The following is an 88660-nucleotide window of genomic DNA, read 5'->3' on the forward strand; positions in this document are numbered from 1 at the left end:
TGGGGCGATGCCGTCAACTGGCGCGCAATCGATGGCATTGTCGCTTGCACCGCTTCACCGAGCACGTTGGCGCTTTGCCCCAGCACTTCGTTGATAAATTGCTCAAACGGCGTCAGTGGCTGTTGCATCCAATCTAGTTGATAGTTTTCGAGGTTAGCCAGTTCAGCGGCGGCAGACACGGCGTCGTCAAAGTCACCCAAGCTGTCAACTAATCCCAAACTCAAGGCATCTTGTCCCGTCCATACCCGACCTTGAGCGACTTGGTTTGCCTTTTCCATCGACATATCGCGATGGTTGCTGACCAATGACAAGAAGCGATGGTAACCATGCTCAATGCCTAACTGCATGATATCTCCTACCTCGTCTGGCAGTGCCCGCGTTACGCCGACTCCTGCAAACGGTGTGGTGCCGACACCATCAGACTGCACGCCGAGATCACCCAGCGTGTTCTCAAAGGTGGTGAATAAGCTAAAAATACCGATTGACCCGGTAATCGTGGTGGGCTGAGCGATAATACGATCAGCGCTGGCAGATAACCAATAACCGCCAGAGGCGGCGACACTCGACATCGAGACCACCACAGGTTTACCCGCTTCGCGTAGCGCATCCACTTCATTACGGATAATTTCAGAGGCGAATGCACTGCCCCCTGGACTATCGACGCGAAGCACGACCGCTTTCACACTGCTGTCAAGGCGGGCATCGCGTAGCATAGCGGCAGTGGTATCGCCACCCACGGTCCCTGGGCGCTGACGTCCATCCATGATCGGACCACTGGCGACCACGACGGCGATATTATCACTGCCTGGCAGGCTAAAGCCGCTTTGTATTTTTGGCAGATAATCGTAATAGCCGGTGTATTCGAAGCTGTCTTCACCGTCACTGCCAAATTTATCGGCCAAATAGCGACGAATTTGCTGACGCGTCATGCGCTTATCGACAATGCCAAGATGCTCAGAGAGGGCGGCAAAATCGCCATCAAAGTCACGCAATGAGGCCAGTAATTGCTTCGCGCTCGGGGACAGTACACTCGGCTCGATGCCACGATTGTTCGCCACATCGCTGACATAGGCATCCCACAGCTGAGATAACCAAGCTTGATTGGCTTCTCGGGCAGCGTCTGACATATTGTTGCGTGTGTATGGCTCCACAAATGACTTATAAGTACCGACTCGGAACACGTGTGTGCTCACATCGAGCTTATCGAGTAGGTCCTTCCAATATAAGTTGTAACTGCCGTAACCTTGCAACATCACCATACCATTGGGCGACATCAGGACTTCATCGGCATAACTGGCCAAGTAATACTGGCTTTGACTGTAGGTGCCGCCAATTGCAATCACAGGTTTACCGCTGTCTTTGAAGTCCTCGATGGCTTTGGCGATATATCGTAGCTTGGTCAGACTAGTAGAAGGCATATCGCCTAGGCTTAAAACTAAGCCATTAACCTGTTCATCCGTCGCGGCATGGCGCACGGTATCAACAATATCAAACAACACGTTCTCGGTTTCTATCGGTTGTCCGAGCGCATTGCGAGATAAGGTATCAACAGGACTTAAGCGCTGTTGTTGTTCAACAATAGGGCCGTCAATATTGAGTAGGAGCGCCCGTGGCTCTGGCTCACTTTGCGCCACTTTTGCGGTAGCGGGGTCCTTTGAGGTCAGCGGCGTATCGGCAGTAAAAGCAAAGTAGATTGCCACGATCACGCCTATGAAAAGGACGTTTAACAAAAGTTGGCGGGCGAAACTGAGAATACGCCACAACCATCGGAATAGGGATGCAATAAAGCGAAACAGTTTTTTCATACGTGAGTCCATCGGTGCATGTCGCTGATATCCTAGCTGATCAGAGCTCAGATCGATAGGCTATCAACCGCGTCATTGTTCTATAATACCGAGCGAAAGTCCTACCCAGATCAATAATTCACGATTTCATGTTGCCAGATTGTAAACGAATGTTTGAAATCACGTGTCCGTCAGCGCTATAGTCTGGTCAGACCACAACAATAAGTGAGCAAGCGATGGAACAGCACCCTTATCCCCACATGCTAGCCCCGCTCGATCTTGGGTTTACTACCCTGAAAAATCGTGTCTTGATGGGCTCGATGCATACCGGGCTTGAAGAAGCAAACGATGGTTTTAAAAAATTGGCGGCTTTTTATGCTGAGCGAGCCAAAGGTGAGGTGGGGCTCATTGTAACAGGCGGATTTTCGCCTAATTTTCGTGGCCGTCTAACCCCATTTAGTGCCCAGTTTAGCTCTGGACGCGCGGCGCGTGCACATCGCGCGATCACCGAAGCCGTTCATGAAAATGGCGGCAAAATCGCGCTGCAATTACTTCATGCCGGTCGTTATGCCTTTCATCCGTTTGCCCAAAGTGCGTCAGCGATTCGCGCGCCAATCAGTAAGTTCACCCCGTTTGAAATGAGCGAGCGGGCGATTTGGCGTACGATTAAAGCCTTTGGCCGCAGTGCCGCGCTTGCTCGCGAAGCTGGCTATGACGGGGTCGAGATCATGGGCTCTGAAGGCTACCTGATCAATCAGTTTTTCTGCCACCGCGCCAACCGCCGTTATGATCAATGGGGCGGGCCAGTCGACAATCGTATGCGGTTTGCGGTTGAAGTGATGCGAGCGGTGCGTCAAGCCGCCGGTGATGACTTTATTGTTATTTTTCGTCTATCGATGCTGGATTTGGTCGAGCAAGGCAATACCTTTGAAGACGTAGTCACGCTCGCGAAAGGCCTAGAAAAAGCAGGCGTCACCATTATTAACACCGGTATTGGCTGGCATGAAGCGCGAGTGCCTACTATCGCGACCCAGGTGCCACGAGGCGCGTTTAGCTGGGTCACTGAAAAACTAAAAGGCGAGGTATCGGTGCCGTTAGTCACCTGTAACCGTATTAACACCCCAGAGGTTGCCGAATCGATTCTCTCCAAGGGGCAAGCGGATATGGTCTCCATGGCGCGCCCATTCTTAGCCGATGCTGAATTCGTTGCGAAGGCCAAAGCCGATCAGTCGAATGACATTAATACGTGTATTGCCTGCAACCAAGCCTGTCTGGACCATGTCTTTAAAGGCAAGCGTGCCAGTTGTTTGGTTAATCCTAAAGCCTGTTATGAGACCGAGCTCGTGGCAACGCCCGTACGCCAAGTGAAACAAGTGGCGGTAATTGGTGGCGGAATGGCCGGGATAAGCTGTGCCACTGAAGCGGCTGAACGCGGACATGACGTGACCTTGTTCGAAAAAGCGGATCGGCTCGGCGGCCAGTTTAATTTAGCGATGACGATTCCGGGAAAAGAAGAATTTAAAGAAACCATTCGCTACTACCTTAGACGATTGGAAAAAGCAGGCGTGACGGTCAAGCTTAATCAAGCCACTGATGTCGATACATTGCGTGCGTTTGACGATATTGTTGTCGCTACGGGTGTGAAGCCACGCCGTCCCGCCATTGAAGGCATTGATCACCCGAGCGTTATTGATTATCAAACCTTTATTCGTGAACAGCCTGAGTTGGGGAGCCATATCGCCATTATCGGTGCCGGAGGGATCGGCGTTGATGTCGCGACCATGATTACCGAACCCAAAAATCAAAGTTTGGACGCTTGGCTCAATGAGTGGGGAATCGATAAGACTATTACCCACGAAGGCGGACTCTACCCTGGGCACGATACGCTTAGCGACAAGCAGGTGTGGGTATTGCAGCGTCGCGAAGGACGAGTCGGAAAAGGCCCGGGCAAAACCACCGGTTGGATCCATCGAAAAACGTTACAAAAGCGTGGTGTGAATCTTGTCGGTGGCGTGAGCTACCATAAAATTGATGATGAAGGCCTGCATATCAGTGTTAAAGGAGAAGCACACCTGATCCCTGCCACCCAGATCATCTTGTGTGCGGGGCAAGAATCGGTGAATACGTTGGCCGAGCAGCTTGATGATGCCAATGTCTCTTACCATTTAATTGGTGGTGCCGAGCATGCGGGAGAGCTCGATGCGAAGCGAGCCATTCGCCAGGGGATTGAGACAGCCTTGGCGCTTTAGCGGCGGGAGTCTGTGCTAATATGCTGATATCCGCTCATGCAGTGAGCACTAAACGGTTAAAAAGGATAAACCATGGACGCACTTGATTTGCTATTAAAGCGCTGCTCTGTGCCACGATTAGCAGCGCCAGCGCCGAGCGGTGAAGCACTAGAAAACATTATTCAAGCAGGATTACGAGCCCCTGATCATGGCGCACTAACGCCGTGGCAGTTTGTGATTTGCGAGGGAGATGGGCTGACGCGGCTTTCAACCATTTTAGCCGAGGCAGCACAGGCCAACGGCGCGGATGAAACGGCAGTGAAAAATGCCAAAAACGCACCCTTTCGGGCCCCGATGGTGGTGGCCGTGATTGCGCGTACACGTGTGCATGACAAAGTTCCGACCATTGATCAGCATATTTCTGCGGGATGTGCGACGCATGCGATGCAAATGGCAGCGGTCGCACAAGGGTATCAGGGCTTTTGGCGCACTGGCGCATTTGCATACCACCCCGCTGTGAGAGAGGCGTTAGCCGTTGAAGGCGATGATCATATCGTGGGTTTTTTGTACTTAGGAACGCCTGATTGTGCGGCGGCTAATGCGCCTAAACGCGATACTAGCCAGTTTGTCTCTTATCTTTAAGCCACGAGAAGGGCTTGGTTAATCGAGTAAACCTGTGCATATGTACAGGTTTTTTATTGCGCCTCGATCGTGCTTTGCATACCATGCGGACAGCGACTGATAAAGAGACTCTGTCATGGCACGATTATTTATTGCGGAAAAACCGAGTTTAGGGCGCGCAATTGCCGCAGGCCTGCCTAAGCCTCATAAAAATCAGAAAGGATACATTGAAACAGGGCAAGGCGATGTGGTCACCTGGTGTATTGGCCACTTACTCGAACAAGTCGAGCCCGAGGCTTATGACAGCCGCTATAAAAAATGGCATCTGGCTGACCTTCCTATCGTGCCTCAACAATGGCAATTGCGCCCACGCAAAGCCGCCTCGGGCCAGCTGTCCGTGGTTAAAAAACTGATTAAGCAATTTGATCAGCTGGTTCATGCCGGCGACCCAGACCGCGAAGGGCAGCTGCTGGTGGATGAAGTGATTGACTATGCGAAGGTCAGTCAGAGCAAAAAAGCCAATATAAAACGCCTTTTGATCAGTGATTTAAACCTCTCTGCGGTGAAAAAATCGCTCAGCAACATGCAAGACAATAAGGGTTACATGCCCTTATCTGTTTCCGCGTTAGCTCGGTCACGTGCCGATTGGGTCTATGGGATGAACCTAACGCGCGCTTATACCCTGCTAGGGCAACAGGCCGGTTATCAAGGCGTATTGTCGGTCGGGCGGGTACAAACGCCGGTGCTTGGCCTAGTGGTGCGACGCGATCAAGCAATCAAACATTTTATTCCCCATCCGTATTATCAGCTCGACGCCATCATTGCTCATCAAGGGAGTGAAATACGCGCGCGATGGCAGCCCAGTGACGCCTGCGCCAAATGGCAAGACGAGCAAGGGCGCGTACTTTCTCGGTCACTCGCCGACAATGTCGCCTATCGAATTACGGGGCAGCCAGCCACGGTCACTGACGCGGAACGTCAGCAGCGAAAGCAAGCGGCGCCACTGCCTTATAACTTGTCAGCCTTGCAAATAGACGCATCAAAGCGATTTGGTTTTAGCGCCCAAAAAGCCCTGGATGTGTGCCAACAACTGTATGAGCGCCACAAGATCATTACCTATCCGCGATCGGATTGTCGTTACTTACCTAAAGGGCACTTCGCTGAGGCGCCCAAGGTGTTGGCAGCGATTAAAAAGGGGTGTCAGACACTGATCCAGGCTTGTGACAATGCGGATCCAAAACGCAAAGGCAAAGCATGGAACGATGCCAAAGTCGGTGCGCACCATGCGATTATTCCAACCGCGAAAGCTGCGCCTGCGAGCTTGTCAGGCGATGAAGCGAAAATTTATCAGCTGGTGGCGCGCCAATATGTGATGCAGTTTTATCCGCCTGCCGAGTATGCAGAAGGAAAACTGGTGTTCGATATTGCCGGTGGCTGTTTTATTGCCAAAGGCAAGGTGCTCACTCAAGCGGGCTGGCGCGCGCTATTGCCCTCCACGCAAACCGCAGACAGTGACGCCACGCCTTTGCCCTTAATGGAGAAAGGTGAGCAAGCGCAGTGTGAGCGTGGCGACATTAAAGACTGCATGACCGAGCCACCGGCTGCGTTTACCGAATCCAGTTTGTTACAAGCGATGACCGGCATTGGTCGCTATGTGCAAAACAAAGCACTGAAAGAGATACTGCGAGAAACCGATGGGCTCGGGACCGAAGCCACTCGGGCTGGGATTATTGAGCTGTTGGTAAAACGTGGTCTTTTGAATCGACAAGGAAAAACACTTCACGCGACAGCCAGTGGAACGGGATTAATTGATGCCTTACCCGACAGTGCGACCTACCCGGATATGACCGCTGATTGGGAGCGGCAGCTGCAAGATATGGCGGACCGACAATGCGCGTATCACCCCTTTATGCAAGCGTTAACCGACAAGGTCGCTGGCTTGATTGAAAGTGTAAAAACCTCACCACCGCCTGCCTCTTTGCAAGGTTTACCGGCTGCGCCGGCAAAAACATTTAAACGTAAAACACGGCGCACCAGCACTCGTCGTAAAGGAGCGGCGAAATCAACGGGTAAGACCGCGACACAATAACCGCACCAGTATACTCGAGCAAAAAATGCAGTGATCGCCCGACAACAGACTCGCTGCCACTAAAATAAATAGGCGGCGAGACAACCGACCAACGTCATCACAAATAAAAAGAGTTTTAATAGCTTGGGGTTCGCGGAGATAGCAAATCGTACCGCAATCCGTGCCCCGACCATGGTCCCTATCGCCAGGATCAGCCCTGGCGCCCAACGGACCAGATCATCAGCAATAAATACCAACAGTGAAAGAGAGGTGAAAGCTAAGGTGCATGCCAGTTTGAGCGCATTACCACGGACCAAGTCGTAGTGTAAGGTGCCACATAGCGCGGCGAGCAAAACAAATCCGACCCCTGCTTGTACGAATCCGCCATAAAAGCCTGCGAGCATAAGACCAAACCATGCGGTGGGTGTGTCAGCCACCTTTTTGACTGGCGTACCGGCGGGGGGGCCAAAAGTGGCTGGCTTAACCAGCATCACTACCGTCATGGTCAGCAAGGTACCGAGTAGCAAGGGTTTGACCCAACTGGTTGGCAACCATGCAGCGGCCAATGCGCCGCACAAGCCCCCGATTAAATTCGGTATCAATACCGGAATGATATCCTGAGTATCGAGCTTGTCATGTTGACGAAACCCGCTCATCCCTGACGCACACTGTAGCCATACCGCCACCCGATTGGTGGCGTTGGCGACATCGGCAGGCATGCCCATCACCATCAATGCAGGTAATGTTAGGTTAGAGCCACCACCCGCGAGGGTATTGATAATCCCGGCGATCACGCCCAAGATCACCAAGATAAAACTGTATTCGAGACTGATCGCCATACACGCTCCTTGTTTGCAATCTCTTGTGTTTTTTGGATAAAGGCGGTTCGATTGTATCGCCAATGTGTGTATGTAACCGTTTGATCTTACGCATACTGAGCCTGTGTAATGCGGTGAAACTGACCGGTAACACTGGCGATTCTCTCTATGCCCTTTATAATCACGTGCTACACCTGAGGTTTTTGGTTAATGTTCGCTCCATAAGCAGGGCGAGATAAGGTTGTACCAGGTCATGCAGCAAGCTGTTCCATCGGCACTTGATAAAGTCGCCCGCCGCTCGGCGCGAGTCGGATTCATTTATAATGTGGTTATCTCCGTGATGGTCTTCATGTTTGCGGTGGTTTCCGTGGAGTTTTGGCTATATCAACAAGCCCATGACCAAGAAGTAAAAGACGTTCGTAACGCCTTGTTGGCCTACCGCTCGCGGATTGAGCTTAAAGTGACGCAGAATGTCGATTTAAGTCATGGACTGACCACCTATATCAGCTTAAATCCAGAACTGACGCAAGACCAATTTTCCAGCTTTGCCAGCCAGTTAAAAGCCAAATCTGCTCATATCCTCAATTTTGCCGCTGCCAGAAATTGGGTGATCAGTCATGTGTATCCTGCGTCGTTAAAGCGTATCTTAGTCGGGACGCGTTACCATGATGTGCCTGAGCAATTAGCCAGTGTACGTGCGGCGTATGCCTCCAGTGAGCCCGTGATTTCAGGGCCGGTCGATCTTCTTCAAGGCGGAACCGCCTTAATTGCACGTCAATCGATCATCAATCAAAACACAGGGTTACCCTGGGGCGTGTTATCCACGGTGCTCGATATCGATAGCCTTTTCTCCGCAAGCTTTGCCGAAGGCGAGGCGTATCCAGTGCGTGTGGTGTTGCAAGAAAAATCGACCGCCGAGGGGAGGTTTACCCCCATTTACGGTGACCCCTCGATCTTAGCGCAGTCCCCTGAATCCGTCGCAGTGAGCTTGCCCTCCGGCCACTGGCGCTTATTGGGGATCCCGCAAGACGGTTGGAAAAGTTTGCACCCTCACCCCATGGTATGGGGAGTTGGCTTGATTATCTTAGGGTTTTGGCTCGGCGGATTATATGCTCGATTAAATGCTGGACGCAGCTTTGCGCAGTCGATTGGTCGCATGGTTGATGATAGTTACCGCTTTAGGAGTATCTTTAAACGCCATGATGCGGTGATGATGTTACTGGATGCCAAAAGTGGCGAAATTTTAGATGCTAATGACAGTGCCCAACGTTTTTATGGCTATGACCATGCAACGCTCACAGCGATGCGTATCAACGAGATTAATACACAAGTCGACAGCACCCTCAAACAAAGCCTTTCACAGGCGAGACAGCGCGAGAAAAACTGCTTTATTTTTGAACATCGGCTAAAAAACGGTGAGAGTCGCCAGGTCGAGGTTCATTCATCCCCGATCACCGTTGGTAACGCACGTCTGCTGTTCTCGGTTATCCACGATGTATCTGAACGGTTAGAGGTTGAACGTAAGTTGATGCTCAATGCGAAAATCTTTGAGCAATCGAGCGAAGGGGTGCTGATCACGGATGCGCAAGGTGCTATCGTCGCCGTCAATGGTGGCTTCAGTGCGATCACCGGGTATCAAGAAGAGGATGTCGTCGGCGCAATGCCATCCATTCTGAATTCGGGCCGTCATGACGCACATTTTTTCGCCGAAATGTGGCAGCAGATACATCAAGAGGGACATTGGAAAGGCGAAATCTGGAATCGCCGCAAAGATGGTATCGTGTATCCACAGCTTCTCTCGATCAGTGTGGTAAAAGATGACGCCGGTGACGTGGTGAATTATATCGGTGTTTTCTCTGATATCACCCAGCTTAAAGACTCAGAAAAAAAACTGATTGATTTGGCCCACTATGACTCGTTAACCGGATTACCGAATCGCCTGCTGCTTACGTCGCGCATTCGTCAAGCGATGAATAGGCAATCGGTCCAGCGTAACCAGCTGGCGTTGATGTTTCTCGATCTTGACCAGTTTAAGTTCGTCAATGATAGCCATGGCCATACCGTCGGTGATGAACTCCTTAAATTAGTCAGTCAGCGCTTAGAGGGTCTGTTAGAGGAGGGCGATACCTTAGCCCGTCTCGGTGGCGATGAATTTGTGATCCTACGGGTGATTAATGCTGATGATAATGCCTGTATTCGCTTATCTGAAGATGTGATCCATGCCATGAATCGCCTGTTTATGCTCAAAGGTGGGATCGACGCTCAAATCGGTGTCAGTATCGGCATTGCCCAATATCCAGAGAATACCGCGAGTACCGATGATCTGCTGACCTTTGCCGATTCGGCGATGTATCACGCGAAAAAATCGGGGCGAAACACCTATGCGTTTTACAATGATGCGTTGACGGTAGAAGCGAATCACAAGTTACGTTTGGCGGTCGAGCTACGTCAGTGTGTGCAAAATGAAGAGTTAGAATTATATTACCAACCCCAGGTCGATCTGGTGACCGGCGATATTATTGGCGTCGAGGCGTTATTGCGTTGGCATCACCCAGAGCGGGGGCTGTTATCACCGTTTCACTTTATTGATGTCGCCGAAGAGCGCTCGATTATCCACGATATCACGCAGTGGGTGGTTGAGACTGGATGTCAGCAATTAAAAGCCTGGCAGGATGCGGGCCTCAACGTGTCTATGGCGGTGAATATCTCGCCGCGCAACCTTGCCGACGTGGCCTTTACGCAAGTGGTGTTTGAGGCCTTGGACCGCACCGGCGCCGATCCGCGCTTTTTAGAGTTAGAAATTACCGAAAATACCTTGATAGAAAACCAAGCCAACGCGTTAAAAGTGCTGGAGCAATTACGTGATAAAGGGGTTGGGATTGCGATCGACGATTTCGGCACTGGCTATTCATCGATGGCTTATCTCAAGCGCTACCCCATTTCAAAATTAAAAATTGATCGTCATTTCATTAAAGACATACAAAGCCAATCACCCGATGAACAAGAAGTGGCAATTGTGTCGGCTATGATTGCCATGGCCGATAGCCTTGGGATGGGGGTCGTTGCTGAGGGCATTGAGACCTTGCATCAACAGGCGATTTTGCATGAATTGGGCTGCACCTTTGGTCAAGGGTTTCTCTATCGCCGTCCTATTCCCGCCGTGGAGATGAGCGAATTGTTAGGTCTGGATCCAGAGGGAGAGTGCGGCGCGTAATCGGCTCCTCCTCTAACTGTCATCGCTCACAATTTTAGGGCGCAGAGGCAGGAATGATGTCAATGCCTTGCTGTTTTTTTACCCTGATAGAAAATGGCAAGGAGCACAATCATGACTTTTTTCTTTCCTCGACAGCGGCTGGCCATCGCGGTAGCGGCCTCGTTGACTATGGCAGCGTCGTTTTCCACTGCGGCGGCCCCGCATATCACGGTAACCACAGCAACGACACAGTCTGATCGACCGCTTGATCCCAACGCCCCAGCGGTCTTCTCGTTAGGTAAGAACACCTACCAAATCAGTGTGGAAGGGATAGCAGGTGACTGTCAGGCCGCGTCTCCCGAGAACGCGAAATTTAATACGCCTATTCCGCTTTCTTGCCAAGATCAGACAAACTTTGAACTTACCGTGCGTTTTGCTGGGGATTACGGGTTTTATTATCAGCCAGAGACGGAAACAATCCGCGTTAAACGTGAACCGAAAAAGACCGCATCAAGGTTTAAACGCCCGTTGCCCGATGTCCAGTGTCACCGCTATCAAGGTGGGCCGGTCACCCTCTCTTTGGGAGAGAGTTTTGCCGATGGCACGCAATTAAAAGAGGCGCTCAGTGGCCAGGTTGTCACGGTGAAAAATCACAGCGTGACGCTCACCCCAGCCTCTGAAAGTGGTGGGTTGGTGTTGCTCGCCCCGGTTACAGCACCAGAGCCAGATTTTACCTATCGCAATGCAAACATTTATTTTGTCATGGTGGACCGATTCAGTAACGGCGATCCGAGTAACGATCACAGCTATGGGCGGCGTCAGGATAAAGCGCAAAACATTGGTACCTTTCATGGCGGAGATCTGCAAGGCGTGATCGACAAATTGGATTATATCCAATCGCTCGGCACCGATGTGATCTGGTTATCGCCGATCGTAGAGCAGGTTCACGGGTTTGTCGGTGGTGGCAGCCAAGGGGACTTTCCGTTTTATGCCTACCACGGCTATTGGTCGCGTGATTTTACCCAAGTAGACAACAACTTTGGTGATGATGCCACACTAAAAAAATTGGTCGACGAAGCGCATCAACGCGGACTAAAGGTGTTTCTGGACGCAGTCGTCAATCACCCAGGTTACGCAACGCTCGCGGATTTACAGCAAGACGGGATTGAGGTAGTCAATGACACTGAATTACCGGCGCAATGGCAAAATTGGCAGCCCGGTGACGGACAAAGCTGGCATGACTTTCATGATGCGATTGATTATAAGAGCACGAATTGGCAGCAGTGGTGGGGAAAAGACTGGGTACGCGCAGGATTACCGGGGTACGATGAGCCTGGCAGCAGTGATAAAACGCTGACCTTAGCCGGATTGCCTGACTTTAAAACTGAATCTTCGCAACCGGTGACCCCGCCACAATGGTTGCTCAACAATCCCGGCACGCGAGTAAAGGTGCGAGACAATTACACAGTGAGTGATTACTTACTCGAATGGCAAACCCAGTGGGTTGCGCGTTTTGGTATTGATGGTTTTCGTGTTGATACCGTCAAGCATGTTGATGGTGAGGTTTGGCGAGCGTTAAAAGCACACGCCTCGGAGGCATTGAAAAGCTGGCGCGCCGCTAATAATCAAACGGGCGAGCCCTTTTGGATGATGGGAGAAGTATGGGGGCACAATGCCTACCGGAGCCCTTATTTTGACCAAGGCTTTGATGCACTGATTAACTTTGATCTGCAAAAGCGGATGGACAAAGGGGCGTATTGTTTAAGTGAAATGGAAACCACGTATCACGCGTACGCTGAGACCATGCAAACAGAAGCGGATTTCATTCCGGTTAGCTATATGTCGTCTCATGATACCGAGCTCTTTTTTAGCCGTTTTAAAGATGCCAGCATGCAACGCGGTGCTGCCAACGCATTACTTCTGGCGCCCGGTGCGGTGCAAGTCTATTACGGTGATGAAGTTGGACGTGATTTAGGCCCTTACGGCGATGACTTTCACCAAGGAACACGCTCGGATATGGTGTGGCAGCGTAACGCCATGCAGGCGGGGTTATTAAACCATTGGCGAAAAGTGGGGCAGTTTAGGCAACGCCACCCTGCGGTAGGCGCGGGCGCGCACCAAGTGATCCCTCAACCAGGCGCGTATGTCTTTTCCCGGCAATATGGAGAAGACACCATTGTTGCCGCGTTTGTCGGGCGTCAAGCCGAATAAGTGTCCGCCGCGAACAGGATGTTTATCCTTGTTGAACGTACCATACGAAAAAGCCCGTCACTCATTGAGCGACGGGCTTATATGTATTGGTCGGTCTGACTGGATTTGAACCAGCGACCCCTGACACCCCATGACAGTGCGCTACCAGGCTGCGCTACAGACCGACTAAGCGCTATATTACGAATCGACCTAATGACTGTCAATTGCTAAACGCGATTGTTTCCCGGTTTTTCAATTGTTTGGCTACTTATGCGCCACTTATTGGCCATTATTGCGGCTCACGATCCTCAGGATAATAGAAACGCTTTAATTCGTGCATCACTTGCATCAATAGTGACAACTGGGGCTTACCTTCGGGAAGTGGGGTATAGTGGCGATCATAGACTTTATAATTGCCAAATTTATCCACCACCGTGGTTTTTTGTGGCTGTATCACCACAATATCGCGACTGTCACCGGCCAACACCCATTTGCGTGATTGGCTTTCGAGTTCAAACAGATTCACACCGCTACTGTAACTGTTGGCGGGTGAGCTCACCGATAGCATCGACTCCATCAATGTCGGTGCCACATCAAGGTGGCTACTGTAATGATTGATCTGCTCGGCCGGTTGATTAGGCCAGTGCATCACCATCGGTACTTGAAGCTGATAACGGCTGTAGTTTGAGTTCGACCCCCAACTATTCATCCCGGTTTCATTAAATTCCATGCCGTGGTTTGCCGTAATCATCACTACGGTATTGGCTAGCTTTCCCGAAGTCTCAAGCTGTTGAATCAGTTCGCCCAATTGCTCATCCAGATAGTGAGCGGCATTGTTATAGCTATTTTTGAGGACCAAGCCTGTTTGCTGGTCGACACCGGCCATTCCACTGTTAAGCGCCGGTTGGAAAGGTTGCGCATAGTCGCCGCCTTGCTCATATTCATTCACCGTGGCGAGCTCTAAATAACCAAACCAAGGTGTATTTGCTTGGCGCCCTTGTAGCCAGCTTTGCATCGAGGTGATCGCACTGGCATCGGCCTGCCAAGCCGGTGCCTCTGACTGTGTATCTCGGTCGAGTGCGCGACTAAAAATACTTTGATAGTAAATGGGGTTAGAAAAGTTATCGCCACTGAACAGCCCGAGTTGATAGCGACGTTGATTGAGCGTATCCATCAATACAGGACGCAACCCCTCAGTTCGCGCGCTTTGCGCATAGCTGCCCGGCAGTCCATAAAAGAAACCAAACAAACCGGCCATATCATCGTTGCTGCTACTGAAGTGATTCTTAAACCACAGGTTATCGGTAGCGAAACGATGCAGGTGAGGCATGGTGACTGGGTTAAGCATATCGGCACGCAACCCTTCAACCATCACCACCAATAAGTTTGGGCGGTATTTGTTGGCATCTGACGCAAACGACAGTGGTTCCAACGGATAACGAATCACCTCGCTGGTTTCTTGGCCGCGCTGCTCGCGTAGGCGTTGATACTCTTGTCGATCGAGCAAGCCATACTTTTCCATAAAGGTTTTTGCTGTCATCGGATACGAGACAGGAAAGGTCGAACGCTGCGCCGTGACTGGACTATAAATGAACGCATCGGCCCAGATATGGATTAAATGGCTGGCAACAAAGCAAAGAGCAAACACGCTGGCAACCGGAACACCAACGCGTTTACGGGTTAATTTACGCAGCTTACGCCACACCCACTCGGCCATGACCAGCTCTAAGATAAAGATCACCGGCCCTGCAATAAATAAATACTGCCAGTGGGCATTCATATCGGTTTTTTCGCCGCTTAAAAGCAGCTCCCACACCAAGGGGTTAAGATGTAGGTGTAAGGTTTGATAGGCGTAAATATCCAGCAGCAATACCATCATTCCGACAGTCGCGACTATTACCGCAAAAAGCCGCATAAGACGCTGAGACGGGATGATAAAACTGGCTGGAAAAATGATTAGAATATAAAGCGCAAAAACCAGGAAGCCGAAGTGGCCGACCCAGTTAAAGATCAAGTAGCTTTGCCCTAATAGGGTGTCTGGCCACCCAGATTGGGTGATATAGCGGGTGCCCAGCAACATAGCGGCAATGATGTTGAAAAAGCTAAACCAATGCCCCCAACTGATCAGCTGGGATACTTTGTCGCGATACGATGTTCCGCTATCAACCATACAAATTTATTCTTCTCTGATTAGATACTGCTGCAAGCGTTATTGGTTATCGATGGATGCCATTAATGCTTGGGCGAACTTCTCGGCAAATGCCTGACGTTGTGCGGCAGGAATATTGTGGTTAAGGATATTAGTGGCGACATTCCCAATCACCATCAGTGATAAATCCGTCGATGCATCGTGTTGCTCTAACACATTGACAACATCACTGATAATACGTTCCACTTGCTTATCATCATATTTTGAGGTTACAGGCATAAAATCGTCTTGTCTTCTTAAAACCAAAGCAGCGTATAATAACCCACACTTTAGTCTTACTGAAAATCTTTTCAATCATGACCCTCACGCTTTCTAACGTAATATTACATCAAATTGTCAAACAAGCTGATGATTCGCTTAATGTTCAGCTTCGCGACGGACCATTACCGCTCAACGAACAAACCGAAAATCTGATGGCCGATGTACATCGGGTTTATCACGCAAAAGCAGGCAAAGGGTTTGCGTTGTTCGACACCGAGAGTGAATTCCAGCAATGGTTAAAGGCTTACCGCGCTGACGAACTGGACTTTCAAGCCTTTTCTGAACGCGCCGTTGAACGTCTGCGCGCTGAGCTCGCGAAATATCCATTTGCCGATAGTGGCACCTTGGTGATGGCGCATTACCGTGCCTTAGCCACTGACTACGTGTTTATTGGTGTGGTGGAATCAAAGCACAGTTTACGCGTCACGGACGAGCTTGACGTTAACGCCACCGAATACTTAGATGTCAGCAAAATGGATATCGCGGCACGGATTGATTTGTCTACCTGGGAGACGGATCCGGCATCAAATCGTTACTTGTCGTTTATCAAAGGGCGAGTTGGGCGCAAAGTTGCAGACTTCTTCCTTGATTTTTTGCAAGCGGAAGTGGGCATGGACAGCAAACAGCAAAACCAAGTGCTGATGCAGGCAGTTGAGGATTACTGTGATGATGCCCGTTTGGATAAAGAAGAGAAGAACAACTACCGCAAGCAGGTGTATGACTACTGTAACGATCAGCTTAAAGCGGGTGATGAAGTGGTGGTCAAAGAGCTCGCGGAGGAATTGCCAGCGACTCCCGAAGGAACGGACTTTTATCAATACACCAACCAGCAAGGCTATGAACTGGAAGCGCAGTTTCCTGCCGACCGCACCACCATGCGCAAGTTAACTAAATTTGTCGGATCGGGGGGTGGCTTATCGGTCAACTTTGATGCCATGTTGATGGGGGAGCGCGTGTTCTACGATCCAGACACAGACACCCTTACCATAAAAGGGACGCCCCCAAATTTGCGTGACCAACTCCAACGCCGTTTATCCAGTCGAGACGATGAATAAAAAAAGCGGGACACGGCTAACGTGTCCCGCTTTATTTTAAGCGCTTCTATTGCTCGTTAGGCACGCTCTGGCGCAGACGCTATTGCGGTTGTATCTTCTTGCGCTTGCGCGGCCTGGTTTGGCTCAACCTTATCGACAAACCAACCGAAGTAGCTGGTCACGATGGTGACGGCAATACACACAAAGCTTAACCACATGAAGGGTGCATAAGACAAGGTGGCGACGCCAAGAATACTGGCCATATAAATACCGTTATCACTCCATGGCACCATGCCTGAGGTTAACGTGCCACCAAATTCAGCGTTACGAGACAAGTTTTTACGTTGATAACCCAGTCTGTCGTAGTTTTTGGCACAGATTTTAGGGGTTAAGATCAGCGACACATACATGGCCGAGCCGAATACGTTCCCCATAAAGGCGGTGCCGATGGTGGAGGTTGCCAAGCTACCTGCACTGTTAACGCGACGCTCAAACAAGCTGGCAATGGTATGCAAGACCCCGACTTTTTCGAGTAAGCCACCAAAACCCAGACCAAACACAATCACAGCCACGGAACCGAGCATTGAAGACATACCACCGCGGTTGAGAATGGCATCGATAAAGTCGACACCCGATGAGATAGAAAACGGCGCCCACGCGGTATTAATGGCGTTCACGGGGGTTATATCTTGCAGCATTACGGCCCAAACCACACCCAGTAATGAACCAAAACTAATGACCGGGAAAGACGGTAATCGCATTGCCAGCAGCGCGAGGACAATCAGCACCGGCACAAAGGATAGTGGTGAAATCACAAACTGCTCCTGCATCGCTTGCTTCACCATCTCTACTTGGCTCATATCCACATTGCCTGCGTAGTGCCAGCCAATCAGAGTAAACAGAATACCGGTAATGATGTAACTGATCAGTGCAATCGGCAGCATGCCTTTGATGTGCTCAACGATTTCGACGCCAGACATTGACGAAGCGAGGATCACTGAATCAGACAATGGCGACATTTTATCACCAAAGTAGCACCCTGAAAGAACGGCACCTGCCGTCATTGGGGCAGGGATCCCAAGGCCTTGACCAATCCCCATCATGGCAATACCCGCGGTTCCGGCAGCCCCCCAAGAGGTGCCCGTCGCTAAAGCGGTTAACGAGCAAATCAACATGGTCGCTAAAAGGAAGATAGAAGGGTGGATAGCTTTAAGACCATAGTAAATGATAGTGGGGACGATCCCGCCTGCAATCCAGGTGCCCACCAATGCGCCAACCGATAGAAGTATTAAAACGGCGCCTAAGCCGTTAGAAATTCCTTTCGTGGCAGCACTTTCAAGATCTTTGTATTGATGGCCAAGTTTTAACCCCAATCCCATAACCACAAACCAGCCGATAAATAAGGCCAGTTGAATGGGGAGGTCTAATTTGGCGGTAAACGAAAACGCGAGCGCCAAAAAGGCGCCAAGTGCTAATACCACCTGAATGATGGAGGGTAATCGAGCTTGCTGTGTTGTCATAACTTAACCTTCTTCACGTCGCTTGCTGGGTAACCGGTCGCTTGCGGGTTACCGATAGCGTTGAGCGAGTCAATATCATTATCGGAAGGTGGATCGTCTGTGATTGCGCGACTACTCCCTGCGCGATTTAGCGATGCCTTAAGCAACAACCAAACTCACATCACTGTCCTTGTTTCAGTATCCTTTGTTCCATTTGTGAGGGGCCCTACTCTAGCTAACAGAGTAAAGTGATGGGAAACATTTTTGTCGCTTATGTGAGTCGCGCGCGAATTAAGTTACACCCTGACGTGATTGGTTAATATATGGTTACTTTAAGGATGTTTAAGTGTTTCAATATTTTGTTTTGTCTGTTTTTTTCAGTTTGTTTTTTAGACGCCTGTACGTTAAATCAAGTTAGGCATAGGTGACGGAAACTTGAAAATGAGGTCATTTAATAAGCAGGCAGAGGCGTTAACCTGACGACCGTGATAAGACGTGTTAGTATCAAAAACGTTTTTTCACTGACTGTCAGGCAACCATATGCTGTTGTTAACGGCGGTCACACAACATGGAGTGTGAAAATTATGATGCGAGTAGGTTTAGTTGGCTGGCGCGGCATGGTGGGATCGGTGCTGATGCAGCGCATGGTAGAAGAAAAAGACTTCGACCATATCGAACCTGTGTTTTTTAGCACCTCACAAGTCGGGATTGCAGCGCCGAATTACGGCAAAGATGCAGGCATGTTACAAGATGCCTATGACATTGAAACGCTCAAAACCCTCGATGCTATTATCACCTGCCAAGGCGGCGATTACACCAACGATGTTTACGCAAAACTGCGTGAATCAGGTTGGAAAGGCTATTGGATTGATGCAGCGTCATCATTACGAATGGCAGATGATAGTATCATCACCTTGGATCCGATTAACTTCAAACATATCCAAGCGGGGATCCATAACGACACGCGCACGTTCGTCGGCGGTAACTGTACGGTTAGCTTGATGCTGATGGGCTTAGGCGGTTTGTATCAAAACGGTCTGGTTGAGTGGATGACCGCGCAAACGTACCAAGCGGCGTCTGGCTCAGGCGCAAAACACATGCGCGAGCTGATCAGCCAAATGGGTGTCATCAATGATTCAGTGAACACTGACTTGGCAAGCCCTGCAACATCTATTCTAGATATTGACCGCAAAGTGGCTCAAACCCTACGCTCGAGCGATTTTCCTAGCGAGCAGTTTGGTGCGCCACTCGCAGGCTCATTGATCCCTTGGATTGACGTCAAGCGTGACAACGGCCAAAGCAAGGAAGAGTGGAAAGCTTCGGTTGAAACCAACAAGATTCTAGGGTTACAAAACAATCCGATTCCTATCGACGGGACTTGTGTCCGTGTGGGAGCCATGCGCTGTCACAGTCAGGCGCTGACCATCAAGCTGAAAAAAGCGGTGCCGATGGATGAGATTGAAGACATGATTGCGTCGCACAATGACTGGGTGAGCGTGGTGCCTAACGAGCGTGACGTGACCATGACTGATCTGAGCCCAGCAAAAGTGACAGGCACCATGTCTGTGCCAGTGGGTCGTCTCCGTAAACTGGCGATGGGGGATGATTTCCTTAATGCCTTTACTGTGGGTGATCAGCTGTTATGGGGAGCGGCAGAACCGCTACGCCGCACGCTGCGGATTATCTTGTCAGAAAAAGAACAAGATTAATTCTCTTGGACTTATCAAGTTCCGTTAAGCCGTCAACCTAGTTGGCGGTTTTTTTGCCTAAAATGCGAGTTTGCAAAGCGTATCAGGCATAAAAAAAGGAGGCGATAAACGCCTCCTAGTGATTGGTAAGCCTGGGTTTACAAGCGCCTAGGTTTGCAAGAGCCCAGGTTTGCAAGAGCCAGGGCTTGCAACAGACCTTTTTCGCGCTCGGTCTGTTGGCGATTGGTTTAGCCTGCGAAGTTTTTCGCGACGAAGTCCCAGTTAACCAGTTTCCAGAATGCAGCGAGGTAATCTGGACGCACGTTACGATAATCGATGTAGTACGCGTGTTCCCAAACGTCGACAGTCAACAATGGCGTTTCACCATCGTGAGTCACGGGTGTTTCGGCATTCGAGGTGTTGACGATTGCAACCGACCCGTCTGCTTTTTTCACCAACCAAGTCCAGCCTGAGCCGAAGTTAGTCACAGCAGCATTGGTGAACTGAGTTTTAAACTCGTCAAACGAACCAAATGCTTTGGTGATCGCGTCTGCAACGTCACCTGTTGGCTCACCGCCGCCATTTGGGCTTAGGCAGTGCCAGTAGAAGGTGTGGTTCCACACTTGGGCCGCATTATTGAACACGCCACCTGACGAGGTCTTGATAATGTCTTCGAGTGATTTACCTTCGAAATCTGTGCCTTCGATCAAACCGTTCAACTTCACCACATAGGTGTTGTGGTGCTTGTCGTAGTGGTAGTCGAGTGTTTCTTTTGAGATATGTGGTTCTAGTGCGTCTTTTGCGAAAGGTAATTCAGGTAGTTGGAATGACATTGCTATATATCTCCGTTTTTATCGTGAGAGTGCTTCCTGTAGTCGATCACTGACAGTGCAGGGGCAAATACGAATGACTGACAACGGATGATCACTGACTACCCATTGCCGCTATCGCCACCTAACCATCGAGTGTGACTACTATTTTCGTTTTGCTAAGTCTAGTTTAGCAAGTTTTTACTTTATTAAAAGGATCGCAGCAAAATTTTTACGCTTAATCCCACAAAACATTTAGGCATTTTTTTCCAGCCTGTTAACCAGTAGAATCAAAATAAGATTCACAGACAGTGTTCGAGGAAGCAATGGAAACAATGGACAAAATTAAGCAGCAAATCGAAGAAAACGCGATTCTGCTATACATGAAAGGGTCGCCGAAACTACCAAGCTGTGGTTTTTCGTCACAAGCCTCTCAAGCGCTGATGTCGTGTGGCGAGAAGTTTGCTTACGTGGATGTGTTGCAAAACCCAGAGATCCGCGCAGAGCTACCTGTTTACGCACAGTGGCCAACATTCCCACAGTTGTGGGTTGACGGAGAGCTGGTTGGCGGGTGTGACATCATCTTGGAAATGTTCCAAAAAGGTGAGTTACAGCCACTGGTCAAAGAAGCGGCCGCGCGTCGTGATGCGAGTGAAAACGAGTAATTGTTCGCGTTTATCCGGCTCTCGCCGTATCACTGAAACGAGCCGTATCAGGTAAAAAGCCACGTTATAAAACGTGGCTTTTTTTCTTGTCTATACCGCCTTTTTACTCACATAGCGCGTTTACGCCCTAGAGCATCATCGCGGCTAACCAGCCGAAGACAATTAATGGCAGGTTATAGTGGATAAAGGTGGGGACCACGGTATCCCAAATGTGTTCATGTTGGCCATCGGCGTTCAGGCCCGACGTTGGACCCAAAGTAGAATCCGAAGCGGGTGAGCCAGCATCGCCCAGGGCGGCGGCCGTTCCCACCAAGGCAATGGTTGCCATCGGCGAGAAGCCAAACGCCAGTGAGAGTGGCACATAAATGGTAGCGATAATCGGAATGGTCGAGAACGACGAGCCGATCCCCATGGTCACTAGTAAACCGACAATCAACATCAAAAACGCCGCGAGCGGTTTGTTATCGCCAATCGAGCCTGACAAAGAAGCGACTAAGGACTCCACACCACCCGTTGCTTTCATTACCGCGGCAAACCCAGCGGCGGTGATCATAATAAAGCCGATCATCGCCATCATGTGTACCCCTTTGGTAAACACATCCTGGGTGTCTTTCCAACGGATCACGCCGCCAAAGGTAAACACCATAAAGCCGGCCAATGCGCCGACAATCATCGACCCTGCCATCAGCTGCACGCTTAACGCCGCGGCAATCGCAATGCCTGCAACCCACAGGTTACGGGGGCTAATGGCGTGGTTTTCCGGCTCAGCAGTGAGGACGTCCCCTTCACTGTATTGGCGTGGCTGGCGATAGCTGATAAAGGTCGCGATCAGCAAGCCTACTACCATCCCGGCTGCCGGTAATAACATTGCCGTCGGCACCTGGCTGGCGACCACGTTTAGGCCATTGTCATTGAGGTTTTTCAGCAAAATATTATTCAAAAAGATGCCGCCAAAGCCGACCGGCAACACCATATACGGCATGATCAAACCAAAGGTCAGCACACAGGCGACCAGGCGACGATCGAGCTTTAAGCGTTGGAACACATGCAATAAAGGTGGGATCACAATAGGAATAAAAGCGATGTGGACCGGAATCGCGTTTTGCGACGAAATAGCCAAAAGGCCTAATAAGACCAAGACCACATATTTAAAGGTGGCGGTATTGGCATCGGTGGGGCGCGCGTTAAGCTTGCGGATCACCGAGTGCGCGAGAACATCGGTGATCCCTGAACGGCTAATTGCGACCGCAAAGGTACCGAGCATCGCATAACTGAGCGCAATAGTGGCACCACCGCCAAGGCCGCCTTCAAAGGCACTGATGGTCTCGGAAATACTGAGCCCACCGACCAGGCCACCAAGGACCGCACTAAAGGTGAGTGCGACGACGACATTGACGCGCATAAGGGCCAGTGCCAGCATGACACAGACTGAAATGACTACCGGGTTCATGGAAACGTTCCTGTTATAGGGGTTATCACTGCAGCGTTGCCGCAGGGGTTATCTATGATTTTGTAATTAAGCTACCCAGTTTGCGCAAAATTTTGTCTGTGTCGAGGGGAAATCGTTTTTTTTTGGTTACTTTCTTTCATGCTTGTCGGTTTTGCTCGCGTTATTCCATCATAGCGGCCAGCCATCGCTTCTAATGTCATTCAGGGCGGAATACTAGATCGAAAAAAGCCGGCCTATGTAGGCCGGCTCGTTGGGTTATGGCTAGGTAGCAGTATTTAGAACAAGTAGTTCAGCTGCAAACCGTAGATGTAAGCATCGCCACCGGCTGAGAAATCAGTATCTGATGGTTGTAAATCAGTCAACGCTTCAGTACCACCGACTTGATCACCATCGAGGAAGGCAAAGCCTGCATCAATCGACAGGTTTTCATTGGCAGTATAGGTGGCACCCAGGCTCCACCAGTGACGGTCTGAATCTGGAATGCTTAGTGTGCGTTTTTCTGCTGATACCGGGCTTTCATCATAGGCATAGCCGGCACGGAAGGCCCAATGGTCGTCCATGGTATAGGTGGCACCCAGCGCATAACGCCAGCTGTTATCCCAATCTTCTTCTTTCTGGAAACAGACACTATCGTTATTAGCACAGCCTGAACCTGTTGCTTTAAGCTCTTTCAGACTATCCCAGCCGGTGTACATAGCGCTGTAATGGACGGCGAATTGTTGGTTTAACTGATGGAAGCCCGAGAACTCAATGATTTCAGGTAGGTTAAGCTCTAACTCACCGTCAACGGTTGAGCCCGGGACGCCTGTTTTAGTCCCTGTGCCATCGGTAAATTTACCATCAAGCGTCACATCGGTTTGTGAACGATAAGTGAGACCAAAACGGTTATTTTCATCGAGCTCCCAGAGGGTGCCGATGTTCCAGCCAAAGCCCCAACCATCGCCGGTTAGTTTTGCCGCCTGATCGGTCACAGATGCAGCGCTAAGGTTCGCTAATGCCCCTGTTTGACGCTTAAGTTCAGCATCGGCATAAATCGCGCTAATTCCTGCGCCAATACTCCATTGGTCATTGAGCTTATACGCAATATTGGGGTTAAAGTTCATGGTCACCAGTTCAGTTGACCCTGAGATTGACCCCGCGTAAAAGTCTTTCGGATAGTCGGTTGACAAACCAAAATTAGAAAAGGCAGAGAAGCCTACCGCTAACTTGTCATCAATCGGCTGAATGATATGGATATTGGGCACATATTCAGTAGGAGCAATATCTTTTGCATCTGATGTCGTCCCAGCGCTTATAGCGGAATTGGCATCCACATCCGCATGCACATCCGGGTCAATGATACTTAAGCCGCCCGAGAATGCGGTGGTGTTAAAACGGGTTAGGGCAGCCGCGTTGCGTGCGCCAACGGCGGCATTGTCTGCGATAGCGGCTTCACCGGCAAAAGCACGCCCCAAACCGGATACCGAGGTTTCTGATACTTGGAAGCCGGCACTGTGTGCTTGTACGGCTAACAAAGATAAACTGGTTGCCACTAGCGATTTCTTAAATAGTGATGACATAACGCGCCTCACTCCTATGTTAATTAAGCTTCTTGTTCTTTGGGGCCGCCGCTTCAAAGCCCATCTTGCGTGGGCGAGAGAAGTGGTCGGATGTTCTACAGGTTCAATACTGGCACCAATTTCGCGTTTGTTAAAGGTTGGTTTCAAAACGGATACCGCACGATGTCACCTGGTTGGGCTGATAATGTTTCTATCGATTGTTTTAAGTAAATACTCTAAAGCGTTTATTGCTCATCTCAGCCCGTGTTTGGCGTAATATGGATAAATTAATTCTGTCGCTCACTCCTTATGTGCCTGTTTAATCGTGGTTAATATGCTGGCTAAATAGAGGCCAAAATAAGATCACAAAAATGTGACAACAAACAAGTTGTTAACAATTAAAGCATGCATTTATTGCTGCAACGGGTAACCGTGGGTCGGCTCACGCGCTGGGGTTTTATTCGGGCGTCTCTTCTTGCGCGTCAGGCGCAGAGGGCAAAGGCCAGCCGCCTAGGCGCTTCCAACGATTAACAATTTCACAAAATAGCTCGGCCGTACGCTCGGTATCGTAAAGGGCGCTATGGGCTTCTTTGTTATCAAAAGCAATATCAGCGGTTTTACAGGCTTTAGCCAGCACGGTTTGCCCGAGAGCCAAGCCGCTTAAAGCCGCCGTATCAAAGGTGGCAAAAGGGTGGAAGGGGTTACGCTTTAGCTTCGCGCGCTCGGCGGCGGCCATCACAAAGCTGTGATCAAAATTGGCATTGTGGGCGACCATAATGGTGCGCTGGCACTCTGCCGCTTTTTGCTCTTTACGGATCAGTTTAAAAATCTCTTTTAAGGCTTCGCCCTCATCAACCGCGCCGCGCAAGGGGCTGTAGGGATCACGAATGCCGGTAAATTCAAGGGCCGCTGGCTCTAAGTTGGCGCCTTCAAAAGGCGTGACATTAAAATGCAATGTTTTATCCGGAGCGAGCCAGCCTTGCTCATCCATTTTTAAGGTTACCGCGCAAATTTCGAGTAATGCATCGGTGTTGGCGTTAAACCCGGCTGTCTCCACATCAACAACAACGGGAAAGTAACCACGGAATCGGGCCTTAAGGCTGTTTAGATCGCTTTCTTGGCTCATGCAATGTCACTTTACTTACAATAATCAGAGCGTGATTATCGCAAATCCGGACGATAAGCTAAAGTCACCATCTTGCCGGTCGATATCTTTATCGTTACTCTTGTTGGTTAAACCGTCTCTCACTGCTGGGTGCATCCTCTTTAGGTGTGCAAATATGCCACTCCAAGGATCATAAAGCCTGTGCAGAGCCTCATGCGAAGTTCGGAGTCCAGAATGGCGTCTCGCCTTTTTAAGCCATGCCTGATTAATAATGTGTTGCCGGGCGCGCTGGCCCTCACCGTGGGTCTATTGAGTGCGGGTAATGTTTATGCAAACAAGCAATATGTCGCATCGCTTGGCGAGTCGAACTGGGCGGTGACCATAGATACACCGATCGAGTGCCGCCTGCAGCACAATATTCCTGGATACGGGCTCGCGTCGTTTACCTCGCGCGCCAGCAAAGACATGAATGTAGATTTCGAGTTGGAGATGCAGCGTCCTATGGGCGAGACAGCGCCGGTATCTTTGCTATCCATGCCGGCCGATTGGATGCCCGGTGAACCGGCCCGATATATGGACCAGCTTAAGTTTTTCCAACAGTTTGATGGTTATGTCGGCGGCCAAACGGCCTGGTCGATGTTGAGCGAATTGGAAGAAGGTCGCTTTCCTACCTTTAGTTTTCAAGATTGGCGGCGCCAACAGCGTCAAATCGATGTTGCCCTGTCTGCGGTGGCGTTTGGGGCACCGTACCAAGAATTTAGCCAATGCTTAAACACCTTATTGCCTTACGCGTTTGAGGACATTTCCTTTACCGTGTTGCGCTATCAAGAAAACAGCGATGAACTCACCAAAGCGAGCCGCCAACGCTTAACCCAAATTGCCGAATTTGTCCGCTATAGCGATGATATTGATTTGGTCCTGGTCGCCACTTATTCCGATGCACGAGGCACACGCGCCGCCAATCAAAAAATGTCGGAGCGGCGGGCGAAGAAATTACGTGACTACTTTACCTCTTTGGGCTTGCCTGAGGACAGGATCACCGTTGAAGCCTATGGCGAGCGCCGGCCGGTCGCCGATAACGAGGATCCCATTGGCCGAAGTAAAAACCGTCGTGTGGTGATCTCTCTGGGTAGGACCTTGTTATAAGGCACAGTCAACGTTCAGCGAGTAGGCGGACGTTCAGCCCAGGTGGGATGACAAACCAAAAGCGAACCTTAGTTCCCAGCGACAGAAATAACAAAGCCCTGCGGTTGAAGCAGGGCTTTGTTGTCTTGGCTATGTCGCTATCACTAAGGCTCACTCTGTTAAGCGTGTGAGCTTCATGAGAGCAGGTGTCAGTTAACCGTTTAGGCCAGCAGACGCGCTCTTGTTTTGAATAAGTTCGAGCTTATAACCATCAGGGTCAGTGACAAAAGCGATTTCAGTGCTGCCACCTTTTACTGGACCTGGCTCGCGAGTGATATTGCCGCCGGCTTGGCGAATTTGATCACAGGTGGCGTAAACATCGTCGACACCGATCGCAATATGACCAAAGGCGTTGCCGTGATCGTATTCCGATTCGCCCCAGTTATAGGTCAATTCGATCACCGCACCGTCAGACTCATCGCTGTAACCGACAAACGCCAAGCTATATTTATACTGCTCGTTTTCATTGGTGCGTAACAAACGCATACCCATTACGTCGGTGTAAAATTTCACTGCGCGATCCAGATCACCGACGCGGATCATGGTGTGTAGAATTCTGCCGTTAGACATGACGTTGCTCCTTTATTACTTGCCAGTGCTCGCCTGAAATAGCGTTAGCTGTCTGGATAGACTTTATCTTTATACTCACATAAATCTTCAATGATGCAACTGCCACAGCGGGGTTTGCGTGCCAGGCAGGTATAGCGTCCGTGCAAAATAAGCCAATGGTGCACATCGACCTTAAACGCTTTGGGCACCACCTTGTTCAGTTTCTCTTCCACGTCATTGACGTTTTTACCCATCGCAAACTTGGTGCGATTAGAGACCCGAAAAATATGGGTATCGACCGCAATAGTGGGCCAACCAAATGCGGTATTGAGCACAACATTGGCCGTTTTTCGCCCGACACCGGGTAAGGCCTCCAGCGCTTCGCGGCTTTCTGGCACCTCACCACCGTGCTGTTCGATCAGCGCACGACAGGTCTTAATCACGTTCTCGGCTTTGGAATTAAACAGGCCGATGTTTTTGATATAGGACTTCACCCCATCCACACCTAGTGCCAATAAGCCCTCTGGAGTGTTGGCCACCGGATAGAGTTTATCGGTAGCTTTATTGACACTCACATCGGTAGCCTGGGCAGACAGTAACACTGCAATCAACAACTCGAAAGGGGTAGACCAATGCAGCTCTGTTTGCGGTGTTGGGTTGTTGTCCCGCAGCCGCTCCAAAATCTGTTGTCGTTTTTCTTTATTCATTTCCCTATCCCGTCACTGATTGCCGGTGATCCGCGCACGTTCAATCACTGGTTTCTGCTCGGATTCTGTCTTACTGGCAAGATGTGTATCAATGATGTTTTTCAGAGCGATCAAAAAGCCCACCGCTAAAAATGCACCGGGTGGCAATATCGCCAATAAGAATTTGGTATCGAATTGGAAAATTTCAATCCGTAGTACCGAGGCCCAATCACCGAGTAATAGATCGGCGCCATCAAACAAGGTGCCGTTACCAATAATCTCTCGAATCGCGCCGAGTATCACCAGCGCTGCGGTCATGCCCGTTCCCATCCAAAAACCATCACTAACCGATAAGCCAACCGGGTTTTTTGAGGCAAAGGCTTCAGCGCGGCCGATAATAATACAGTTGGTGACAATTAAGGGGATAAAGATCCCGAGTGACTGATAAAGGCCGTAAGCATAGGCATTCATCACCAATTGCACACAGGTGACCAATGAGGCGATCACCATCACGAAAATTGGGATACGCACTTCTTTAGGCACCCATTCTCGGATCACCGACACGATTAAGTTGGAACCCACTAGCACAGCCAGTGTTGCAATGCCGAGGCCCAGCGCATTGGTGACGGTGGCAGAGACTGCCAGCAGTGGACACAACCCCAGCAGCTGCACAAAGGCGGGGTTGTTGCTCCATAAGCCATTTTTCATCAGCGCTTTGTGGTCACTGTTCACGACGCACCTCCGCAATTGACAGGTTGGTTAAGCAAGGTAGCTTGTTGCTGGCTGACAAACCAGGCCGCTTTTTTTACCGCGGTAACCACCGCCCGGGGGGTAATGGTCGCACCGGTAAACTGATCGAACTGACCGCCATCTTTTTTGACCGCCCAGCGTTTATCATCTTCACTGGTCACTGTCTTGCCGCTAAAGCTCCGTACCCAGTCCGACACACGTAAGCTCACTTTGTCTCCAGGCCTGGGGTTTCATTGTGCTCGAGGACCCGTACGCCCAAAACTTGATGACTGGTCGCATCCATCCCGATCAGCACTTTTATCGCGCCATTGTAGCCATTGGGGGCGATGGTTTGAATGGCGACCGTGGTCACCTCATCGTTCAAGGTGCCGACATAAAAAGGTTGCGCCTCGTCAGTGCCGAGTGCGTCCGAGTTTGTCACCAGGCGGCAGCTTTGGTGAAGCGGATTATCATGGCGCGCCTTTGGGACCACTTGATTGAGCGCTTTGGATAACTGAATTTGTTGTTGCTCTTTTATCGTGTCTTCAGTCAGCGCATTGGTAACCGCCACTAATGCGGTGGATAAGAGGGCTGCGATCGCCAAGATGCCCCCATGTTTTCGTATTGTTTCAATCATGACTGTGACTTCTTCTCTGCCCGCTTATTCGCATGGCCGTAAGTTCTCGGTTTGGTGTAGTAATCAATCAAAGGCACGCATAAGTTAGCGATAATCACTGCAAACGCGACACCGTCGGGGTAGCCACCCCAAGTACGGATCAAGTACACCAACACCCCAATGAGGCCGCCGAACCACAAGCGCCCTTTGTCCGTCGTGGATGCGGAAACCGGATCGGTGGCGATGAAAAATGCCCCCAGCATGGTCGCACCAGACAACAAATGAATCAGCGGCGACGCTAATTGATCGGGCGCAATCAAGTGGCCCAACAGTGAGCTTGATAATAAGGCGGTGAGTACCGCAACCGGAATATGCCAGTTGATCACACCGCGTTGAATCAATACCAAACCACCGAGCAGATACAGCGTATTCACCCAGGCCCAGCCTTTGCCACCAACGGCAGAAAATATAGGCTGTTGCAAGGCCTCACTGACGGTTTGTCCGCCGGCTAATGCGGTTTTTATGGTGTCCAGTGGCGTGGCCATGGTTGCACCATCGACGGTCATACGGAGTTGGTTAACACTAAAACCGTCCAACGTATAGCCACTGAAAATAGCGGCTAGGGTATCACCGAACGTTAACGCATGGGTGGCAAGGCTTTCGGGTGGTAGCCAGGTAGTCATTTGTACTGGAAATGCGATCAATAACACTACATAGCCAACCATAGCAGGATTAAACAGGTTTTGACCCAGCCCGCCATAAATATGCTTGGCAACGATGATAGAAAACGCGGTACCAATTACGATCACCCACCAAGGTGCCATCGGGGGGATCGCGACGGCCAAAAGAAATGCAGTGAGCAGCGCGCTATTGTCACGTAAATAGGCCATCACCGGGCGGCGACGTAACCGCATCACCAGTGCTTCTGTTGTCCAGGCGGTTAACACGGCGAGCGTTAGCTGGATTAATACTCCCCATCCAAAGAAATACCACTGTGCCGCGAGTCCTGGTAATGCGCACAGGAGAACGGTCAGCATAATATGGCTGGTGGAGCGCTTATTGTGGGCGTGTGGTGAACTTGCAATGAAAAACGCCACGTTGATTATTCCTTATTATCTTGTTTTTGTTGAGCGGCTTTACGCGCTTTGGCACGGGCAACGGCAGCGGCGACAGCGGCTTTTTTATCGCTGGCCTCGCCAGTGTCTGACGTTTTGTTGGCTGTTGCGGTTTGGCTTTCAGTTGAAGCCGACGAATCAGCACTTGATTCGCCTTGTTGCGCCGCTTTTCGGGCCTTGGCGCGGGCAACGGCAGCCGCTACGGCGTCTTTTTTACCATCTTGGTTGTCAGTGTTTTCTGATCCTGCCTGCGACGCTATGGCTTGCGCGGGTTTTTGCGTCTCTTTCGCCGCCTTACGCGCTCGGGCTTGCCGTTTGCGCTCCTCGCGCAACTTCATCATTTCACTGTTATCTGGCTCATCACTGCCGGTTTTCGCTGCCTCGGCTTGCTTGGCTTTTGCGCGTGCAATCGCAGCGGCGACTGCGGGTTTCACGTCGTTATCGGCCGATTGCGCCGCTTTTTTCGCCTTCACCCGTTCAACTGCAGCGTTTAAGGCATCGCCAGAGCCGGCATTTTGCTGTGCGGCTTGTTTGCGACGTTCCGCTGCTTGGCGGTGTTTTTCTTCTCGCTCTTGTTTTTCTCGTTCCATTCGCGCTTTTTTGGCTTCAAAGCGTTGGCGCGCCCGTTCGGCCGCCTCTTTTTCTGCTTCAATCTCGCGGATTTCGGCTTTGGCTTGGCGATAATATTGCACCAGCGGAATCTCACTAGGACAGACGTAGGCACACGCGCCACATTCAATACAATCAAATAGATCGTAGTCTTGGCATTTGTCATAGTCTTGATCTTTCGCGTACCACTGCAGCTGCTGCGGGAGAAGATGCGCGGGGCACACATCGGCACAGGCACTGCACCGAATACAGGCCATTTCTTGTTTGGCTGGTGCTATTTCTTTGCGGGTTGGCACCAACACACAGTTAGTCGTTTTGGTGATGGGCACCTTAGCGTGAGGCACCGTAAAGCCCATCATCGGGCCGCCAACAATCACCCGTGGCTGTTTTTTATCCGCTTTATAGCCGTGCTGAGCTAATAGTTCGCCAATCGGCGTGCCCAATAGTGCCCAGCGGTTTTGCTGGGTTTTGAGCGTTTTCCCGGTCAGGGTTACCACGCGCTTGATAAGCGGCTCACCGTCTAGCACGGCGCGCTTAATCGCGTATGTGGTGCCAATATTTTGCATCAACACGCCGATGCTGGCCGGAAAGGCTTTGGCCGGTACCTCTTTTCCTGTGATCAGTTGGATGAGCTGTTTTTCACCCCCTGATGGGTATTTGGTCGGCACCACTTGAATGAGGATGTCGTCCTCCACCGCGTCGACGGCGGCGTTTAACGCAGCAATCGCCTCGGGCTTGTTATCTTCAATACCAATCACCGCCAGTTTTGGCTTCACAATGTGGTTGAGAATTTGGATGCCCGCGACGATTTCATCGGCGCAATCTTGCATCAAGCGATCGTCGGCGGTGATATAGGGCTCACACTCGGCGGCGTTGATGATCAGTATCTCGGTTCGTGCGAGGCCGGTTTGTAGTTTACGGGCGGTAGGGAAACCCGCTCCCCCCATTCCCGCAATGCCCATAGCGCGAATATGGTCAATCAGGCGTTCAGGTGTTTGGGTGTGATACTCAGCAAAAGCGGGTTTTGCGCCCCATGTATTGTTACCGTCCGGTTGAATCACAACACAGCGATCGGATAACCCAGAAGGGTGGGCGATGGTTCTATCTTCAATTGCAATCACGGTGCCTGAGGTTGGAGCATGCACCGGCACACATTGCTGAATGTCGGTTTCGGTGAGAGCTTGTCCAGCGAGGACTTGATCGCCTTGGCTAACGAGTAGTTTGCCTTTACTGCCAATATGTTGTTTTAACGGAATAACCAGTTCAGATGGCAGTATGTGCTCAAGAATCGCGTTTTGGTTAGATTGGGTTTTGTGCTCGGGTGGATGAATACCGCCGTGAAAATCCCAGATCTGACCGTGTTTAATTTGTTCAATGAGACTTTCCATCAGGCGCGTGCCCCCTGATTGTCGGTTATGTTTACTACCGGAATTTGGTCGAGCTGCCACTTCCAGGTTTCTGGTGTGTCCTGGACGGGGATCATTTCAATGCAATCGGTCGGACAGGGTGCTACACAGAGATCGCACCCAGTGCAATCTTGTTCAATCACGGTATGCATGGCTTTGGTGCTACCGACAATCGCATCAACAGGACACGCTTGAATACACTTAGTGCAGCCAATGCAGTCTTCTTCGTGGATAAAGGCAACGGTTTTGATGCTTTTTTCTTCATCATGCGCCAATTCTGTCGCCTCAACGCCCATCAGGTTGGCGAGGTTCTCGATGGTTTGTTGCCCGCCAGGGGGACATTTATTGATTTCATCGCCATTAGCAATCGCTTCGGCATAGGGTCGACAACCAGGATAACCACATTGGCCACATTGCGTTTGTGGCAGGATGGCATCAATTTGATCGACAATGGGATCGGCCTCGACTTTAAAGCGGATCGAGGCAAAACCAAGAATTGCGCCGAAAATAGCGGCGAGGGCAGCGATAACAATCACTGCGATCACGATTCCACTCATGATAAGGTCACCAATCCAGTAAAGCCCATAAAGGCGAGCGACATCAGACCTGCGGTGATCATAGCAACAGACGCGCCCCGGAAGGGAGCCGGCACATCAGCCGCGGCAATACGCTCACGCATCGCGGCAAATAGAATCAACACCAGCGAGAAACCACAAGCCGCACCAAAACCATAAATGATGGATTCAATAAAGCTGTGCTGCTGTTTTACGTTGAGCAAAGCAACACCCAACACCGCACAGTTTGAGGTGATCAGTGGCAAGAAAACGCCCAATAACCGGTGTAACGTAGGGCTGGTTTTGTGTACCACCATCTCAGTGAACTGCACGACCACGGCAATGACGAGGATAAAGCTCAGTGTGCGCAAGTAGCCAAGATCTAACGGAATGAGGATATAGGTTTCAACCAGGTACGAGCTCACCGATGCCAGGGTCAGCACAAAGGTTGTGGCTAAGCCCATGCCAATCGCTGTCTCTAGTTTTTTTGATACGCCCATAAATGGACACAGGCCCAAAAACTCCACCAGAACGAAGTTATTGACCAAGACAGTGCCCACTAATAGCAACAAATACTCAACCATGCTATTTAATCATTTAGTGTTTTTGTGATCTGCCTATTATCGACCTTTGAAGCGGCTATAACAACCGCCATCAAGCAGGGTTTTTGCCTGACCCGCTGTAAGCTATCAGTGACGCTTGATTTGCGACCGGCTTAGTAAAGGGTAGTGGTAGAACAGAAGGGGCGATCAATATGAGAATGCTGTTTCGAGGGAGAGAATAGTCAAGTCTAAGCAGACAGCTCAGTCAACGTTGGTTAAATAGCGTTTGGTTGAATAGCGACATAATCTGCGAAGCAGATCAGACAGTGACTTGGAAAGAGTAGAATTAAAACGAAGGAAGTGGCTCCCCCTGCGGGATTGAACGGGGACGCCCAGTCCTGCGACATAATCTGCGAAGCAGATCAGACAGTAACTTGGAAAGAGTAGAATTAAAACGAAGGAAGTGGCTCCCCCTGCGGGATTCGAACCTGCGACATACGGATTAACAGTCCGCCGTTCTACCAACTGAACTAAGGGGGAATCGATTTACTGATGTATTCTTTTTGATTTCAAGGTTGGCTCCCCCAACTGGACTCGAACCAGTGACATACGGATTAACAGTCCGCCGTTCTACCAACTGAACTATGGGGGAATTGCCTTGAGAACGGGGCGAATCTTAGCGAGCCCCTGAAAAAGTGTCAACTCATCAACTCTAAGAAAATCCATCTTTTCAACTGACTGCTGAAAAGCTAGCCGTTGGCGTTGATAAAAGCACCACAATGGCGATCGATTAAGCATTGATGCGAACTTGGACTTGACTTTTATTCACCCCAGTAAGGCAAGGGCTTTTAGTGGTTACCCACAGATTCTGTGGATAACCATGTGTGTGAATCTTGATAAACTCGCTACATGGTTGATTTTATGCAAAACATCGATAATCACGAAATTGTTTTGTGTTTTTATGGTTATGATTTTATTGATTTTTTATGGGTAAGTGCGCACGAGTATGACGAAGGCGGAATGTCAATATTATGCACAGATTATTTTTTCGTCAGTCATTGAGTATCGGGGATAAATACAGTGATGATCATTGAATGTTGCGATTTTTTTGCGGGAAGGAGGGGTAAGGGTTCCAAAAGAGGACCGATAGGTTACCTAGGTCCGATTTTCAGATCAAGAACTCTACGCGAAAAAGATCGCATTTTACACGCAACCAGTAAGCAGTCAGAGTCGTTGACTCCGTCAGGTGAGTCAGGACAATAAGATGACTTGGTCAGACGACCCAACAGGACAGCCTCATGAGTAAAACGTTTTCGCTGCATTCTGCTTTTCAACCATCGGGCGATCAGCCTGAAGCCATTCACCGATTATGTGAGGGGCTCGATGCGGGGCTCGCGCATCAAACATTATTGGGGGTAACGGGCTCAGGTAAAACATTCACGATGGCCAATGTGATTGCGGAACTGAATCGACCCACGATGATACTGGCGCCCAATAAAACCCTAGCGGCTCAGTTATATGGTGAAATGCGTGAGTTTTTCCCGGATAACGCGGTGGAGTATTTCGTTTCTTACTACGACTACTATCAACCAGAGGCCTATGTGCCTTCAACCGACACCTTTATCGAAAAAGACGCGTCAATCAATGATCAGGTTGAACAAATGCGGCTTTCGGCAACTAAAGCCTTAATGGAGCGGCGTGATGTCGTCATTGTGGCGTCGGTATCGGCCATTTACGGCTTGGGGGATCCCGACGCGTATCTGAAAATGATGTTACATATCCGACGCGGTGATATTCTGGATCAGCGCACTATTTTACAGCGTCTCGCGGAACTCCAATATACCCGTAATGATCTGGCATTTGAGCGCGGCACATTCCGAGTTCGCGGTGAAGTGATTGATATTTTCCCCGCCGAATCAGACAAAGACGCGATCCGAGTTGAGCTTTTCGATGACGAAGTTGAAACCATTAGCGTTTTTGACCCATTGACCGGTCAAGTCAGCGTCAAAGATATGCCACGCTGTACCATTTACCCCAAAACGCATTATGTCACCCCGCGAGAGCGTATCTTGGAAGCGGTTGAGCAGATAAAAGTGGAGCTCGCTGATCGCAAAAAAACGCTGCTTGAAAATAACAAGTTGTTGGAAGAGCAGCGGATAACTCAGCGCACGCAGTTTGATATCGAGATGATGAACGAGCTGGGGTATTGTTCCGGGATTGAAAACTACTCACGTTACCTGAGTGGCCGGACTCAAGGCGAGCCGCCGCCGACGCTATTTGATTATTTGCCGGCTGATGGCTTGCTGATTATCGACGAATCTCACGTGACTGTGTCTCAGATTGGTGCCATGTATAAAGGCGATCGATCACGTAAAGAAACACTGGTCGATTATGGGTTTCGCTTACCGTCGGCGCTGGATAACCGGCCACTTAAGTTTGATGAGTTTGAAGCACTCGCCCCACAGACAGTTTATGTCTCGGCGACACCGGGCAATTATGAGCAAGAGAAATCAGGGTCAGACATCATCGATCAAGTGGTGCGACCGACGGGGCTTATTGATCCTGAAATTGAAGTGCGCCCGGTCGCCACTCAGGTCGATGATTTACTCTCAGAAGTACGTGCCCGGCGCGAACTGAATGAACGGGTGCTTGTAACCACATTAACCAAGCGTATGGCCGAAGACCTAACCGAATATATGCAAGAGCACGATGTGCGCGTGCGCTATCTGCACTCTGATATTGATACGGTTGAACGCATGGAGATCATTCGCGATTTACGGCTTGGCGAGTTTGATGTCTTGGTGGGGATCAACCTGCTACGAGAGGGGTTAGATATGCCAGAAGTCTCTTTGGTTGCCATTTTGGATGCCGATAAAGAAGGTTTCTTGCGCTCTGAACGCTCGCTGATTCAAACCATAGGCCGTGCTGCGCGTAACCTACGCGGTAAAGCCATTTTATATGGTGATCGGATCACCAAATCGATGAAGCGTGCGATTGATGAAACCGATCGGCGTCGCGTCAAGCAAGTGGCTTACAATGAGGAACATGGCATCACACCGCAGAAATTGAACAAAAAAGTGATGGACGTGATGGAAATCGGCACCGGTAAGCGAAGCAAGGCGAATAAATCGTCCGCGAAGTCGTTACGTGCTGTTGCCGAGCCAGATGCAGATTATGCACTGAAATCCCCGCAAGCGATTGATGCGGAAATTAAAAAGCTTGAAAGCCAAATGTTAGAAGCGGCACAAAACCTTGAGTTTGAAACGGCAGCACAATTGCGCGATCAGCTCCAGGGGCTGCGCGAGCAGTTTATCGCCAATAGTTAGATAAGAGCTAGATAAAAAAAAGCCAACCTAAGCGTCAGGTTGGCTACAGTGTTTCAGTGAGTAATAACTCACAAACAACGTCAGTTGGCTAGGTGACCCCTTAGGGTCACACAATAGGATGCATTTGGCGTGCCAAAAATTAAAAAGGCGATTACATCGACAAAACGTGTGGTTTTAAGCCACAAGCAAAGATACAATGTGGGAAATTTTGCATAATGCAATGCATTTCGCATACGCTCGTGCAATTGAGCCAATGAATATTACAGGCTCTATGAAGGCTATGGGCTCTATGAAGGCTATGGACTCTATGAAGGCTATGGACTCAATGAAGACTATGGACTCAATGAAGACTATGGGCTCAATGAAGACTGTATGCTTTATGAAGACCCCAGGCAGCGATGTGATTCTTGGAGGATAAATGCCAGCACTGTCACCCAATAAACGAATATTGATGGTGGAAGATACAGCGTCGGTCGCGGCGTTATACAAATCGTATTTAAATCCCTTGGATGTCGATGTCACCATTGTGGGCAAAGGGCAGGATGCGCTGACTTTCTTTGAACAAGAAGGCGACCAACTTGCGTTGATCATTCTGGATCTTCGCCTGCCCGATATGTCAGGGATTGATGTGCTGGCAAAAGTCCGTGCTGTCGCGCCAGACTTGCCGGTGATCATCATGACCGCTCATGGCTCGATTGACGCGGCAGTCGACGCGATGCGCCATGGCGCCAATGATTTCTTAATTAAGCCTTGTGAAGCGGATCAATTGCGCGTCACAGTGAATAAGTCGCTCAAGCCTAAATCCAGCCATCAATCCAACACCAGCAAGCACGAAAGCGAATATCATGGCTTCATCGGCAGTAGCTTACCGATGCAAGCGGTTTACCGCGTGATTGAATCCGCCGCTCCCAGCAAAGCGACTGTTTTTATTACAGGTGAAAGTGGCACCGGGAAAGAAGTCTGTGCCGAGGCCATTCATGCAGCCAGCACCCGCAGTAATAAGCCTATTGTTGCATTAAATTGTGCCGCTATTCCCAAAGATCTGATTGAAAGTGAGCTGTTTGGCCATGTCAAAGGCGCGTTTACCGGGGCGGCAGCTGAGCGTGAAGGGGCGGCAGAAATGGCGCATGGCGGCACTCTCTTTTTAGATGAAATTTGCGAAATGGATATGGATTTGCAATCCAAATTGCTACGTTTCATTCAAACGGGTAGCTTTCAAAAAGTCGGTTCTTCGCATGTCAAAAACGTGGATGTTCGATTTGTTTGTGCAACCAACCAAGATCCTTGGCTTCAGGTTCAGCAAGGAAAGTTTCGTGAAGACCTCTATTATCGCCTGCACGTGATTCCACTTGAACTGCCACCTTTAAGCGCACGCGGTGACGATGTACTCGCGATTGCCAATGCCTTGCTCGCTGTATTTTCTGCAGAAGAGGGTAAAGATTTTTGTCGCTTCAGTGATGAGGTAGCCGATCTCCTGCTGCGTTATGACTGGCCGGGTAACGTTCGTCAATTGCAAAATGTGATTCGCAACATCGTTGTGCTGCATAATGGTGAAGAAGTCAGCAAAGAAATGCTTCCTTCTCCTGTGAATCGCGTTTCTGGTGCCGAAATTGCATCACCGCAGCATAACGCAGGGTCTGAAGTCACGACGAGTGCCTTTTCGCCGAATCACCTGGTGACGCGAGAGTCATCAGATTCAACGCCTTCGTCGTTGAGTAAAGCGGATATCGAGCCTTTATGGAAAATTGAAAAGCGCGCCATTGAAGCGGCGATTGATGTGTGCAATGGCAATATCCCGCAAGCGGCCGGGTTACTCGAAGTGAGTCCTTCAACCTTGTACCGAAAACTGCAAGCCTGGCAAAAAACGGCGGCGAATGAATGATAGGAACGGATGTATGGCCACCACAGTAAATACTGAAACATTGCGTCGATTGGCATTAGAAGTGGGAGAGGATACGGTGACCGTTTTACTCACTGTATTCAGTGATGAATTATCTCAGTATCACTCTCAACTGGCTGGCTCGCCATCAATTGAGCAAATCCGTGAAATCAGCCATGCGATTAAAAGCAGTGCCGCCAGTTTTGGTGCCGATGATTTAGCCGAAATGGCGCGCGAGTGCGAATCGCGTGTTAAGCAAGGCCAGCGCGAGTGGATGTCACATCACCTGGATGAGCTTACCGAAATGCTGCAAGGGACGGCGTCAACATACCGGGAGATGGCAGTCGAGCAGGACTTCATCAATAGCTTGACGTAGCTTATCCCGGTCGTGACGCCAATGATGATTTGAAGAGGCCAGCTCGGCCTCTTTTTGTTGATAGTCTGGGTCAAGCTGTGTCGCGCTTTTCTCTCCGAGTATAACATCAACCTTTTTGCCTCCCATCGCACGTTCGCACCACGCCAACATAGTATCGAGAGACATCTCGCCCGCCGGACCGATTTCTTTGCCTAAATTACGGATAAAAACAATTTTTGCCTGCGTATGCTTGAGCGCTCGTCCCAATTCGGGAACCAGTAAAGGTGGCATGACACTGGTTAAAAAACTGCCGGGGCCGAGCAGTATCATGTCTGCCTGTGCAATTGCATCCATGGCTTCACGTGTGGCCGGTACGGTTGGCGAGAGAAATAAACGTGTGGGGGGCGCAGAGAGCTCATCAATGTGTGTTTCCCCCGCGACGGTTTCGCCGTCGGCCGTTAATGCGGCTAATTCTGCTGGGTGTTCAGACATCGGCAGAAGATGCGGACGTACATCTAATAGATCGCGAATTAGCTGAATCGCTTCTAAGGGGCGAACGGATAAATTATCGAGCGCCGTCAGGATTAAATTGCCTAAATTATGCCCATTCAGTTCGCCTTTGCCTTTAAATCGGTATTCGAACAGCATAGAGCCCACTGATGGTTCGGTAATTAATTGATTCAAGCAATTACGAATATCACCCCAGGCTATTCCTCCCTGGCAGGCGCGAATACGGCCCGTTGATCCGCCGTTATCTGTCGTAGTGACAATGCCAGTCACGCGATTTCCATGCTCACTTAATGCAGATAATACTCGCCCTAAGCCATGTCCACCGCCAAGGGCGACAATACGTGTTGAAGACGTCACGTTTGCTTGGTGAGACGATCTTTGCGCTGATCGATCTTGATCAGACACGGTTTGGTGGGAAATCGCTGGATCAGAAAGCGTTGGATGGCGCATTGCCGAGAGACCTAAACAGACAGAAAAATTACGCTAATGTTACCTTAATCGTCCGAATTAAGAAGAAACGCTTGGTGCGAAAATGTGAGCAGGAGAAGAAAAGTACGATAAAAAGTGAAAAAACGGGATAACGCAGCGCATTATCCCTCACCCTAAAAAGACAGAAAAATGGGCGTAATTGGCAAGGCAGCACAGAAAGCATCGTCCTCTATCTAGTGAGGATCCTGCATCATACTCAGTAGGTAATCGCGTGTAGCGACACAAGAGTTATTGGCCATTAATGCTTGTTTTTCATCGGTTGGCAGCGGTAACAGCTCTAACCAGCGTTGACATAACCAAGTTAAATTGGAGAACTCTGCCTCACGATGCATGCTTTGTAGCTCTGGGTGGCGCTCAAACATGGATTGTAAGCGCTCAACCAGTGGTTCGCTTTGCTTATCGACGTGGCAGTCAGGCCAGCGAGGGAGTGGACTCACGGTCGCGAATAACATCTCATCATGCTGGTGGTTGAACGCTCGAATCGCAAAACGCGCAATGCCGCGGGCAGTGACAACCAAACACCCATCCTCTTGACTGCGGGTGTAATCTTCAATCTCGATAAAGGTACCAATATTGACATGCTGACGCTGAGCCTGGCTTTCTGCCATACACACCCCCAAAGGCAGACCGTGTTTTAAGGCAAAGACCAGTGTTTGCAACGCTTCCCCGGTTGGGATCCGGAGTGGAATGCGTCCACCCGGTAATATATGGCGATCGTTGAACAGAATGGGTGTTGATTGTCCCATGGTACACCTCCTGGTGAGCAATGGTTTGGTCTAATAATCTAGATACTGCAAAAGGGGTGCCTACTTTTTAAAACTCAACTGTATCGGGGGGTTGGCACGTTTCTAGCGGCTTAAGCCATAACCGACGGTTGAATAAATCGCAATTTGCAATGCAAATCCGCTTCATGGCCTGCATTGTGCAATCGCGTATTGTGCAATTAAAAAAATAGCCTCCAACATGGGAGGCTATTAGATTGACGCATCGTCACTTCAACACCGCGTTAGCGATTAACCTGAGGTTTTTTTCCTTTGTATGGATTGTAACCATGGCGAACGCGTGCGCACAGGGGGCGCGAGGTTGAACTTTGTGGTCTCATAGTCTTGCTTGTCACTCTTTTGTCGGAAGAAAAATAAGGTGGTGATAGGGAACGTCTCACCACTTGTACAAGGATGGGGGAGATAGCAATGAATAACAAGATAATCTGGTTAAAAAGTGGTCGATATTGGTATTTCTTCTAAAAAGCGAATTATTATCAGTTAATCTTCTTAAATTTGGTTGATAAAACGCCGATAACCGCGTGGCTGTTGAGATGACCATCATCAGGCTCGTGTCGATGCAATCGCTAATATGATCATCTTTTGCTTTCTTGGAGACAAGGGTGTAGCTTAAAAATTGCACAAGCGGTTTGTACCAAAGTAATAAAAACGCAATCGAGGTTGTGATTGCCTAGTTTATGATTACTTTGTGTGACTGTGCCAAACACTGATCCGTTCAGGAGGACACAATGAAACACAAGCGCTATAGCAATAAGAAAATGAAAGAGATGTTGAACAATGTGATGCCGGAGATGGAGAAGGCCCGCGAGGAACACCATGCCCTCAACGATCAGGCGCATGATCACTCGCCTGATGAAAGTCCGACATTTACCCCGGATGAGGCCAAAAAGTAACAGGCATCACTTATAGCCAGCGTTTTCACGCTGGCTATACAGAGAGAATGACACCGCAAATACCCTCCCGCAGCGGTCACCTGAAATACCATCGATTTTGTGACCTTGATACCTGTCTGACATCACACGTGCGCTTTTATGTTGAGTTTTTTTGACAAATAGCGTTTATTATCGTCGTTACAATTGATTAACATTAATGTAGTTTGCCAGTTAAAGTCACTGAGGTGAAAGAGTTCGGTAGAGGCTTGTGTGCTTTCTAAACGGTAAGCCAGTGAAGTCCTAGCCTTAAAGTCCGCAGATTCAGTATAAACAGCAATTTGTACCGTTTTTTGTTACTGGTGATGAATAAAGCGCTAAATTTGCCTTGTCTTACCAGCTGAACGTTTTTTTATGTGACTTAAGTGTAGTGAAAGATAAGTTTTTAATCTCATTTTATGGCAAAATACTTCAGGTTTATGGCAAAACACAGTATTGATTGGTAATGTTTTGCCTTTAGTCGCGCAGCACGGCGTAGTACAACTTCTAGAGTTGTGCAAATGGATGCTCCCGCTGGCTGCGACGATTGTCATGGATGCAATAGCGATTGTTATGGAGTTACACGATGAAGCTAAACACGATTACCCGAACCCTTTTTATGGGCGCTGGCCTTTCTCTGGCTCTCGCAGGATGCAGTGAGCCCGAGCAAAAACAAACCTCCCAAACAGCCCCTGAGCAAAAAACTGAAACCGCCGCCGGCGAACCCCAACTTGCTGATGTACAAGAGCTCGTTCGTGGTAATGGGGCGGAAGTGGCTTCTCTCGATCCACATAAAACCCAAGGCGTGCCAGAGTCACATGTTATTCGTGACTTACTCGAAGGTCTGGTTAACCAAAACGCCGACGGTAATGTGATTCCTGGTGTGGCTGAGCGCTGGGAAAACAAAGATAACAAAGTCTTTACCTTCTACCTGCGCGATGAAGCCAAGTGGTCAAACGGCGATCCCGTCACTGCACAAGACTTTGAATACAGCTTTAAACGTGTCGCTGACCCAATGACGGCGTCGCCTTACTCATGGTATCTGGGTTATACCCACATGGAGAATGCCAAAGCCATCATCAAAGGTGAAAAAGATAAAGACACCTTAGGGGTTAAAGCACTCGACGATCACACGTTACAGATCACGCTTGACTCAGCGGTTCCGTACTTGGTGAAAATGATGGGTCACACCACCATGAAGCCAGTCCATAAAGAGACCGTAGAAAAGCATGGTGATCAGTGGACCAAACCAGAAAACTTCGTTGGTAATGGCGCGTTTGTGGTCGATAACTGGGTAATCAACGAGCGTATCGAATTAACGCGTAATGAGCAGTACTGGGATAACGACAATACCACACTCGACAAAGTCACTTTCTTGCCGATTGAAAACCAAGTCGCAGAAATGAACCGCTACTTGGCCGGTGAAATTGATATGACTTACGAGATCCCCAATGAGCATTTCCGTCGTTTGAAAAGCGAGCATCCAGACGACCTCTCTATCGTGGGTAACCTGTGTAGCTATTACTACATCTTTAACACCAAGCGTGAACCTTTTGATGACGTCCGCATCCGTAAAGCATTGTCTTATGCCATTGATCGCAATGTAATCACTGACGCTTTACTGGGTCAGGGCCAAAAACCGGCTTATTTCTTAACACCAGAGATCACCGCCGGATTTGAGCCTGAATTGCCAGAATACGCCAAAATGACCCAAGAAGAGCGTGATGCAGAAGCTAAGCGTTTGCTTAAAGAGGCAGGATTTGGTGAAAATAATCCGCTTGATTTCTCACTGCTGTATAACACCAGTGAAAACCACAAAAAACTGGCCGTTGCGATTGGTCAAATGTGGAAAGACAAGCTCGGCGTGTCTGTCGATCTGAACAACCAAGAGTGGAAAACCTACCTAAGCACCAAAGACGAGGGTAACTTTGACGTGGCCCGTGCCGGCTGGTGTGGTGATTACAACGAGGCGTCGACCTTCCTCAGCTTAATGCGAAGCACCAATACCTCAGGCGGTGTGCACTACGATAGCCAAGCTTATGACGCTATCATGCAAAAAGCGATGACCACTACAGACGAGGCGGAACGTAGCAAACTATATCTTGATGCAGAGGCACAAATGGCGAAAGACATGCCGATTGCGCCAATCTATCAGTATGTAAAAGCGCGTCTGCTTAGCCCCCAAGTCGGTGGCTTCCCAGCCAATAACGCGGAAGAGAAGATCTTCTCCAAAGATCTTTACATCAAAGCGGAGTAATCCCTGATTCACGGCTAAGTGAGGGAGTCGTTTATTACGACTCCCTTGATGGTTTCGCTGTTTGTGGAAATGCCCAAGGCAGCGCTTGCTGTGATGCTTAACTAACATGGAACAGCTCGTATTTATGCAAGAGCTAATGTTGACGGTAGAGCTATGTTGAAATTTATCGCGAAGCGAATATTGGAAGCGATCCCAACGCTGTTGGTCTTAATCACTGTTTCCTTCTTCTTGATGCGGTTTGCGCCTGGCAACCCTTTTTCAAGTGAACGTCCATTGCCCCCGGCGGTAATGGAAAATATTAATGCCAAATACGGCTTAGATAAGCCCGTGTTTGAGCAATACACCACCTATTTAGGCAATATCTTACAAGGGGATTTTGGTCCCTCGTTTAAATATATTGACTATAGCGTTAATGAATTGATTGCTGACTCTCTCCCTGTTTCGGCGCAAATCGGCGCGATAGCATTTGTGTTCACCCTGCTGTTTGGGGTCACGATCGGTACCATTGCCGCGCTGAAACAAAATACCTGGATTGACTACACCATTATGTCGACCGCGATGCTCGGGGTGGTCATGCCATCGTTCGTGCTCGCGCCTGTGCTTATTTATATTTTCGCCATTAATTTGGGCTGGTTACCGGCCGGTGGCTGGCAAGGGGGAGGTTGGCACTTTATGGTGCTCCCCGTGATTGGCATGTCGTTACTCTACGTTGCCACGTTTGCGCGTGTGACCCGTGGCAGCATGATTGAAACCCTGAACAGTAATTTTATTCGTACTGCACGCGCCAAAGGGTTGAGTTACCCGACCATTATTGTCAAGCATGCGCTTAAGCCAGCGATGTTGCCGGTGGTGTCTTATATGGGGCCAGCCTTTGTTGGGATTATTACCGGCTCGGTGGTGATCGAGACCATCTTTGGGCTACCTGGCATCGGTAAGCTATTTGTTAACGCTGCGTTTAACCGTGACTATTCACTGGTACTGGGTTGTACGATTTTAATCGGGACGCTGACCATTCTTTTCAACGCCATTGTCGATATCCTACTTGCGTATATCGATCCTAAGATCCGTTACTAGGGGTGACATGATGCTGACGAAAAAAGAAAACATTGACGCCCTAGAAAACTTCGCAGAAGAAGTGGATGTAAAAGGGCGAAGCCTTTGGCAGGACGCAGCGATACGCTTTAAACGTAACCGAGCCGCGATGGCCAGCTTGGTGATCCTTGTCATTATTGGTTTGAGTGTTCTATTGGGTCCGTCCCTGAGTGCTTATGCTTATGATGCGACCGACTGGTACGCCATCCATGCGGCCCCGACATTGGGTCTTGATGGCCACTGGTTTGGCACTGACGCCCTTGGGCGAGATCTGTTTACGCGTACCATGATGGGCGGGCGTATATCGATCATGGTTGGTGTCATGGGGGCCTTTGTCGCCGTCCTGATTGGTACACTATATGGTGCAACTTCTGGCTTTATTGGCGGCCGTACCGATGCGGTGATGATGCGCTTGGTTGAGATCTTACAATCGATTCCATTCATGTTCTTCGTGATTGTGTTGGTGACCTTCTTTGGTCGGAATATCGTACTGATCTTTGTGGCGATTGGTTGTATTGCCTGGCTGGATATGGCCCGTATCGTTCGTGGTCAAACGCTCAGCTTACGCAGTAAAGAATTTGTTGAGGCGGCGCATGTTTCAGGGGTGAGCACACGTCATATTATTACCCGCCACATCGTGCCGAACGTATTAGGGATTGTCGCTGTGTATTCGACCTTGTTGGTGCCGAACATGATTTTGTTCGAATCCTTCCTCAGTTTCTTGGGTCTGGGCGTGCAAGAGCCAATGACCAGCTGGGGTGCCTTGCTACAAGAAGGGGCACAAACGATGGAAATAGCAATCTGGCAGCTGCTGTTCCCAGCGACCTTTATGGTGCTGACGCTCTTCTGTTTTAACTATGTCGGTGATGGTTTGCGTGATGCGCTGGATCCAAAAGATAGATAATCGACAACTTTTGGCGTCGTAAAAAACGCAATAAGAAAAAAAGCGCAGGTTTGTTTCCTGCGCTTTTTTATCAATCATCGAGCGCGATCTTTTGCAAAAAATCGCGGTTATTCAGGCGCCTCGTCTAAAGGATACCAGTAGCCGCGGTTGACCCACAGTGTGAGCATCGGCCAAAACAGGCTATTTTCAGCGGCTTCACCGAGCATTTCCCAATCGATAAAACGCTGATTGCACAGCTCAGGCGTCAATGACTCACAGCCTTCCGGTAAGTCAAAGCTTTCACCGAGCATAAAAATTATTTCTGACTGATCAGCGTGATAAAAAGCACGTAAGCCACTGAGTTTTTCTAAACACAGACCATCTTGCATGGCGGCTTTGAGGCTATCAGGCTGCCACTGCGGATCGGGGCTGAGCAAATCGAGCTCGTGTCGAGCCTGAGAGAGAAACTCGCCAACCCAGCGTTTTTTACGGGTTTCGTCCTGCATTAATGCCATCATCATCTCATCCATTTGGGCGAGATGTTGTGGGTCGAGTGCCGCTGGCGCATCGGGTTGCGCTGGCATCGCGGGCCAATGGAAATGGTTATCGCCCGCTTCATCAACAATCACTTGATCCGCGTAGCTACTGAGTAGCTCGCGCGCTTTTGGCGATCGATAACCAATCGAGTAACTGAGCGAAGGTTCTAGGGTATCGCCCTCGTGCGGGAAACCGGGTGGAATATAAAGAATATCGCCAGGGGCTAGTTCGACATCGATAATGGCATCAAAGCCAGTAATTTGCTTGAGACCGGTCTCGAGATTGGCATCTTGATAATCGCCTTTCGGCCCAACGCGCCAGCGACGACGCCCTTGCCCTTGAACAATAAAGACATCGTATTGATCGATATGGGGTCCCACGCCACCTTGCGGCTGGGAATAGCACACCATAAGATCGTCGAATAACCACTGAGGCAGTGTCGAAAAGGCACTGGCTAACTCGCGGGCGCCTGGGTGCCAGTGGTTGGCTGCCTGAACAATCAGTTGCGCGTGAGTATCAGGAAAGTTGCTAAAATCCTCAAACGGTCCGTGGGCAACCTGCCATTGACCATTCGCGTGTGTCACCATGCGAGAATCAATATCGGCTTCCATCGCCAAGCCTGCGACTTCCTCTGGGTCGATGGGATCCTCGAAGTCTATAAAGCCTTGACGGATAACGGTAGGCGCTTGGTGCCAATAGGTGGACATAAAGTCGGCAATGGAAAATTGAAACTGATACATAGCATCACAGGTTAAGGAATTTGCGGCAGTATAACGCGCTGAGCGGGGCGGTGCGAGGGGGATAAAAAACGGCCCCCAATGGAGGCCGTGAGGTATGAGAACGTTTTGCTTAAAGTTTGTCAGTGAGCTTGACCGCATCACCAATGTAGTTAGCCGGTGTCATTTGCTTCAAGCGCGCTTTTTCATGCTCAGGTAAGTCGAGGCCATCAACAAAAGCACGCATCCCTTCGCCATCCACCCGTTTACCGCGTGTCAGCTCTTTCAACTTCTCGTACGGCTTTTCAATGCCGTAGCGACGCATTACGGTTTGAATCGGTTCGGCAAGCACTTCCCAGTTCTTATCCAGCTCGGCTTCTAGCGCGGCTTGGTTGACTTCTAGCTTGCTGATCCCTTTAAGGGTCGAGGCATAAGCAATTAGGGTGTAACCCACGCCGACACCCAGGTTACGTAATACTGTCGAATCAGTCAGATCACGCTGCCAGCGAGAAATCGGCAACTTTTGCCCCAGGTGAGAGAAAATTGCATTCGCCAGGCCGAGGTTACCTTCCGAGTTTTCGAAATCAATCGGATTGACTTTATGTGGCATGGTCGACGAGCCAATTTCACCTTCAACCGTTTTTTGCTTGAAGTGACCCAGCGCGATATAGCCCCAGATATCACGATCAAAATCGATCAAAATGGTGTTAAAACGCGCCACGGCATCAAAGAGCTCAGCAATGTAGTCATGCGGCTCAATTTGAGTGGTGTACGGGTTCCAGTCGATACCGAGCGAAGTGACAAAAGCTTCGCTGTAGGCGTGCCAATCAATCTCTGGGTAGGCCGACAAATGGGCGTTGTAGTTACCCACTGCACCGTTGATTTTGCCGAGGATTTCAGTGCTTTCGACTTGCTTAATCTGACGCGCCATGCGGTAGGCAACGTTCGCCATTTCTTTACCCATGGTCGACGGCGAAGCCGGTTGGCCGTGGGTGCGAGAGAGCATCGGCACATCGCGGAATTGTTGTGACAAGTCTTTAACTGCATCGGCAAGCTGCTGCATTTCCGGTAAGATCACCGTATCACGCGCGTCTTTAAGCATCAGTGCGTGAGATAGGTTATTGATATCTTCCGAGGTACAGGCAAAGTGAATAAACTCGCTAACCGCATGAATCTCTGGGTGTTGAGCAATTTTTTCTTTTAAAAAGTACTCAACCGCTTTGACGTCGTGATTAGTGGTGCGCTCAATCTCTTTGATTCGGGCGGCGTCTTGCTCATCAAATTCAGCGGCAATCCGATCGAGGAGGGCGTTGGCGTCATCGCTAAATGCAGGCACTTCTTTGATGCTGTCAGTGGCTGCCAAGCTTTGCAGCCAGCGGATTTCAACGATGGTGCGATACTTTAGCAATCCAAATTCACTGAAAATCGATCGTAACGCAATCGTTTTCGTACCATATCGGCCATCGACCGGGGAAACAGCAGTCAGCGCTGACAGTTCCATTTTATGTCTCCTGAGTTCAATCTGATTAGCTACGGGCTAGAATAGTTTTGGCCTGCTCAACCATTTGTTTACGACCAAAAATGAGATGTCGGCGTTTACCGCCTACTTGGCGCCATAGTACGGTACTACGGATACCAGATAACAAGAGGGCACGCACACGATGTTGCACGCCGGTTTGTTGTAGGTGTTGCGGGTCGCCAGAAACCTGAATACGCGGGCCCAGTGGGCTGATGACGTCGAGATAAATACTGGCAAGATTACTGATCATTTGCTCATCAAGCAGATCAAAGTGGCTCGATTGGCGCTCGATGGTTTCGATCCGATCGCCCAATTGCGCCATGGCATCACGACGGCTGGCAAGCTTGCGCTCTAAGGCGAGCAAATTGATCAGATAACGCATTAGCTCGCTACCGTTGCTGCTATTATCCAGCTGGCTGATCAGCGCTTCCAAGCCTAAATGGAGCCCTGACTCACCGCCGCCAGTGACATTACCGACCTCACCGCGAAACACATCGAGCGTCGAGGGCGGGTTCGTCATCACGATGCTGCTTAAGCTGGTACTGAGCGCGTCTTGGTCACAATAGCCCTGACGGGACACATCTTGCACCAGTTTCGCTGCCTGACAAATGCTCGCAAAAGCGAGGGTGCGATCATAAATCGTCTCTGCCACTGATCACGGCTCCTTAAATACGTTGCTCGATAATACCACCACCTAAACACACGTCGCCGTCATAAAAAACAGCGGATTGGCCAGGGGTGACCGCAATTTGCGGCTCGTCGAATGTCACTTTTATGGTGTCATTATCAACAGGCGTGATAGTACATGATATATCGTGTTGACGATATCGGGTTTTGACTGTGCAACGGCGTGTCTCGGTCACATTCTCGCGATCGACCCAGTGTAATTGGGCTGCTATTAAGCCTGCAGAGAATAAGCGTGGATGATCATGGCCTTGACCTACAATCAGTACATTGCGCTCAACGTCTTTATCGACCACATACCAGGGCGCTTCGCTACCGTTACCGCCTTTTAATCCGCCAATCCCTAAACCTTTACGTTGGCCCAGGGTATGATACATCAGGCCTTGGTGCTCACCGATGTTCTCGCCATCGGTCGTTTCGATGGGCCCCGGTTGCGCGGGTAAGTACTGCGATAAAAAGTCAGTAAATTTGCGCTCACCAATAAAGCAGATCCCAGTGGAGTCTTTTTTCTTTGCGGTCACCAAGCCTTGTTCTTCGGCAATTTGGCGCACTTGTGGCTTTTCGAGATCGCCAACTGGGAATAAGCTACGTGCAATCTGATCGTGGCTGAGTGTATATAAGAAGTAGCTTTGGTCTTTATTGCTATCAAGGCCACGCAGCATCTGTGCTTTTTCACCATTGTCGGGGAAAGATCGACGCACATAATGGCCCATAGCAATATAATCGGCGTCTAGCACTTCGTCGGCAAACTCGAGAAATGCCTTAAATTTTATTTCTTTATTGCACAGAATATCTGGATTCGGTGTACGGCCTGCTTTGTACTCGGTCAAAAAATGCTCGAACACATTGTCCCAATACTCAGCGGCAAAATTAATGGTATGTAGCTCAATGCCCAACTTATCGCAGACATCTTGCGCATCGGCCAAGTCTTCTGCAGCAGAGCAGTATTCTTCGTTGTCATCTTCTTCCCAGTTTTTCATAAACAGGCCTTCGACCTGATAACCCTGTTGTTTCAACAAGTAGGCAGAAACGGACGAATCAACACCGCCGGACATTCCGACAATCACTTTTTTGCTGCTGTTATCTGACATGGTGATCACAAATGCTGCTATCAATAAACGGACGCTGAGTTTAACAGAATCAAATCGCCGGATACAGATGTGATAAGGCTCACACGTTAACCGTTATCTAAAGTGGATAGATGGTTGCGTGGACGGCGACCGATGCAGCTTATGTTGATGCGATTAAATATCAATGGCGGACATAGTCTGTGATTGGGTGCCGCGCAAAGACCCTCCGCGCCATGGATGGCGCGGCGGAGCCTCCAGGGATGGATTCACGGCGTGTCTGTGCGTGGTATCTAATCTCAGAGCGGTGACGACAATTGCTGTGAAGCTTGGCTTTATCGAGCTTTCTTCAACGGTGCGCGCTTGGACGATCGAGTGCGCCCACGCGGTGCTTTCCCTTTTGGCCCTTTGGGTTTAGGGGTGAACTGCTCAAAGCCTTTCGGCGGATCAACCTCACACCACTGGCCTGGCTGCAAATCATCCAGCTGCCAGGCGCCGAGTTGGGCGCGAATCAAGCGCAGCGTCGGGTGGCCAATATGGGCAGTCATCCGGCGTACTTGTCGATTTCGCCCCTCGTGCAGCACCACCTTTAACCAGGTAGTGGGAATGTTGGCGCGATAGCGTACCGGAGGATGGCGTTCCCACACGGCGGGTGACGCCATTTTTGATACCTCAGCGGGTAGCGTTAGACCATCTTTTAGCTCCACACCGTCGCAAAGCGCTTGAATCGCTTCATCGCTGGGCTCACCTTCCACTTGGACCCAATAGGTTTTGGGAGATTTAGATGAAGGCTGGGTTAATCTGGCTTGTAAGGCACCGTTATTGGTGAGTACCAGTAAGCCTTCGCTGTCCTTGTCGAGTCGACCGGCCGGGTACACGTCTTTTACGGAGACGATGTCGGCTAATGTGCTGTCACCGGGCTCACCGCTAAACTGGGTCAACATGTTATAAGGTTTGTTAACAAGTATCACTTTAGTGGTCATCGCCGTCGCGCGTGAACCCTGTGCGTGTTGAGATGATTTGGCAGTGGTGTTTGAAACAGCCTTTGACGCTGGCTGAGAGCGGGATTTATATGGCATACGGGCTGTCAAATAGATTAAACGGCAAATGAGACTTTGGTATTATACACGTAATAATCTGTTTGGCGTGTTGTATGAATTCGAGTATCCTCGTTGCGCATCTTACACAAAGATAACAAATGGACGCTAGGAGATTAAAATGGAAAGTAAAGTAGTTGTACCGGCGGAAGGTGAAAAAATTACACTCGACGGCACAAAACTGGTAGTCCCTAACCACCCTGTGATCCCTTACATTGAAGGGGATGGCATCGGGATGGATGTTAGCCCTGCAATGATCAAAGTTGTTGATGCCGCAGTTGCTAAAGCCTACAACGGTGAGCGTAAGATTTCATGGATGGAAATCTACACCGGTGAAAAATCCACCAAGGTATACGGTGATGATCAATGGCTACCGGCTGAAACACTCGACTTTATTCGTGAATACAAAGTGGCGATTAAAGGCCCACTGACAACGCCTGTTGGCGGTGGTATTCGTTCTCTGAATGTGGCCCTTCGCCAAGAGCTCGATCTCTACATTTGTGCGCGTCCGGTACGTTACTTCACTGGCGTTCCTAGCCCTCTGAAAAAGCCAGAAGATACCGATATGGTGATCTTCCGTGAAAACTCAGAAGACATCTACGCGGGTGTCGAGTTTAAAGCGGGCACCGCAGAAGCCGATAAAGTGATTAAATTCCTGCGCGAAGAAATGGGTGCCAACAAAATCCGTTTCCCAGAGCAGTGTGGTATCGGTATCAAGCCGATTTCTGAAGAAGGTACCAAGCGTCTGGTTCGTGCGGCTATCGAGTACACCATCGATAACGATCGCGACTCACTGACCATCGTCCACAAAGGTAACATCATGAAGTTTACCGAAGGGGCGTTTAAAGATTGGGCATACGAAGTAGCCAATAAAGAGTTTGGTGCCGAGTTGCTTGATGGCGGTCCGTGGATGACGATGAAAAATCCAAAAACCGGTAAAGAAATCATTATTAAAGATTCCATCGCAGATGCTTTCTTGCAGCAAATCCTGTTGCGCCCTGCAGAGTATGATGTGATTGCCACCATGAACTTGAATGGTGATTACGTATCTGATGCTTTGGCAGCCCAGGTTGGTGGTATTGGTATCGCCCCAGGTGCCAACATTGGTGACGGTGTGGCACTGTTTGAAGCCACCCACGGCACGGCGCCAAAATACGCGGGCCAAGACAAGGTAAACCCAGGTTCGCTTATCCTGTCAGCAGAAATGATGCTGCGTCATATGGGCTGGTTTGAAGCCGCTGATTTGGTGATCAAATCAATGGAAAAAACCATCGCCAACAAAACTGTGACCTATGACTTCGAGCGTCAAATGGAAGGTGCGAGCCTACGTAAGTGCTCTGAGTTTGCAGACGACATGATTGCGCAAATGTAATAATAGTATTATCGCACGATGATAAAACCCGGCTCATTCGCCGGGTTTTTTGGTTTGTGGTCTCGGGAATGACCCACTTAGACAATCAGTTTATATCCTCCCACGACAACGCGGTGCCTTTGGTTAACGCGCGTGTCGCGCGTTTTCCGAGCACCGCATCATAGTGTTTCGGCGCCAACCCAAAGCCAGGACGAATACTGCGCACATTATCGGGCGTGAGTGGCTCACCGGGCGCGATATCCTCACAGACATACAAAGAGCGCCTAAATTGACGGTTGCTCGACTCGGCCTCTCGGGTGGTGAGGGCGCTTTCTCCTAACGCTTGCCACGCCGCGTGGGTTTGCTCACAAAGCGCACTGAGTGCAGGTGGCGTAAGCGAGAAAGCAGCATCCGGGCCTCCCGAATTTTCAGAGAGCATCACATGTTTTTCAATCACGCACGCGCCGAGTGCCACGGCTGCGATCGCGGCGGTATTGGTCAGCGAATGATCGGATAAACCCGCCAATGTTTGATAGCGGCTGGCTAAGGTTGGAATGGTTCGCAGATGGCTTTGTTCCATCGGCGCGGGGTAGGCGCTGATACAATGAAGCAACACCAGCTCACGACAGCCGTTATCACGGGCCGTCGCCACCGCCTCGGCAATCTCTGTCTCGTCAGCCATGCCGGTTGAGATGATCATCGGTTTACCGGTTTGCGCGGCATAGCGAATCAAGGGCAAATCAATCGCCTCGAACGAGGCAATTTTATAGGCGGGGGCGTTAAGATCCTCGAGCAAGTTAATCGCTGAGCAATCAAAAGGAGAAGAGAATAGGGTGATACCCTCCTTTCGTGCGTGATCAAATAACGGCTTGTGCCACTCAAACGGGGTTTGTGCCCAGCGATATAGTTGGTGGAGACTATAACCATCCCACAGTCCGCCTTTGATCTGAAATTCATCGTGGTCGCAATCAAGGGTAATGGTATCGGCGGTATAGCTTTGCATTTTGACAGCATCGGCACCGCAGGCTTTGGCCATGGAGATGGTTTGCTTGGCAAGCTCAAGGCTACCATTATGGTTGGCCGACATTTCGGCAATGATATAGGGAGGATGCTGGGGACCGATCAAACGGCCTGCAATTTTAATGTCGTTGTTCATAAACCGCATCGATATTCAGTTTGGTTTGAAGGGCGCTGGCGTCTTGCTGCCACTCATCAGCGGACAAAGACAGGCACACAATCTCGACTGTTTTTCCCTCAGGCAGGGAAAAGGTGCGTTGCCGACTTTGCGGCGTTTCACGAAAGCCAAAGCGTTGATGTAGCCGAACCACTCCCTGGTTATGACTGAGCACTTCACAGTTCAACTGGGTCACACCCAAGGTCTCAAATGCTAAACTTAATGCGCCAAATTCCATGAGTGCGCCGCTGCCACGCGGTGCATCTGGGGCCGCATAAAAAGCCCAGGTCGCACTTGTCCTATTCTCGCTATCGAGGTCAAGGTTGACCACGCCAAGCGGGGTGTTTGGTTGGCTGTCTACGCGCTTGTAGACGATATAGAAATAACGGTGCGTATTGGCGAGCATATGGCTGAACCATGCCTTGTGCTCATCATGGCTAATTTCATGCTGAGTGTACATAAACTGGCGGACAGCGGGACGATTGCGCCAATGCCATAAGGTGTCACTGTCCGCGTGACTCACCGCTTTAAAAATCAGTTGCATAAGTCATGCTCCAAGGCCGCGACCACGCGCTCTGCGCCTTTTCCATCGGTGATCGCTGGCAGAGTAGGAAGCTGATACCAGTTTGCCGCAAGATGCTGCAGTGCAGACGCGTAATCTTGCCAGCGGGTGTGCTCACCGCGTCCTAAGTATTGATAGCCCGGTTGTCCGGCGAGATACTCGGCCATGGCGTGTTGGTTTTCCGCCACACACACCAAGGTGCTCGGAACCCCCAAGCAGCTGCGCTCAATGGCGGTCACACCGGCCGCCCCAAACGCATAGCGTGCCCGTGCCATGTGGGCATCAAAGTCCGACAGTGCTTCCACTACGCTAACCCCTTCGGGGACAGGCTCTTTACACAATGCATCGCGGTCTGGGTTACGCCGGCCGGTGACAATTAATAGCGAGAAAGGCAGCCTATCGAGCTTTTGCTCTTCTTCTAGGTGTTGAACGGCTTCTAGGTGCTTCACCGCGTCCACGAGCTTGCGGCTTTCACCGGTCGGGTCCGTGCCGGAGAAAAAGGCGATTACCTTATCTTCCCGCGGCGGCGGAGACTGATGTAAGGCGGCAAATGCTGGACGCAATAGTGCATAGTCTGGCCCCAATAAGCATCGGGTTTGTGGATTTACAAGCCGTGATGCGTAGCGCGTGGTGAGATCAGGCCAAGGATTTTGATCGAGCAAAACGCGCAATCGTGGGGCCGATTGGCTAAATCATCGACTACCATCACCGGACAGCACAATTGGATGTGAATTGACTGCTCCCAGCGGGCATCGAGGGCGTAATGATCCACCACCATCAAATCCACCGGCTGGTTAGCGACGTATGCGGTTGTCTCTTCGGCATCTTGCCGCTGGCTCACACCAAGCCAATCGGTGTTGCTAAGCGAGTTTTTGGGAGCAGGCAACACCGCCACCGTTAAGCCTTGTTCATGGCTGACTGCTATCAAATTGCCGGGCAAGTCGCGACACACTAAGGTCACCTGATGGCCAGACCCTTGTAGCATGCTAGCCAACACATGCATGCGGCTGATGTGGCCGGTACCTATCGCTTGGGAGGCATCGACTCGAATGGCAATATGGCTCATAGCAAGGCTTGTTGCTCCAACAGTTGATACATTAGCTCAGCGCGTAGCCAGTCATCCGGCTCATCAATGTCTTGCACGCGGTAATGAGGGATCAACACGGCTTTCGAGTGAGGGGAAAAAACCGGTTCGCGCGCTAAAAAAGCACTTGGCGTGCCCCAGTAAAACATTCCCGCATCGTGGTAGGCCGGCTGTAAGTCTTGTGAACGGGTGGTGAAGTGCTCGGGCCACAACATGCTGACACTGCCATCGGCATCGACATGAATACTGCGCTGAATCGGAAAGGCGTAGCGGGTGGCGGCAAAACTGTATTTGACGGTGTCGCCGTCCAGTAACGCTAAGCCTTGGCGCAAGTCATCCGTGGTGACAAAGGGAGTGGTAGCATACAGGCAGCATATCGCTTGCAAAGGCGTTTGCTGTGGCGACGGGTTAAGCCACTGGATCGCATGCTCAAGCACATCCAAGGTCGTAGCGTGATCGCCGGCAATCTCGGCGGGACGTACAAAAGGCACCTCTGCCCCTGCATCGCGCGCCACACTGGCAATGTCGTCGCAATCGGTGGAAACCAAGACGCGATCGAATAGTCCACTTTGACGCGCTGTCGCAATAGCATAAGTGATAATGGGCGCACCGTTAAACAGTTTGAGATTCTTGCCCGGAATGCGTTTGCTGCCACCTCGGGCGGGAATAATACATACATTCATCGGTCACGCGTCCTCAATGGCTTTTTGTAGCGCAGCAATCACTGTGTCTTGCTGTTGCTCGGTTAAATCGGGGTAAAGCGGCAAAGTGAGTGCGCCCGCGTAATACTGTTCGGCGAGCGGGAAGTCTCCGAGTTGGAAGCCCAGTGCCTGATAGTAAGGTTGCGTATGCACAGGAATATAGTGCACGTTCACGCCAATGCCTTGCGCACGCATTGCCTCAAAAACGGCGCGGCGTGTATCGGCGTGCTCAAGCTCAATCAAATACAAATGCCATGCCGACTCAGGGTCTAAAATGGGTCGCTTGACGGGCAAATCCGCCAGCGCTTGGTGGTAGCGCTCGGCGAGTGCAAACCGTTTGGCGATAAAGGAACGAAGCTGGGTTAATTGTGAACGGCCAAGTGCGGCATGAATATCCGAGAGGCGATAGTTCATCCCCAATGCATGCTGCTCATAACCCCAAGGCGGCAAGGCTGCGTGGCAGTCTTCTGCGTCACGGGTGATCCCGTGGCTACGTAACTGACGCAGCGCTTTCGCCAATGTGGCATTTTGGGTAGTGGCAACCCCTGCCTCTCCCGCGGTGACCACTTTGACTGGATGAAAACTAAACACGCTAATATCGCTGTACTGGCATCCACCCACCGCCGCTTCTTGATAGTAGGCGCCCATCGCATGTGACGCATCCTCAATAATGGCTACCTGATAACGCTTGGCGAGCGCGGCAATCTCGGCCATTGGCGCACTGACACCGGCCATATGCACCACCACCAGCACTTTGGGTAAGCTGTGAGTAGCGGCCGCTTGTGCCAGCTTTTTCGCGAGCTGCTGGGGGCATAGATTACGTGTGTTCGGGTCGATATCGACAAAGTCCACCTCAGCATCACAGTATCGGCCACAATTGGCTGACGCGACAAAGGTGATGGGGGAGGTCCATAAACGATCGCCTGGGCCCAGTCCTAACGCCAGACAAGCCAGATGCAGGGCAGATGTCGCGCTATTAACGGCGACCGCATGCGCAGCCCCGGTGAGTTCGGCGACGGCGGCTTCAAAAGCCGGAACTTGCGGGCCTTGCGTCAGATAATCACTTTTTAGCACCTCAAGCACAGCGGCACAGTCTTGCTCGCTAAGATGCTGCTTTCCGTATGGGATCAACGCCATACTCCTTTACTGCTCGGTGTCGAGTTGCAAAATAGCCTCGACGGTTAACACATCTGGGTTAGTGCCTGATTGATACTCAAACCCTTCTGGCACGGGCTGTCCTTTCTCACCCAACGCATTTTCTCGATAGTCATCATCGGCATCGTAGAACTTAATGGTGGGGCAAATCACGTAATGATCGGCAAATTCGAGCGTCAGGTGCGCATCATCAGCCGGACACATCACTTCATGCATTTTTTCGCCGGGGCGAATGCCTATCACCTTGACGGGTGTGTTCGGGGCATAGGCGCTGGCGAGATCCGTCAGGCGAACCGATGGGATCTTAGGAACAAATATTTCTCCGCCATACATGCGCGAAAAGTTTTTCAGCACAAAATCCACCCCTTGCTGCAAGGTAATCCAAAAACGGGTCATTTCAGGATGCGTAATGGGCAAGTGATCCGCGCCTTCCGCTGCCTTTTTCTTAAACAAAGGCACCACAGAGCCGCGCGAGCCGACCACATTGCCATAGCGCACTACCGAAAAACGTGTCTTTTGGCCCCCGGTCATATTGTTAGCGGCGACAAACAATTTATCTGAACACAGTTTGGTGGCGCCATAGAGATTATTGGGGCTGGCGGCTTTATCGGTCGAGAGCGCAATCACTTTTTCGACCCCGTTGGCAATCGCGGCTCGAATCACATTCTCTGCACCGTGAATGTTGGTTTTGATACACTCCATCGGGTTGTATTCGGCGGCAGGTACCTGCTTGAGTGCAGCAGCATGAATCACATAGTCAATGCCTTGCATCGCTTGCATTAAACGATCGCCATCACGCACATCGCCGATAAAATAGCGCATGCAAGGGGCGTTAAAGGTTTGCTGCATTTCATATTGCTTGAGCTCATCGCGAGAGAGCACCACGAGGCGACGTGGTTGATAGCGTTCAAGCAGGGTGCGGACGTACTTTTTACCAAAAGAACCAGTACCGCCGGTGATCAGAATGGATTTGCCGTTAAACATAGGACGCCTTGTCACTAACTGTCGGGAATACAGGCAGTTTAACTGATCTGAGCAGGATTTGGCGATCTGCTAGGGCGTTCTGGTGATAATGGGTGGTCAGCGATTAAAATTTATAATACGTGGTGCTAAGTGAGCGCGTAGGCAGAAAGCGATAACAATTATGCTTTCGCTGGACCAGCAAGGCGGCCAGCCAGTGTCTTTGGTGATTTGACTTTCAGTGCTTTATCGAATGATAAGCGAGTTTTATCCGCATGATATTGCATACGTTTAAGCGCTTTTTCCAAATCGAAGTCATCTGTTTTTTTTGTCGCTAATTGTGTCATACGTACCTCCATATTGATGTAATTATAACCGAATAAAATGGGGTTGCAAAGCTGCTGAGTGCTCAGCTGATACGCTTGAACAATGCATTGTTTCTTGGATCGAATGGATCGCGTTGATTGAAACCTAATAGGTGATAGTAATGGAGTAAGTCTTCATTCTCTATTGGATCTTGGATTCCAATCCATCCGGCATTGATAGCAGCAGCGAACAGTTCGGCACATCGCGAGGCGATGGGAAGAATATAACCTTTCAAGGGGTTACTGCGTCTCCTCCTTGAATATAGTTGATTTTTACAACTAGTCTGCCCTCACTCGCTTTCCCGATCATTAGGCCACTAAGATCCTGGTGGTGCCATATCGCCAGCTCTAATCTAGCCATATGATCTCTGCGGTACTGTTGCAGTATTTGTCGCCAATCCCAGCCAATCTGACGAACCGGTGAGGGATGCCACTGGTTTTGAGCAACAAGCGCTAATTCATTGATTTCAGTTAACGAGATACAGTCAATTAAATCAGGTTGAAGCTGCTCAAACTCGCTTTGCGTTTGTTTCAGTACAGCCAGCCTTAGTGAGCGGTATTTCTCTGTAATAAGCTGTTTTCTCATGGAGGCATTGATGTTTTAAGGCTTCTCGAATTGTGCCTTTATATTGAATACTTAAGGAGCGATAGTATCAGAGTGGCGTTTTGTTTTTATGGGTTAAAAGCGATAGACGGCGGATGCTAGTACTTTATTGATATGTCAGTCGCAAAAAGCGCCGCATGTGGACGGCGCTTTGGAGGGAGCATGTATAGGTTAACGCGCTTCGCTGTTAGCCTTGATGGCGAGAGGCGAGGACTTCGGTTACTTGATGGAGGCTAAGCTCTTGGTCTTGCAGTAATACCAATAGGTGATAAAGCAAGTCGGCACTTTCGTTTAATAGCTCGGCTTTATCGCCTGCCGTGGCAGCGAGGGCGACTTCGACCCCTTCTTCCCCCACTTTTTGCGCGATACGCTTGGTGCCTTTGGCAAATAAGCTCGCGGTGTAAGACGCATCAGGTTCGGCGTCTTTGCGGCTGGCAAGCACTTGCTCTAGGCTCGACAAAAAGCCGGGACCCGTGTGTGGCGGTTTGTTGTCACTGTCAAAGCAGGTGGTCGTGCCGAGGTGACAGGTGGGCCCGTGTGGCGTCGCCGTGACCAATAAGGTATCTTGATCGCAATCGAGTGCAATGTGTTCCAGGCTCAACACATGACCGGAGCTTTCGCCTTTTACCCAAAGACGCGACTTGCTGCGCGACCAAAAGGTGACGCGACCGGTTTCGAGCGTCGCGTTCAGTGCATCGGCATTCATGTAGCCCAGCATCAATACTTGGCCGCTATCACTGTGTTGGATAATCGCAGGCACCAAGCCGGCGTTTTTCTCCCAATCGATACGTTCTACCCACGCTGCCGTCATACTCTTACCTCGATCCCTTGTTGTTTTAATGTTTGTTTTAATTCGCTTATCGCGATGATTTGCTTGTGAAACACCGAAGCGGCCAGCGCGCCATCGACATTTGCTTGTAAAAAGGCGTCGGCGAAATGCGCGATTTCACCGGCACCGCCGGAGGCAATCAGGGGCACCTGACAGCGCTCTCTCACCATTTTTAGTTGGGTTAAGTCATAGCCTTGGCGCACGCCATCGCGGTTCATCATATTAAGTACGATTTCGCCTGCGCCCCGCTGTTGGACTTCCTCAACCCACGCGGCGGTTTGCCAAGGTGTGGCCTGAGTACGGCTTTCATCGCCGGTAAATTGATAGACCTGATAGTGCCCGGTCGCTTCATCGAAGAAGGAATCAATTCCGACCACCACGCACTGCACGCCAAACTTATTGGCCAGTCGCGTGATTAAGCTCGGATCGGCCAATGCCGGTGAGTTAATCGATATCTTATCCGCGCCAAATTCCAGGATTTGCTGGGCATCGGCTTCGGATTTAATCCCACCGGCGACGCAAAAGGGGATATCAATTACTTCCGCGACGCGACTAACCCAGCTTTTATCGACCACCCGGCTGTCACTGGAGGCGGTGATGTCATAAAACACCAGCTCATCAGCGCCTTCTTCGGCGTAGCGTTTGGCGAGCGGGACGATATCGCCGATGATTTCGTGATTACGAAATTGCACGCCTTTTACCACTTGTCCGTCGCGGACGTCCAAACAAGGAATTATCCGTTTTGCCAGCATGCGATCGCCTCCTCTGCGCTAAAGTTGCCTTCCAGTAGGGCGCGGCCGACGATCACGCCTGCCACGCCAGTGTTGCGTAAGGCGCGAATATCTTCGAGACTGCCAATGCCGCCTGATGATTGAAACGCAATGCTCGGATAGCGCTGACACAAGTCGCGGTAAAGCGCCACATTGCTACCTTGCAAGGTGCCATCGCGGGAGATATCGGTGCACAGCACATGCTCTAGCCCGACGGACAAATAATCGTCGAGTAGCGCTTCAATGGTGACGCCGGAGTCTTGTTGCCAGCCGGACACCGCCACGCGTCGCGTCCCGTCGTTGTCAATATGAATGTCGAGTGCCAATACAATCCGGTCAGGGCCGTAGGTTTTCATCCAGCCTTTGACCAAATCGGGGGATTTGACCGCGGTGGAGCCGATCACTACGCGCTGCGCGCCGGTGTTTAGCAGCTCAATCACGTCCATTTCGGTGCGCACGCCGCCGCCGATTTGGATATTGGCGGGCGTTGATTGCAAAATCTCGGTGATTAAATCGACCTGACGCGCGGTCGGATCTTTGGCACCGGTTAAATCCACGAGGTGCAACCAATCCGCGCCCGCTTGATGGTAACGTGCGAACTGCTCACGCGGGTCAAAACCGTAGTCGGTTTTTTGCTGATAATCCCCTTGATAAAGGCGCACCACTTGGCCATCTATCAAATCGAGTGCTGGTATAATCATCCTTGCTTACATCTCCAAAAAATTCTGAATCAAACGCGCGCCCACTTTGCCCGAGCGCTCAGGGTGAAACTGAACCCCGTAGTAGTTGCCTTGATTGATTGCTGCGCTGAACGCATGACCATAGTGACATTGTGCCAGGGTATAGTCACCGACCGGCATCGCGTAACTGTGGACAAAATAGAAGTAGCTGCCCGCGACAATGCCGTCGAATAAGGGATGGTCATTGACGGTGGCGACCCGATTCCAACCCATATGAGGTAAAGGCTGGCCATCGGTATCCATTAGCTTGGTCGGCGCGGGGATGTGGCCAAGGCACTCAACCGGGCTATCGCCTTCATCGGAGCGTGTGCCTAGCATTTGCATACCAAGACAAATTCCCAGTAGCGGTTGCTCAACCTGTTTAACTAAATTTACTAAGCCGCGCTCGGTGAGGTTTTCATCGCTTCGCTGGCTGTGCCGACGCCGGGCAAAAAAAGCTTGTCTGCCCCCAGCACTACGTCGGGATCGCGGCTCAATGTGGCTTGATACCCCAGGCGTTCGACAGCAAAGCGTACCGAGGAGACATTGGCGCAGCCGGTATCGATAATGACGGTGTGTTTGCGCATTATAAGACTCCTTTACTGCTTGGCAGAGCATCGCCTTCTACCTTAATGGCTTGACGCAAGGTGCGGCCAAAGGCTTTAAATAAGCTTTCTACCAAGTGATGGGTGTTTTCGCCATCGACGGTCAGGTGAAGGGTACAGGCCAAAGTATCGGTCAATGAGCGGAAAAAATGCCCGACCATTTCGGTCGACATATCGCCCACTTGTGGCTGCGGGAAGCTGGCCTCAAATTTAAGAAACGGACGTCCGGATAAATCCAACGCACATTGCGCCAAGCATTCATCCATCGGCAGGCTAAACCCAAAACGGCCAATACCGCGCTTATCGCCCAGCGCCCGTTTAAGCGCGTCGCCCAAGGCGAGGGCGGTGTCTTCAATGGTGTGGTGGTCATCGATGTGCAAATCGCCTTTAACGCCAACGCTCAGCTGAAAACCGCCGTGGGTGGCGATTTGATCCAACATGTGGTCAAAAAAGCCCAGTCCGGTTTCAATGCGGCTGCCGCCACTCTTATCCAGGTTAACAGCCACCTGAATGTCGGTTTCTTTGGTGGTGCGAGTCACCGATGCGATGCGCGGCTGCAAGGTCAGACGCTCGACAATCTGTGGCCAGCCCATCACGTCGCGTTGGTACTTGATCCCTTGTAGCGCCATATTGTTGGCTAAGGTGATATCGGTGTCGCGATCGCCAATCACCGCCGATTGGGCGAAATCAATCCGGCCCTGCTGCAGATAGTCTTTTACCAAGCCTAATTTGGGCTTGCGGCAGCTACAGTCGTCGCTATCAAAGTGCGGACAAATCAGCACGTCTTCAAAATGGATCCCTTGTGAGCGAAATAACGCCATCATCATGTTGTGTGGTGCATCAAAGTCCGCTTGCGGGAAGCTATCGGTCCCTAAACCATCTTGATTGCTCACCATCACCAAGGTGTAGCCCGCCGCTTGCAGGCTAAGTAGTGCGGGGATCACGTCCGGCTCAAAGGCCAATTTATCCAGACGATCCACTTGGTAGTCTTCAGGCGGCTCCACAATCAAGGTGCCATCACGGTCAATAAATAAAATCTTGTCTTTCACAGTGGTTGTCCTTATTCACTGAGCTGCTGGCGGATAAAAGCCAACACTTTTTCACATTCGTCACGGTTGCCAATACTGATGCGTAAGCTGTTCTCGATCGCGGTACGGCGCACAATAATCCCCGCATTACCCAAGTGCTCGAACACCGCATCGGTGTCGTCCAGGCTTATCAGCAGGTAGTTACCAAAGCCTGGATGCACCTTGATGCCGGGCAGCATACTGAGGCCGGCTTGCAAATAGGCACGGTTGGCGGTTAAGTCCAAAACCTGATACTTCATCCGCGCCAAGCCCGCTTCAGAGAGCGCTTGCTCGGCAATATCTGCCACGGGCACCGGCACCGGATACGGCGGGATCACCTTGAGCATCAAGTTAATAATAGCGGGATTGGCGAGGGTAAAGCCGCAACGTAGTCCCGCCAGAGCGAACGCTTTTGATAGCGTGCGCAAAATGGCCAGATTCTCAAAGCGCGCGAGTAAATCGGTGCAGGTCGCTTCTGGACTAAATTCGATATAGGCTTCATCCAACACCACAATCGCGCGACCTTGGGTGCGGGTGAGTAGCGCTTCTATGTCGTCGCGGTTAATTAAATTACCGGTCGGATTATTAGGACTACATACGAAGATAAGCTTGATGTTGGCATCTGCCTCCAAGGCGGAATCAATTCCTGCCATGTCCAGCTGCCAGTCGGCGGTGAGCGGCACTTGGGTGGTCGCGATCCCTTGGTTTTCTGCACTGACCGCATACATGCCATAGGTGGGTGGGCAAATCAGTACGCTATCTTGGTTTGGCTCGCAAAACGCGCGCAGCAATAAATCAATCCCTTCATCGGCGCCACGAGTGGTAATCACTTGGCCCGTGTCTACCCCCGCATAGTTGGCATAGGCATTAATCAATGATGCCGGCTGACAGCTGGAGTAGCGATTGAGTCCTTGGCCGCTCAGGGTATAAGCATTGTCAAAGGGGGATTCATTGGCATTGAGCCACACATCCCCGCTGCCACCGATACGGCGGGCTGACTGATAGGGCGTGAGCGCTTGTACTTGCTCACGGGCGAGTTTATCGATGCTCATACTAACGGGTCCTCTGAGGCTTGGGCTTGTTGTAGCTTATTTAGACGAATATCGACCGCTTGGCGATGCGCATCCAAGCCCTCGGCTTCTGCGATTCGCATCACGGTCGGGCCCAGTGCTTGTAAGCCGCTTTCGCTGACCTGTTGCACTGTCATCCGCTTATTAAAGTCGGCCAGCCCTAAACTGCTGTAGGTACGGGTATAACCGTAAGTCGGCAACACATGGTTGGTGCCTGAGGCGTAATCACCCACGGATTCGGGCGAATAGGCGCCCAAGAAAATCGAGCCAGCGTTATCCAACAGCGGTAACAAATCTCGAGGCTGCTGAGTCTGCACAATCAAGTGCTCTGGCCCGTAGCGGTTAGAAATCGACACGCATTGGGTGAGGGTGTCGGCAATAATAATCACACTACTGCCCAGCGCTTGCTTGGCAATTTCTGCACGACTGAGCGTGGTTAATTGCTGTTGCACCGCATCGGCGACTTTTTCTGCCATCTCTGGGGCTGGGGTCACTAGCACTACTTGCGAATCGGGGCCGTGCTCCGCTTGGCTGAGTAAATCCGCGGCAACAAAGTCGGGATCCGCGCCGGCATCAGCAATCACCAAGACTTCAGAGGGGCCGGCAGGCATGTCCATCGCTGCGCCATTGGCAGCAAGGCTCACCTGACGTTTGGCTTCGGTGACATAGGCATTGCCCGGACCAAAAATCTTATCCACCTTGGTCACACTTTGGGTGCCAAAGGCCATCGCCGCCACCGCTTGTGCGCCACCTAGGGTATAAATTTCATCAATCTCACACAGTTTGGCGCAGTATAAAATTTCATCGGCCACCGGCGGCGGGGTACACAGCACCACTTTGCGGCAGCCAGCAATTTGCGCCGGCACGCCCAGCATCAACACGGTAGACGGCAAGGGCGCGCTACCGCCAGGAATATACAGCCCGACGCGGTTAATTGGGCGAGTGATGGATTCACATACCACCCCCGGCATGGTTTCGACTTTCAACGGCTGGGCTTTTTGTGCGCGGTGAAAGGTGCTGATGTTGTCGTAGGCTTGACGTAGGGCAAGTTTGATATCTTCCCCCAATCGCGCTTCGGCATCGGCCAAGATCGCTTTGTCGAGTTTGATGCTATCGAGCTCGACACCATCAAATTTTTTGGTCAGCGCCTTTAAACTCTCATCACCACGTTCTCTCACATCGGCGATAATCTCCGTGACACTGGCTTGGGTTTGTGCGCCGGTGGCGATGGCAGGGCGGCGCATCAAGCCCTCTTTTTGTGACTCTCCGAGTGATTTCCAGACTACTGTTCGCATGGTGACTTACTCCATCATCTTTTCAATCGGCAGGACCAAGATTGAGCTTGCGCCCAATTGTTTGAGCTTTTCCATGGTTTCCCAGAACAGATTTTCGGTACTGACAAGGTGCACCGCCACACGGCTTTTTTCGTGTGCGAGCGGCAAAATGGTCGGGTCTTCGGCACCGGGGAGTAGCTCAACAATTTTTTCTAGCGCCTCGCTCGGCGCGTGAAGCATGATGTATTTCGACTCTTTGGCTTGAATCACGCCTTGCATGCGAGTGAGCAAGCGTTCAATTAATGCGGTTTTCTCTTCGCTGAAGCTGCCTTCACGCTGAATTAACACTGCCTTGGAGCGAAAAATGACTTCGGCTTCTTTCAAGCCGTTGGCCTCTAAGGTGGCGCCCGTTGAGACCAAATCACAAATCGCATCGGCGAGCCCCGCACGTGGCGCCACTTCCACGGAGCCATTGAGCATACAGGTGCTAAAGTTCACACCTTGTTTATCCATGTAGGCTTTAAGAATATTGGGATAGGTGGTCGCAATCCGTTGCTCAGCGAGATCTTGTGGGCCGTTGTAATTTTGGTCTTTATCGAGCGCAATGGAAAGACGACAGCCACCAAAGTCGAGGCGACGAAGCAGCTGATACTGGCTCGGCTCACCCAACTTGATGCGCTCAAGGCGAACCTCTTCTAATTCGTTCTCACCAATCACACCTAAGTCAACCACGCCGTCCATGATAAGGCCAGGGATATCATCATCACGAACCAGTAGCAGATCGATGGGCATGTTTTCGGCGTGGACCACCAAGCGCTCGCCGGTGTAGTTAATTTTAACCCCGCAACGTTTGAGCAGCTCTTGGCACTCTTTGGCGAGACGGCCCTTTTTTTGGATGGCGATACGTAAGCGTTGTGTTTGCATGTGTGCTTCCTTGTCTAAAAATGAAAAGCTAAAAAAGAAAAAACCCTCGGAAGACGATGCTCCCGAGGGTCTGAATCTGTTAGCTTGCTAATGACCGACGGAAGCGCTTTTTACTCGTCTTCCAGTCGAAACCATTCCTCCCGAAAGACTAGTCAGGATGATGGTGGTGATGCATGGTCATTAGTGCTGAAATCATTGTTGGTCGTCCATTATCTAACGAAAGTACGCTCTGTGATAAAAATAAGCTCTATACCAAAAAGCTTAACTGTTTATGACCATATCAAAATCCGTTTGGATTGCAACCAGTCAAAGCGCGTTTTTTTCACGTGTCTTTATGCCAGGTCGTGCTAAGTAATTGTCGCCATCGCCGTAAGCGTCGCTATCGCCATGAACAGCGAGAGCGTCGACACCGAGGCTAGACATAAATATCGAGTTCACCGTCTTTTTTAGGTGTTTTTTCCTCGTGCTCTTGGTGCGGTTGCTGAGCGTGATCATTGAGATCGTCTAGCCGCCGCTCTTTACGCGCATCAATGTGTTCCGATTTGCGGATCGCCCATACTTTCGTGGGCGGTGCATGCGGCGTGCGATACACAGGACTCAAATTGCCAAGCCAGTTCATGATGGGTCCTCCTTTGGTCTTACTATTAGTATCGACCACGAAGCACCAAACTTGATGATTTTTTAACCATAAGTTATTTAGAATGGCGAGGCTAGGGGGCTAGCAGCAACACTTTTTAAACTTACGCCCACTGCCACACGGGCAAGGGTCATTGCGGCCGGCTTTGACATGGCCGGGGAAAACACCATCGATATATCGCCATTGAGGCTGTCCATTGATTGTTTCTTGGATAAACCGAGACCGCTCATGCAAACACTGAGGCTCACCGTCGGCAATAAAGTGGGCTTTGAAGGTCACAAATCCAAGCTCACCGTGGTTTAATACCTCGCTATCTAGCACCTCAAGTGATTGCCACTGATGGTCGGTCATCATGGCAATATCATCCCGAAATGCCTCGGCGCCACATTCGCGGTGATAGGTCGCGACAATAAAGTCCACCAAGCCTTTCGGATGTGCGCTGTAGCGAGCACGCATCAATTGCTCAGGGTGGGCAGCGTTGGCCGGATGTTGATGAACGGGCGCGCAGCATTCGGCGTAGGGTTTGTTACTACAACAAGGGCATAAATCAGTCTGCATAAAGATCTCTTAACGATAGGCTGAAAGGCTTAGTGATGGATAAAGTCGCGAGTTTGTAAGTCACAGCCTTGCGGGCCACACACTAATACCGACCCGTGTTGGTACCAATCGCCTAACACGATGCGTTGGTAATCGTGTCCTTGATCACACCATTGATGGACATGGGGGCGATGGGTATGGCCGTGAATCATGTTAACCACTCCTGCGTTATCTAACTGGCGCTGCACTTCTTGTGGCGTCACATCCATGATGGTGGATGACTTTTGCTGATTGGCACTGGCACTGCCCGCGCGCATTTTGGCCGCGATACGACGACGCAACGCTAAGGGTAAGCATAAAAACACGTGTTGTAGCCAGCGCTGGTGGACTTTGCGACGAAATGCTTGGTAGTCGGCATCCGCCAAACATAGGGTATCGCCATGGAGAATCAAGGTCGGCGTACCATATAAATCAATGCATGTGTGCTCATCCAACAAGGTGATGCCTGTTTCACGGGCGAAACGCTTTCCGATTAAAAAATCACGATTGCCATTAATAAAGTACACAGGTACACCTTGCTGTGTGAGGGTCGCAAAGGCGGTTTTGATTTGCTGATGAAAGGGGCTGTGATCATCATCGCCAATCCAAGCCTCAAACAAATCTCCCAGCACATAGAGTGCATCAGCGTGGACCGCTTCCTCGGCCATAAATCGCAAAAAGCAATCAGTGATATCTTGCCGAGTAGGGCTGAGGTGTAAATCAGCAATAAAGAGGGTATGTGGCATGTATTGGCTTTTTATTGGTAAAACGAGCGGCTCACTCAAAAAGAAAGGGTAGCCTTAGCTACCCTTGGGCTATCGTGTCACGCTAGTCTTCGATAGTCACGCTATTGATTAATACTTCCTCAACAGGGACGTCTTGGTGTACATAACCCCAATTGCCGGTCGCAACGCCTTTGATCTTATTGACCACGTCCATGCCGTCGACGACTTCGGCAAACACACAGTAGCCCCAACCGTCTGGCGTCTTGGCTTTGTGATCCAGGAATAAGTTGTCATTCACGTTAATAAAGAATTGTGAACTGGCTGAATGCGGCTCCATGGTACGCGCCATGGATAAACGACCGGTAAGGTTACTTAAACCGTTATCCGCTTCGTTTTTGATCGGTGCGCGCGTTGACTTTTCTTCCATGCCAGAGGCCATGCCACCGCCTTGGACCATAAAGCCGTCAATCACGCGATGGAACAGGGTTCCGTTATAAAAGCCGTCACGGCAATATTGTAAAAAGTTCTCGACCGTGGTCGGTGCTTCGTCTGCATACATGCGGAGTTTGATATCACCGAACGTGGTATGAAGAGTTACCATGATGTAATCCTGTCATTGGCTTGGCTAAAAAGGATCACAGATTTTAGCCTAACGAGCCGGGTGATCAAGCATGATCGCCCTGGATGTGGAATTAATCATCGCTAAGTGACCCCAAAGTGCCGATTTGCAGGGGCGCTTTGTCTTTTTTATTCCCCGAGATCACTTTTATTTCTCAAGATCACTTTTATTTCTCAAGATCACTTTTATTCATCGAAATCATTCTGACGATATAGGTTCAACATGCCCGAGCAACTTTTTGAGTAAATCAGCTAAGTTGGCTTGCTCACTAGTGGTGAGTCCAGCCAGGAGCTGATGCAAGTTATTGGTGTGATCGGTCACCGCCTTATCGATCAAATCCAGCCCTGCGTCGGTGAGTGAGACATAGACCCCACGGCGATCGTTGGGATCGGGGCTGCGTGCCACCAAGCCTTTGTGCTCCAACCGATCAATACGGTTAGTCATGGCGCCGGAGGTGAGCATCAAAGCATCCAGCAGCTGATTTGGGGTTAACGTGTAGGGTTTGCCCGCACGCCGTAACGAGGCCAGCACATCGAATTCCCCTGGGTTTAGATTGTATTGGCCGAAAACATGCTGCAGTTTGGGATTAATGTGGCCGTTGATACGTGCCAACCGGCCTGTAATCGCCATGGGGCTCGGATCAATATCAGGGCGTTCGCGGTGCCACTGGCTCAGAATGAGATCAACCTTGTCAGTTTGTGATGGAGTAACACCTTGTTCTTGGCTTTTTGAAGCAGCCGTGGTTACTGGGTGTGTGCACGTTGAATTTTTTGTCATAATGGTTATCGATAAAGATTCTTTACCGAAAAATAAATGATCACCCCGACCCAACTCAAGCACCGATTGGTCGGTTTTGGTTCAAATCGTGCTTTTTCTCTTAACTTGTGAACTCGGTCGTCGCGCTTTATCGGGCCAGACACCGGGTCGATGCTTGCGTCACGCTAGCAGAAAAGGTGTAATAGCAGCTTCACTTTACTCATTGTCATTACTGTAACGAGTCATCTAATTATTATGTCGATGCAAACCCCCCCGTTAAAGATCTACAACTCACTGACGCGAGAAAAAGCCGTCTTTCAGCCTATCACGCCAGGAAAAATTGGTATGTATGTGTGTGGGGTGACGATTTACGATCTTTGTCATATCGGACATGGGCGCACCTTCGTTTCGTTTGACATGATTTCTCGTTACCTGCGTTATCTGGGCTTTGATCTGACCTTCGTGCGCAACATTACGGATATTGATGACAAGATCATCAAGCGTGCCGCTGAAAATGGCGAGACCTGCGATGCGTTAACAGAACGTTTGATTGGTGAAATGCACCAAGATTTTGATGCCTTAAACATGGTGCGTCCTGATATCGAGCCGCGTGCGACCGATTATATTGACGAAATCATTACCTTGGTAGAAACGCTGATTGCGCGTGGTTTTGCCTATGTGGCCGATAACGGCGATGTAATGTTTGAAGTCGCTAAGTTTGATGAATACGGTAAGTTGTCTAAACAAGACTTGGATCAGCTCCAAGCTGGTGCCCGTGTGGATATTGAAACTGCGAAACGCAGCCCGCTGGATTTTGTGGTGTGGAAAATGTCGAAACCCGGCGAGCCGACGTGGGAATCCCCTTGGGGCCCGGGCCGTCCAGGTTGGCACATTGAATGCTCAGCGATGAACTCAGCGCTTCTGGGTAAGCACTTTGATATTCATGGCGGCGGCTCAGACTTACAGTTCCCGCATCATGAAAACGAAATTGCTCAGTCGTGCTGTGCCCATGACACCCCGTATGTGAATACGTGGATGCACAGCGGCATGGTGATGGTCGATCGTGAGAAGATGTCTAAGTCACTTGGAAACTTCTTTACCATCCGTGACGTGCTGGTGCACTACGATGCAGAGACCGTGCGTTATTTCTTGCTGTCAGGCCATTATCGTAGCCAGCTTAATTACAGCGACGAAAATCTTAACCAAGCCCGCTCAGCATTAGAGCGCCTTTATACGGCATTGCGTGGTTTAGACACTCAGGCAACCCCGGCAGGTGGCGACCAATACGTGGCGCGTTTTGAAGCGGCAATGAATGACGACTTCAATACGCCAGAAGCCTATTCAGTGTTGTTTGATATGGCCCGTGAGATTAACCGCCTCCGTGCTGACGATATGGCCACCGCGTCCGCACTGGGCGCGCAAATGCGCAAATTGGCGTCTATTCTTGGTTTGCTCGAGCAAGACGCCGATAACTTCTTGCAAGGTGATGCTGGCGCTGATGATGAAGCTGCTGACATTGAAGCCTTAATTCAAACACGTAATGATGCCCGTAAAGCCAAAGACTTCGCAGCAGCCGATGCGGCGCGCGATGCACTGACCGCGATGGGTATTGTGTTGGAAGATGGCCCACAAGGCACCACCTGGCGCCGTAAGTAAGCAGATAAAGCGCCATCCGGCCGAGGATAATAGCAATTTAATGAAAACGGAGCCAAATAAGGCTCCGTTTTTTATTGTCGGTGTGATAATCGTGTGACACAGAAGGTCAAATGCGTGAAGGCACCGGCCTGGATTACCGTCCAGGCTTTACTTCACGCTTATCGGGCTCAGGCAGTTCACTACCACAATGTTTACAAAAGTCCGCATCAGACTCGTGCCCCCCTTTCGAACAGTTTGGGCATTTGACTAACTGGCGATGCAGTGTCATTTGTTGGCCTATTTCAGCAGTAATGATCCCGGTGGGGACAGCGATAATGGAATAGCCCATCAGCATAGTGAAAGAGGCCAGTGTCTTACCAATATCCGTTTGAGGGACCAAGTCGCCATATCCGACAGTGGTAAGCGTTACTATCGCCCAATAAATGGCATAAGGAATACTGGTGAAACCATTCTCTGGTCCTTCTATCACATACATTAGAGCGCCGAATACTGTGACCAGAATCATGACCGTGGAAAAGAAAATCATCACCTTGCGTGATGACATGATCATCGAACGCATCAGAATATTGGAGTCTTCCAAAAAGCGCATGAGTCTCAGTATACGGAAAATACGTAATACACGGAGCAGACGCACCACCATCATATAAGTCGTGCCCGGAACAAATACGGCGATGTAAGTGGGGAGAATAGCAAGCAGGTCCACGACGCCATAAAAACTACGTGCATAGGCGGATGGGCGTGGGGAGCAATAGAGACGTAGCAAATACTCAATGGTAAAAATGCCAGTAAATCCCCACTCAATCCAATATAGCCATTGTGACCAGCGGGCGTGGACACTTGCGATCGACTCCAGCATCAATGCCACCATTGATGCCAAAATCATGACGATCAATGCCAGATCAAACACCTTACCGTGCTTGGTTTCCGTACCAAAAATTGTGGTATATAAGTAATGCTGCAATCGGCTTTGTGGTTTGTTCATGGGCTTTCCTTGCTCGAAAAACATGATGATTGAGCTGAAAAACCGACACTGCAACACATAACATGGCTACAAAGCTCAACGTGCCGGTTTTTGATATTTGTTTGCCGTGTAGCCTAAGGCCAATCTGCGACAGGGTCAGTTAAGGCCTGGAAACAAAGCCCGCATGCCAGAGGCAATAAACTCGATCCCGAGAGAGCCGAGAATCAGACCCATGATTCGAGTGATCACGTTAATACCGGTTTGTCCCAAGAATTTTACCACCGCAGGTCCCACTTTAAATAAGCCCCAAATGCCGGCGGCGAAGATCACCAAGGTTGAAATAAGCGTGACCGTACTCCATGTATCAGGGTATTGGGAGCCGTAAACAATGGTCGAACTGATCGCGCCGGGGCCCGCAAGCAACGGCATGGCAAGCGGCACCACGCCCACTTGCTCACGACTGATGGTTTCTGACTGCTCCTGCTTGTTTTGTTTACCTTCTCCTAACTTACCGTTCATCATCGTAAAAGCGATACTGAGCAGTAGCATGCCACCGGCGACACGGAAAGAGTCTAAAGAAATACTGAACAAGTCGAGCAACATCTGACCGGCAAGCAAGGACACAATCAAGATAATCGCCACCGCGATGGCTGCGGTATACGCAGTGCGGTTTCGCTCTTGCTTATCAAGATGCACGGTAAGGGTCACAAAAACGGGCATGATACCGATAGGGTTCACGGCGGCAAAAAGCCCGACAAAAAACTGTACAAAAATCATGGTGTCAAAAACGGCCATGGCGAATCTCGTGATGCTGTGAGGAAGTCCAGTTTCTCTCGGGTTAAAAGGTGGGGCCAGTATAGCGACCTCAGCTTAAAAACCAACCGCTTAACCTTGCATTTTCTGCAAGTCTTGATTGCGGTTTTAGTGAAGTCATGGGAGGGAGCAAAAAAGTCCCCAAATGAGTGAGCAAGATTGTTAGCGCAGACTATACTGAGCCACTAAACGGTTTTTACTCACTAGAGGAAAAAGAGTCACATTGGTGGGCTTAGAAGAATAAAAGAAACAGCTTTATGGTAGACACTCACTTTTTGTTGAAAAAATAATACAAAATCACCGCTTTTGTTGGCCTCGCATGTAAAGGTCGTGTTACTTTGGTGAAAATATTGGACACGTAGCCTATGTGCTACATGATGAATAAACCCAATGTTCATAGGGGTTAAGCAATAAATTCGTTGTGATTGATTTGATAACAAATGATCGAGATCAAGTTGCTATCGCTGTGAAAACTTATACTCAGTTTTGAAAGTTATTTACTAAATGCGATGCCGTTAGGGTGAAGAAATCTCGGTTAGAGGGGTCAAACGCCAGGCAGCCATCAAAAACCCAACCAAGCGGGTACGCTGGTGGTCGCAAGCAGTTACTAAATGATTTTCAAATATGAACCAGGAGACAACTATGCCTGTTACTAATATTGCCGAACTCAACGCGATGGTTGAGCGTGTCAAAAAGGCACAACAAGAATTTGCTACCTATTCACAGGAGCAAGTAGACAAGATCTTCCGTGCTGCATCTCTGGCGGCAAACAACGCGCGTATCCCGCTGGCTAAACAAGCCGTCGAAGAGTCAGGCATGGGTATCCTCGAAGACAAGGTTATCAAAAACCACTTCGCGTCTGAGTTCATCTACAACAAATACAAAGACGATAAAACCTGCGGCATTTTGGAAGAGAATGACGAATTCGGCACCATGACCATTGCCGAACCAGTGGGTCTTATCTGCGGTATCGTTCCAACCACGAACCCAACGTCGACAGCGATCTTCAAATCTCTGATCTCACTGAAAACCCGTAACGGCATCATCTTCTCGCCACACCCACGTGCGAAAAACTCCACCAATGATGCCGCAAAACTGGTTCTCGACGCCGCGGTTGCCGCTGGTGCGCCTAAAGACATTATTGGCTGGATTGATCAACCGTCTGTTGAGCTTTCTAACGCACTGATGAAGCACGATGACATCAACCTGATTCTGGCCACGGGTGGCCCAGGCATGGTGAAAGCGGCTTACTCATCTGGTAAACCAGCTATCGGCGTGGGTGCGGGTAACGTACCTGTCGTGATTGACGAGACTGCAGACATTAAGCGTGCTGTAGCTTCTGTACTCATGTCTAAAACCTTCGATAACGGCGTGGTATGTGCGTCAGAGCAAGCGGTTATCGTGATGGACGAAGTGTATGACGAAGTCAAAGAACGTTTCGCTTCTCACAAAGGCCATGTATTGAGTAAAACCGACGCCGACAAAGTGCGTAAAGTGTTGCTCATTAACGGCAACCTGAACGCAGATATCGTCGGTCAATCAGCAACAAAAATTGCCGATATGGCAGGCGTAAGCGTCCCATCAGACACAAAAATTCTGATTGGTGAAGGCCTGGAAATCAGCATTGAAGAAGAATTTGCACACGAGAAACTCTCACCAACCCTGGGTATGTTCCGTGCCAAAAACTTCGAGCACGCCGTCGACATGGCTTGCAAAATGGTAGAAATGGGCGGTATCGGTCATACATCAGGCCTGTATACCAACCAAGACGTCAACCAAGACCGCATTAAGTATTTCGGTGACCGCCTGAAAACAGCACGTATTCTGGTGAACATTCCAACGACGCACGGTGGTATCGGTGATTTGTACAACTTTAACGTTGCACCGTCACTCACACTGGGTTGTGGCTCATGGGGTGGTAACTCAATTTCTGAGAACGTTGGGCCTAAACACCTGATGAACAAGAAAACTGTTGCGAAGCGAGCTGAGAATATGCTGTGGCACAAACTACCAAAATCTATCTACTTCCGTCGCGGCAGCTTGCCAATCGCACTGGGTGATTTAGAAGACAAGAAACGTGCGATGATCGTGACTGACCGCTTCCTGTTTAACAACGGTTATTCAGAGCAAATAGAGTCACTGCTTAAAGCGCAAGGCATGGATGTAAACACTTTCTTCGAAGTGGAAGCGGATCCAACGCTAAGCGTGGTACGCAAAGGTGCTGAAGCGATGCAAAGCTTCCAGCCTGACGTGATTATCGCTCTTGGTGGTGGTTCACCGATGGACGCAGCGAAAATTATGTGGGTGATGTACGAGCATCCAGAAACCGCGTTCGAAGAACTCGCAATGCGCTTTATGGATATCCGTAAACGTATCTACAAATTCCCGAAAATGGGTAAAAAAGCCGAATTGGTTTGTGTCACAACCACTTCAGGTACTGGTTCAGAAGTCACGCCGTTTGCGGTTGTGACTGACGACGAAACTGGTGCTAAATACCCATTGGCTGACTACGAGCTGACACCACAAATGGCGATTGTTGATGCCAACCTGGTGATGAACATGCCGAAGTCGCTGACAGCCTTTGGTGGTTACGATGCGATTACTCACGCGATGGAAGCTTACGTGTCTATCCTGTCAAATGAGTACTCGGAAGGGCAAGCGTTGCAAGCACTGAAACTGCTGAAAGACTATCTGCCAGCAAGCTATACGCACGGTGCTAACGACCCAATCGCACGTGAAAAAGTGCACAATGGTGCCACCATTGCCGGTGTCGCGTTTGCCAACGCCTTCTTGGGTGTGTGTCACTCCATGGCGCATAAACTCGGTGCTGAGTTCCACCTGCCGCATGGCCTGGCGAACGCATTATTGATTTCAAACGTGGTACGTTTTAACGCCAATGACAACCCAACCAAGCAAACGGCATTCTCGCAGTACGACCGCCCACAAGCACGTCGTCGCTATGCAGAAATCGCTGACCACTTGGGTCTGGCTCAAACCGGTGACCGTACCGCACAGAAAATTGAGCGTTTGTTAACCTGGCTTGAAGACATGAAGCTGAAACTAGACATCCCAACCTCTATCCAAGCGGCGGGTGTACCAGAAGCAGACTTCATGGCCAAACTGGACGAGCTGGCGGAAGAAGCGTTTGATGACCAATGTACCGGTGCAAACCCACGCTACCCACTCATCAAAGAGCTGAAAGAAGTGTTGGTTGCGTCTTACTATGGCAAGCCTTACGTTGAAGGTGAAACCTTTGAAGGCACCACGGTTATCAAAAAAAGAGATGACCAACCCGCTGCAGCGCCGACCAAAGCGGCTAAAGCTGACGCAAAAGCGAAAGCTGAGCAAAAGGACCAAAAAGCAGACGCCTAATGTAACCTAGGCAACCGCTTAACGAAAAAGACCCGCCACCGGCGGGTCTTTTTGATTTTATCCGTGGCGACGATGACACTAGAATACGGAGCGCTTCGCTTACGGAATACGGGAAAAGACGCTTCGTTTCTAGAGACTAGAGACTAGAGACTAGAGACTAGAGAAAGCAGCGTCGTGCTCGCATTGAGTTTTTTGCTCTTTCTGTACTCTGTATTCAGTCATCTGTATTCCTAGCTCCCTCTCACCCACTTGCCTCTAACAACCGGCCGTTGAAAGAATCATTCGAGACAATATACTCCGCGTTTCGGATTAAGTCATCGTCCAGCTCACCAGTGGCTCGGCGACGGTGACGTGGAACGATTCCTCCGACGCGAATCTTAAGCCCGGATAGCTCTTTGGCCCAGCGTTGGGTTAAGCCGCCAATCATCGCACTGGCAACGGTGTCAGGCGTTAGGTGAGCGCCGGCAACATTAATGATCACCCCGGGGCGACCACGTTGTTGCATACACTCTGCCGCGTGCTGAACCACAAGATAACACTGAGAGGTCGTATCGGTCAGCGTTCGCGGGGTATCGCACCAAGCCCCTTTGTCGAATAAACTAGGCAGCATGTCGCCCTGCCATTGGTTGATAAGCACATCTATGCCGCCAAAAAGTTGCGTCACTTGTGCAAATGCCTCATGCACAGATGCCGGTTGATCATCGGCCAAACAAATCGGTTGGACGCGTCCAGCATAGGGACGGCATTGATCGGCACTTAAGCGCAGTGCTGGCCATTCCGTATCGAGCAATGCGACGTCAGCACCGAGCGAGCAGAAATGCTCTGCCATTGCGCGTCCCGATGATGAGCCGCCGGCGGTAATAACGACCACTGCGTTATCGATCTTCATGGTCAATTCCTCAATATTATCAACTAACTAGCTATTTTCACCTTGCCCTTTATACGCAAGCTAATCACGTGGAAATGACAGCTTACTCACACCTTATTCAGGCGTGGGAAAGTAATACTGGACCATAATTACGCGGACTGCGAAAAAAAGGCTCAAAACGTCTGGTCGTCGGGCAGAAATATTGTCGGGAATTAAGAGACGATCACAATTTCGAGAAGGATCATCAAACACCATCAGGATCAACTTGCGATCTTCGCTGTTATGCACTTACACGCATTTTATCGAAGCAATGAGAGGTGGTTAGCTTTTCATACAAGGTGGCAGGGTTAAAAGCGGGGCGGTTTGGGGTTGCATCAGCTAAGTGACGACGCTCATGACCGGAAAGGTTGTGATAGACCGCTTCATCAAAACCGTGTGTGCCTTGGGGCGGATAATGCATAGCGGCCGGAGCAAGTTGAAAGCGCAAATTAGCGCTGGCTAAACCGCCACGGTGAAAGGCATCGGCTTGCGCGCTGGCGCGCTGATAATCTTCTTCATTGCTAGCCGCCAAAGGTTGCGGCTCGGCTAGCTGGAACTGCTGGCGCAATACCGCATCATTGCTGATAGGATTGTCGGTGAGGGTGAGCGGCGTTGACTCATTCGCGTCTCCTGAGAGCAGCGCCATCATCAACGCAAAGTCGGAACGACGTCCTTGCACCACCGCCTGATTGAGGTTACCCCCAAACTGGACGTCGCTAATCAGCTGCGCTTTGTCGATGGTATGGATAGTCACGGCCGTTACCCTAATTCATATCGTGATTGTGCGGATGTGTATAGGGTATCGGCCGCGTACGGTAAACTTTAGGGCTTTTTTATCCAGTTTGTGCCAGTTGGGGCGGCAATGGCTGCGTACTTTGTCCGGCAAAATGCTGCATCGAAAACGCCACACGGTCTTCCGGCATCAGCGGATAGCGCCGAGGCGGTAGAGATTCAATCAGCCGTAACCTTGGCAGCAACCCGCAGCCATTGGCGATTTGAATGGCCAGGCCGGGCCGTGCATTGAGCTCCAATACCATCGGGCCCTTCTCTTTATCTAGCACCATATCGGTGCCCATATAACCCAAGTCTGTCATTTCCCATGCGCTGGCTGCCAGCGTGAGCAATTGCTGCCAGTGAGGGACGTTGAGGGTATAAAGATCATGATCCGTATCGGGATGATGGGTGATGGGACGGTTAAATTGCACCGCCTTTAGCGCCTTACCGGTGGCCATATCTAGCCCGACGCCTACTGCCCCTTGGTGCAAATTGGCCTTGCCATCAGATGCTGAGGTCGACAGCCGCATCATCGCCATCACCGGATACCCTTGAAACACAATCACGCGAATATCAGGGACCCCTTCGTAGCTAAAGCCGGCGAAGCTATCATCGAACGCAATCAAGTTCTCGACCACCGCCACATCGGCTTTACCACCGAGCGAGAACAGACCCGCAAGGGTGTTAGTGATATGGCGTTCCACGTCATTATGGCTCACGGTCTTGCCAGAGGCTTTGGTATAGACACCTTGATGATTTTTCGTCACCACCAAAATGCCCTTACCGCCTGAGCCTTGCGCCGGTTTAATCACAAAACCGGGCCAATTTGCCACCATGTGATGAATACGTTTGACGTGCGCTTGGCTATCAATCACGCCGATCAACTCAGGGACGGTAGCGCCGGCTTGCTGGGCGATCAACTTGGTTTTAAGTTTGTCATCCACTAATGGATAAAGACGCCTATCGTTGTAACGACCAATGTAACGGATATTACGCTGGTTCATCCCCATAATGCCGGCGTGACTCAGGCGAAAGGGAGAGGCGAACCTTGAAAAGAATTTAATCATCACGACCGCTCCCATTCTGATGTGCTAACGGGCGAAACCGCTTCAACTCCGACAAGCGGTAGCCGGTGTAATTACCCAGCATTAATATCAATGCCAAGATCACCAGCTGCAAGCCAATAAAGTTAAAGGTCAGATGCCGGACCAACTCATTGGTCATCGCCAAATACACCAACACCGCAGTGACGAGTGAGCCACCGCCTTGAATCACCACTTCTTTTGCGCCTTCCTCTTCCCATAAAATCGACATCCGCTCGATGGTCCATGACAGAATAATCATTGGGAAGAAGGTGATGGTTAGCCCTTCCATTAAGCCGATACGGAACGCGATCACGCTAAATACCGAAATAATTAAAATGACCGTGATAATCACCGCGGAAATTCGCGCCACCAGCAGCAAATTAAGCCGCGAGAGATAGCTTCTTATCACCAGCCCAGTGCCGACGATCAACACAAAGCCAACAATCCCAGTGAGTAATTGGGTTTGCACAAAGGCGACCGCAGTCAGCACTGGCATAAAGGTCCCTGAAGTCTTTAACCCCACGATCACGCGCAAGAACACCACAATTAGCGCGCCAATCGGGATCAGCATAATGGTTTTAAACATCGCCTGCTCTTCAATGGGCAAGCTATGAATAGAAAAGTTAAGTAGGTTATCGGCGGAAACCTTCGCTGAAGTGGCCTGTTGTGGGCTGATATCTTGGGAGATAATTGAAAAATGTACCTGGCTATGTTCACCGCCCATCACTTCTAACAATGGTCCGCCGTGCTGGTTCCAGAGCAGGACATTACTGTGATGGCCATTTTGCCCAGTGGTTAAATCAAACAAGTGCCAGCGTGTGTCTTGCCACACTTGTAGCATGGGAGAAATGGTTTGGCGACGTCGCCCATCTTCAAGCTCCAAGCCACCGACCACGCGCGCATGCACACCTTCCAGTGCTAAGGTTTTTCGTAGGGCGTCGGGTTTGTCGAGGGTATTGAGTAACAAAGCCGCGTTTTGACTATCTGGGCTATTAAATTGTTTGATGAGCTCACGGGTCAACGTAATGTTGTCCGCCGAGCGCGCCCGTGCACGATCCAACAGTGCTAACGCCGCATTTTTGGCAGCATTATCCATCACAGGAAGCGTCACCGGCTCTTCATCAGGTGGGGCCATGGTATAGCGCGCACTGTCGTCGACTAACATTTGGTTTTTAAAATAAAGGGTTTGCTCACCGTTGGCTTGGCGCGTCGACCACTGTGCTTGGCGGCCATGTTCAGTGTTAAGCAATGAAAAACCATAGCCTGCCGAGGAGGTGCTCTCATCGATAAGCGTAAGCCCAGGTTGGCTATCTGGTGCAGCAAGGCTAACTTTTACTGGGCCATCGTCGGCATCAAAGTTAATTCTGGCCTCAATTTGCCAGACTTGGCGGGTGTCATCCGCTTGCCAAGGCACCCCATAGCCTAGGTGACGATAGGCACTGAGTGCGATACCGGCCAAAATTAAAAAGCCGATCAAAAAGTAAAAAGGAACCCGTGAAACCATGTCGATTACCTATTTTCGTAGAGCCTATTTTCGTAGAGCCTATTTTCGAAGAGCCTAGCTTTTCGTAAAGCCTATTCTTGTAGAGCCGATTCTTTAGACGCTGATGGCGGCTGACGATCATCATCACTAGGCTCCGGGGGAGTGTCCGGCTGATATTGCGGATGAATGTGTACTTGGCTGACATCTACCACGGCTAAATCTTTAAAAAACGAGCGGCCCAACAATACGGGGTATTCCATATTGGTGCGATCCGCGAGGGTAAATTCGGTTTTTTCGTGAATGTTACCCACCCGGATCCACGCTTCCACCACGGGGCGGCGGTCAGTTTTATCGGTCGATGATTGTCGTATGAGAACCCAGCGCTTTACGGGCATTTCCATAAATACTGGCTGGTCATTGTTTTCACTATGATTGACATTAAACTTGACCCAGGTATCACCATCGCGCTCAAATTCTTGAATATCTACCGCATTGAGCGACGAGGTTGCCGCGCCGGTATCTACGCGCGACTGGAAGGTGCTTTTGACTTCATCAAACCAAACCCACTCACGTCCGCCGAGGACCACTTTGTCGTTATTCACGGGCACCCGGACCACTTTTTCTTGGATTTTAACTTCCGGTTTTGGGTTAGCGAAATTGGCATACATTTTTGCCTGAGTCCGCTGCATGACGTTTAATTTATCAGCCAGTTGACGCATCTCGTCGGTCAATACGATCAGGGTCTTGTCATGCGCTTTTAATTGGTCCTGTGTGGCCGTTTGTTGCTCATGCACATGGGTGGCGGTGGAATGAATGGTATTTAGCGTTTCTTTGTGCTGGTGCTGTGAAGTCAAGGTACAGCCAGAAACGATAACGAGCAAACCACCAATCAATGTGTAGCGATAAACCATGTAAAACCCTCGGCGCTGGAAAGATAATTCTCGTATATGCTTGAAATATAGCTTGTCGATGACTTAGTCGCGAAGCCGATTTTATTTCATCAGTCGGTTTATGTTGCTTAGCCTGACAGGAAGGATGAAACGACAAGCCGTGGACGCAGATTCTAAAGGATGCGACCAAGATGGATAGAGGGATTCTGTCAAATGTTAGTCAGAATTGACTAAACGTTGATTATATCAACGCTATCGGTGAAAAATTGCCCGAAAACAGGCAGTCGCGCCTTGTGCATAAAGTGAACAACAATAAAAGGGCGCAGATCGCGACATCAGCGTCAGCATTGCGTGTGCTCTAGGTCAAATTAACTACACTAGGTAACATTAACCACAGCACACGCCGCCTGGCGCGATTTAATCAGGATTGCGCGCCACTAAAATTGCGCGTTTAGGCGCCGGATACCCTTCGATGGTTTGCGTCGGGTCATCTGGGTTTAGATACTCTGGCAACGAGTTATGGGTCATCCACGCTGTGCTGCGCTGCTCATCGGTGGTGGTAACACATTCATCGACAATACGGACATCGACAAATCCGACTTTTTCCAACCACACTTTGAGCGCACGCGCCGAAGGGAAAAAGTAGACATTGCGCATTTGTGCATAGCGGCCTGATGGCACCAATACAGCGTTTTCATCGCCATCAATCACCAAGGTTTCCAGTATCAGCTCACCGTCTTTCCCCAACTGATCTTTGAGTTGCATTAGATGATCGAGCGGCGAGCGACGGTGGTAAAGCACGCCCATGCTAAACACGGTATCAAATGCACGCAGGGCAGGGAGTTTTTCGATTCCTAAGGGCAGCAGATGCGCGCGTTGATCATTGCCCATTAAACGACGAATGGCGTCGAACTGCATTAAGAAGAGCTCAGAGGGATCAATACCCACGGTCAGAGCCGCCCCTTCACCCAACATCCGCCACATGTGGTAGCCATTGCCGCAACCGACATCGAGCACATAGCGCCCTTTCAGCGGAGAGATATGGGGAAGCACCCGATCCCACTTCCAATCCGAACGCCACTCGGTGTCGATATCCATACCGTGAACCTGATAAGGCCCTTTGCGCCATGGGTGAAAGCTACGGAGCAGATTTTCTAACTTTTTACGCTCACCGGCAGGCAAGCTGGTGGCATCGCCAATCTGCACCCTATCTTTTAGCTCCACCTGCTCGGGCGCATCGGTCGGGATTTTATTCAGCACTTTTATCCACTTTGGCATATCGCCATGGGGCTGGGTTTGCCACTCCGCCAATTGCGCCGGCAGAACTTCTAACCAATGAGAGAGACGGTTTTTGGCGATCAGTTGATAAAAATCGGAAAAATCAAACATCAGATTACTCGTACTTAATGGCGTATTTCGCTGAATCAAAGGGTTGACTGGATCAAGGGTGTAACGCGATCAATGGTGTAAATAGATTAATGGTGTAACTGGATCAATGATGTAAATAGATCAATAGCGTACCGGGATGACGGGACGCATCGCTTTATGTCATCGCTTATCTTATTTAATCGCGAACATCGACCCAAAGTTAAAACATTGAAACCACATGGCGACACTGCTAAAACCAATCTCGCTCAATCGCGTTTTATGGGTATCAATGCTATCTGGACGCATCACGTTTTCTAGCGCACTGCGTTTTTGACTGATCTCAAGCTCGCTGTAGCCATTGGCGCGTTTAAAGTCATGGTGCAAGTCAATCAGCAGTTCATTGGCGGTTTCGTCTTCAAAGCAATACTTCTCCGACAAAATCAGGATCCCGCCCGGTTTTAATCCCTGATAGATGCGGGTGAGTAGCGCTTGGCGATCGTCCGGGCTTAAAAATTGTAGGGTAAAATTAAGCACCACCATGGAGGCATTAGTAATCGTCACATCGCGAATATCAGCCTCACGCACCTCAACATCGGCAGCGCCGCGATAGGCATTCACATGCAAACGGCAACGCTCCACCATCGCTTGTGAATTATCAACCGCGATGATGGTACAGCTATCATGAGGAATATGGCGGCGCATCGACAGGGTGGCGGCGCCCAACGAGCAGCCAAGATCATAAACATGGCTATCTGGTGTCGCAAAGCGTTTCGCTAACATACCAATCGCCGAGATAATATTGCTGTATCCAGGCACCGAGCGCTGGATCATATCTGGAAACACCTCGGCGACATTCTCATCGAAGGTAAAGTCGCCCATCTTCTCAATCGGCGCCGCGAAAATTTTATCCTGATTAGCCATATAAGCCCCTACAAATCAGCCCAGCTGGCCAGTGTGAGCACCTGACGCCAGCAAACCCTATCGCAAAAGCGGCGTATTGTAGTGAATTTTTCAGCGCCTGTCTGCACGGTGAGCGTGCACCTTGCTTGGATACACTAAAACAGTGCCCCTTGCTGACTTTGCGCGGTGCGGGTGACTGAAGCCAGTGGCGTTGATAAATCAAGACGTTGATACAAGTGTGCCGCGAGCGCCGGGGCCTGGTCGTTATCCGAGGTATGAATCATTAAATAGGGCGTTTTGCCCGCGGCTATCCATTGAGATAAACGTGGGATCCATGGTTCAAAAAATGCGCTATTGTTTGCCAGCTCAGGATGACCAATAAACCGCACCATAGGCGCATCGCTGGTGGCAATCGCATGCACGGGGACACGCGGCTTTTTCTTTTGTGCATCAATCACCGCTGGCGTGTCCGGTTTCGCCGCGAACACAGGACGACTGTCCATGATCACTCGGTTGGCATGATGGGCGATCAATAGTCGATTCAACGCCTTCTCTGCCTCTCCTTTGGCAAAAAAAGCCGGGTGCCGTACTTCCACGCCGATAAAGATATCCGCCGGTAAGCTTTGCAAAAAGGCGGCCAGATCCGGCAAGCCTTCAGGACCAAAGCGGGCCGGCAGCTGAATGGTCCACTGGCCAATTTTATTATGGAGAGGCGCCATCAAATGAATAAAATCCCGCGTTAAATCTTGCGCATGGCGCAACTGGCATTGATGGGTAATGGTTTTGGGAAACTTAAAAGTAAATTGGAAAGTGTCTGACGTCGCGGCCGCCCAATTCGCCACCGTCTGTGGCGACGGCGACGCGTAAAAGGTGGTATTGCCCTCAACCGTATTGAATACCTCTGCGTAGCGGGCTAAACGCTCACCCGAACGGGTACCTGGAGGATAAAAATGGTGCTGCCAACTGGGATGAGACCACTGGGTCAAACCAAGGCGCAACGGCGGATCGAACAGTTGATGTAGCATCAGAGACATGGCGTCGTTATGATCGGTCGATACATGTTGTGGTAGCCTAATCGCAACCGGGAAAAAAAACCATATGAAGGATAAACAGAATAAAAACACGCGATCGCTTTACCAAGAGCGGGGCTTTTCCTTTATAATGGCAGGTCTTTGACAGTAACGGCAGTCGCGGGGGCGTACCGTCAGGTACGACAAAGACTGTTGTCTAATTTCCCTCAGAATTGACAGGCTTGTGCCCAAGGGGGCAAGCAGAATTATCAGAACAGATCAGGAATAGTCTATGCGCACCCAATATTGTGGTCACCTGAATAAAGCCCATGTCGGGCAAGAAGTAAGTCTTTGTGGTTGGGTTAATCGTCGTCGTGATTTGGGCGGCTTGATTTTTATCGACATGCGTGACCGTGAAGGTCTGGTGCAAGTTGTGATTGATCCTGATATGGGTGATGTTTACGAACATGCCAATAAACTGCGTAACGAATTCTGTGTTGCCATTCGTGGTGAAGTCCGTGCACGTCCAGACAGCCAAATCAACCGTGATATGGCCACCGGCGAAGTCGAAGTGGTGGCGAAAGGGTTGGAGATTATCAACCGCAGCGCACCGATGCCGATTGACTTTAACCAGTTTATCTCTGAAGAGCAGCGTCTTAAGTACCGCTACCTCGACTTGCGTCGTCCAGAGATGAGCGATCGCATTAAACTGCGTGCCAAGGCCACCAGCTTTGTCCGTCGTTTCCTGGATGAGAACGACTTTTTAGATATCGAAACCCCGGTACTGACCAAAGCAACCCCGGAAGGTGCACGCGATTACTTGGTGCCAAGCCGCGTTCACAAAGGCAGCTTTTATGCCTTGCCACAATCGCCACAGCTGTTTAAACAGCTACTGATGATGTCCGGCTTCGATCGCTATTACCAAATCGTGAAGTGCTTCCGAGATGAAGACTTGCGCGCGGATCGCCAACCAGAATTTACCCAAATCGATATCGAAACCTCGTTCATGAGCGCTGAACAAGTACGTGACGTGACCGAGCAAATGATCCGCGAAATGTGGCAGTCGCTACTCAACGTTGATTTGGGTACCTTCCCCATCATGAAATATGAAGAAGCGATGCGTCGGTTTGGCTCTGATAAGCCAGACTTGCGTAACCCGCTTGAAATCGTCGATGTGGCCGACATTGTCAAAGACGTTGAATTTAAAGTCTTCTCTGGTCCAGCGAACGATGAAAAAGGCCGTGTGGCAGTCATCCGCGTGCCAGGTGGCGCCAGCTTATCTCGCAAACAAATTGATGAGTACACCCATTTTGTTAGCATTTACGGCGCCAAAGGCTTGGCATGGATGAAGGTCAACGATCGCGACGCCGGCTTTGACGGTATTCAATCGCCCGTCGCCAAGTTCCTTAACGCGGATGTCGTGGAGAGCATTCTGTCACGCACTGACGCGCAAAGCGGGGACATTATCTTATTCGGCGCCGACAAAAAATCGGTAGTCACCGAAGCGCTGGGCGCATTGCGCGTCAAGCTAGGCTTGGATCTTGAACTGACCGACACCCAAGCTTGGACCCCGCTGTGGGTAGTGGACTTCCCGATGTTTGAGGAAGATGACGAAGGTAACCTGCACGCCATGCACCACCCATTTACAGCGCCAACTGACGTCACGCCAGAGCAGTTAAAAGCCAATCCGGCCGCGGCGAACTCCAATGCCTACGACATGGTGATTAATGGCTATGAAGTCGGCGGTGGCTCGGTGCGTATTCATAACCCAGAAATGCAAGCAGCCGTCTTTGAGACCCTAGGTATTGATGAACAAGAGCAGCGCAAGAAGTTCGGTTTCTTGCTCGACGCGCTAAAATACGGCACCCCTCCACACGCAGGTTTGGCATTTGGTATGGACCGTTTGGTGATGCTGCTGTCTGGCACTGAGAACATTCGTGACGTCATTGCGTTCCCGAAAACCACAGCCGCAGCGTGCTTGATGACGGATGCGCCAAGTATTGCCAATGACGCCGCGCTTGAAGAGCTAGCGCTCAGCATTACCGTGGCAGCCGAGCAAAACGAACAAAGCGAATAACGTTACCTTAACGTCATTTCATCAACGCGCCTCAGACTGAAAAGCCAAGGCGCGTTTTTTCTGATTACTCCTTTCACGTGAGGGGAGCGCAAAAAACGGAGAATCGATATGGCAGGTCACAGTAAGTGGTCGAATATTAAACACCGTAAAGCCGCTCAAGACGCGAAGCGCGGTAAGATTTTCACCAAACTGATTCGAGAGTTAGTGGTTGCCACCAAAGAAGGTGGTCCCGAAGCAGAAACCAATCCACGCTTGCGTGCGGCGGTCGATAAAGCGCTATCTAACAATATGACACGCGACACCATCAACCGAGCGATCACACGCGGAGCTGGCGGTGATGGCGACGACAACATGGAAACCGTGATTTACGAAGGGTATGGCCCAGCGGGCACCGCGGTGATGGTGGAATGTATGACCGACAACCGCAATCGTACCGTGTCAGGTGTTCGTCACGCATTTTCCAAATCTGGCGGTAACCTAGGCACTGACGGCTCGGTCAGTTTCCTATTTGATAAAAAAGGCGTTGTGACCTATGCGTCTGGCCTGGAAGAAGATGACGTCATGGAAGCGGCACTCGAAGGCGGGGCAGAAGACGTGGTCACCTATGACGACGGCTCAATCGATGTCTACACCACCCCTAATGATTTTGGTACCGTCAAAGATGCCCTCGACAAAGCCGGGTTTGAAGCGGAACGCGCCGAAGTGACTCAGGTGCCATCGACCAAAGCCGAGTTAGATGCAGATACCGCACCGAAGTTACTGCGTCTTATCGATACGTTAGAAGACCTTGACGATGTGCAAGAGGTCTATCATAACGGGGATATCTCGGATGAAGTGGCAGCGAGTTTAAGCTAAATGACCATTATACTGGGGATTGACCCAGGTTCGCGGATCACCGGTTATGGGGTGATCCGCCAACAGGGGCGGCATCTTGAATACCTCGGTAGCGGGTGTATTCGGACAGAAACCGACGACTTACCTGGTCGCTTGAAGCATATCTACGCAGGGGTGAGCGAAGTGATCACCCAATTTCAGCCGGACAACTTTGCCATCGAACAAGTCTTTATGGCCCGTAATGCCGATTCGGCGCTTAAATTGGGCCAAGCACGGGGCAGTGCCATCGTTGCGGCGGTGAATGCCGATCTACCGGTATCAGAATACGCAGCAAGGCTTATCAAGCAAGCAGTCGTCGGCAAAGGTAGCGCGGATAAAAAGCAAGTGCAGCATATGGTCACCCACATGTTGAAACTCAGCGCTACCCCCCAAGCCGATGCCGCCGATGCCCTGGCCGTGGCGATTTGTCATGCCCACACCAACCACACCCTGATCGCCATGGCCGGCAAAGCCAACGCCGCCCGCCGCGGCCGATATCGGTAAAGCGCTTTTTACTCTTTACTCGTTCCCACGCTCCTGCGTGGGAATGCATACAATGACAAAATTTATACATCGATGGTGCCATTGGCGTCGATGACACAAGCCCCGGTAAGAGGTCAACAATGATGCGCTATGCCAACGGGCGCCAGTTGCACTGCGCCTGTCACGATCGGTGCCAAATTTACCACCAATGTCGGATGGCGCGCGGCCG

The 88660-nt window shown here is 50.3% G+C and carries 74 protein-coding genes, 3 tRNA genes, 4 pseudogenes and 1 other annotated feature (1 of these 82 running past the window's edge); of the genes and pseudogenes, 22 read left to right on the forward strand and 59 right to left on the reverse strand.

Annotated elements, in window-relative coordinates; all coding sequences use genetic code 11:
* Nucleotides 1-1805 carry the 5' portion of a signal peptide peptidase SppA gene (sppA, locus tag HLG76_RS07375; protein ID WP_175993376.1) on the reverse strand. 82 nt of this gene lie to the left of the window's left edge, so the window shows 1805 of its 1887 coding nt (coding positions 1-1805); it begins with the start codon at nt 1803-1805; its stop codon lies off the left edge, out of view.
* Nucleotides 1806-2020: 215 nt separating this feature from the next.
* Between sppA and HLG76_RS07380 the strand changes: the two genes are divergently transcribed.
* From HLG76_RS07380 to HLG76_RS07390, 3 genes are all read left to right on the forward strand, one after another.
* Entirely contained in the window at nt 2021-4033 is a 2013-nt protein-coding gene (locus HLG76_RS07380) for an NADPH-dependent 2,4-dienoyl-CoA reductase (protein ID WP_175993377.1), read from the forward strand.
* Nucleotides 4034-4105: 72 nt separating this feature from the next.
* Nucleotides 4106-4654, forward strand: a complete 549-nt coding sequence (locus HLG76_RS07385; RefSeq protein WP_175993378.1) for an NAD(P)H nitroreductase — start codon at nt 4106-4108, stop codon at nt 4652-4654.
* A gap of 115 nt (nt 4655-4769) precedes the next feature.
* Entirely contained in the window at nt 4770-6722 is a 1953-nt protein-coding gene (locus HLG76_RS07390; RefSeq protein ID WP_175993379.1) for a DNA topoisomerase III, read from the forward strand.
* Nucleotides 6723-6781: 59 nt separating this feature from the next.
* Here HLG76_RS07390 and HLG76_RS07395 read toward each other — a convergent pair whose 3' ends face one another.
* Complete coding sequence (locus HLG76_RS07395) at nt 6782-7540, reverse strand: sulfite exporter TauE/SafE family protein (protein ID WP_175993380.1); 759 nt, start codon at nt 7538-7540, stop codon at nt 6782-6784.
* A 232-nt stretch (nt 7541-7772) separates the two neighbouring features.
* On the opposite strand from HLG76_RS07395, the gene HLG76_RS07400 reads away from it, so the two are divergent.
* On the forward strand, nt 7773-10733 hold the full coding sequence (locus HLG76_RS07400) for an EAL domain-containing protein (protein ID WP_175993381.1): 2961 nt from the start codon (nt 7773-7775) through the stop codon (nt 10731-10733).
* Between the two features lie 168 nt (nt 10734-10901).
* Nucleotides 10902-12923: an alpha-amylase gene (locus tag HLG76_RS07405; RefSeq protein ID WP_175993408.1), complete on the forward strand. Its 2022-nt coding sequence runs from the start codon at nt 10902-10904 to the stop codon at nt 12921-12923.
* Between the two features lie 87 nt (nt 12924-13010).
* Here the strand turns inward: HLG76_RS07405 and HLG76_RS07410 are convergent.
* The 3 genes from HLG76_RS07410 to HLG76_RS07420 all read right to left on the reverse strand — a co-directional run bounded on the left by HLG76_RS07410 (nt 13011) and on the right by HLG76_RS07420 (nt 15330).
* Nucleotides 13011-13087: transfer RNA gene (locus tag HLG76_RS07410), tRNA-Pro, on the reverse strand.
* Nucleotides 13088-13191: 104 nt separating this feature from the next.
* Nucleotides 13192-15072: a DUF3413 domain-containing protein gene (locus tag HLG76_RS07415; RefSeq protein ID WP_175993382.1), complete on the reverse strand. Its 1881-nt coding sequence runs from the start codon at nt 15070-15072 to the stop codon at nt 13192-13194.
* Between the two features lie 39 nt (nt 15073-15111).
* Nucleotides 15112-15330, reverse strand: coding sequence for a YejL family protein (locus HLG76_RS07420; RefSeq protein ID WP_021022298.1), 219 nt, complete (start codon nt 15328-15330; stop codon nt 15112-15114).
* Nucleotides 15331-15407: 77 nt separating this feature from the next.
* On the opposite strand from HLG76_RS07420, the gene yejK reads away from it, so the two are divergent.
* Nucleotides 15408-16427 carry a nucleoid-associated protein YejK gene (yejK, locus tag HLG76_RS07425; RefSeq protein ID WP_077576308.1) on the forward strand — a complete coding sequence of 340 codons (1020 nt, stop codon included), beginning with the start codon at nt 15408-15410 and terminating at the stop codon, nt 16425-16427.
* Nucleotides 16428-16483: 56 nt separating this feature from the next.
* Here the strand turns inward: yejK and nhaC are convergent, their stop codons facing one another.
* Nucleotides 16484-17926, reverse strand: a complete 1443-nt coding sequence (nhaC, locus tag HLG76_RS07430; RefSeq protein ID WP_175993383.1) for a Na+/H+ antiporter NhaC — start codon at nt 17924-17926, stop codon at nt 16484-16486.
* 563 nt (nt 17927-18489) lie between these two features.
* On the opposite strand from nhaC, the gene asd reads away from it, so the two are divergent.
* Entirely contained in the window at nt 18490-19614 is a 1125-nt protein-coding gene (asd, locus tag HLG76_RS07435; RefSeq protein ID WP_021022301.1) for an aspartate-semialdehyde dehydrogenase, read from the forward strand.
* Nucleotides 19615-19841: 227 nt separating this feature from the next.
* Here asd and sodB read toward each other — a convergent pair whose 3' ends face one another.
* Nucleotides 19842-20426, reverse strand: a complete 585-nt coding sequence (gene sodB / locus HLG76_RS07440) for a superoxide dismutase [Fe] (RefSeq protein WP_021022302.1) — start codon at nt 20424-20426, stop codon at nt 19842-19844.
* Between the two features lie 302 nt (nt 20427-20728).
* Here sodB and grxD point away from each other — a divergent pair, with 302 nt between their 5' ends.
* A complete protein-coding gene (gene grxD, locus HLG76_RS07445) occupies nt 20729-21067 on the forward strand; it encodes a Grx4 family monothiol glutaredoxin (protein ID WP_021022303.1) in 339 nt (112 codons plus the stop codon).
* Between the two features lie 127 nt (nt 21068-21194).
* On the opposite strand, the gene HLG76_RS07450 is transcribed toward grxD, so the two are convergent.
* The 3 genes from HLG76_RS07450 to rnt form a co-directional block, all read right to left on the reverse strand.
* On the reverse strand, nt 21195-22517 hold the full coding sequence (locus HLG76_RS07450; RefSeq protein ID WP_175993384.1) for a Na+/H+ antiporter family protein: 1323 nt from the start codon (nt 22515-22517) through the stop codon (nt 21195-21197).
* Nucleotides 22518-22792: 275 nt separating this feature from the next.
* A complete protein-coding gene (locus HLG76_RS07455; protein ID WP_175993385.1) occupies nt 22793-24076 on the reverse strand; it encodes an outer membrane protein transport protein in 1284 nt (427 codons plus the stop codon).
* Between the two features lie 436 nt (nt 24077-24512).
* Entirely contained in the window at nt 24513-25181 is a 669-nt protein-coding gene (rnt, locus tag HLG76_RS07460) for a ribonuclease T (protein ID WP_021022306.1), read from the reverse strand.
* Nucleotides 25182-25394: 213 nt separating this feature from the next.
* On the opposite strand from rnt, the gene HLG76_RS07465 reads away from it, so the two are divergent.
* Entirely contained in the window at nt 25395-26306 is a 912-nt protein-coding gene (locus HLG76_RS07465) for an OmpA family protein (RefSeq protein ID WP_175993386.1), read from the forward strand.
* A 192-nt stretch (nt 26307-26498) separates the two neighbouring features.
* On the opposite strand, the gene gloA is transcribed toward HLG76_RS07465, so the two are convergent.
* From gloA to HLG76_RS07515, 10 genes and pseudogenes are all read right to left on the reverse strand, one after another.
* Nucleotides 26499-26915: a lactoylglutathione lyase gene (gene gloA, locus HLG76_RS07470; protein ID WP_021022308.1), complete on the reverse strand. Its 417-nt coding sequence runs from the start codon at nt 26913-26915 to the stop codon at nt 26499-26501.
* Nucleotides 26916-26959: 44 nt separating this feature from the next.
* A complete protein-coding gene (gene nth / locus HLG76_RS07475) occupies nt 26960-27601 on the reverse strand; it encodes an endonuclease III (protein ID WP_175993387.1) in 642 nt (213 codons plus the stop codon).
* A gap of 12 nt (nt 27602-27613) precedes the next feature.
* The gene (locus tag HLG76_RS07480; protein WP_021022310.1) at nt 27614-28312 is read right to left on the reverse strand and encodes an electron transport complex subunit E; all 699 of its coding nucleotides are present in this window, start codon (nt 28310-28312) and stop codon (nt 27614-27616) included.
* Nucleotides 28309-28946 (reverse strand): annotated as a pseudogene (gene rsxG, locus HLG76_RS07485) (electron transport complex subunit RsxG). Before rsxG ends, HLG76_RS07480 begins: the two are co-directional and overlap by 4 nt.
* On the reverse strand, nt 28943-30022 hold the full coding sequence (gene rsxD / locus HLG76_RS07490; RefSeq protein ID WP_077460383.1) for an electron transport complex subunit RsxD: 1080 nt from the start codon (nt 30020-30022) through the stop codon (nt 28943-28945). Before rsxD ends, rsxG begins: the two are co-directional and overlap by 4 nt.
* Before the next feature lie 29 nt (nt 30023-30051).
* Nucleotides 30052-32037, reverse strand: a pseudogene (gene rsxC / locus HLG76_RS07495) (electron transport complex subunit RsxC); the annotation flags it as partial.
* A complete protein-coding gene (gene rsxB, locus HLG76_RS07500; protein ID WP_021022314.1) occupies nt 32037-32612 on the reverse strand; it encodes an electron transport complex subunit RsxB in 576 nt (191 codons plus the stop codon). The pseudogene rsxC and the gene rsxB, both read right to left, overlap by 1 nt.
* The gene (gene rsxA, locus HLG76_RS07505; RefSeq protein ID WP_021022315.1) at nt 32609-33193 is read right to left on the reverse strand and encodes an electron transport complex subunit RsxA; all 585 of its coding nucleotides are present in this window, start codon (nt 33191-33193) and stop codon (nt 32609-32611) included. Before rsxA ends, rsxB begins: the two co-directional genes overlap by 4 nt.
* 422 nt (nt 33194-33615) lie before the next feature.
* Nucleotides 33616-33691 (reverse strand) — tRNA-Asn (locus HLG76_RS07510).
* Between the two features lie 36 nt (nt 33692-33727).
* Nucleotides 33728-33803, reverse strand: a tRNA-Asn gene (locus HLG76_RS07515).
* Between the two features lie 646 nt (nt 33804-34449).
* Here HLG76_RS07515 and uvrB point away from each other — a divergent pair.
* The 3 genes from uvrB (at nt 34450) to HLG76_RS07530 (ending at nt 38732) form a co-directional block, all read left to right on the forward strand.
* Nucleotides 34450-36477, forward strand: coding sequence for an excinuclease ABC subunit UvrB (uvrB, locus tag HLG76_RS07520; protein WP_175993389.1), 2028 nt, complete (start codon nt 34450-34452; stop codon nt 36475-36477).
* 418 nt (nt 36478-36895) lie between these two features.
* A complete protein-coding gene (gene luxO / locus HLG76_RS07525) occupies nt 36896-38359 on the forward strand; it encodes a quorum-sensing sigma-54 dependent transcriptional regulator LuxO (protein WP_254877645.1) in 1464 nt (487 codons plus the stop codon).
* Between the two features lie 13 nt (nt 38360-38372).
* Complete coding sequence (locus tag HLG76_RS07530) at nt 38373-38732, forward strand: Hpt domain-containing protein (RefSeq protein ID WP_021022320.1); 360 nt, start codon at nt 38373-38375, stop codon at nt 38730-38732.
* On the opposite strand, the gene HLG76_RS07535 is transcribed toward HLG76_RS07530, so the two are convergent.
* Both HLG76_RS07535 and HLG76_RS07540 read right to left on the reverse strand, forming a co-directional pair.
* On the reverse strand, nt 38679-39671 hold the full coding sequence (locus HLG76_RS07535) for a YvcK family protein (protein ID WP_021022321.1): 993 nt from the start codon (nt 39669-39671) through the stop codon (nt 38679-38681). The two genes, HLG76_RS07530 and HLG76_RS07535, sit on opposite strands and share 54 nt — an antisense overlap.
* Nucleotides 39672-39883: 212 nt before the next feature.
* A complete protein-coding gene (locus tag HLG76_RS07540; RefSeq protein WP_021022322.1) occupies nt 39884-40456 on the reverse strand; it encodes an LON peptidase substrate-binding domain-containing protein in 573 nt (190 codons plus the stop codon).
* A 764-nt stretch (nt 40457-41220) separates the two neighbouring features.
* Between HLG76_RS07540 and HLG76_RS07545 the strand changes: the two genes are divergently transcribed.
* The 4 genes from HLG76_RS07545 (at nt 41221) to oppC (ending at nt 45653) form a co-directional block, all read left to right on the forward strand.
* On the forward strand, nt 41221-41385 hold the full coding sequence (locus HLG76_RS07545; RefSeq protein WP_158009963.1) for a hypothetical protein: 165 nt from the start codon (nt 41221-41223) through the stop codon (nt 41383-41385).
* Between the two features lie 601 nt (nt 41386-41986).
* Nucleotides 41987-43657 (forward strand): ABC transporter substrate-binding protein, encoded by a 1671-nt coding sequence (locus HLG76_RS07550; RefSeq protein WP_175993390.1) that lies wholly within the window; start codon nt 41987-41989, stop codon nt 43655-43657.
* A gap of 153 nt (nt 43658-43810) precedes the next feature.
* Nucleotides 43811-44731, forward strand: a complete 921-nt coding sequence (oppB, locus tag HLG76_RS07555; RefSeq protein ID WP_077576315.1) for an oligopeptide ABC transporter permease OppB — start codon at nt 43811-43813, stop codon at nt 44729-44731.
* 10 nt (nt 44732-44741) lie between these two features.
* Nucleotides 44742-45653, forward strand: coding sequence for an oligopeptide ABC transporter permease OppC (oppC, locus tag HLG76_RS07560; RefSeq protein WP_077460389.1), 912 nt, complete (start codon nt 44742-44744; stop codon nt 45651-45653).
* Nucleotides 45654-45760: 107 nt separating this feature from the next.
* On the opposite strand, the gene HLG76_RS07565 is transcribed toward oppC, so the two are convergent.
* The 5 genes and pseudogenes from HLG76_RS07565 to HLG76_RS07585 all read right to left on the reverse strand — a co-directional run.
* Nucleotides 45761-46909: a cupin domain-containing protein gene (locus HLG76_RS07565; RefSeq protein WP_175993391.1), complete on the reverse strand. Its 1149-nt coding sequence runs from the start codon at nt 46907-46909 to the stop codon at nt 45761-45763.
* Between the two features lie 109 nt (nt 46910-47018).
* A complete protein-coding gene (purB, locus tag HLG76_RS07570) occupies nt 47019-48386 on the reverse strand; it encodes an adenylosuccinate lyase (RefSeq protein WP_077669604.1) in 1368 nt (455 codons plus the stop codon).
* Nucleotides 48387-48411: 25 nt separating this feature from the next.
* Entirely contained in the window at nt 48412-49056 is a 645-nt protein-coding gene (gene hflD, locus HLG76_RS07575) for a high frequency lysogenization protein HflD (RefSeq protein WP_175993392.1), read from the reverse strand.
* Nucleotides 49057-49069: 13 nt separating this feature from the next.
* The gene (gene mnmA / locus HLG76_RS07580) at nt 49070-50179 is read right to left on the reverse strand and encodes a tRNA 2-thiouridine(34) synthase MnmA (RefSeq protein ID WP_077660681.1); all 1110 of its coding nucleotides are present in this window, start codon (nt 50177-50179) and stop codon (nt 49070-49072) included.
* Nucleotides 50180-50604: 425 nt separating this feature from the next.
* A pseudogene (locus HLG76_RS07585) lies at nt 50605-51234 on the reverse strand (pseudouridine synthase); the annotation flags it as partial.
* 139 nt (nt 51235-51373) lie between these two features.
* Between HLG76_RS07585 and icd the strand changes: the two are divergent.
* Nucleotides 51374-52624, forward strand: coding sequence for an NADP-dependent isocitrate dehydrogenase (gene icd / locus HLG76_RS07590; RefSeq protein WP_077576318.1), 1251 nt, complete (start codon nt 51374-51376; stop codon nt 52622-52624).
* A gap of 85 nt (nt 52625-52709) precedes the next feature.
* On the opposite strand, the gene pseI is transcribed toward icd, so the two are convergent.
* The 22 genes and pseudogenes from pseI to HLG76_RS07695 form a co-directional block, all read right to left on the reverse strand.
* Nucleotides 52710-53759, reverse strand: a complete 1050-nt coding sequence (pseI, locus tag HLG76_RS07595) for a pseudaminic acid synthase (RefSeq protein ID WP_175993394.1) — start codon at nt 53757-53759, stop codon at nt 52710-52712.
* Nucleotides 53743-54321: a UDP-4-amino-4,6-dideoxy-N-acetyl-beta-L-altrosamine N-acetyltransferase gene (gene pseH, locus HLG76_RS07600; RefSeq protein ID WP_077669607.1), complete on the reverse strand. Its 579-nt coding sequence runs from the start codon at nt 54319-54321 to the stop codon at nt 53743-53745. Before pseH ends, pseI begins: the two co-directional genes overlap by 17 nt.
* Nucleotides 54312-55001: a hypothetical protein gene (locus HLG76_RS14990; RefSeq protein WP_254877646.1), complete on the reverse strand. Its 690-nt coding sequence runs from the start codon at nt 54999-55001 to the stop codon at nt 54312-54314. Before HLG76_RS14990 ends, pseH begins: the two co-directional genes overlap by 10 nt.
* Nucleotides 54944-55405 (reverse strand): hypothetical protein, encoded by a 462-nt coding sequence (locus HLG76_RS14995; protein WP_254877647.1) that lies wholly within the window; start codon nt 55403-55405, stop codon nt 54944-54946. The genes HLG76_RS14990 and HLG76_RS14995 overlap by 58 nt, the downstream gene beginning before the upstream one ends.
* Nucleotides 55402-56106, reverse strand: a complete 705-nt coding sequence (gene pseF, locus HLG76_RS07610) for a pseudaminic acid cytidylyltransferase (protein ID WP_077676709.1) — start codon at nt 56104-56106, stop codon at nt 55402-55404. Before pseF ends, HLG76_RS14995 begins: the two co-directional genes overlap by 4 nt.
* Nucleotides 56107-56109: 3 nt before the next feature.
* On the reverse strand, nt 56110-57255 hold the full coding sequence (pseC, locus tag HLG76_RS07615) for a UDP-4-amino-4,6-dideoxy-N-acetyl-beta-L-altrosamine transaminase (RefSeq protein ID WP_175993410.1): 1146 nt from the start codon (nt 57253-57255) through the stop codon (nt 56110-56112).
* Nucleotides 57256-57267: 12 nt separating this feature from the next.
* Entirely contained in the window at nt 57268-58263 is a 996-nt protein-coding gene (pseB, locus tag HLG76_RS07620) for a UDP-N-acetylglucosamine 4,6-dehydratase (inverting) (protein WP_025738853.1), read from the reverse strand.
* Between the two features lie 158 nt (nt 58264-58421).
* A complete protein-coding gene (locus tag HLG76_RS07625) occupies nt 58422-58586 on the reverse strand; it encodes a hypothetical protein (RefSeq protein WP_021022338.1) in 165 nt (54 codons plus the stop codon).
* A 250-nt stretch (nt 58587-58836) separates the two neighbouring features.
* Nucleotides 58837-59190, reverse strand: a complete 354-nt coding sequence (locus HLG76_RS07630) for a hypothetical protein (RefSeq protein ID WP_217706517.1) — start codon at nt 59188-59190, stop codon at nt 58837-58839.
* Between the two features lie 205 nt (nt 59191-59395).
* Nucleotides 59396-60019: a bifunctional phosphoribosyl-AMP cyclohydrolase/phosphoribosyl-ATP diphosphatase HisIE gene (hisIE, locus tag HLG76_RS07635; protein ID WP_077459182.1), complete on the reverse strand. Its 624-nt coding sequence runs from the start codon at nt 60017-60019 to the stop codon at nt 59396-59398.
* On the reverse strand, nt 60016-60789 hold the full coding sequence (gene hisF, locus HLG76_RS07640) for an imidazole glycerol phosphate synthase subunit HisF (RefSeq protein WP_077669611.1): 774 nt from the start codon (nt 60787-60789) through the stop codon (nt 60016-60018). The genes hisIE and hisF overlap by 4 nt, the downstream gene beginning before the upstream one ends.
* Complete coding sequence (gene hisA, locus HLG76_RS07645) at nt 60771-61508, reverse strand: 1-(5-phosphoribosyl)-5-[(5-phosphoribosylamino)methylideneamino]imidazole-4-carboxamide isomerase (RefSeq protein ID WP_175993395.1); 738 nt, start codon at nt 61506-61508, stop codon at nt 60771-60773. Before hisA ends, hisF begins: the two co-directional genes overlap by 19 nt.
* A gap of 6 nt (nt 61509-61514) precedes the next feature.
* A pseudogene (gene hisH / locus HLG76_RS07650) lies at nt 61515-62113 on the reverse strand (imidazole glycerol phosphate synthase subunit HisH).
* Nucleotides 62113-63195: a bifunctional histidinol-phosphatase/imidazoleglycerol-phosphate dehydratase HisB gene (gene hisB / locus HLG76_RS07655; RefSeq protein WP_368656350.1), complete on the reverse strand. Its 1083-nt coding sequence runs from the start codon at nt 63193-63195 to the stop codon at nt 62113-62115. The pseudogene hisH and the gene hisB overlap by 1 nt, the downstream one beginning before the upstream one ends.
* Nucleotides 63192-64244, reverse strand: coding sequence for a histidinol-phosphate transaminase (gene hisC, locus HLG76_RS07660; protein ID WP_101494571.1), 1053 nt, complete (start codon nt 64242-64244; stop codon nt 63192-63194). Before hisC ends, hisB begins: the two co-directional genes overlap by 4 nt.
* Before the next feature lie 2 nt (nt 64245-64246).
* On the reverse strand, nt 64247-65563 hold the full coding sequence (gene hisD / locus HLG76_RS07665) for a histidinol dehydrogenase (RefSeq protein WP_175993397.1): 1317 nt from the start codon (nt 65561-65563) through the stop codon (nt 64247-64249).
* A 6-nt stretch (nt 65564-65569) separates the two neighbouring features.
* The gene (hisG, locus tag HLG76_RS07670; RefSeq protein WP_077460410.1) at nt 65570-66466 is read right to left on the reverse strand and encodes an ATP phosphoribosyltransferase; all 897 of its coding nucleotides are present in this window, start codon (nt 66464-66466) and stop codon (nt 65570-65572) included.
* Nucleotides 66467-66500: 34 nt separating this feature from the next.
* Nucleotides 66501-66639 (reverse strand) — a sequence feature (His leader region).
* A 242-nt stretch (nt 66640-66881) separates the two neighbouring features.
* Nucleotides 66882-67085, reverse strand: a complete 204-nt coding sequence (locus tag HLG76_RS07675) for a hypothetical protein (RefSeq protein ID WP_021022348.1) — start codon at nt 67083-67085, stop codon at nt 66882-66884.
* Between the two features lie 99 nt (nt 67086-67184).
* Nucleotides 67185-67661, reverse strand: a complete 477-nt coding sequence (locus HLG76_RS07680; RefSeq protein WP_077460411.1) for a YchJ family metal-binding protein — start codon at nt 67659-67661, stop codon at nt 67185-67187.
* A gap of 29 nt (nt 67662-67690) precedes the next feature.
* On the reverse strand, nt 67691-68425 hold the full coding sequence (lpxH, locus tag HLG76_RS07685) for a UDP-2,3-diacylglucosamine diphosphatase (RefSeq protein ID WP_175993398.1): 735 nt from the start codon (nt 68423-68425) through the stop codon (nt 67691-67693).
* An 82-nt stretch (nt 68426-68507) separates the two neighbouring features.
* Entirely contained in the window at nt 68508-69005 is a 498-nt protein-coding gene (locus HLG76_RS07690; RefSeq protein ID WP_175993399.1) for a peptidylprolyl isomerase, read from the reverse strand.
* Nucleotides 69006-69221: 216 nt separating this feature from the next.
* Nucleotides 69222-69800, reverse strand: a complete 579-nt coding sequence (locus HLG76_RS07695; protein ID WP_175993400.1) for a MarR family winged helix-turn-helix transcriptional regulator — start codon at nt 69798-69800, stop codon at nt 69222-69224.
* A 240-nt stretch (nt 69801-70040) separates the two neighbouring features.
* Here HLG76_RS07695 and cysS point away from each other — a divergent pair, with 240 nt between their 5' ends.
* Nucleotides 70041-71435 carry a cysteine--tRNA ligase gene (gene cysS / locus HLG76_RS07700; RefSeq protein ID WP_175993401.1) on the forward strand — a complete coding sequence of 465 codons (1395 nt, stop codon included), beginning with the start codon at nt 70041-70043 and terminating at the stop codon, nt 71433-71435.
* Between the two features lie 133 nt (nt 71436-71568).
* Here the strand turns inward: cysS and HLG76_RS07705 are convergent, their stop codons facing one another.
* Together HLG76_RS07705 and HLG76_RS07710 are read right to left on the reverse strand one after the other, a co-directional pair.
* Nucleotides 71569-72417, reverse strand: a complete 849-nt coding sequence (locus tag HLG76_RS07705; RefSeq protein ID WP_077460414.1) for an ion transporter — start codon at nt 72415-72417, stop codon at nt 71569-71571.
* A 135-nt stretch (nt 72418-72552) separates the two neighbouring features.
* Nucleotides 72553-73191 (reverse strand): YchE family NAAT transporter, encoded by a 639-nt coding sequence (locus HLG76_RS07710; protein ID WP_077460415.1) that lies wholly within the window; start codon nt 73189-73191, stop codon nt 72553-72555.
* 642 nt (nt 73192-73833) lie between these two features.
* Here HLG76_RS07710 and adhE point away from each other — a divergent pair.
* Nucleotides 73834-76581 (forward strand): bifunctional acetaldehyde-CoA/alcohol dehydrogenase, encoded by a 2748-nt coding sequence (adhE, locus tag HLG76_RS07715; protein WP_274533578.1) that lies wholly within the window; start codon nt 73834-73836, stop codon nt 76579-76581.
* Between the two features lie 241 nt (nt 76582-76822).
* On the opposite strand, the gene HLG76_RS07720 is transcribed toward adhE, so the two are convergent.
* The 8 genes from HLG76_RS07720 to HLG76_RS07755 form a co-directional block, all read right to left on the reverse strand.
* Entirely contained in the window at nt 76823-77470 is a 648-nt protein-coding gene (locus tag HLG76_RS07720; protein WP_175993402.1) for an SDR family NAD(P)-dependent oxidoreductase, read from the reverse strand.
* Between the two features lie 259 nt (nt 77471-77729).
* Nucleotides 77730-78242, reverse strand: coding sequence for a VC2046/SO_2500 family protein (locus tag HLG76_RS07725; RefSeq protein ID WP_175993403.1), 513 nt, complete (start codon nt 78240-78242; stop codon nt 77730-77732).
* A gap of 79 nt (nt 78243-78321) precedes the next feature.
* A complete protein-coding gene (locus HLG76_RS07730) occupies nt 78322-79332 on the reverse strand; it encodes an alpha-L-glutamate ligase-like protein (protein WP_175993404.1) in 1011 nt (336 codons plus the stop codon).
* Nucleotides 79322-80851: an inactive transglutaminase family protein gene (locus HLG76_RS07735; RefSeq protein WP_175993405.1), complete on the reverse strand. Its 1530-nt coding sequence runs from the start codon at nt 80849-80851 to the stop codon at nt 79322-79324. The genes HLG76_RS07730 and HLG76_RS07735 overlap by 11 nt, the downstream gene beginning before the upstream one ends.
* Nucleotides 80852-80922: 71 nt before the next feature.
* Nucleotides 80923-81741 carry an ATP-dependent zinc protease gene (locus HLG76_RS07740; RefSeq protein ID WP_175993406.1) on the reverse strand — a complete coding sequence of 273 codons (819 nt, stop codon included), beginning with the start codon at nt 81739-81741 and terminating at the stop codon, nt 80923-80925.
* Between the two features lie 396 nt (nt 81742-82137).
* The gene (gene cmoB, locus HLG76_RS07745; RefSeq protein ID WP_077661269.1) at nt 82138-83109 is read right to left on the reverse strand and encodes a tRNA 5-methoxyuridine(34)/uridine 5-oxyacetic acid(34) synthase CmoB; all 972 of its coding nucleotides are present in this window, start codon (nt 83107-83109) and stop codon (nt 82138-82140) included.
* Nucleotides 83110-83280: 171 nt separating this feature from the next.
* Nucleotides 83281-84009: a carboxy-S-adenosyl-L-methionine synthase CmoA gene (gene cmoA / locus HLG76_RS07750; protein ID WP_175993407.1), complete on the reverse strand. Its 729-nt coding sequence runs from the start codon at nt 84007-84009 to the stop codon at nt 83281-83283.
* A gap of 134 nt (nt 84010-84143) precedes the next feature.
* The gene (locus HLG76_RS07755) at nt 84144-85013 is read right to left on the reverse strand and encodes a DUF72 domain-containing protein (protein WP_254877653.1); all 870 of its coding nucleotides are present in this window, start codon (nt 85011-85013) and stop codon (nt 84144-84146) included.
* Nucleotides 85014-85290: 277 nt separating this feature from the next.
* Here HLG76_RS07755 and aspS point away from each other — a divergent pair, with 277 nt between their 5' ends.
* The 3 genes from aspS (at nt 85291) to ruvC (ending at nt 88452) form a co-directional block, all read left to right on the forward strand.
* Nucleotides 85291-87075, forward strand: coding sequence for an aspartate--tRNA ligase (gene aspS / locus HLG76_RS07760; RefSeq protein WP_021022365.1), 1785 nt, complete (start codon nt 85291-85293; stop codon nt 87073-87075).
* Between the two features lie 108 nt (nt 87076-87183).
* A complete protein-coding gene (locus tag HLG76_RS07765) occupies nt 87184-87930 on the forward strand; it encodes a YebC/PmpR family DNA-binding transcriptional regulator (RefSeq protein WP_077460427.1) in 747 nt (248 codons plus the stop codon).
* On the forward strand, nt 87931-88452 hold the full coding sequence (ruvC, locus tag HLG76_RS07770) for a crossover junction endodeoxyribonuclease RuvC (RefSeq protein ID WP_021022886.1): 522 nt from the start codon (nt 87931-87933) through the stop codon (nt 88450-88452).
* Nucleotides 88453-88660 lie beyond the last annotated feature (208 nt).

It is taken from the genome of Salinivibrio sp. EAGSL, from assembly GCF_013366455.1.
Taxonomy (GTDB): Bacteria; Pseudomonadota; Gammaproteobacteria; order Enterobacterales; family Vibrionaceae; genus Salinivibrio; species Salinivibrio costicola.

Coding starts and splice junctions, on each gene's coding strand:
- grxD (WP_021022303.1), top strand. CDS start 20,729: ATGGAAACAATGGACAAAATTAAGCAGCAAATCGAAGAAAACGCGATT.
- HLG76_RS07420 (WP_021022298.1), bottom strand. CDS start 15,330: ATGCCTGTAACCTCAAAATATGATGATAAGCAAGTGGAACGTATTATC.
- hisG (WP_077460410.1), bottom strand. CDS start 66,466: ATGCAAACACAACGCTTACGTATCGCCATCCAAAAAAAGGGCCGTCTC.
- aspS (WP_021022365.1), top strand. CDS start 85,291: ATGCGCACCCAATATTGTGGTCACCTGAATAAAGCCCATGTCGGGCAA.
- hisA (WP_175993395.1), bottom strand. CDS start 61,508: ATGATTATACCAGCACTCGATTTGATAGATGGCCAAGTGGTGCGCCTT.
- HLG76_RS07705 (WP_077460414.1), bottom strand. CDS start 72,417: ATGAACAAACCACAAAGCCGATTGCAGCATTACTTATATACCACAATT.
- HLG76_RS07755 (WP_254877653.1), bottom strand. CDS start 85,013: ATGCTACATCAACTGTTCGATCCGCCGTTGCGCCTTGGTTTGACCCAG.
- mnmA (WP_077660681.1), bottom strand. CDS start 50,179: ATGTCAGATAACAGCAGCAAAAAAGTGATTGTCGGAATGTCCGGCGGT.
- hisD (WP_175993397.1), bottom strand. CDS start 65,563: ATGCGAACAGTAGTCTGGAAATCACTCGGAGAGTCACAAAAAGAGGGC.
- HLG76_RS07450 (WP_175993384.1), bottom strand. CDS start 22,517: ATGAACCCGGTAGTCATTTCAGTCTGTGTCATGCTGGCACTGGCCCTT.
- pseH (WP_077669607.1), bottom strand. CDS start 54,321: ATGCAACTGATTTTTAAAGCGGTGAGTCACGCGGACAGTGACACCTTA.
- HLG76_RS07675 (WP_021022348.1), bottom strand. CDS start 67,085: ATGAACTGGCTTGGCAATTTGAGTCCTGTGTATCGCACGCCGCATGCA.
- gloA (WP_021022308.1), bottom strand. CDS start 26,915: ATGTCTAACGGCAGAATTCTACACACCATGATCCGCGTCGGTGATCTG.
- HLG76_RS07740 (WP_175993406.1), bottom strand. CDS start 81,741: ATGGTTTATCGCTACACATTGATTGGTGGTTTGCTCGTTATCGTTTCT.
- HLG76_RS07415 (WP_175993382.1), bottom strand. CDS start 15,072: ATGGTTGATAGCGGAACATCGTATCGCGACAAAGTATCCCAGCTGATC.
- HLG76_RS07690 (WP_175993399.1), bottom strand. CDS start 69,005: ATGGTAACTCTTCATACCACGTTCGGTGATATCAAACTCCGCATGTAT.
- HLG76_RS07625 (WP_021022338.1), bottom strand. CDS start 58,586: ATGACACAATTAGCGACAAAAAAAACAGATGACTTCGATTTGGAAAAA.
- adhE (WP_274533578.1), top strand. CDS start 73,834: ATGAACCAGGAGACAACTATGCCTGTTACTAATATTGCCGAACTCAAC.
- HLG76_RS07545 (WP_158009963.1), top strand. CDS start 41,221: ATGAAACACAAGCGCTATAGCAATAAGAAAATGAAAGAGATGTTGAAC.
- HLG76_RS07735 (WP_175993405.1), bottom strand. CDS start 80,851: ATGGTTTCACGGGTTCCTTTTTACTTTTTGATCGGCTTTTTAATTTTG.
- ruvC (WP_021022886.1), top strand. CDS start 87,931: ATGACCATTATACTGGGGATTGACCCAGGTTCGCGGATCACCGGTTAT.
- HLG76_RS07565 (WP_175993391.1), bottom strand. CDS start 46,909: ATGTATCAGTTTCAATTTTCCATTGCCGACTTTATGTCCACCTATTGG.
- sodB (WP_021022302.1), bottom strand. CDS start 20,426: ATGTCATTCCAACTACCTGAATTACCTTTCGCAAAAGACGCACTAGAA.
- asd (WP_021022301.1), top strand. CDS start 18,490: ATGATGCGAGTAGGTTTAGTTGGCTGGCGCGGCATGGTGGGATCGGTG.
- cysS (WP_175993401.1), top strand. CDS start 70,041: ATGCAAACCCCCCCGTTAAAGATCTACAACTCACTGACGCGAGAAAAA.
- HLG76_RS07455 (WP_175993385.1), bottom strand. CDS start 24,076: ATGTCATCACTATTTAAGAAATCGCTAGTGGCAACCAGTTTATCTTTG.
- HLG76_RS07710 (WP_077460415.1), bottom strand. CDS start 73,191: ATGGCCGTTTTTGACACCATGATTTTTGTACAGTTTTTTGTCGGGCTT.
- HLG76_RS07395 (WP_175993380.1), bottom strand. CDS start 7,540: ATGGCGATCAGTCTCGAATACAGTTTTATCTTGGTGATCTTGGGCGTG.
- HLG76_RS07385 (WP_175993378.1), top strand. CDS start 4,106: ATGGACGCACTTGATTTGCTATTAAAGCGCTGCTCTGTGCCACGATTA.
- pseI (WP_175993394.1), bottom strand. CDS start 53,759: ATGAACAACGACATTAAAATTGCAGGCCGTTTGATCGGTCCCCAGCAT.
- cmoB (WP_077661269.1), bottom strand. CDS start 83,109: ATGTTTGATTTTTCCGATTTTTATCAACTGATCGCCAAAAACCGTCTC.
- HLG76_RS07390 (WP_175993379.1), top strand. CDS start 4,770: ATGGCACGATTATTTATTGCGGAAAAACCGAGTTTAGGGCGCGCAATT.
- HLG76_RS07540 (WP_021022322.1), bottom strand. CDS start 40,456: ATGGGACAATCAACACCCATTCTGTTCAACGATCGCCATATATTACCG.
- yejK (WP_077576308.1), top strand. CDS start 15,408: ATGACCCTCACGCTTTCTAACGTAATATTACATCAAATTGTCAAACAA.
- purB (WP_077669604.1), bottom strand. CDS start 48,386: ATGGAACTGTCAGCGCTGACTGCTGTTTCCCCGGTCGATGGCCGATAT.
- rsxA (WP_021022315.1), bottom strand. CDS start 33,193: ATGGTTGAGTATTTGTTGCTATTAGTGGGCACTGTCTTGGTCAATAAC.
- rsxB (WP_021022314.1), bottom strand. CDS start 32,612: ATGAGTGGAATCGTGATCGCAGTGATTGTTATCGCTGCCCTCGCCGCT.
- nhaC (WP_175993383.1), bottom strand. CDS start 17,926: ATGACAACACAGCAAGCTCGATTACCCTCCATCATTCAGGTGGTATTA.
- oppB (WP_077576315.1), top strand. CDS start 43,811: ATGTTGAAATTTATCGCGAAGCGAATATTGGAAGCGATCCCAACGCTG.
- HLG76_RS07765 (WP_077460427.1), top strand. CDS start 87,184: ATGGCAGGTCACAGTAAGTGGTCGAATATTAAACACCGTAAAGCCGCT.
- HLG76_RS07465 (WP_175993386.1), top strand. CDS start 25,395: ATGGCGTCTCGCCTTTTTAAGCCATGCCTGATTAATAATGTGTTGCCG.
- pseF (WP_077676709.1), bottom strand. CDS start 56,106: ATGAATGTATGTATTATTCCCGCCCGAGGTGGCAGCAAACGCATTCCG.
- HLG76_RS14995 (WP_254877647.1), bottom strand. CDS start 55,405: ATGAGCCATATTGCCATTCGAGTCGATGCCTCCCAAGCGATAGGTACC.
- nth (WP_175993387.1), bottom strand. CDS start 27,601: ATGAATAAAGAAAAACGACAACAGATTTTGGAGCGGCTGCGGGACAAC.
- lpxH (WP_175993398.1), bottom strand. CDS start 68,425: ATGCCACATACCCTCTTTATTGCTGATTTACACCTCAGCCCTACTCGG.
- icd (WP_077576318.1), top strand. CDS start 51,374: ATGGAAAGTAAAGTAGTTGTACCGGCGGAAGGTGAAAAAATTACACTC.
- HLG76_RS07530 (WP_021022320.1), top strand. CDS start 38,373: ATGGCCACCACAGTAAATACTGAAACATTGCGTCGATTGGCATTAGAA.
- rnt (WP_021022306.1), bottom strand. CDS start 25,181: ATGAGCCAAGAAAGCGATCTAAACAGCCTTAAGGCCCGATTCCGTGGT.
- HLG76_RS07630 (WP_217706517.1), bottom strand. CDS start 59,190: ATGAGAAAACAGCTTATTACAGAGAAATACCGCTCACTAAGGCTGGCT.
- HLG76_RS07535 (WP_021022321.1), bottom strand. CDS start 39,671: ATGCGCCATCCAACGCTTTCTGATCCAGCGATTTCCCACCAAACCGTG.
- pseB (WP_025738853.1), bottom strand. CDS start 58,263: ATGTTTAACGGCAAATCCATTCTGATCACCGGCGGTACTGGTTCTTTT.
- cmoA (WP_175993407.1), bottom strand. CDS start 84,009: ATGGCTAATCAGGATAAAATTTTCGCGGCGCCGATTGAGAAGATGGGC.
- HLG76_RS07695 (WP_175993400.1), bottom strand. CDS start 69,800: ATGACAAAAAATTCAACGTGCACACACCCAGTAACCACGGCTGCTTCA.
- hisIE (WP_077459182.1), bottom strand. CDS start 60,019: ATGACGGCAGCGTGGGTAGAACGTATCGATTGGGAGAAAAACGCCGGC.
- uvrB (WP_175993389.1), top strand. CDS start 34,450: ATGAGTAAAACGTTTTCGCTGCATTCTGCTTTTCAACCATCGGGCGAT.
- HLG76_RS07380 (WP_175993377.1), top strand. CDS start 2,021: ATGGAACAGCACCCTTATCCCCACATGCTAGCCCCGCTCGATCTTGGG.
- HLG76_RS07720 (WP_175993402.1), bottom strand. CDS start 77,470: ATGAAGATCGATAACGCAGTGGTCGTTATTACCGCCGGCGGCTCATCA.
- HLG76_RS07400 (WP_175993381.1), top strand. CDS start 7,773: ATGCAGCAAGCTGTTCCATCGGCACTTGATAAAGTCGCCCGCCGCTCG.
- HLG76_RS07405 (WP_175993408.1), top strand. CDS start 10,902: ATGGCAGCGTCGTTTTCCACTGCGGCGGCCCCGCATATCACGGTAACC.
- hisF (WP_077669611.1), bottom strand. CDS start 60,789: ATGCTGGCAAAACGGATAATTCCTTGTTTGGACGTCCGCGACGGACAA.
- HLG76_RS07550 (WP_175993390.1), top strand. CDS start 41,987: ATGAAGCTAAACACGATTACCCGAACCCTTTTTATGGGCGCTGGCCTT.
- luxO (WP_254877645.1), top strand. CDS start 36,896: ATGCCAGCACTGTCACCCAATAAACGAATATTGATGGTGGAAGATACA.
- HLG76_RS07680 (WP_077460411.1), bottom strand. CDS start 67,661: ATGCAGACTGATTTATGCCCTTGTTGTAGTAACAAACCCTACGCCGAA.
- oppC (WP_077460389.1), top strand. CDS start 44,742: ATGCTGACGAAAAAAGAAAACATTGACGCCCTAGAAAACTTCGCAGAA.